The 112,011-nt window shown below is 70.7% G+C and carries 105 protein-coding genes, 1 tRNA gene and 1 pseudogene; 40 read left to right on the top strand and 67 right to left on the bottom strand.

The window, feature by feature from the left end; genetic code table 11:
- Nucleotides 1-23 precede the first annotated feature (23 nt).
- The 3 genes from proC (at nt 24) to IF12_RS0119115 (ending at nt 2,446) form a co-directional block, all read left to right on the top strand.
- Nucleotides 24-830: a pyrroline-5-carboxylate reductase gene (gene proC / locus IF12_RS0119125; protein ID WP_030161274.1), complete on the top strand. Its 807-nt coding sequence runs from the start codon at nt 24-26 to the stop codon at nt 828-830.
- A 160-nt stretch (nt 831-990) separates the two neighbouring features.
- On the top strand, nt 991-1,932 hold the full coding sequence (locus tag IF12_RS0119120; RefSeq protein ID WP_030161273.1) for an NAD-dependent epimerase/dehydratase family protein: 942 nt from the start codon (nt 991-993) through the stop codon (nt 1,930-1,932).
- A gap of 64 nt (nt 1,933-1,996) precedes the next feature.
- Nucleotides 1,997-2,446 (top strand): GNAT family N-acetyltransferase, encoded by a 450-nt coding sequence (locus IF12_RS0119115; RefSeq protein WP_197034800.1) that lies wholly within the window; start codon nt 1,997-1,999, stop codon nt 2,444-2,446.
- Between the two features lie 70 nt (nt 2,447-2,516).
- On the opposite strand, the gene IF12_RS0119110 is transcribed toward IF12_RS0119115, so the two are convergent.
- The 5 genes from IF12_RS0119110 to IF12_RS0119090 form a co-directional block, all read right to left on the bottom strand.
- A complete protein-coding gene (locus tag IF12_RS0119110; RefSeq protein WP_051704611.1) occupies nt 2,517-4,133 on the bottom strand; it encodes an endo-1,4-beta-xylanase in 1,617 nt (538 codons plus the stop codon).
- A 284-nt stretch (nt 4,134-4,417) separates the two neighbouring features.
- Nucleotides 4,418-4,900 (bottom strand): bacterioferritin, encoded by a 483-nt coding sequence (gene bfr / locus IF12_RS0119105; protein WP_030161267.1) that lies wholly within the window; start codon nt 4,898-4,900, stop codon nt 4,418-4,420.
- A gap of 175 nt (nt 4,901-5,075) precedes the next feature.
- Nucleotides 5,076-5,303, bottom strand: coding sequence for a bacterioferritin-associated ferredoxin (locus IF12_RS26935; RefSeq protein WP_133884271.1), 228 nt, complete (start codon nt 5,301-5,303; stop codon nt 5,076-5,078).
- Between the two features lie 74 nt (nt 5,304-5,377).
- Complete coding sequence (locus IF12_RS0119095) at nt 5,378-6,385, bottom strand: GntG family PLP-dependent aldolase (protein ID WP_030161263.1); 1,008 nt, start codon at nt 6,383-6,385, stop codon at nt 5,378-5,380.
- A gap of 25 nt (nt 6,386-6,410) precedes the next feature.
- Nucleotides 6,411-7,421, bottom strand: a complete 1,011-nt coding sequence (locus IF12_RS0119090) for a hypothetical protein (protein ID WP_030161261.1) — start codon at nt 7,419-7,421, stop codon at nt 6,411-6,413.
- Between the two features lie 113 nt (nt 7,422-7,534).
- Here IF12_RS0119090 and IF12_RS0119085 point away from each other — a divergent pair, with 113 nt between their 5' ends.
- From IF12_RS0119085 to IF12_RS0119065, 6 genes are all read left to right on the top strand, one after another.
- On the top strand, nt 7,535-8,218 hold the full coding sequence (locus tag IF12_RS0119085; protein WP_030161259.1) for a DUF3159 domain-containing protein: 684 nt from the start codon (nt 7,535-7,537) through the stop codon (nt 8,216-8,218).
- A gap of 101 nt (nt 8,219-8,319) precedes the next feature.
- Complete coding sequence (locus IF12_RS0119080) at nt 8,320-9,000, top strand: Crp/Fnr family transcriptional regulator (RefSeq protein WP_081913753.1); 681 nt, start codon at nt 8,320-8,322, stop codon at nt 8,998-9,000.
- A 24-nt stretch (nt 9,001-9,024) separates the two neighbouring features.
- Nucleotides 9,025-9,237, top strand: a complete 213-nt coding sequence (locus IF12_RS25840; RefSeq protein ID WP_133884270.1) for a hypothetical protein — start codon at nt 9,025-9,027, stop codon at nt 9,235-9,237.
- On the top strand, nt 9,215-9,820 hold the full coding sequence (locus IF12_RS0119075; protein ID WP_133884269.1) for a hypothetical protein: 606 nt from the start codon (nt 9,215-9,217) through the stop codon (nt 9,818-9,820). The genes IF12_RS25840 and IF12_RS0119075 overlap by 23 nt, the downstream gene beginning before the upstream one ends.
- A 207-nt stretch (nt 9,821-10,027) precedes the next feature.
- The gene (locus tag IF12_RS0119070) at nt 10,028-10,642 is read left to right on the top strand and encodes a CDP-alcohol phosphatidyltransferase family protein (RefSeq protein ID WP_081913752.1); all 615 of its coding nucleotides are present in this window, start codon (nt 10,028-10,030) and stop codon (nt 10,640-10,642) included.
- Nucleotides 10,639-11,178 carry a hypothetical protein gene (locus IF12_RS0119065; protein ID WP_030161251.1) on the top strand — a complete coding sequence of 180 codons (540 nt, stop codon included), beginning with the start codon at nt 10,639-10,641 and terminating at the stop codon, nt 11,176-11,178. Before IF12_RS0119070 ends, IF12_RS0119065 begins: the two co-directional genes overlap by 4 nt.
- 10 nt (nt 11,179-11,188) lie before the next feature.
- On the opposite strand, the gene IF12_RS0119060 is transcribed toward IF12_RS0119065, so the two are convergent.
- From IF12_RS0119060 to IF12_RS0119030, 7 genes are all read right to left on the bottom strand, one after another.
- Nucleotides 11,189-13,177 (bottom strand): beta-galactosidase, encoded by a 1,989-nt coding sequence (locus tag IF12_RS0119060; protein ID WP_197034797.1) that lies wholly within the window; start codon nt 13,175-13,177, stop codon nt 11,189-11,191.
- Between the two features lie 129 nt (nt 13,178-13,306).
- Nucleotides 13,307-14,317, bottom strand: coding sequence for an ABC transporter ATP-binding protein (locus tag IF12_RS0119055; protein WP_081913751.1), 1,011 nt, complete (start codon nt 14,315-14,317; stop codon nt 13,307-13,309).
- Complete coding sequence (locus tag IF12_RS0119050; RefSeq protein WP_030161239.1) at nt 14,314-15,339, bottom strand: ABC transporter ATP-binding protein; 1,026 nt, start codon at nt 15,337-15,339, stop codon at nt 14,314-14,316. The genes IF12_RS0119055 and IF12_RS0119050 overlap by 4 nt, the downstream gene beginning before the upstream one ends.
- Before the next feature lie 7 nt (nt 15,340-15,346).
- Nucleotides 15,347-16,486 carry an ABC transporter permease gene (locus IF12_RS0119045; protein WP_030161237.1) on the bottom strand — a complete coding sequence of 380 codons (1,140 nt, stop codon included), beginning with the start codon at nt 16,484-16,486 and terminating at the stop codon, nt 15,347-15,349.
- A 7-nt stretch (nt 16,487-16,493) separates the two neighbouring features.
- On the bottom strand, nt 16,494-17,489 hold the full coding sequence (locus tag IF12_RS0119040) for an ABC transporter permease (RefSeq protein ID WP_035749619.1): 996 nt from the start codon (nt 17,487-17,489) through the stop codon (nt 16,494-16,496).
- A gap of 15 nt (nt 17,490-17,504) precedes the next feature.
- The gene (locus IF12_RS0119035) at nt 17,505-19,562 is read right to left on the bottom strand and encodes an ABC transporter substrate-binding protein (RefSeq protein ID WP_051704609.1); all 2,058 of its coding nucleotides are present in this window, start codon (nt 19,560-19,562) and stop codon (nt 17,505-17,507) included.
- Nucleotides 19,563-19,958: 396 nt separating this feature from the next.
- Nucleotides 19,959-20,423 (bottom strand): hypothetical protein, encoded by a 465-nt coding sequence (locus IF12_RS0119030; protein ID WP_030161231.1) that lies wholly within the window; start codon nt 20,421-20,423, stop codon nt 19,959-19,961.
- A 175-nt stretch (nt 20,424-20,598) separates the two neighbouring features.
- Here IF12_RS0119030 and IF12_RS0119025 point away from each other — a divergent pair, with 175 nt between their 5' ends.
- From IF12_RS0119025 to IF12_RS24385, 4 genes are all read left to right on the top strand, one after another.
- A complete protein-coding gene (locus IF12_RS0119025) occupies nt 20,599-21,063 on the top strand; it encodes a PH domain-containing protein (protein WP_133884268.1) in 465 nt (154 codons plus the stop codon).
- Nucleotides 21,064-21,170: 107 nt separating this feature from the next.
- The gene (locus IF12_RS0119020; RefSeq protein WP_030161228.1) at nt 21,171-21,482 is read left to right on the top strand and encodes a hypothetical protein; all 312 of its coding nucleotides are present in this window, start codon (nt 21,171-21,173) and stop codon (nt 21,480-21,482) included.
- 9 nt (nt 21,483-21,491) lie between these two features.
- Entirely contained in the window at nt 21,492-22,541 is a 1,050-nt protein-coding gene (locus IF12_RS0119015) for a YwqJ-related putative deaminase (RefSeq protein WP_030161225.1), read from the top strand.
- Nucleotides 22,535-22,999: a toxin-antitoxin system YwqK family antitoxin gene (locus IF12_RS24385; RefSeq protein ID WP_051704608.1), complete on the top strand. Its 465-nt coding sequence runs from the start codon at nt 22,535-22,537 to the stop codon at nt 22,997-22,999. The genes IF12_RS0119015 and IF12_RS24385 overlap by 7 nt, the downstream gene beginning before the upstream one ends.
- A 4-nt stretch (nt 23,000-23,003) precedes the next feature.
- Here IF12_RS24385 and IF12_RS0119005 read toward each other — a convergent pair whose 3' ends face one another.
- The 3 genes from IF12_RS0119005 to IF12_RS0118995 are packed head-to-tail and all read right to left on the bottom strand — an operon-like array spanning nt 23,004 to nt 24,736.
- Complete coding sequence (locus tag IF12_RS0119005; protein ID WP_030161222.1) at nt 23,004-23,309, bottom strand: hypothetical protein; 306 nt, start codon at nt 23,307-23,309, stop codon at nt 23,004-23,006.
- A gap of 3 nt (nt 23,310-23,312) precedes the next feature.
- Nucleotides 23,313-23,768 (bottom strand): hypothetical protein, encoded by a 456-nt coding sequence (locus IF12_RS0119000; protein WP_030161220.1) that lies wholly within the window; start codon nt 23,766-23,768, stop codon nt 23,313-23,315.
- A 56-nt stretch (nt 23,769-23,824) separates the two neighbouring features.
- Nucleotides 23,825-24,736: a 2-hydroxyacid dehydrogenase gene (locus IF12_RS0118995; protein ID WP_030161527.1), complete on the bottom strand. Its 912-nt coding sequence runs from the start codon at nt 24,734-24,736 to the stop codon at nt 23,825-23,827.
- Between the two features lie 91 nt (nt 24,737-24,827).
- Here IF12_RS0118995 and IF12_RS0118985 point away from each other — a divergent pair, with 91 nt between their 5' ends.
- Together IF12_RS0118985 and IF12_RS0118980 are read left to right on the top strand one after the other, a co-directional pair.
- Nucleotides 24,828-25,979, top strand: a complete 1,152-nt coding sequence (locus IF12_RS0118985; RefSeq protein WP_051704607.1) for a sorbosone dehydrogenase family protein — start codon at nt 24,828-24,830, stop codon at nt 25,977-25,979.
- 75 nt (nt 25,980-26,054) lie between these two features.
- Entirely contained in the window at nt 26,055-27,626 is a 1,572-nt protein-coding gene (locus IF12_RS0118980) for a metallophosphoesterase (RefSeq protein ID WP_051704606.1), read from the top strand.
- 25 nt (nt 27,627-27,651) lie between these two features.
- On the opposite strand, the gene mgtE is transcribed toward IF12_RS0118980, so the two are convergent.
- From mgtE to IF12_RS0118880, 18 genes are all read right to left on the bottom strand, one after another.
- Nucleotides 27,652-28,998: a magnesium transporter gene (mgtE, locus tag IF12_RS0118975; protein WP_051704605.1), complete on the bottom strand. Its 1,347-nt coding sequence runs from the start codon at nt 28,996-28,998 to the stop codon at nt 27,652-27,654.
- Between the two features lie 381 nt (nt 28,999-29,379).
- Nucleotides 29,380-30,867 carry an Asp-tRNA(Asn)/Glu-tRNA(Gln) amidotransferase subunit GatB gene (gene gatB, locus IF12_RS0118970; protein WP_030161212.1) on the bottom strand — a complete coding sequence of 496 codons (1,488 nt, stop codon included), beginning with the start codon at nt 30,865-30,867 and terminating at the stop codon, nt 29,380-29,382.
- Nucleotides 30,868-30,871: 4 nt separating this feature from the next.
- The gene (gene gatA / locus IF12_RS0118965; RefSeq protein ID WP_035749616.1) at nt 30,872-32,380 is read right to left on the bottom strand and encodes an Asp-tRNA(Asn)/Glu-tRNA(Gln) amidotransferase subunit GatA; all 1,509 of its coding nucleotides are present in this window, start codon (nt 32,378-32,380) and stop codon (nt 30,872-30,874) included.
- Between the two features lie 3 nt (nt 32,381-32,383).
- Nucleotides 32,384-32,683 carry an Asp-tRNA(Asn)/Glu-tRNA(Gln) amidotransferase subunit GatC gene (gene gatC, locus IF12_RS0118960; RefSeq protein ID WP_030161209.1) on the bottom strand — a complete coding sequence of 100 codons (300 nt, stop codon included), beginning with the start codon at nt 32,681-32,683 and terminating at the stop codon, nt 32,384-32,386.
- Between the two features lie 377 nt (nt 32,684-33,060).
- Nucleotides 33,061-34,965 carry an ABC transporter ATP-binding protein gene (locus tag IF12_RS0118955; RefSeq protein ID WP_081913750.1) on the bottom strand — a complete coding sequence of 635 codons (1,905 nt, stop codon included), beginning with the start codon at nt 34,963-34,965 and terminating at the stop codon, nt 33,061-33,063.
- Nucleotides 34,962-36,698: an ABC transporter ATP-binding protein gene (locus IF12_RS0118950; protein ID WP_133884267.1), complete on the bottom strand. Its 1,737-nt coding sequence runs from the start codon at nt 36,696-36,698 to the stop codon at nt 34,962-34,964. The genes IF12_RS0118955 and IF12_RS0118950 overlap by 4 nt, the downstream gene beginning before the upstream one ends.
- Before the next feature lie 73 nt (nt 36,699-36,771).
- A complete protein-coding gene (locus IF12_RS24380; RefSeq protein WP_051704603.1) occupies nt 36,772-37,728 on the bottom strand; it encodes a hypothetical protein in 957 nt (318 codons plus the stop codon).
- Between the two features lie 219 nt (nt 37,729-37,947).
- On the bottom strand, nt 37,948-38,577 hold the full coding sequence (locus tag IF12_RS0118930) for a tyrosine-protein phosphatase (RefSeq protein ID WP_030161201.1): 630 nt from the start codon (nt 38,575-38,577) through the stop codon (nt 37,948-37,950).
- 33 nt (nt 38,578-38,610) lie between these two features.
- Nucleotides 38,611-40,353 carry an ABC transporter ATP-binding protein gene (locus IF12_RS0118925; protein WP_030161199.1) on the bottom strand — a complete coding sequence of 581 codons (1,743 nt, stop codon included), beginning with the start codon at nt 40,351-40,353 and terminating at the stop codon, nt 38,611-38,613.
- The gene (locus IF12_RS0118920; RefSeq protein ID WP_030161198.1) at nt 40,350-42,068 is read right to left on the bottom strand and encodes an ABC transporter ATP-binding protein; all 1,719 of its coding nucleotides are present in this window, start codon (nt 42,066-42,068) and stop codon (nt 40,350-40,352) included. Before IF12_RS0118920 ends, IF12_RS0118925 begins: the two co-directional genes overlap by 4 nt.
- A 53-nt stretch (nt 42,069-42,121) precedes the next feature.
- Complete coding sequence (locus IF12_RS0118915; RefSeq protein WP_030161196.1) at nt 42,122-43,327, bottom strand: response regulator; 1,206 nt, start codon at nt 43,325-43,327, stop codon at nt 42,122-42,124.
- 83 nt (nt 43,328-43,410) lie between these two features.
- Nucleotides 43,411-44,229, bottom strand: a complete 819-nt coding sequence (gene erm / locus IF12_RS0118910) for a 23S ribosomal RNA methyltransferase Erm (RefSeq protein ID WP_030161194.1) — start codon at nt 44,227-44,229, stop codon at nt 43,411-43,413.
- A 222-nt stretch (nt 44,230-44,451) separates the two neighbouring features.
- Nucleotides 44,452-45,984: a cation acetate symporter gene (locus IF12_RS0118905; protein WP_081913749.1), complete on the bottom strand. Its 1,533-nt coding sequence runs from the start codon at nt 45,982-45,984 to the stop codon at nt 44,452-44,454.
- Nucleotides 45,984-46,337 (bottom strand): hypothetical protein, encoded by a 354-nt coding sequence (locus tag IF12_RS0118900; RefSeq protein WP_051704602.1) that lies wholly within the window; start codon nt 46,335-46,337, stop codon nt 45,984-45,986. Before IF12_RS0118900 ends, IF12_RS0118905 begins: the two co-directional genes overlap by 1 nt.
- Nucleotides 46,338-46,356: 19 nt before the next feature.
- Nucleotides 46,357-47,106, bottom strand: coding sequence for a LytTR family DNA-binding domain-containing protein (locus IF12_RS0118895; RefSeq protein WP_030161188.1), 750 nt, complete (start codon nt 47,104-47,106; stop codon nt 46,357-46,359).
- Entirely contained in the window at nt 47,103-48,098 is a 996-nt protein-coding gene (locus IF12_RS0118890; protein ID WP_030161186.1) for a histidine kinase, read from the bottom strand. The genes IF12_RS0118895 and IF12_RS0118890 overlap by 4 nt, the downstream gene beginning before the upstream one ends.
- A 168-nt stretch (nt 48,099-48,266) precedes the next feature.
- Nucleotides 48,267-49,949: a cation acetate symporter gene (locus IF12_RS0118885; RefSeq protein WP_030161184.1), complete on the bottom strand. Its 1,683-nt coding sequence runs from the start codon at nt 49,947-49,949 to the stop codon at nt 48,267-48,269.
- Nucleotides 49,949-50,305: a DUF485 domain-containing protein gene (locus tag IF12_RS0118880; protein WP_030161182.1), complete on the bottom strand. Its 357-nt coding sequence runs from the start codon at nt 50,303-50,305 to the stop codon at nt 49,949-49,951. Before IF12_RS0118880 ends, IF12_RS0118885 begins: the two co-directional genes overlap by 1 nt.
- Before the next feature lie 284 nt (nt 50,306-50,589).
- On the opposite strand from IF12_RS0118880, the gene IF12_RS0118875 reads away from it, so the two are divergent.
- A complete protein-coding gene (locus IF12_RS0118875; protein WP_030161181.1) occupies nt 50,590-51,009 on the top strand; it encodes a VOC family protein in 420 nt (139 codons plus the stop codon).
- A 54-nt stretch (nt 51,010-51,063) separates the two neighbouring features.
- Here the strand turns inward: IF12_RS0118875 and IF12_RS0118870 are convergent, their stop codons facing one another.
- The 3 genes from IF12_RS0118870 to ligA all read right to left on the bottom strand — a co-directional run bounded on the left by IF12_RS0118870 (nt 51,064) and on the right by ligA (nt 56,760).
- A complete protein-coding gene (locus tag IF12_RS0118870; protein ID WP_030161179.1) occupies nt 51,064-52,038 on the bottom strand; it encodes a sigma-70 family RNA polymerase sigma factor in 975 nt (324 codons plus the stop codon).
- A gap of 105 nt (nt 52,039-52,143) precedes the next feature.
- On the bottom strand, nt 52,144-54,171 hold the full coding sequence (locus IF12_RS0118865) for a bifunctional diguanylate cyclase/phosphodiesterase (protein ID WP_051704601.1): 2,028 nt from the start codon (nt 54,169-54,171) through the stop codon (nt 52,144-52,146).
- 336 nt (nt 54,172-54,507) lie between these two features.
- On the bottom strand, nt 54,508-56,760 hold the full coding sequence (gene ligA / locus IF12_RS0118860; protein WP_231492648.1) for an NAD-dependent DNA ligase LigA: 2,253 nt from the start codon (nt 56,758-56,760) through the stop codon (nt 54,508-54,510).
- A 184-nt stretch (nt 56,761-56,944) separates the two neighbouring features.
- Between ligA and IF12_RS0118855 the strand changes: the two genes are divergently transcribed.
- A complete protein-coding gene (locus IF12_RS0118855; protein ID WP_051704600.1) occupies nt 56,945-58,378 on the top strand; it encodes an alkaline phosphatase PhoX in 1,434 nt (477 codons plus the stop codon).
- A gap of 95 nt (nt 58,379-58,473) precedes the next feature.
- Here the strand turns inward: IF12_RS0118855 and IF12_RS0118850 are convergent, their stop codons facing one another.
- Nucleotides 58,474-58,881 (bottom strand): type II toxin-antitoxin system VapC family toxin, encoded by a 408-nt coding sequence (locus IF12_RS0118850; RefSeq protein WP_051704599.1) that lies wholly within the window; start codon nt 58,879-58,881, stop codon nt 58,474-58,476.
- Nucleotides 58,878-59,168 (bottom strand): type II toxin-antitoxin system Phd/YefM family antitoxin, encoded by a 291-nt coding sequence (locus IF12_RS0118845; RefSeq protein ID WP_030161173.1) that lies wholly within the window; start codon nt 59,166-59,168, stop codon nt 58,878-58,880. The genes IF12_RS0118850 and IF12_RS0118845 overlap by 4 nt, the downstream gene beginning before the upstream one ends.
- Nucleotides 59,169-59,328: 160 nt before the next feature.
- Between IF12_RS0118845 and IF12_RS0118840 the strand changes: the two genes are divergently transcribed.
- From IF12_RS0118840 to IF12_RS0118820, 5 genes are all read left to right on the top strand, one after another.
- Nucleotides 59,329-60,060 carry an ABC transporter ATP-binding protein gene (locus IF12_RS0118840; protein ID WP_030161171.1) on the top strand — a complete coding sequence of 244 codons (732 nt, stop codon included), beginning with the start codon at nt 59,329-59,331 and terminating at the stop codon, nt 60,058-60,060.
- Nucleotides 60,061-60,062: 2 nt separating this feature from the next.
- Nucleotides 60,063-60,800 carry an ABC transporter permease gene (locus tag IF12_RS0118835; RefSeq protein ID WP_030161170.1) on the top strand — a complete coding sequence of 246 codons (738 nt, stop codon included), beginning with the start codon at nt 60,063-60,065 and terminating at the stop codon, nt 60,798-60,800.
- Nucleotides 60,801-60,809: 9 nt separating this feature from the next.
- A complete protein-coding gene (locus tag IF12_RS0118830; protein ID WP_030161168.1) occupies nt 60,810-61,430 on the top strand; it encodes a TetR/AcrR family transcriptional regulator in 621 nt (206 codons plus the stop codon).
- 275 nt (nt 61,431-61,705) lie between these two features.
- Nucleotides 61,706-64,009: a DUF4153 domain-containing protein gene (locus tag IF12_RS0118825; protein ID WP_133884264.1), complete on the top strand. Its 2,304-nt coding sequence runs from the start codon at nt 61,706-61,708 to the stop codon at nt 64,007-64,009.
- A gap of 83 nt (nt 64,010-64,092) precedes the next feature.
- The gene (locus IF12_RS0118820; protein ID WP_051704597.1) at nt 64,093-64,791 is read left to right on the top strand and encodes a sulfotransferase family protein; all 699 of its coding nucleotides are present in this window, start codon (nt 64,093-64,095) and stop codon (nt 64,789-64,791) included.
- Nucleotides 64,792-64,794: 3 nt separating this feature from the next.
- On the opposite strand, the gene IF12_RS0118815 is transcribed toward IF12_RS0118820, so the two are convergent.
- The 3 genes from IF12_RS0118815 to IF12_RS0118805 are packed head-to-tail and all read right to left on the bottom strand — an operon-like array spanning nt 64,795 to nt 68,126.
- Nucleotides 64,795-65,832 (bottom strand): methionine synthase, encoded by a 1,038-nt coding sequence (locus tag IF12_RS0118815; protein WP_197034795.1) that lies wholly within the window; start codon nt 65,830-65,832, stop codon nt 64,795-64,797.
- Nucleotides 65,825-66,928 (bottom strand): tRNA 2-thiouridine(34) synthase MnmA, encoded by a 1,104-nt coding sequence (gene mnmA / locus IF12_RS0118810; protein ID WP_030161160.1) that lies wholly within the window; start codon nt 66,926-66,928, stop codon nt 65,825-65,827. The genes IF12_RS0118815 and mnmA overlap by 8 nt, the downstream gene beginning before the upstream one ends.
- A gap of 40 nt (nt 66,929-66,968) precedes the next feature.
- Nucleotides 66,969-68,126, bottom strand: coding sequence for a cysteine desulfurase family protein (locus IF12_RS0118805; protein WP_030161159.1), 1,158 nt, complete (start codon nt 68,124-68,126; stop codon nt 66,969-66,971).
- 301 nt (nt 68,127-68,427) lie between these two features.
- Here IF12_RS0118805 and IF12_RS0118800 point away from each other — a divergent pair, with 301 nt between their 5' ends.
- Nucleotides 68,428-69,282, top strand: a complete 855-nt coding sequence (locus IF12_RS0118800) for a hypothetical protein (protein ID WP_133884263.1) — start codon at nt 68,428-68,430, stop codon at nt 69,280-69,282.
- A gap of 63 nt (nt 69,283-69,345) precedes the next feature.
- Here IF12_RS0118800 and IF12_RS0118795 read toward each other — a convergent pair whose 3' ends face one another.
- The 3 genes from IF12_RS0118795 to IF12_RS0118785 all read right to left on the bottom strand — a co-directional run bounded on the left by IF12_RS0118795 (nt 69,346) and on the right by IF12_RS0118785 (nt 72,475).
- Nucleotides 69,346-69,981 (bottom strand): biotin transporter BioY, encoded by a 636-nt coding sequence (locus IF12_RS0118795; protein ID WP_030161155.1) that lies wholly within the window; start codon nt 69,979-69,981, stop codon nt 69,346-69,348.
- A gap of 767 nt (nt 69,982-70,748) precedes the next feature.
- Nucleotides 70,749-71,678, bottom strand: coding sequence for an electron transfer flavoprotein subunit alpha/FixB family protein (locus IF12_RS0118790; RefSeq protein WP_030161153.1), 930 nt, complete (start codon nt 71,676-71,678; stop codon nt 70,749-70,751).
- A 26-nt stretch (nt 71,679-71,704) separates the two neighbouring features.
- Nucleotides 71,705-72,475, bottom strand: coding sequence for an electron transfer flavoprotein subunit beta/FixA family protein (locus tag IF12_RS0118785; protein ID WP_030161151.1), 771 nt, complete (start codon nt 72,473-72,475; stop codon nt 71,705-71,707).
- A 181-nt stretch (nt 72,476-72,656) separates the two neighbouring features.
- Between IF12_RS0118785 and IF12_RS0118780 the strand changes: the two genes are divergently transcribed.
- Nucleotides 72,657-72,977: a PLD nuclease N-terminal domain-containing protein gene (locus IF12_RS0118780; protein ID WP_030161149.1), complete on the top strand. Its 321-nt coding sequence runs from the start codon at nt 72,657-72,659 to the stop codon at nt 72,975-72,977.
- A 10-nt stretch (nt 72,978-72,987) separates the two neighbouring features.
- On the opposite strand, the gene clpX is transcribed toward IF12_RS0118780, so the two are convergent.
- The 4 genes from clpX to tig all read right to left on the bottom strand — a co-directional run bounded on the left by clpX (nt 72,988) and on the right by tig (nt 77,629).
- The gene (gene clpX, locus IF12_RS0118775; RefSeq protein ID WP_030161148.1) at nt 72,988-74,292 is read right to left on the bottom strand and encodes an ATP-dependent Clp protease ATP-binding subunit ClpX; all 1,305 of its coding nucleotides are present in this window, start codon (nt 74,290-74,292) and stop codon (nt 72,988-72,990) included.
- Nucleotides 74,293-74,612: 320 nt separating this feature from the next.
- Entirely contained in the window at nt 74,613-75,272 is a 660-nt protein-coding gene (locus IF12_RS0118770) for an ATP-dependent Clp protease proteolytic subunit (RefSeq protein WP_030161146.1), read from the bottom strand.
- Between the two features lie 21 nt (nt 75,273-75,293).
- Nucleotides 75,294-75,947 (bottom strand): ATP-dependent Clp protease proteolytic subunit, encoded by a 654-nt coding sequence (locus tag IF12_RS0118765; protein ID WP_081913747.1) that lies wholly within the window; start codon nt 75,945-75,947, stop codon nt 75,294-75,296.
- Nucleotides 75,948-76,249: 302 nt separating this feature from the next.
- Nucleotides 76,250-77,629 carry a trigger factor gene (tig, locus tag IF12_RS0118760; protein ID WP_030161142.1) on the bottom strand — a complete coding sequence of 460 codons (1,380 nt, stop codon included), beginning with the start codon at nt 77,627-77,629 and terminating at the stop codon, nt 76,250-76,252.
- A gap of 362 nt (nt 77,630-77,991) precedes the next feature.
- Between tig and IF12_RS0118755 the strand changes: the two genes are divergently transcribed.
- The 3 genes from IF12_RS0118755 to IF12_RS0118745 all read left to right on the top strand — a co-directional run bounded on the left by IF12_RS0118755 (nt 77,992) and on the right by IF12_RS0118745 (nt 79,455).
- A complete protein-coding gene (locus tag IF12_RS0118755) occupies nt 77,992-78,660 on the top strand; it encodes a ThuA domain-containing protein (RefSeq protein WP_030161140.1) in 669 nt (222 codons plus the stop codon).
- 54 nt (nt 78,661-78,714) lie between these two features.
- Nucleotides 78,715-79,323 carry a hypothetical protein gene (locus tag IF12_RS0118750; RefSeq protein ID WP_051704596.1) on the top strand — a complete coding sequence of 203 codons (609 nt, stop codon included), beginning with the start codon at nt 78,715-78,717 and terminating at the stop codon, nt 79,321-79,323.
- Between the two features lie 58 nt (nt 79,324-79,381).
- Nucleotides 79,382-79,455: transfer RNA gene (locus IF12_RS0118745), tRNA-Gly, on the top strand.
- A gap of 25 nt (nt 79,456-79,480) precedes the next feature.
- Here the strand turns inward: IF12_RS0118745 and IF12_RS0118740 are convergent.
- Complete coding sequence (locus IF12_RS0118740; RefSeq protein ID WP_051704595.1) at nt 79,481-80,185, bottom strand: hypothetical protein; 705 nt, start codon at nt 80,183-80,185, stop codon at nt 79,481-79,483.
- Nucleotides 80,186-80,448: 263 nt separating this feature from the next.
- Between IF12_RS0118740 and IF12_RS0118735 the strand changes: the two genes are divergently transcribed.
- Together IF12_RS0118735 and IF12_RS0118730 are read left to right on the top strand one after the other, a co-directional pair.
- Nucleotides 80,449-81,474, top strand: coding sequence for an iron ABC transporter permease (locus IF12_RS0118735; RefSeq protein ID WP_035749611.1), 1,026 nt, complete (start codon nt 80,449-80,451; stop codon nt 81,472-81,474).
- Nucleotides 81,471-82,586 (top strand): iron chelate uptake ABC transporter family permease subunit, encoded by a 1,116-nt coding sequence (locus tag IF12_RS0118730; RefSeq protein ID WP_030161128.1) that lies wholly within the window; start codon nt 81,471-81,473, stop codon nt 82,584-82,586. Before IF12_RS0118735 ends, IF12_RS0118730 begins: the two co-directional genes overlap by 4 nt.
- A 29-nt stretch (nt 82,587-82,615) precedes the next feature.
- Here IF12_RS0118730 and IF12_RS0118725 read toward each other — a convergent pair whose 3' ends face one another.
- Nucleotides 82,616-83,569 carry an ABC transporter substrate-binding protein gene (locus tag IF12_RS0118725; protein ID WP_197034794.1) on the bottom strand — a complete coding sequence of 318 codons (954 nt, stop codon included), beginning with the start codon at nt 83,567-83,569 and terminating at the stop codon, nt 82,616-82,618.
- Between the two features lie 97 nt (nt 83,570-83,666).
- On the opposite strand from IF12_RS0118725, the gene IF12_RS0118720 reads away from it, so the two are divergent.
- Both IF12_RS0118720 and IF12_RS0118715 read left to right on the top strand, forming a co-directional pair.
- Nucleotides 83,667-84,458: a siderophore-interacting protein gene (locus IF12_RS0118720; protein ID WP_030161124.1), complete on the top strand. Its 792-nt coding sequence runs from the start codon at nt 83,667-83,669 to the stop codon at nt 84,456-84,458.
- A 10-nt stretch (nt 84,459-84,468) separates the two neighbouring features.
- Nucleotides 84,469-85,383, top strand: a complete 915-nt coding sequence (locus IF12_RS0118715) for a ribokinase (RefSeq protein ID WP_030161122.1) — start codon at nt 84,469-84,471, stop codon at nt 85,381-85,383.
- 232 nt (nt 85,384-85,615) lie between these two features.
- Here the strand turns inward: IF12_RS0118715 and IF12_RS0118710 are convergent, their stop codons facing one another.
- From IF12_RS0118710 to IF12_RS0118690, 5 genes are all read right to left on the bottom strand, one after another.
- On the bottom strand, nt 85,616-86,407 hold the full coding sequence (locus IF12_RS0118710; protein WP_030161120.1) for a thioesterase family protein: 792 nt from the start codon (nt 86,405-86,407) through the stop codon (nt 85,616-85,618).
- Nucleotides 86,408-86,423: 16 nt separating this feature from the next.
- Nucleotides 86,424-86,747, bottom strand: coding sequence for a DUF3817 domain-containing protein (locus tag IF12_RS0118705; protein WP_030161118.1), 324 nt, complete (start codon nt 86,745-86,747; stop codon nt 86,424-86,426).
- Nucleotides 86,748-86,833: 86 nt separating this feature from the next.
- Nucleotides 86,834-87,472, bottom strand: a complete 639-nt coding sequence (locus tag IF12_RS0118700) for a hypothetical protein (RefSeq protein ID WP_030161116.1) — start codon at nt 87,470-87,472, stop codon at nt 86,834-86,836.
- 17 nt (nt 87,473-87,489) lie between these two features.
- Complete coding sequence (locus tag IF12_RS0118695) at nt 87,490-88,284, bottom strand: SDR family oxidoreductase (RefSeq protein ID WP_030161114.1); 795 nt, start codon at nt 88,282-88,284, stop codon at nt 87,490-87,492.
- A 12-nt stretch (nt 88,285-88,296) separates the two neighbouring features.
- Nucleotides 88,297-89,745: a lyase family protein gene (locus IF12_RS0118690; protein ID WP_030161112.1), complete on the bottom strand. Its 1,449-nt coding sequence runs from the start codon at nt 89,743-89,745 to the stop codon at nt 88,297-88,299.
- Nucleotides 89,746-90,238: 493 nt separating this feature from the next.
- On the opposite strand from IF12_RS0118690, the gene IF12_RS23325 reads away from it, so the two are divergent.
- Nucleotides 90,239-91,951, top strand: a complete 1,713-nt coding sequence (locus IF12_RS23325; RefSeq protein ID WP_051704594.1) for a cellulose binding domain-containing protein — start codon at nt 90,239-90,241, stop codon at nt 91,949-91,951.
- Between the two features lie 107 nt (nt 91,952-92,058).
- Nucleotides 92,059-93,276 (top strand): MFS transporter, encoded by a 1,218-nt coding sequence (locus tag IF12_RS0118680; RefSeq protein WP_030161109.1) that lies wholly within the window; start codon nt 92,059-92,061, stop codon nt 93,274-93,276.
- Between the two features lie 122 nt (nt 93,277-93,398).
- Here the strand turns inward: IF12_RS0118680 and IF12_RS0118675 are convergent, their stop codons facing one another.
- Entirely contained in the window at nt 93,399-94,592 is a 1,194-nt protein-coding gene (locus IF12_RS0118675; protein WP_197034793.1) for an ROK family protein, read from the bottom strand.
- A gap of 198 nt (nt 94,593-94,790) precedes the next feature.
- Here IF12_RS0118675 and IF12_RS0118670 point away from each other — a divergent pair, with 198 nt between their 5' ends.
- Complete coding sequence (locus tag IF12_RS0118670) at nt 94,791-95,921, top strand: sugar MFS transporter (protein WP_051704593.1); 1,131 nt, start codon at nt 94,791-94,793, stop codon at nt 95,919-95,921.
- Between the two features lie 39 nt (nt 95,922-95,960).
- On the opposite strand, the gene IF12_RS0118665 is transcribed toward IF12_RS0118670, so the two are convergent.
- From IF12_RS0118665 to IF12_RS25835, 6 genes are all read right to left on the bottom strand, one after another.
- A complete protein-coding gene (locus tag IF12_RS0118665; RefSeq protein ID WP_030161099.1) occupies nt 95,961-96,965 on the bottom strand; it encodes a TerC family protein in 1,005 nt (334 codons plus the stop codon).
- A gap of 102 nt (nt 96,966-97,067) precedes the next feature.
- On the bottom strand, nt 97,068-97,619 hold the full coding sequence (locus tag IF12_RS0118660) for a hypothetical protein (RefSeq protein ID WP_051704592.1): 552 nt from the start codon (nt 97,617-97,619) through the stop codon (nt 97,068-97,070).
- A 132-nt stretch (nt 97,620-97,751) separates the two neighbouring features.
- Nucleotides 97,752-98,315: a TetR family transcriptional regulator gene (locus IF12_RS0118655; RefSeq protein WP_081913745.1), complete on the bottom strand. Its 564-nt coding sequence runs from the start codon at nt 98,313-98,315 to the stop codon at nt 97,752-97,754.
- Between the two features lie 105 nt (nt 98,316-98,420).
- A complete protein-coding gene (locus IF12_RS0118650) occupies nt 98,421-98,822 on the bottom strand; it encodes a YchJ family protein (RefSeq protein ID WP_030161093.1) in 402 nt (133 codons plus the stop codon).
- A 60-nt stretch (nt 98,823-98,882) separates the two neighbouring features.
- Complete coding sequence (locus tag IF12_RS0118645) at nt 98,883-99,728, bottom strand: SGNH/GDSL hydrolase family protein (protein ID WP_051704590.1); 846 nt, start codon at nt 99,726-99,728, stop codon at nt 98,883-98,885.
- Between the two features lie 107 nt (nt 99,729-99,835).
- Nucleotides 99,836-99,994 carry a hypothetical protein gene (locus IF12_RS25835; protein ID WP_156036861.1) on the bottom strand — a complete coding sequence of 53 codons (159 nt, stop codon included), beginning with the start codon at nt 99,992-99,994 and terminating at the stop codon, nt 99,836-99,838.
- A gap of 207 nt (nt 99,995-100,201) precedes the next feature.
- Here IF12_RS25835 and IF12_RS0118635 point away from each other — a divergent pair, with 207 nt between their 5' ends.
- The 3 genes and pseudogenes from IF12_RS0118635 to IF12_RS0118610 all read left to right on the top strand — a co-directional run bounded on the left by IF12_RS0118635 (nt 100,202) and on the right by IF12_RS0118610 (nt 104,292).
- Nucleotides 100,202-101,236: a LacI family DNA-binding transcriptional regulator gene (locus IF12_RS0118635; protein ID WP_030161089.1), complete on the top strand. Its 1,035-nt coding sequence runs from the start codon at nt 100,202-100,204 to the stop codon at nt 101,234-101,236.
- A 192-nt stretch (nt 101,237-101,428) separates the two neighbouring features.
- A pseudogene (locus tag IF12_RS27315) lies at nt 101,429-103,396 on the top strand (RICIN domain-containing protein).
- Between the two features lie 137 nt (nt 103,397-103,533).
- Complete coding sequence (locus tag IF12_RS0118610) at nt 103,534-104,292, top strand: TipAS antibiotic-recognition domain-containing protein (protein WP_030161078.1); 759 nt, start codon at nt 103,534-103,536, stop codon at nt 104,290-104,292.
- Between the two features lie 212 nt (nt 104,293-104,504).
- Here IF12_RS0118610 and IF12_RS0118605 read toward each other — a convergent pair whose 3' ends face one another.
- Nucleotides 104,505-105,695: an IS701 family transposase gene (locus tag IF12_RS0118605; RefSeq protein ID WP_051704589.1), complete on the bottom strand. Its 1,191-nt coding sequence runs from the start codon at nt 105,693-105,695 to the stop codon at nt 104,505-104,507.
- Nucleotides 105,696-105,847: 152 nt separating this feature from the next.
- Between IF12_RS0118605 and IF12_RS0118600 the strand changes: the two genes are divergently transcribed.
- The gene (locus IF12_RS0118600; protein WP_030161075.1) at nt 105,848-107,434 is read left to right on the top strand and encodes a hypothetical protein; all 1,587 of its coding nucleotides are present in this window, start codon (nt 105,848-105,850) and stop codon (nt 107,432-107,434) included.
- 75 nt (nt 107,435-107,509) lie between these two features.
- Here the strand turns inward: IF12_RS0118600 and IF12_RS0118595 are convergent, their stop codons facing one another.
- From IF12_RS0118595 to IF12_RS0118585, 3 genes are all read right to left on the bottom strand, one after another.
- Complete coding sequence (locus IF12_RS0118595; RefSeq protein WP_030161074.1) at nt 107,510-107,923, bottom strand: hypothetical protein; 414 nt, start codon at nt 107,921-107,923, stop codon at nt 107,510-107,512.
- A gap of 197 nt (nt 107,924-108,120) precedes the next feature.
- Nucleotides 108,121-108,516 (bottom strand): hypothetical protein, encoded by a 396-nt coding sequence (locus IF12_RS0118590; RefSeq protein ID WP_030161072.1) that lies wholly within the window; start codon nt 108,514-108,516, stop codon nt 108,121-108,123.
- A gap of 210 nt (nt 108,517-108,726) precedes the next feature.
- Complete coding sequence (locus IF12_RS0118585; protein WP_030161070.1) at nt 108,727-109,209, bottom strand: ATP-binding protein; 483 nt, start codon at nt 109,207-109,209, stop codon at nt 108,727-108,729.
- A gap of 87 nt (nt 109,210-109,296) precedes the next feature.
- Between IF12_RS0118585 and IF12_RS0118580 the strand changes: the two genes are divergently transcribed.
- Both IF12_RS0118580 and IF12_RS0118575 read left to right on the top strand, forming a co-directional pair.
- Nucleotides 109,297-110,238: a phosphotransferase family protein gene (locus tag IF12_RS0118580; protein WP_030161068.1), complete on the top strand. Its 942-nt coding sequence runs from the start codon at nt 109,297-109,299 to the stop codon at nt 110,236-110,238.
- Between the two features lie 110 nt (nt 110,239-110,348).
- On the top strand, nt 110,349-110,936 hold the full coding sequence (locus IF12_RS0118575; RefSeq protein ID WP_231492647.1) for an IS5 family transposase: 588 nt from the start codon (nt 110,349-110,351) through the stop codon (nt 110,934-110,936).
- A 157-nt stretch (nt 110,937-111,093) separates the two neighbouring features.
- On the opposite strand, the gene IF12_RS0118570 is transcribed toward IF12_RS0118575, so the two are convergent.
- The gene (locus IF12_RS0118570) at nt 111,094-111,555 is read right to left on the bottom strand and encodes a hypothetical protein (RefSeq protein WP_030161064.1); all 462 of its coding nucleotides are present in this window, start codon (nt 111,553-111,555) and stop codon (nt 111,094-111,096) included.
- Nucleotides 111,556-112,011 lie beyond the last annotated feature (456 nt).

Here is a 112,011-nt window from a genome sequence, read left to right as displayed (position 1 = left end):
CATCGAGAGCGTGAGGAGACGGTATGCGGACAGTCGCGGTGCTGGGTGCGGGGAAGATGGGGCAGGCGATCGTGTCGGGCCTGCTGCGGGCGGGATGGTCGCCGGACTCGGTGATCGCCACGGCCCGCAGCGCCGAGCGCGCCGCCGAGCTGCGCGAGGCGTACGGGGTGCGCGTCGAGCCGAACGCCGAGGCGGTGCGCCGCGCCGAGGCCGTGATCGTCGCCGTCAAACCGCAGGACGCCGGTTCGCTGCTCGAGGAGCTGACCGGGGCCTTCGACGGGAGCGCGCCGGTGGTGAGCATCTGCGCGGGACTGCCGGTGGCGTTCTTCGAGAAGCGGCTGCCGGACGCGACGCCGGTGGTGCGGGCCATGCCGAACACGCCGGCGCTCGTGGACGAGGCGATGACGGTCCTCTCCCCCGGCACGCACGCCGACCAGGCGTGCCTGGCGGCGGTCGAGGAACTGTTCAAGCCGCTGGGGCGGACGCTGGTGGTCGAGGAGAAGCACCAGGACGCCGTCACCGCGATCTCCGGTTCGGGGCCGGCGTACTTCTACTACCTGGCCGAGGCGATGACCGAGGCCGGAGTGCTCATGGGGCTGCCGCGGGCGGTGTCCTCGGAGCTGGTGACGCAGACGGCGCTCGGCGCGGCCCGGATGCTCCGCGAGAGCGGCAGCTCGCCGGTGGAGCTGCGCGAGGCGGTCGAGTCCCCGGCGGGGACGACGATCAGCGCGGTGCGGCAGCTGGAGAACCACCGGGCGCGCTCGGCGGTGACCGACGCGATCGAGGCGGCCCGGGACCGGGCGCGGGAGATCGCCGACGAGTACGCCTGAGCACGAGTCGAGGCCCGGACGCGGTGCGTCCGGGTTTTTTCGGGCGTAGTAGAGATCACTGATCGCAAAAGTGAGCAGTGCTCTTGACAGTGGCGGAGGCGCGTGGGAGGGTTGAACAGAACCGAGAGCACCGCTCTCTCTCTTTTGAAGGGACTCCCCCATGACCGACCACGTGATCATCGGCAAAGGCCAGATCGGCACCACCGTCGCCGCGATCCTCACCGCGCGCGGCGAGCGCGTCCGCGTCCTCAGCCGCTCCGGCGGAACGAGCGGCGACGGCGTCGAGCACGTCGCCGTCGACGCCAGGGACGCCGAAGCGCTCGCCGCCGCCAGCGCCGGGGCCGAGGTCATCTACAACTGCGCGAACCCGGCCGGGTACCACCAGTGGGCCGAGGAGTGGCCGCCGATGTTCGCCGCGATCCTGGGCGCCGCCAAGCGGCACGGGGCCTCGCTGGTCAACACCGGGAACCTGTACGTCTACGGGCCCGTGGACGCTCCGATGACCGAGGCGACGCCGCTGCGGTCCCCCGGCCACAAGGGGCGCATCCGGATCCGGATGTGGGAGGACGCGATGGCGCTGCACGAGGCCGGGGACCTGCGGTTCACCGAGGCGCGGGGGTCGGACTACTTCGGGCCCGGGGCGCTGGCGGACGCGATGCTCGGCGAGCGGATGGTGCGCCCGGCGATGGAGGGGAAGACCGTGGACGTCTTCGGGGACCCCGAAGCGCCGCACACGTTCACGTACATCCCGGACATGGCGCGGGCGCTGGTGCGCCTGGCCGGGGACGACCGGTCGTGGGGGCGGCCGTGGCACGTGCCGTCGGCGCCGGCGGTGTCGATGCGGGAGGCGATCGCGGAGCTGGGCCGCCAGAGCGGCACGGACCCGAAGGTGCGGCGGCTGCCGTGGTGGGTGCTGATCCAGGTCGTGGGGGCGTTCAAGCCGGCGATGCGGGGCATGGCCGAGACCCGGCACCAGTGGGACGGGCCGTACGTGATGGACTCCTCGGCGTTCACCGAGGCGTTCGGGGACGAGCCGACGGACCTGGCGACGGCGCTGGCCGAGACGCTCGAGTGGTGGAAGGGGCGGCTCGCGGAGGCGTGAGGCGGCCGACGGGTGCGCGTGAGCGTCCAACCGCTTGGCGGCGAACGCTGCTCTAATGGCGGGTATGCGCGAAATACGGAAGAGTGGGTTCGCGGGGCTCGACGGCGCGGCGGTGTTCGGCCTCGCCAGGCTCCGGCAGGCGGTGTTCGTGGTCGAGCAGGAGTGCCCGTACCCCGATCTCGACGGGTACGACACCGATCCGGAGACCGTGCACTTCTGGTTCGACGGCGAGGACGGGGCGGTCGCGTGCCTGCGGCTGCTGCGGGACCGCTCGGTCGGCGGTTCGGGTTGGCGGATCGGGCGGGTGTGCTGCGTTCCGCAGGAGCGCGGGTCGGGTCTGAGCGGGCGGCTGATGGCCGCGGCGCTGGAGTCGGTGGGGCCGGAGGCGGAGGTGGTGCTCGATTCGCAGACGTACGCGGCCGGGTTCTACCGCAAGTACGGTTTCGAGGTCGCGGGCGAGGAGTACGTCGAGGACGGGATCGCGCACGTGCCGATGCGGCGGGCCGGGAAGTAGTCGGACCCGGGAGCGGGGCCCCGGCTGGGCTGCTGGACGCAGTGCTGCCCCGCTCCCGGAAGTCTCGCCGTTACGCCTCGGGTTCGAGGCTGTCGGGGTCGACGATGCCCCAGTAGGCGGCCTTGGCCTGGAGGCGGTCGTCGAAGATGAGCGGCGCCTCGTGCGGTCGTGCGACCGGCCAGGTCCGCAGCCACGAGACGGCGTCGTAGAGGCCCCACATGGTCACCGATTCGAGGTCGTCGGCGCGCTCGCGTAGGAGGGCGAACAGGTCCCGGTAGTACTCGCCTTGGGCGGCGAGGCGTTCGGGCGGGGTCTCGGGGAGGCTCTCTTCGGGGTAGTCGGAGACCGAGACGTCGAGTTCGGTGATCGCCTGGAGGACGCCGAGTTCCTTGAAGGCGTCGATGGACTCGGCCAGGAGCGACACCGGGCGCCGGTAGTCGACGTGGGCCTGGTGGCCGATGCCGTCGACCGGGACGCCTCGGTCCTGGAGGCCCTGCACGAGGTTGTACATCGCCTCGCGCTTGTCGGGGAACTCGGTGTTGTAGTCGTTGATGAAGAGCTTGACGCCACTGGGGAGCGCTTCGCGGGCGATGGTGAAGGCCGCGTCGATGTAGCCGCCGCCGTCGAAGACCTCGTACCAGCGGGAGCGGCGCAGGCCGTCGGGCTGGTCGGGGTCGATCACCTCGTTGACGACGTCCCAGGCCCAGATGCGGTCGCCGTAGTGCTCGCCGATCGCGGTGACGTGGGCTTCGAGGCGGTCGAGGAGGAGCTGCCGGTGCTCGGGGGTGCTCTGGAGCGGCTCGCCGTCGGCGTCGAGGAACCACCAGTCGGCGGTCTGGTTGTGCCACAGCAGGGTGTGGCCCCAGACCTGCATGCCTTCGGCTTCGGCGAAGTCGACGATCTGGTCGGCCGGGCCGAAGTCGAAGAGGCCTTCGGCGGGTTGGATCGTTTCAGGTTTCATCTGGTTGCCGGGGGTGACCTGCGCGAAGTGCCTCGCGAGCAGTTCGGAGGGCCGGCCGACGACCTCGGGCGGCTCGACGGCGCAGCCGATCGGGAAGTCGGCGGCGAGGAAGGCCTTGAGCGGCACGAGGTCCTCGATCTCGGGGTCCTCAATCCTGGTGAGCGTGAAGTCGTCGAGCAGGATCGGGGTGAGGCTCTCGTCGGACTCGACGTAGAACTGGAGCCGGTCGGCGGGCTGGGCGATCGAGTAGGTGCCGGAGAACTCGACCCAGTCGTCGGCGGTCACCGCGGTGTTCCATTGGACGGTGTCGTAGTGGGTGGCCTCGCCCGCGTCGCGCTGCACGGAGGTGCGCAGGTCGGCGGGTTCGCCCGAGGGCAGGCGCAGGCGGACTCGGAGCCGGTAGCGGACGCCGACTTCGATGTGCTCGGTGAGGTCGATCGCGGCGCCGTTCCAGGAGGCGGTGCGGCCCTCGACGAGGAGGTTCGCCTCGGCGTTGACCGAGACGGCGGCGTCGCCGCGGCCGGTCCAGCCTTCGGTGGTGCCGGAGGAGAAGCCGGTCTCCAGCAGCAGGTCGTCGGCGTGGGCCGAGGAGGTGGCGAGGGTGAGGACCCCGGCAGGCAGGAGCGTCGCTCCGGCGGCCAGGGAGGCGGTGGCGAGGACCGATCGGCGGGTCGTGCGGCCCGGTTCGGGCGGTCGCTCGATCGCGTGCGGTGAGGGGGAGTCCATGGACGGCTCCTTCGTGTCGTGAGAGGGAAGGACGCAGTCGGCGGGGGTCGTGGAGTGCCGGCCGCGACCATCGGTTGAACCTTGAGTTGAACCTCGAGTTCCGAGAGTTTCGGAAACTTTCATTCAAAGCATTGATATGTTACGATCCGAACGTCGGCGCTGTCAAGGCGGCGACCTACCACTGTGGCGGAGATGTGAGGGGCTCTGCCGCAAGAAGAAAGGGGGCCGGCCGAAAGGCCGGCCCCCGCCTCTGTTCAAGGCTCTGAGCTGGGGAGACGCCGAGGCTATGCGGCGTCGGGCTGCTCGATGAGGCTCTGGATGTAGAGCGCTTCGCCGATCTTCTCGATGATCTCGAGCTGCGTGTCGAGGTAGTCGATGTGGTGCTCCTCGTCCTTGAGGATGCCTTCGAAGAGGTCCCGCGAGACGTAGTCCTTGACCGACTCCATGTGCTCGATGCCGCGCTTGAGGCGGTCGATCGCCTCGACCTCGATCTCGCGGTCGCAGCGGAAGATCTCCTCGACCGAGGCGCCGATCCGCAGCGGGAACAGCCGCTGGTAGTTCGGCATCCCGTCGAGGAACAGGATCCGGTCGGTCAGGACCTCCGCGTGGCGCATCTCGTCCATCGACTCGGCCCTGGTGTACTTCGCGAGCTTGGTGTAGCCCCAGTTCTCCTGGATCTTCGCGTGGAGGAAGTACTGGTTGATCGCGGTGAGCTCCGCGGTCAACTGCTCATTGAGGAATTCGATGACCTTCTTGTCGCCCTGCATTGCAATCCGTCCTTCCCGGTCCGTCGGTCGCCGGTCGCGTGGCCGACGATCCCACACTAGGACCAGGTCGGGGCCCATTTCCAGCCAGGAATGCCTAAAATAGGACAACCTATCCTAAGGGAGGACATCCTAAAGCGACCGGCAAATGCCGATAAATGCAGTGCGGGGAAAGACCTCAGGCCGCGGCGGGCACCGAGTCGGTGAAATAACTCTCGATCATGTCCGTGAGGCGCTCGTGGCAGGTGCCGCAGCTGGTGCCGGCGTCGCAGGCGGCGCCGATGGCCTCTTCGGTGTGCGCGCCGGCGCTGATGCAGTCACGCACTTCGTTCTCGTGGACTGCGTGGCAGATGCAGGCGTACACGCACCGACCTCCGGAATGGTTAGGCTCGACTAAAGAAGGCATGCCTAACCTACCTTCGGTGAGGCCCGTCGGCAACCCCCTGTTCAGGTGGATCGTGCGAGGCCGTTCGGACGCTCTCAGCGGACCAGGTCGCCGAGGACCTTGACCGCGTGCTCGATCCCGGCGTCGTCCACGTCGTAATGGGTGAGCATCCGGCCCCAGTCGGGGCCGAGCACCGAGATCTTCACGCCCTGCTCGGCGGCCGCGACCGCGAGCCTCGCGATCTCGGGAACGCGCACGATCACGATGTTCGTCTCGACCGCCGAGGCGTCGCAGAGCCCGAACGGCTCCAGGGAGCGGGCCAGGTGGCGGGCGCGGGCGTGGTCCTCGGCGAGTCGTTCGACGTGGTTGGCGAGGGCGTAGCGGCCGGCGGCGGCCAGGAATCCGGCCTGGCGCATCCCGCCGCCGAGGCGCTTGCGGATCACGCGGGCGCGGGAGGCGCGCTCGGCGTCGGTGAGCAGGAGCGAGCCGACCGGGGCGCCGAGGCCCTTGGAGAGGCAGACCGAGACGGTGTCGAACAGGCGCCCGTACGCCTCGAAGGGGACGCCGGAGGCGGCGTGGGCGTTCCAGATGCGGGCGCCGTCGAGATGGAGGCCGAGGTCGTAAGCGTCGGCGAGGTCGCGGAGCTTTTGCAGCTCCGCGAGGGGCTGGACGGTGCCGCCGCCGATGTTGTGGGTGTTCTCGACGGCGATCGCGCGGGTCGCGGTGGCGTAGGGGTTGGGGCGGTTGATCATCGGCTCGACGAGGTCGACGTCGAGGCGGCAGCCGGGGGTGGACCAGGTCCGGGTCGTGATGCCGCCGAGGGCCGCCGCGGCGCCCATCTCGTAGTTCACGACGTGCGCCTTGGCGTCGCACAGCAGCTCTTCGCCGGGGCGGACCAGGAGTTGCAGGCCGATCTGGTTGGCCATGGAGCCGGTCGGGGTGAAGACTGCGGCCTCCTTGCCGAACAGGGCGGCGGCCTCGGCTTCGAGGGCGTTCACGGTGGGGTCCTCGCCGTAGACGTCGTCGCCGACGTCGGCGGCCGCCATGGCTTCGAGCATGGCCGCGGTGGGCCGGGTCACGGTGTCAGAGCGCAGGTCGACGATCATGGTCCGACCCTAACCCCGACCGCTAGTACGCGTCGTTGCCGTTGCCGATGCCGAGCACCGGGAGGTACATGCGCTCGCCGTCGGCGGTGAAGCCGTCGTAGACGATGTCGAACAGGTCCTGGATGCCGAACGCCCGCAGGGCGTCCACCATCATGTGGGCGGCCTGGTTGGTGGCGGTGCGGTCGGTCGAGTTGAAGCTGCGCGACCAGTTCGGCTGGGCGCCGCTGGGCGCGCGGAAGCCGAGACCGGGGAGGTTCGAGAGGCCCGAGCGCCAGGCGCCGCTCACCGCGGCGCTGGCCTCGACGCGCAGACCCCCGTCGACGAACGCGGCCACGTAGCGCGCGGACCAGTCGCTGGTGCGCAGGAGCACCGTCCCGGAGGTGTCGACCACCGGCACGTCGGCGGACATGTCGGCCAGGAGCGAGGAGAGGCGCTCGGTGAACTCGCCGATGTCGGTGCAGTTCGGCTCCGGCGGGTGCTGCGAGGCGCGGGCGTAGGCCGACCAGCCCGAAACGTCGCCTTTGCCCACCGCGTGGGCTTCGAGCTGCTCGAACAGGTCAGGGGAGAGCAGGCGCAGGGTCACGCCGCCGTGGAAGCGGCGCAGGTGGAGCTCGAAGACGAGGCCGTCGCGGTACCAGCGGATCCAGGGGCCGCCGTCGCCGCCGCGGATCTCGGGGGCGCCGAGCTCGTTCATCATGGTGCGCAGGACTTCGCGGAAGATCAGCGTGCGGTGGTTCTCGCCTTGGCGGCCGCGCTCGGCCGAGCGCAGGACCATCACTTCGATCGAGTAGAAGTCGGCGCGGCCGGTGACGGGAGTCTGAGGCGGCACGGAGTCGGCGATCGCGTTGCCGGTGTCGTAACCGGTCTCGGCCCGCCACATGCCGATGTCGACCTCGGCGGAGCGGACCTGCCAGCCGAGGTCGGTCATGCCCCGCTGGAGGTCGGCTTTGCTCCAGCGACCGAAGTCGGTCTTTCTGGCACGGCGGAGCAGGTCTACGAGCTGCGCTTCGCTGATCCGGTGTGTGCCGAGCATGCGGTACCGTGCCAATCCGTCCGTAGATGGGGCTGCGGGCCTGAGGCCCGGCGTGCCACTGCGGTTAGGGTAGCCTTGCCTGGCGTAACGGGTTGAGAGGTAAGGGTCGGGAGTTGTCCGATACTGTGCGGCAAGACACGCTCGTCAGCCTACTAGGCGGCAGGCGAGGAGCCTTCGACGCCACCGCCCCGCTCGTGGTGTTCATCCTCACCTGGTTGCTGACCGGGAACTCGATCGCTTGGGGCGCAGCGGCCTCACTGGTGTCGGCGGCCGCGATCGCGGCGGTGCGGCTCCGGAGGCGCGAGAAGCCGCGGGCGGTGGTGCTCGGCCTGCTCAGCGTCGCGGTCGCGGTGCTCATCGTGCTCCACACCGGACGGGCGCAGGACATCCTGCTCCCGCGGATCGTGAGCAACGCCGCGAGCGCGCTGGTGTGGGCGGGGTTCATCGTCTTCCGGCGGCCGCTGCTGGGGCTGATCGTCGGCGGGCTGCTGGGCCAGAAGACGCGGTGGCGGCGGGACCCGGACCTGCTGCGCGCTTATGCGGCGGCCTCGTGGCTGTGGGTCGCGATGTACCTGGTGCGGGTGGCGGTCTTCACGCCGTTCTGGAACAGCGAGCAGGAGGAGTTCGCGGTGGTGGCGGGAGGCCTGCTGCAAGTGGCCTTGTCGTGGCCGCTGCTGATCCTGTGCCTGATAGCGAGCGGCTGGGTCATCAAAGCGGTACTCCCCCAAAACCACCCAGGAATCCGCCACCCAGTGGACCCGACAGAGACCGCAGAACCGGAACCCTCGACGCCGTAGATTCGGGCACCTGCGCCTGAACGACGCGAAGAGTTGTCCGGATCGCGACACACCCCATTCCCGTCTCGGGGGCGACTTCTGCGTAATTTACACTTAGAAGCATGTCCAGCGCCACACAGTCGGATGGAATCCTCACACAAGAGGAACTCGACCAGCTCCTGCCCGCGAGCCACCGCGTCAGCTATCCGGCAGGGACCACACTGGTGCGCGAGGGGGACACCTCGGATTTCGTGCTGTTCCTGCAACGCGGACACGTCAAGGCGGTGACCGGTGACCCAAGGGCCATCGTGTACATCTGCAAGCCCGGGCACTTCGTCGGGGAGTTCGCCGCATTCACCGGCAAGCCCCGATCCGCCGACATGGTCGCGCTGAACGAGGTCGAGGCCGACCTGATCTCGGGTGAGCTGTGGATGGAATTCGTCTTGACGAGCCGACGCGTCACTCAAGCGATGCTGCGACGCCTCGCCGACCGGGTCATCGCGAAGGACCTCCCCCAATTGGAATCGGTGACGAGCAGCGAGAACAAGATCGCCAAAGGCCTGCTGCGCCTGGTCGACGCCGATCTGGGCAAGGAGGTCTCGGGGGGACTGCACATCGCGGGTGTGACGCAGCGGGACCTCGGCTCGCTCAGCGGGCTCTCCCGCGAGTCGGCCTCCGCAGTCCTCAGACGGCTGAAGGAACTCCGGATCCTCTCGACCGGCCGAGGGAACGTGACCATCCATGATCTCAAGGCACTCGAACAGCTCGCCACGCGCGACCGCCCGCCTCCGTTAAGGCGGTGACCGACCGTGCTTCACTCAGAGCTAGTGCCATTCACGGTCTTTCTCCTGGTCGCGGCCCCAGTCGCGCTGGTGTTCCGCGCGTGGTTCGTCCACCGCAGCACTGTTTTCAAGGAGCGCGCCAAAACCGAACGGATGCGTCGAGCGCTCCACAGCACCGCACCGCCCGAACGCGCTGAGATCCTGCGCGCGTTGGGTGTACTGGAATCGTTCCCGGATGACCGTCAGAAAGACGGATGATCCCTTCGACCACTGCGAATCCTATGCCCGAAGTCAGATTGAGAAGGACATCGAAGTGGCTCGTGCCCACGACAGGGCCTATGACAGCGCCGAATTGATTCGGCTGGTCTGGAAACTCATTCTCGAAGAGCAGTTCGAACCCGCGGACTTCGTCCTCGCGGGAAGTGCCCGGCTGCTGATCGCCGGGCATCGAAAACGACTGTCCGACATAGACATCATCGCGCGAGGCAAGACCTGGCAGCGAGCGCTGGACCTCGTGCGGGAAGGGCGCGGATACTTCGAGCGCACCAAGGTCAGCGGGGCCATGGTGGCCAGGCTGTGCGGAGGTAGGATCGAAGTCTGCGACCACTGGTTCATGCCCGGCAGCAGGACCGACCGCCTGATAGACGGCGCCGACGTCCACGAAGGCCTCCGGTACTTCACCATGCAGGAGGTCGCGGCCTACAAACGGGTCCTCGACCGGCCGAAGGATCGCGCCGATCTCAGGGCGATCAACGCGGTCGGTCCGTTCTTTCCCAATCCGCCGCTGCTGTCGCCGATCCGCGAGCGGACTTCACGAGAAGGAGAACTCGTGACCGCCTGAACGCCCGTAAGCGGGCGGTCGCAACAACGCTCGAAGGACCGTCTGGCTGCGGTTGGAATGCGTGCGGCGATTCTTGGGTGGGTTTTTGGCGGGGCGTGGTCGGATGTGCGGGGGTTGGCATTGGGGGGTGTTTGGTCTCGGGGGGCTTGTGGGAAGGCGATAGGATGTCACGTCGACGGGCAACTCTGAGGTGAATGCGGACGTGGAATGATCGAGCAACCTGCCGCGCGGGCGACCGCAGTCCGATCATTCCCGATCGAATCGCTGCTCACCGTGCCCAACGCGGTCACGCTTGTTCGCACGGTCGCCGGGGTCGTGCTGGCGGTCATCGCCCTTGTCGAGGCGAGCGTGCCGCTCCTGGTGGCAGCGTACGTGGTCTATTGGATCGGCGACATGCTCGACGGCTGGACCGCGCGGCGGTTGGGGCAGGAGACGCGCATCGGCGCGGTCTTCGACATCATCTCGGACCGGGCGTGCACCTCGCTGTGCGCCGCCGCGCTGCTGATGCTGCGGCCCGACATGGCCGTGCCGCTCGGGATCTTCCTGGTGCAGTTCATGGTGATCGACTGCCTGCTGAGCCTCGCGTTCCTGTACTGGCCCATCGTCAGCCCGAATTACTTCTACGAGGTCCACCGCGGGGTCTACCGGTGGAACTGGTCGCCGCCGGCCAAGGCGCTCAACACCGCCGGGCTCGTGGTCCTGGTGCTCTTCTCCCCCACGGTGCTGTGGCCCATCGCCTTGACGGTGGCGGTCACGGCGATCAAGGTCGTCTCGATCGTGGCCGTCGCCCGGCAGCTCGCGTCGGAGTCGGCAGCGGCGTGATCGTCGCCTGCCTCGTCACCTGCCTGACCGGCCTCCTGTCCGCGTTCTTGCCGGTGACGCCGGTGGAGCCGTATCTCATCGGTCTCGTCGCCACCACCGGGTACGGGGCGGTGGGCCTTGGCGTCGCCGCGGCGGTGGGACAGACGGCGGGCAAGACCGTGATCTTCCTCGGGGCGCGCGGTGCGCTCCGGTCCGCGCGGCTGCGGGAATGGGTCGAGAAGATCGAGAAGCGCCGCGCGGAACGCAAGGCGCGCAAGCTCGTCGACCGCGCGGACGGTCCCGTGCGGCGGTGGTTCCGGGGCCTGGGGAGGCCGTTCGGGGCGGCCGGGAAGCGGCTCACGGAGCTGCTCGCGCGGCCCGCGCTGACGCTGCCGATCCTGTTCCTCAGCTCCTTGACGGGACTGCCGCCGCTGTTCGCGACCAGCATCTACATCGCCAGTACCCGGGTCAGGACCACGCTGTTCGTCCTCGTGTGCTTCGCGGGCCGCGCCGGCCGGTTCATCGCGGTCGCCTTCGCGCCGCAGTTGTTCCTCTGAGGCCGCGCGGTCACCGCTCGCTGATCACCGCCGCCTCGCCGGGGTCGAGGTCTCGATCGGGGGTCCAGGCCGTGCCGGTGAGGAGGTCCGTGCCGGTCGCGGGGACCGGATGCGGATCGTCGGTGTGGTTGATCGCGAAGACGTAGGAGCGACCGTCCTCGTGCTTGCGGCGGACCAGTTCGAGACCGGTGGGCACACCCGGGAAATCCGGTGCGAGGCCGATGCGCTCGAAGAGCGGGTCGAGGTCGACCGGGCGCGTCGAGAGGTACCAGACCTCGCCGCGGCCGAGGCTGCGGCGGAAGACCGCGGCCGTGCCCGGGTAGTCCGCGAAGGAGGCGACCACTTCGGCGTCGAGGGCGTGGGCGACCTCGGTCCAGGTCTGGCCTTCGGTGCCGTCGTCGAGGGCGACCTTGTCGCCCTTGGGAACCGGGACGAACTCCTCGACGCGGACGCCGATGAGGTCCCGCAGCGCGCCGGGCAGGCCCGGGTGGACGTGGTCGTTGCGGTCCACGACGCCGGAGTAGGGGCCGACGACGAGTGTGCCGCCCTGCTCGACGTAGGCGCGCAGGTGCGCGTCGTCGTCGAGGAGGTACAGGGACGGGGCGAAGACGTACGCGTAGCGGTCGAGGTCCCAGGAGGGGTCGACGAGGTCGGCGGTGACGCCGCGGTGCCACAGCGCCGAGTGCCAGCGCCGCAGTTCGGGGTAGGCGCCCATGTCGGCGGAGGGCTGGCCGGGGGTGTCGGAGGCCCAGACGGACTCGAAGTCGAGGAGGATCGCCGCGCGCGACTCCACCGCTGATCCTTTGACTTCGGCGATGCGCTTGAGCTGGGCGCCGAAGGCGGTGATCTCGCGCCAGACGCGGGAGTCGGTGCCGCCGTGGGGCAGCATGGCCGAGTGGTAGCGCTCGGCGCCGTAGCGGGAGGCGCGCCATTGGAAGAACATGGCGCCTTCGGAGCCTCGGGCCACATAGGAGAGCGAGTGGCGGAGCTGGTCGCCGGGTTTCTTGGCGAAGTAGCCGCGGCGCCAGGCCGAGGAGTTGGAGGCCTGCTCCATGAGGAGCCAGGGGTCGCCGCCGGCGAGGCCGCGGGAGGCGTCGGCGCCGAAGGCGACTTGGGCGGGCCAGGGGATGGGGCCGTCGGGGATGAGGTAGTGGTCGGTGGCGACGAGGCGGTTGGGTCCGGTGACGTGGGGGCCCCAGCGGTGGTAGTCGAGGACGGCGAAGTCGCCGGAGACCATGAGGTTGGTGGTGATGGGCTTGTCGGGGCTGTGTTGTTCGATGGCCTGGGCTTCGGAGCGGAAGAGTTTCAGGAGGGCGTCGGAGCAGAAGCGGCGCCAGTCGAGGATGAGGCCGGGGGCGGGGGTCTCGGCGCATTGGCGCGGGGGGAGGACTTGGGTCCAGTCGGTGTAGGTCTGGGACCAGAAGGTGGTGCCCCAGGCGTGGTTGAGGCCGTCGAGGTCGCCGTGGCGGTCTTGGAGCCAGGTCTGGAAGGCGGTGGCGGAGGCGTCGCAGTAGCAGGAGCGGTAGTACTCGTTGCCGACGTGCCACATGGCGAGGGCGGGGTGGTCGGCGTAGCGCTCGGCGAGGCGTGAGGCCATCTCGACGACGGCGGCCTGGTAGGCGGGGGCGTTGGGGCAGTATTCGGCGCGGGCGCCGTAGTGGAGGCGGTGGCCTTCGGCGTCGACGGGGAGGGTCTCGGGGTGGCGCTGGGAGAACCAGGGGGGCGGGGAGGCGGTGGCGGTGGCGAGGTCGGCGCGGATGCCGCCTGAGTGGAGGTGGTCCATGACGGCGTCGAGGCGGGTGAAGTCCCAGACGTCGGGGGCGGGGTTGATGCCGGCCCAGGCGAAGATGTTGACGCTGACGAGGTTGACGCCGGCCTCGTGCATGAGGCGGAGGTCTTCGTCCCAGGTGTCGCGGTCCCATTGCTCGGGGTTGTAGTCGCCGCCGTAGGCGAGGCCGTCGACTTGCGGGATGATGTCGGCGTTCCGGTTGGTGCGCACGGTGGTTCCTTCGCTGTCGGTTGCTCGTGCGGAGCGGCCGGCGGAGCGCGGGCGCCGCCGGCCGTTCGCGGTCGGGTTCAGGAAGGGGTGTGCCGGCGCGCCTTTGACAGCGCTTTCCGGCTGCGGCTCCTAGGATTCTGCCTTGACGATGCCCTGCAAGTCAAGCTCGTCGCGCCTGACGCAGCGGGTGCCGTCCACGAGGTCGACGGTGCCGGTGTCGCAGCGGCCGGGCTCGGCGTGGCGGCAGCGGCGGGCGAACGCGCAGCCGGGCGGCGGGTTCGCCGGGTCGGGCAGCTCGTCGGGCAGCAGGATGCGGCCGCCGCGCCCGCGCAGGGCGGGGTCGGGGATCGGCACCGCGGACATGAGCGCTTCGGTGTACGGGTGCGAGGGCTTCTCGTAGAGCGAGGCGGTGTCGGCGAGTTCGACGACGCGGCCGAAGTACATGACGGCGACGCGGTCGGCGATGTTCTCCACGACCGAGAGGTCGTGCGAGATGAACAGGTAGGTGAGGCCGAAGTCGGCTTGGAGTTCGCGCAGCAGGTTGAGGATCTGGGCGCGGACGGAGACGTCGAGGGCGCTGACGGGCTCGTCGGCGACGACGAGCTTGGGGTTGACGATGAGCGCCCGCGCGATGTTGACCCTTTGGCGCTGGCCGCCGGAGAAGGCGTGCGGGTAGCGGTCCATGTAGTCGGGGCTGAGGCCGACGCGGCGCATCATGTCGGCGACGCGGTCCTCGAGTTCGGCGCCGCGGGCCTCGCCGGTGGCGACGAGCGGGTCGCCGATGATCTGGCGCAGCGTCATCCGCGGGTTGAGCGAGGAGAACGGGTCCTGGAAGACCATGCGGATCTGGCGGCGGTAGCGGCCCTTCTCGCGGTTCTTGAGCTGCGTGAGGTCGTGGCCGTCGTAGAGGATCGAGCCGCTGGTGGCCTGCTGGGCGCCGACGATGGTCCGCCCGAGGGTGGTCTTGCCACAGCCGGACTCGCCGACCAGGCCGAGCGTCTCGCCGGGGCGCAGGTCGAGGTCGACACCGGAGACGGCGTGGTTCTCGACGGTGACGCGGCCGAGCATGTTGCGCTGCACCGGGAAGCGGACGTGGAGGTCCTTGATCTGGAGGATCGGCTCGGGGGCCTCGGCGCTCATGCCCGCACTCCTTCGGTCTGGTCGTAGAGGACGCATTGGGCGGTCCGGCCGCCCCCGAAGTCCACTTCGGGCGGCTCGTCGAGGTCGCAGCGCCCGGCGATGGCCTCGGAGCAGCGCGGGTGGAACGAGCAGCCGGTCGGGCGGTGCAGCGGGTTGGGGACGGTCCCGGGGATGGTGGGCAGGTCCCGGCCCCGGTCGCGGCCGAGGACCGGCACCGACTGGAGGAGCGTCTTGGTGTACGGGTGCTTGGGGTCGGCGAAGATCTCCTCGACGCTGGCGCGCTCGACGACCTTGCCGAGGTACATGACGGCGACCTCGTCGGCGAGTTCGGCCACGACCCCGAGGTCGTGGGTGATGAACATGACGGCCATGCCGTGCTCGGCCTGGAGGGAGCGGATGAGGTCGAGGATGCGCGCCTGGGTGGTGACGTCGAGGGCCGTGGTCGGCTCGTCGGCGATGAGCAGGGACGGGTTGGCGCACAGGGCGATCGCGATCATGACGCGCTGGCACATGCCGCCGGACATCTGGAAGGGGTAGGCGTCCACGCGTTCGGCGGGCTTGGGGATGCCGACCTCGTCGAGCAGCTGGATCGCCCGTTCGCGGGCGGCCTTCTTGCCGAGGCCGGTGTGGATGCGGATGACCTCGATGAGCTGCGCGCCGACGGTGCGCAGCGGCAGCAGGGAGGCGACCGGCTCCTGGAAGATCATGCCGATGTCGCCGCCGCGCAGCCGCTGGAGCCGCTTGTCGCCGGGGTCGAGGGTGAGCACGTCGAAGGGCTCCTCGGTGCCGTCCTCGCCGCCGCCGCGCCAGGTGATGGTGCCGCCCTCGATCGTGCCCGGCGCCTCGACCAGGCGCAGGATGGAGCGGGCCGTGACCGACTTGCCGCAGCCGGACTCGCCGACGACGCAGAGGGTCTTGCCGGCCTCGACGGTCAGGTCGACCCCGTCGACGGCGGCGACGCGACCGTCGTAGGTGTCGAAGCCGGTCCGCAGCCCCGAGATCTCCAGTAGTGGTTCAGACATCGCTCACCTAATGCTTGTACGGGTCGGCGGCGTCGCGCATGCCGTCGCCGACGAAGTTGAACGCCAACACCACGATCACCACGGCCAGGCCCGGGATGAGCAGCCACGGCGCGCCCGAGAGGACGCTCCACTTGCTCGCGTCCTGGAGCTGCACGCCCCAGGAGACGGCCGGGGGCCGCAGGCCCAGGCCGAGCCACGACAGGGCGGTCTCAGCGAGGATCATGCTCGGGATCGACAGGCTCAGCGCCGCGATGATGTGCGAGGAGAACGAGGGCAGCATGTGGCGGAACATGACCCGGCGGCGGGTCGAGCCGTCCAGGAGCGCCGAGGTCACGAACTCCTCGTTGCGCATCGACAGGAACCTGCCGCGCACTTCTCTGGCGAGGCCCGTCCAGGCCACGAGGGCCAGGATCGTGGTGATGATGAAGTATCTGGTCACCGGACTCATCTGGGCCGGGAGCGCGGCGGCGAGCCCGAGCCACAGCGGGATGGAGGGCACCGCCATGAACAGCTCGATGATGCGCTGGATGACGTTGTCGATCCAGCCGCCGAAGTAGCCGGATATCGCCCCCAGCACGATGCCGAGCAGGAAGGCCAGGAGGACGCCGATAATGCCGACCGAGGCGGACACGCGGGTGGCGTAGACGAGCTGGCTGAGCAGGTCCTGGCCGTCGGTGGTGGTGCCGAACAGGTACATCGGGTCGCCGTGTTCCTTGGGGCCGATGAGGTGTCGGTCCATCGGGATGAGCCCGAAGAGCTCGTACTCGTCGCCCTTGACGAACAGGCCGACCTCGACCCGGTCGTTCGGGTCGGCCTCGTAGGTGATCCGCAGGCTTCTGGGGTCCTGTTCGGAGACGTAGCCGTCCACGTGCAGGCCCCACTGGAAGCCGTCCTCGCCGTCGGTGTCCCAGAGCTTGAGGACCTGCGGCGGGGCGGTGGTGTACTGCGAGTCGCGGTGGCGGTTGTCGAACGGCGCGATGAACTCGCAGAGCACGATCACCAGCATCATGAACCCGAGGATCCAGGCGGAGATGAGCGCGAGCCGGTGCTTCTTGAAGGCCCACCAGACCAGTCGCCACTGCGAGGCGACCGCGCGGGTGCCGCTGACCTCGGGGGTGTCGGGGCTTTCGGTGTCCTTGACGGTCATCGTCCGCTCACTTCTGGTGTCCGAGTCGGATGCGGGGGTCGAGCCAGCCGAGCAGCAGGTCCGAGATCAGCGTGCCGACGACGGTCACGACGCTGAGGACCATGATGATCGAGCCGGCCAGGTACATGTCCTGGGCCTTGAGCGCCGCCAGCAGGATCGGGCCGAGCGTCGGCAGGCTCAGGATCTGGCCGACGACGATGTCGCCGACGAGCAGCAGCGGCAGCACCCACCCGATCGTGGAGAAGAACGGGTTGAGCGCCACGCGCAGCGGGTAGCGGCGCAGCAGGCGCCCTTCGGGGACGCCGCGGGCGCGGGCGGCGGTGACGTAGGGCCGGCGCAGCTCGTCGAGCAGGTTGTTGCGGATGATGCGCACCAGGCCGGCGACGCCGGCGGTGCCGATGACGACCATCGGGATCCACAGGTGGCCGAGCAGGTCCAGGAGCTTCCCGAGGTTCCAGGAGGCGTCGCACCACTCCGGTGAGCACAGGCCCGAGGGGACCGAGCCGAACCAGGTCACGCTGAAGTAGATGAAGATCAGCGCGATGAGGAAGTTGGGGACCGCCAGGCCGAGGAAGCCGATGGTGGTCGCGGCGTAGTCGCCGATCGAGTGCTGCTTGACCGCCGAGTACACGCCGATCGGGAAGGCGATGCCCCAGCTGACGAACAGCGTGATCACCGAGATGCCGAGCGTGGCCCCGAGCCGGGGGCCGATCACGTCGGCCACCGGCTTGGAGTGCTCGAAAGACATGCCCAGGTCGCCGTGGAAGACGATCCGCGTGATCCAGTTCCAGTACTGCTGGAGGAGGTTTCCGTCCAGGCCGTACCGGACCCGGAGCGCCTGCACGTCGGCTTCGGTCAGACCCTGACCCATCACCGAGTACTTGGCGCGCAGCGCCGTCACGAAGTCGCCGGGGGGCAGACTGATGATCACGAAGACCACCAGAGAGATCGCCAGCAATGTCGCCGCCATGTAGAACGCACGGCGACCCAGGTATTTCACCACTGTCGCTTCCTCAGCCTATTCCTGGTCGATGTACCACTGCTCGGGCTTGGCCGGGCAGGGCGTGCCGTAGGTCGGGTTCTCCGGCATCGTGCCGCCGACGTTGTGGAGGCTGTTGGACTGGATCGCCCACGGAGCCGGGCCGCGGACGGTGCCGATGGCCCAGAACTCCTCCTTGGCGATGGCGAGGATCTCGCGGAAGATGTCGTCGCGGGCGGCCTCGTCGGGCTCGCCCAGGAACTGGTCGTACAGGTCGTGCTGCGCGGCGACCGGGGCGATCGGCGCCTCCACCATGTCCTCGTCCTGCGCGCCCTGGAGGGTGTAGTGCGCCGACCACTGGCGGGCCCAGTAGGCGCCGCCCGAAGGACCGCCGGCCATGTACCACATGACCGCGATGGTCTCGTCGATGTTGCCGCCGTCGCCGGTCCACACCGTCAGGTCGTACTCGTTCTCGTCGATCCCGGCCTGCCAGTTCTCGCGCGGCTGGCCGTTGATGTGGAGGGTCACCCCGACCGCGGCCCAGGTGTCCTTGATCATGTCCATCGCGTCGATCCAGGTGGTCCCGAGCAGGGAGTCGTCGGCGATCGAGACGGTGAACTCGAGGGGCGTGCCGTCGGAGGCGGCGCGGACCCCGTTCGAGCCGAGCGCGTAGCCGGCGTCGTCGAGGATCTGGTTGGCGAGGTCGGTGTCGAACTCGGTGTACTGGGTGGAGAACTCCTCGTCGTAGAAGCGCGACTCGGGCAGCGGCGCGGGCTGGGAGGCCTCGCCCTGGCGGCTCCACAGGACGTCGATGAGCTCCTGGCGGTCGATCGCGTGGGAGAGCGCGATGCGGAACTGCTTGTCCTTGATGATCGCGCGCAGCGCCGGGTCGGCGTGGTTGAAGTTGAACGCGATGTTCATGTCGCTGGAGTAGGTCGACTCCAGTTCGAGGACGGTGTAGCCGCCGGACTCCTCGTTCTCGACCGCGTCCGCGCGGTGCGCGTTGTCGTTGAAGTGGCGCGAGTGGAAGTGGTAGTCGCCGTTGATCGCGTGGGCGAACATCGTCTCGACGTCGGCGATGATGTTGTAGCGGACCTCGTCGATGTAAGGAAGCTGGCTGCCTTCCTCGTCCACCTTGAAGTAGTAGGGGTTGCGCTCGAAGAGGGCGTGGTCGGCGTCCGAGACCGGCTTCTTGCAGGTCCAGGCCAGCAGCGTCGGCAGGTCCGGGTTCTCCCACAGGAAGTTCCAGAGGTTGCCCAGGGAGGTGAAGCGCGCGGCCCAGCCGTCGAAGCCCTCGTCGAGGGCCTCCTGGTCGGCGTTCTCGTTGTAGTCCACGTGGAACTGCTCGAGGTAGTGGCGCGGGTAGAAGGTGAAGCGCTGCCCGGCGGTGCCGCGGGACATGTCCTCTTCGAACAGCGGCTTGGGGCCGTTGAAGCGGAAGACGAAGGTGTAGTCGTCGACGATCTCCAGCTCGCCCGGCTCGCCGTCGGGGCCGAGGAGCTCGGGCGGGACGCCCTGGGTGAGGTCGGTGTTGAGGTTGACGTCGTGGTAGGCGAACTCGACGTCCTTGGTCGTCAGCGGCTCGCCGTCGGACCAGCGGACGCCTTCGCGGAGGGTGATGGTGAACTCCGAGGCGTCCTCGTTGGCCTCGAAGGCCGAGGCGAGGTTGAGCTCGGCGGACTGCCAGTCGCGGGTGCGCTTGAGCAGCGGCTCGTACGCGAGGGTGCGCCACAGCCACGGGCCGTCGGAGGCGCCGGTGATCGCGGTGTTCCAGGTGCCGCCGTACTGGCCGATGGACTCGGCGGCCTGGATGACGATGGGCTCCTTGGGAAGGCGCTCGGCGACCGGCGGGAGTTCGCCGGCCTCGACGCGCTCGGCGAGCATCGGGGCCTCGGGGCCCTTGTCGCCGCCGCTGCCGCCGTCGGCGTCGCTGTCGGTGGAGAAGAAGCTGCATCCGGCCGCGGCGGCGGTGACTGCCGCGCCGCCGGAGAGGACGAGGCCGCGGCGGCTGAGGGCCGGATCCCAGGAGAACGCGGGGCCTTCGCGGCGCTTCACGTCGGGTACGACGTTGTCGGGTCGGGGCTGTTGAGTGCTCATCGGTGAGCGCTCCTTCCGTGGTCGCACGGCCGGGTGGCCGTCATGCAGATGTGTGGCTCGCAAGCGTTGTCAAACGTGTTCCCAGGTATGGCCCGCAAGCATTGCCTTGGGGGGTTCGGCGGGGTCCTGCACGACCGCGCCGGGTTCCGAAAATGTTGATCTGTTTCCGGAACTTATCCGAAAACTTTCGGTAATAGCGGTGAGACTACGGCAACACCAAAACAGCGTCAAGGCTGGTGAGTCGCCACAGAGGTCACGATCGGGTCACGAATGGCAATCGCATTCCACACGAGGATCTGTGAACAGTTTCGAAAGTTTCGGGCCCGTGCGGCATTCGATCGGGCGAGTCCGGAAGGGAATCGGCAGTGACGTCGGTCGATGCCCAGGAGGCGGGTTCTAAGGCCGCTCGCGGCCCGGCGGCAGACCGCGCCGATAGCCCTCCCAGAGACTGCGCATGACGAAGATCTTCTCGTCCAGGGAGGCGTCGGCCGAGAGCGCGCGGCCGGAGTAGGGGGCGCGCAGGCGCCAGGGGCGCTGTGCGGGATCGTTGAGGTAGACGACCGGGACGGTCCGGCCCGCGCGCCGCTCGGCCCGGATGTCGGCGATCTCGGTCCAGGCCGCGTAGCGGTCGGGCCGGGCCTCGGGCCGCGACTCCAGCGGGTGCATCCCGCGCTCGTCGAGCACGACCCCGTGCCTGCGGGCCCCGGCGTGGGCGACGGCGAACGCGACGACCGCGGCGATGAGGAAGAGCCCCAGGAGCGTCAGGCGGTACCAGTGGCCGACGACGAGCATGTAGAGGACGGCCGGCACGAGGGCGACCGCGACGGCGAGGACGGCGAGGAAGAGGGCGCGGCCGATCACTTGACGCGTCGTCGGACGGAATGTGATCTTAACGGCCACGGCCACCCCCATCAGGCTCGTTGCGGCGCCGATGAGCCGATCGTGCCACGCTGGGCCCGCCCGTCAAGCGACAATCCGACAGAAACCGGACCGGACGCGTTGCGGCCCGCGCGCCCGGGTGTGTCAGGCTGGTGCCATGACGAGCACTGACGCCCCAGGACCGGACCGGAGCGACGCCGCGGAGGCGCCCGCGCGTCCGCGGGGACGGCGGCTGCGGGTGCGCCGCTCGGCGGCGATCACCGGCGCGGCCTTCGTCGCCTGGCTGACGTTGGGCCCGTTGTCGCTGGCGCTCATCGTGGAGCGGCCGGTCTGGGGCGCGTTCTCAGCCGTGCTGGGCGTGCTGCTGCTCCTGGCGCCGTTCGGGATCTCGATGTGGGCGTGGCGTTCGGGGATCGACGTGACCGCCGAGGGCATCGCCGTGCGGGGGCTGTTCTCCAAGAGGATGATCGCCTGGGAGCGCATCGACGGCTTCGCGACCGGGGATGAAGGCGTCGCGGCGATATTGGACGACCAGTCCCAGGTCCGCCTCGACCCGCTCAAGCCCGAGAACCTCCCCCAGGTCCTGCGCATAGGCGGCCAAGAACTGCGCACCGCCGACTGAGAGTCCAAGCCGCCCAACCCGGACCACCCGTCGAAGGCGCCTTTCGGGGACGGTGGGGATCGCGGCTTTTCGGTAGAATCGGCTCCGAACCCACCCCGAGGAGCACCATGTCGCAGGTCTACGCCGACCCCGCCCGGATACGCGGTGCTGGCGACGCCGTCCGCGAGCAGGCGACGCAGTTGCGGCCGGTCGCGGCGGACACCGACACCGGCGCCACCGAGGCCCGGTCGCAGAACACGGGCTTTCGCACCGGCATGGCCTGCAAGACCTTCGCGGAGCAGTTCGGTTCGCTCGCCGACCGGCTGGAGAAGCGGGTGCTCGACGAGGGCAAGCACATGAAGGACTCGGCCGACGCGTGGGAGGACTGCGACCAGGAGATCGCGCGGTCCTTCGACGACATAGGCCGGGAACTCGACTAGGAGGCCTGGATGCCCGCATACCGGCAGTCGCTCGACTCCAGCACCGGCGAGTTCGGCGAATTCGGCGGCGGCGTCAGCTCGGCGTCGAGCAAGCTGGACGACTACGACGACAACCGCACCGGACAGATCGAGGGTTTGCGGCCGGACTGGAAAGGCGACGACTACGACGCCCTGCGCGGGGACTCCGACGAGCTGTCGCGGCACTGCGCCGCCACCAGGTTGAAGATGAGCGGCGCGTCAATGGCCCTCAAGTCCGGGGGCGCGGCCATGCAGGGCACGGTCAAGGCGATGGAGGCGACCGATCGCGCCGCCCAGAACATCGGGTACCAGGTGCTGCCGGCCCCGCAGGCGGTGATCGGACCGAGGCAGATGCAGCAGATCGCCTCGGCGGGCGTGGCCGCTCCGGCGGTGCAGGCGGCGTACCAGGCCGGGGCGATCGCGTTCACGATCGCGCTGCGGACCTTGAACACCATGGTCACGGTGCAGGACAACATCACCGGTACCGGCTTGCAGCAGTTGACGAACAGCATGCGGCCCTTGACGGCGAAGTCTTCGCTCCCGGTCCCGTCGGTCTCCCCGCTCCGGGCGACCACCGAATCCCTCGACAACGCCGGCAGGCTCCGCGACGAGCTGCTGCGCGAACACGCGGAGTTCATGAAGAAGACCAAGAAGCAGCGCGGCCCCGTCCTCGGCGCGGTCATGGACAAGAAGACCGGCGAGGTCTTCTTCGGGGACAACCCCGGGGCGGCGGACTACTTCGACCCCAAGCACGGCAATCCGGTCCATCCGCTGCTCGCCGAGCAGATCGGCGACGCCAAGCGCCGCGGCGTGGACTACGACCCCGGTATGAACCGCGGCGCGGTCGGCAACCACGCCGAGGTGTACGCCCTCAACCAGGCGCTGCTCGCGGCGGAGCGGCGGGGCGAGCGGCCCTCGCTCGGCGATTACATGGTCGACAACCTCCGGACGGACAGCAAGAACCCCGGCAGCTTCATCCGGTGCTGCTCGAACTGCGTCCAGGTGCTCAACGGCGTGGAAGGGTCGGGACGAGGATGGTAGAGCAGCCCGAAGAGCGGCTTCGGATTCCCGCGGAGGACCTCGAGTACCACTCCGAGGGGTACTGGCTGCACAACGGCGCGCGGTTCACCGGGGTCGCCTTCGACCTGCTGCCCGACGGCGCCCTGGACGAGCAGACCTACCTCGACGGGTACCTGCACGGACCCGACCGCAGCTTCCGGCCGGACGGCACGCTGGCGGACGAGACCTGGCACCGCCACGGCTTCCGCCACGGCATACGCCGCGAGTTCGGCCCGGACGGCTCCTTCATCGCGCGCGGGTTCGAATACGGGTGCACCGTGTGGGAGGTCGCGGTCGACGCGGACGGCACCGCGTCGCTGCTCGCCTCGTGGTCGCCCGAAGAGCTGCGGCGCAGCCCGTTCTACGGGCTGCGCGAGCAGTCCTTCCACCTGCCGCCGGCGGCCCCGCCGAGCGCGGCGGCCGACCTCTCGGCGCACTGAGCGGTCAGGCCCGCTCGGCCTCGTCCACGAGCGCCGCGAAGCGGGTCCGCGCCTTCGCCTGGGCTCCTCGGATCGCGCCGAGGACCTCCTCGGCGAGGGTCTCCCGGTCGCGGTCGCGCATGACGTTCGCGACGAGGAACTGGACCCAGACGAGGTTGCCCTCCAAGTCCACCTCCGCCCGGCAGACGCCGGACTCGGCGGTGTGCTCGACGACCGCTCCCGCGTGCGCTTCGAGGACCGCCTTGACCCTCCGCAGGCGCGCATCGGTGTCGGCCGCCAGAGCCTCCCTGTAACCGTCGAGATCGGACACGGCTCACCCCCAGATCTCTCGGGCCGCGCGGTTCAGCCGCTCGGCGTCCTCGGCCCGCAGCCGCGTCGCACTCCCCCAGGCCGCCGTGATCGCGGTGCTGAGCCCGTGGTTCCCCGCGCGTCCAGCGTCGACCCCGAAGTCCAAGGACACGACGCTTCCGGAAAGGTCGATCGTCAGCGCCGCCACGCCTTCGGGGTCGGCGCCTTCGTATCGGGCCCGCTGCATCTCCTCCAGGAGTTCCTGCGCCGCTTCGAGGTCGCGGTTCGCGGCCTCGACCTCGGCGCGGCTCGGGGTCATGTCGAGCACCGCTTTGTCGTTCTCGTACATCGCGTCGCGGGGCCAGAACTCCAGTGCCTCGCGGCCCTCGGCGAGCCGGTCTTCGAAGTCGTCGGGCAGTTCGGTGCGCGCCGCGCCCAGATCGGGCAGGCGGCGCTCCGGGTCCGGTTCCTGTGTCGCCATGGCGTCCTTTCGCGAGAATCCCATCGTAGGGCGCGGGGTCGAGCGGCGCGGTTCGGTCAGTAGCCGTCGGCGACTACGTTCTCGAGGGGTTCTCCTGCCGCGTGGCGGCGGATCTGGGGGCCTACGGGGGCGTAGGCGCGGTCGAGGGTGCCGTCCACCGACGCGCCGACGTGCGGGGTGATGAGCGCGCCTTCGAGGTCCCACAGCGGGTGGCCCGGCGGCAGGGGCTCGGGGTCCACGACGTCCACCGCGCAGCGCAGGCGCCCGGAGGCGACCTCGGCCACAAGGGCGTCGGTGTCGACGATCGGGCCGCGCGCGGCGTTGACCAGGAGCGCGCCGTCCTTCATGCGGGAGAGGAACTTCGCGTCCACCAGGCCGCGCGTGGCGTCGGTCAGCGGGAGGATGAGGACCACGACGTCGAAGTCCGGCAGAAGCGCGTCGATCGCCTCGATCGGGTGGACGCCGAGGCGCTCGCGGCGGGCGACCTTCTCGACTTCGGCGCCGAGGGCGGTGAGGACCTCGGCGACCTTCTCGCCGATGTCGCCGGCGCCGACGACGAGGGCGCGCTTGCCGACGATCGTGGTGGTCCACTCGACCTTCCACTCGTGTCGGGGCTGCTTGCGCGCGAAGCGGTCGAAGCCGCGCATCGCGGCGATGACCGCGCCGACGGTCCACTCGGCGGTCACCGCCGTGTGGACCCCGCGGGCGTCGCACAGGGCGACGCCGGGCGGGACCACCGGGACCCAGACCTCGGCGCCGGCGCTGAGGAGCTGGATCACCTGGAGCGCGGTCATGTCGGCCAGAGGCGTGGTGACCTTGGACTGGGCGAGGAACGGCGGGACCCAGAAGTCCACGGTCGCGGGGTCGGAGGGGTAGTCGCCCCGCCCGTCGTAGACCTCGACCTCGACACCTGCCGGGAGCGGCCCGAGCAGCTCGCGGCCCTCCTCGTGAGCGATCCAGACTTTCACGGGACCCAGCGTAATCGAGCGGGGCTCCTCCCCCGGCCGGGCCCGGGGCCAGCGCGAACGGGGCCTCGGAACGGCGCTATAGGCTTGGGCCATGCGCAGGTTGCTCTCGGCCGCCGCGGCCACCGCCGCCGCCCTCACGCTCGCCTCGTGCTCGTTCGGCGAGCCGCCCGAGCCCGAGACCGGCGAGCCGCCGAACCTCCCGACGCCCTCGGGCGCGCCCGAGGAGCCGGCCACATATATGGACGTCGTCGCCGAGGACCTCGAGGTCCCGTGGGGCCTGGACTTCCTGCCGGACGGCACCGCGATCGTCGGCGAGCGGACCACCGGGAGGATCCTCGCGATCAGCCTGGACGAGGACGGCACCGCGGGCGAGCCGGAGGAGCTGCTGCAAGTCGAGGTCGACGACGCCGGGGAAGGCGGGCTGCTGGGCCTGGCCGTGTCGCCCGACTACGAAGCGGACGGATCGGTCTACGCGTTCCATACGACCGAGGAGGACAACCGGATCGTCCGGCTCGACCTCTCCGGCGAGGAGGATCCCGAGCCGGTGCTGACCGGGATTCCCGCCGGCACCAACCACAATGGCGGCGCTTTGGAGTTCGGACCCGACGGGTTCCTCTACGCGGCCACCGGCGACAGCGGGGTGGGCGAGCTCGCTCAGGACCCGGAGTCGCTGGCGGGCAAGATCCTTCGCGTCACGACCGAGGGCGAGCCGGCAGAGGGAAATCCCGAGGCGGACTCCGCGGTGTACTCGCTGGGGCACCGCAACGTCGAGGGGCTGGCGTGGAACGGCGACGAGGAGCTGTACGCCGTGGAGTTCGGGCAGGACTACCTCGACGAGCTCAACCGCATCGAGCCGGGCGGGAACTACGGCTGGCCGTACTACGAGGGTCCTTCCGGTGACGGGGACTTCGTGGACCCGGCGCTGACGTGGGAGACCTTCGAGGCCTCCTGTGCGGGCGCGGTGTTCTTGGAGGACGTGCTCGTGACCGCGTGCCTGCGCGGGCAGCGGCTGTGGACGGTCCAGTTCGACACCTCCGGCGCGGTCGACGGCGAGCCGCAAGCCGCGCTCGTCAACGAGTTCGGTCGGCTACGATCGGTCGCCATGGGGCCGGACGGGATGCTGTGGGTGACGACCTCCAACCGCGACGGGCGGTGCGTCGAGGAGCGAGGGTGCACCTCGGACGAGGCCGATGACCGGATCATCCGGTTCGCCACGAGTTACGCGGCCCAGGGACGGGTATAGAGGTAAGGACGCGTGTCGGGCTCGGATAGGGTCCGACTCGCCGCCAGTATCGCCCCGAAGCTAGGAAGGCTCCATATGAACGACCGGCCCGCCGCCGCGCACCGCGCGGCCGACGCCGCCCGCTCCACCGGACGGGGTGCGAAGTCCTTGTGGCGCAGCATCAGTGCGGGATGGTCGCGATTGCGCGACTCGCGCTGGGCGAGGCGGTTCGCGATGGGCCTGGTGATCCTCGTGGTCGGCACCGCCGCGGCCACGGGCGGGCTGGCGCTGGTGGGCGGCACGAAGGCGTCCATCGGGCCGTTCGACACGACGGTGGCGCTGCACCCGGACGTGCACGGCGAGACGATCGTGAACATCCCGCCGCTCGGGAAGGTGGTCTTCGACAGCCACGACGGGCCGGTGGGCCTCAATCTCAGCCTCGACTCGGTCGACCCGATCGCGGCCGAGGCGATCATCAACACGCCCGGCGGCGTGACGACCGCGTCGGAGAGCCTCGCCTCGGATGTCACCGACGCGGTGACGCGGGTGGCGATCGAGGCGCTGGCGATCGTGACGCTGTGCGGGCTGCTGGTCGGGGCACTGGCGTTCCGGAACATGCGGCGGGCGCTGCTGACGGGGGTGACGGCGCTGGCGGTGACCGCCTCGCTGGTCGGCTACGCGGCCTCGACGATGCGGGCCGAGTCGATCTCGCAGCCGCGGTACGAAGGGCTGCTGGCGTACGCGCCGAGCGTGGTCGGCAACGCCGAGGACATCGCGCGCAACTACGAGGAGTACGTGGCGAACCTCCAGAAGTTCGTCACGAACATCTCGGAGTTCTACGCGCTGGCGATGGACATGCCGCAGTTCGGGATCCAGGACGACTCGATCCGGGTCCTGCACGTGTCGGACCTGCATCTGAACCCGTCCGCGTGGCACCTGATGGAGTCGGTGGTCGAGCAGTTCAACATCGACGCGGTGGCCGACACCGGCGACATGAACGACTGGGGCTCGGAGCAGGAGGCCGCGTACTTCTCGCAGGGCGTCGAGCAGATCGACGTGCCGTACGTGTTCGTCAAGGGCAACCACGACTCGGCGACGACGGTGGCGGCGCTGGCGGCTTACGACAACGTGATCATCCTCGACGGCGAGGTGCGCGAGATCGCCGGGTTGAACTTCGCCGGGGTGGCCGATCCGCGGTTCACGCCGGACAAGGGGAACCAGCCCGACAGCGAGTACGCCAAGCAGATGCTGACCGAGTCGGGCGAGCGGCTGCGGACGGCGATCGAGGAGGCCGGCGGCGCGGACCTGGCGATGGTCCACGAGCCGCCGATGGCGGTGCCGCTGATCGGGGTGGTGCCGTTGGTCCTGGCCGGGCACACGCACGCGCGGGCGGTGCAGGACCTCGGGGAGGGCACGACGCTCATGGTCGAGGGTTCGACCGGCGCGTCCGGGCTGCGGGCGTTCGAGTCGGACGAGCCGCCGCGGATGGAGATGGACGTGCTGTACTTCGACCCGGTCACGAAGGCGCTCACGGCGTACGACTCGATCTCGGTGGGGACGGTGGGGCAGACGGACGTGACGCTCGACCGGACGGTGATCCCGGTCGAGGAGCAGGTCGAGGAGTCGGATCTGCTGGTGGACGCGTCGTCGGCGCCGCCGCAGGACTGAGTCCTCAGGCGGCGGGCGCCGGGGCTCAGCCGGTGAGGGCGGGGCCGAGGACCAGTGCGGCGAAGGTGAAGTAGATGATCAGGCCGGTCGCGTCGCAGAGGGTCGAGACCATCGGGGCCGAGACGAGGGCCGGGTCGATGCCGATCTTCTTGGCGGCCAATGGCAGGAACGAGCCGACGAAGGTCGACCAGGTGCAGACGACCAGGAGCGTCAGGGAGATGATGAGCCCGATGTCGGGTCCGTAGAGGAAGCCGACCACGGGCCCGCCGACGATGGCGAGCATCGCGCCGAGCAGGAATCCCACGCGCGCCTCACGCCAGGTGATCTTGAGGGCGTCGGAGAAGCGGACCTCGCCGACGGCCATGGCGCGGATGATCGTCACCGAGGCCTGGGAGCCGGAGTTGCCGCCGGTACCGGTCAGGAGCGAGACGAACAGCGCCAGGACCGTGACGTGACTGAGGTAGGACTCGTAGTAGTCCAGGACGGTCACGGTGAGCGAGGCCGAGACGGCGAGGATGAGCAGCCAGACGGCCCGCTTGCGGGCGAGCATGAACACGCCGGCCGAGAGGTAGGGGCGCTCCAGCGGCTCGGAACCGCCGGCGCGGACGGCGTCCTCGGTGTCCTCGGCTTCGAGGACCTCCATGGCGTCGTCCCAGGTGATCAGGCCGACGAGCCGGTCCTCGTGGTCGACCACGGCGAGGGCGTTGAGGTTGGCCTCCTGGATGAGGCGGGCGGCCTCTTCCTGGTCGGTGTCGGTGGAGACCTGGTAGTGCTCCTCGGACATGATGTCGCCGACGGGGGTGTCGGCGCCGGCGGTGACGAGGTCGGCGAGGGTGACGGTGCCGATGAGCTTGCGGTGCCCGTCGGTGACCGGGAGGACTTCGAGGTGGCGGGGGCGTTCGCGCAGGTGGCGGAGGCGTTCGATCGCGGCGGCGGCGCTCATCGAGGCGCGCAGCGACACGTAGTCGGGGGTCATGATGCGCCCGGCGGACTCCGGCTCGTAGCCGAGGAGCTGGGCGGTCATGCGCCGTTCGGAGGGGCTCAGCTGGGACTGGAAGCGGGTGGTGACCTTGGCGGGCATCTCGTCGAAGAGCTTGGCCCGGTCGTCGGCCTCCATGGAGTCGAGCAGGTCGCGCACGAAGTCGGTCTTGAGGCCGTCGAGGACTTCCTGCTGGTGCACGGGGTCGAGTTCTTCGAAGACGGCGAGCGCGCGGTCTTTGGGGAGCAGGCGGAACCAGACGGCCTGGTCGGCGAGGGCGAGGCGCGGCAGTTCCTCGGCGAGTTCCACGGTCGAGGTCTCGGCGAGCTCCATGCGGAGGGCCGTGAGTTCGTCGACCGCCGCGGGCGAAATGGGCTGAACGGCGTGTGCCATGGCAGCCACCTCCAAGTACATGGGGAAAGGGCCGTGCCCCTAACGCATGTGCGGAAGATCGCCGCAGGTCAGGCCGCCCGCTTCAATGTATTCGGGCGCGGGGCACGGTAAAGGCGGAATGGGGAGAAGACGTCGGTATCTCGACTAGATCCGGGGTCGTCGCCCATGGCCCTCACCTCCTCCGGCCGCACTGAAGCTTGCGCGGTCAAGGGTAGCAATCCTCTGTGAACATCGTCGTTCTCCGGGGTAACCGAAGACTCGCGGCTCACACCGGGATTGAACGGACGCCTTCCCGATACCGGTGTTGTATCGGGAAGGCCGACAACGAAGCGAGCGGGCAAATGGGCCGGATAACGGCCGCCCGGGATTCCCAAACACGCCCTAGCTCAGCTTGTCCAGGATGATCTTTCGGACGGTTCCGGCGTCGGCTTGGCCCTTGGTGGCCTTCATGACCGCGCCGATGAGGACGCCGGCGGCGGCGTGGGTGCCGCCGCGGATCTTCTCGGCGACGGCCGGGTTCGCGGCGATGGCCTCGTCGACGGCGGTCTCGAGCGCGCCGGTGTCGGAGACGACCTCGAGGCCGCGCTTGGCGGCGACCTCGGCCGGGGAGCCCTCGCCGGCGAGCACGCCGTCGATGACCTGGCGGGCGAGCTTGTCGTTGAGGCGGCCGTCGTCGACCATGCCTTGGAGCTCGGCCACCTGGGCGGGGGTGATGGCGAGGGCGCCGAGTTCGTCGCCGGTCTCGTTGGCGCGGCGGGAGAGCTCGCCGAGCCACCACTTGACGGCGGCGGCGGGGGCGGCCCCGGCGGCCACGGTGGTCTCGATGAGGTCGACGGCGTCGGCGTTGACGACCGACTGCATCTCCTTGTCGGCGAGGGACCAGGCCTCTTGCAGGCGCTCGCGGCGCTTGCGCGGCGGCTCGGGGAGGCTGGTGCGCAGCTCCTCGACCCATTCGCGGCTCGGCTCCATGACGGCGAGGTCGGGCTCGGGGAAGTACCGGTAGTCGGTGGCCTCCTCTTTGGAGCGCCCGGGGCTGGTCTCGCCGGTGGCCTCGTGGAAGTGGCGGGTCTCCTGGAAGATCCGCTCCCCCGCGTCGAGGAGGGCCGACTGGCGGCGGACCTCGTAGCGCACGGCGCGCTCGACGCTGCGCAGGGAGTTGACGTTCTTGGTCTCGGTGCGGGTGCCCCACGCCTCGCCGGGCAGGTTCAGCGAGAGGTTGACGTCGCAGCGCAGGGACCCCTGCTCCATGCGGACGTCGGAGACGCCGAGGGAGCGGACGATGTCGCGCAGCTCGGCGGTGTAGGCGCGGGCGACCTCGGGGGCGAGGGCGCCGGTGCCGGGGACGGGCTTGGTGACGATCTCCACGAGCGGGATGCCGGCGCGGTTGTAGTCCACGAGGGACTCGGTCGCGCCGTGGATGCGCCCGGTGGCGCCGCCGACGTGGAGGGTCTTGCCGGTGTCCTCTTCGAGGTGGACGCGCTCGATCTCGACGCGGTAGGTCTCGCCTTCGACGACCACGTCGACGTAGCCCTCTTCGCAGAGGGGCTCCTCGTACTGGCTGGTCTGGAAGTTCTTCGGCATGTCCGGGTAGAAGTAGTTCTTCCGGGCGAAGCGGGTCCACTCGGCGATGCGGCAGTTGAGCGCGAGGCCGATCTTGATGGTCGCCTCGATCGCGGCCTTGTTGGCGACCGGGAGGGCCCCGGGCAGGGCGAGGCAGACCGGGCAGACCTGGGTGTTGGGCTCGGCGCCGAAGGCGGTCGGGCAGCCGCAGAACATCTTCGTGTTCGTGTCGAGCTCGATGTGGGTCTCGAGCCCGAGGACGGGCTCGTAATCGGCGACGGCCTGCTCGTAGGAGTTCAATTTCGTCATCGGGCTAGTTCCCCTCCAGCTCGGGCGCGGTGTCGGCGAGCGGCGTGTCCTGGGTGGACTCCAGGGCGGCGGCGACGCGGTAGGCGATGTCGTCGCCCATGACCGGGCCGCAGACCTGGAGGCCCACGGGCATCCCGTCGGCGAGGCCGACCGGTACGGAGACGCCCGGGCCGCCGTAGAGGTTCGACGGGATCGTGTAGAGGTCGGCGAGGTACATCTGGTACGGGTCGCCGGTGCGCTCGCCGAACTTGAAGGCGACGAACGGCGTGGTCGGGCTGATGATGGCGTCGACCTGCTCGAACGCGGCCTCGAAGTCGCGCTTGATGAGGGTGCGGACCTTCTGGGCCTTGCCGTAGAAGGCGTCCACGTAGCCGGCGCTGAGCGCGTAGGTGCCGAGGATGATGCGGCGCTTGACCTCGGGGCCGAACCCGGCCTCGCGGGTGAGGCTCATGACCTCTTCGAGGGAGTGCTTCCCGTCGTCGCCCGTGCGGAGGCCGTAGCGGACCCCGTCGTAGCGGGCGAGGTTCGAGGAAGCCTCCGAGGGCGCGATGAGGTAGTAGGTCGGCAGCGCGTAGGTGAAGGACGGGCAGGAGACCTCGACGATCTCCGCGCCGAGCTTCACGAGCTGCTCGACGCCGGCCTCATAGGCGGCGATGACGCCCGGCTCGGCCGCCTCGGCGCCTTCGGCGAACTCCTTGACGACGCCGAGCTTGACGCCGGTGAGGTCGCCGCTCGCGCCGAGGCGCGCGGCCTCGGCGACCGGCGGGACGGGCGCGTCGATGGAGGTCGAGTCGCGCGGGTCGTGACCGGAGATGACCTCGTGGAGCAGCGCCGCGTCGAGGGCGTTGCGCGACACGGGGCCGGGCGTGTCGAGCGAGGAGGAGAAGGCGATGAGGCCGTAGCGGGAGTTCGAGCCGTAGGTGGGCTTGGCGCCGAAGGTGCCGGTGACCGCGCCGGGCTGGCGGATCGAGCCGCCGGTGTCGGTGCCGATCGCGAGCGGGGCCATCTTCGCGGCGACCGCCGCGGCCGAGCCGCCGCCGGAGCCGCCGGGGATGCGCCCGGTGTCCCAGGGGTTGCGGGTCTTGAAGTACGCGGAGTACTCGGTGGAGGAGCCCATCGCGAACTCGTCCATGTTGGTCTTGCCGAGGATCGGCATCCGCGCGGCCTTGATGCGCTCGACGATCGTCGCGTCGTAGGGCGGGATCCAGCCTTCGAGGATCTTCGAGGCGGCCGTGGTCGGCAGGCCCTTGGTGACCACGACGTCCTTGACGGCGACGGGGACGCCCGCGAGCGGGGAGGCCTCCTCGTCGGCGGCGATCGCGGCGTCGGCCTCGCGGGCGGCGGCGAGCGCGCCTTCGCGGTCGACGTGGAGGAAGGCCTTGACGGTGGCGTCGACGGCCTCGATGCGGTCGAGGAACGCGGTGGTGACCTCGACCGAGGTGAGGCGGCCCTCGCGGATGTCGGCGGCGAGCTCGGCGGCGGTCTTGTCGATGATGCGGGACGGCTGTGCCATCGGTTAGGCCTCCTCGTCCAGGATGCGCGGGACGCGGAAGCGGTCCTCGGCGGTGTCGGGGCCGCCGGCGAGCGCGGCCTCGCGGGACAGGGACGGCTGGGGAAGGTCTTCCCGGAACACGTTCACCAGCGGCACCGCGTGCGAGGTCGGCTGGACGTCGTCGGTGTCCACTTCGGCGAGCGCCTTCATCGATTCGAGGATGACGTCGAGCTGGCCCGCGAAGGCGTCGAGCTCGTCATCGGTGACTTCGAGGCGGGCCAGCCGCGCCAGGTGCGCGACTTCCTCGCGTGAAATCGTACTCACGACAAGTGTTTCCTAACGGTTTCTAGCTGCGGGAAGACCAGTCGAGTCTAGGCCGTGCGCGCGGGACTCCAGAAGCGGGCACCGTGGAGTGTGGGCCCGGCGGGAGAGGGCTTGCGGCGGGGTGTGACGAACGAGTCCCGATATTCGGTCGACACCGATCGAGTGGAGTGGATATCGCCCTCTAGCCATGACGAATGTGACGTGATACTCTCTCGATACTGGTTCGGAACGGGTTTCCTGGTTTCCTTTCTGTTTCCTTGCTAAGAACGAGTCGGTGGGTGTTCCGACTTGTGGTGGTGTTCTCGAGCCAGTGCAGGCCCCGGGCGAAAGCCCGGGGCCTGGTTCGTTGTGCGTCTGTGCGGAGCCGGTTGGGCCCGTTAGGCGTTCGCTTGGGCGAAGTCCCCGCCGTCGGCGGTCGCTTCGACGGCCCCGTGCTCCACGGCTTTGCGGCTCTCAGGTTCGCCGTGCTCTACACATTTACGGCTCTCAGGTTCACCGTGCCAGGCCCTCCAAAGTCCCGCGTAGTGCCCGTCGAGGGCGATGAGTTCGTCGTGGTCGCCGAGTTCGGCGACGCGGCCGTCCTCGACCACCGCGATCCGGTCCGCGTCGTGGGCGGTGTGCAGGCGGTGCGCGATCGCGATCACCGTGCGGCCCTCCAAAACAGCACCGAGGGCGCGCTCGGTGTCGCGGGCCGCGCGCGGGTCGAGCATCGCAGTGGCCTCGTCGAGGATCACCACATCGGGGTCGGACAGGATGATCCGCGCCAGGGCGATCTGCTGCGCGCTCGCCGCGTCGAGTTCGCGGTTCTTGCCGCCGAGCGGCGTGTCCAGGCCTTCAGGGAGGTCGAAGACCCAGTCGGCGCCGACGGCCGCGAGCGCGGCGTGGAGTTCGGGGTCGGTGGCCTCGGCTTTGGCGAGGATGAGGTTGTCGCGCAAGGAGGCGGTGAAGACGTGGTGCTCCTGGGTGACGAGGGTGACGCGTTTGCGGCGCTCGTCGAGCGGGAGCGCCGCGACGTCGACGCCGCCGATGGCGGCGCGGCCCTCGCGGGGGACGTCGGAGCCGGAGATGAGGCGCGCGAGTGTGGACTTGCCGGCGCCGGAGGGGCCGACGACGGCGAGCCGCTGGCCGGCGGGGACGCTGAGGGTGACGCCGTGGAGGACGTCGCGGCCGCTGGTGGGGTAGGCGTAGCGGACGCCGGTGAGGTCCACGGTCCCGTCGACAGGGCGTTCGGTGGTGGCATCGGTTTCGTCGTCCTCGGCTTCGGCGACGCCTTCGATGCGCGACATCGCGGCGAAGCCGCGCTGGACCTTCTCGACCCACATGAGGATGTGGTCGATGGGGAACATGATCTGGCGGGTCAGGACCGCGCAGGCGGCGACGGTGCCGAGGGTAAGGGTGCCGTTGAAGTAGAAGGCGCCGCCGACGAGCAGGACCGCGGCGGTGGGCAGGGCGTAGGCGCCGTCGAGGAACGGGAAGAAGACGGTGCGCAGGTAGAGGGTGTAGCGGGCGGCGCGCCAGTGGCGGGCGACGGTGGCGTCGCCGGCGGCGTCGCGGCCGGTGCGGAGGCGGTAGGCCTCGGTGGTGCGGGCGCCGTCGGCGGAGGCGCCGATGGTGTCGCCGATGGCGGATTCGGCCTCGCGTTCGGCGAGGTAGCCGTTGCGGGCGCGCTTGAGGTACCAGCGGGTGCCGATGTAGAGCGGGGGCACGACGACGAACATGCACAGGCCCAGCAGGGGGCTGGCCCAGAACATGGCGCCGAGGAACACGAGGACTTTGAGGACCGAGACGGTGACCTGCGGCAGGCCGTCGCGGAAGAGGACGCCGGCCTCGGGCACGTCGGCGGAGGAGCGGGTCATGAGGTCGCCGGAGCCGGCCTGCTCGACGACGGGCATCGGCAGGCGCAGGGCGCGGTCGACGAACTGGACGCGCATGCGGGCCGAGAGGCGCTCGCCGAGGCGGTAGGACACGAAGGTGCCGGCCCAGGTGAAGGCGACGACGGCGATGATCGAGGCGACCAGGCCGAGGGCGAGGCGGTCGATGGCGGCCGCGCCGGCCGTGCCTGAGGAGGCGGCGGTGAGCTGGTCGAGCATCTCGCCGAGGAGGAGCGGGGCGACGGCGGCGGCGACCGCGGCGACCAGGTGGAGGCCGACGGCGGCGAAGGCGCGGCGCTTCTCGGTGGCGAGCAGGCGCACGAAGGCGCGGCGGACCGCGGGGCTGTCGGCGACCGGGAGCTGGTTGCCCGGCCGGGTGCTCGGGGGCGCGGTGCGGGTCGTGGTGCTCATTCGGCCTCCCGGGTGACGAGTGCGCGGTATTCGGGGTGTGCGGCGGCGAGGTCGTGGTGGCTGCCGGTGGCGACGACCTTGCCGCCGTGGACGAAGGCGACGCGGTCGGCGCGTCCGAGCCACAGGGGCGAGGTGGTGGCGACCGCGGTGGCGCGGCCGTCGCGGGCCTCGGCGAGGCGGTCGACGATGCGGGCCTCGGTGTGGGAGTCGACCGCGGAGGTCGGCTCGTGGAGCAGGAGGGTCTCGGGGTCGGCGGCGAGGGCGCGGGCGAGGCGCAGCCGCTGGCGCTGGCCGCCGGAGAGGGTGCGGGCCTGGTTGTCGAGTTCGGTGTCGAGGCCGCGCGGGAGGGCTTCGACGACGTCGGAGGCGGAGGCGGCCTCGACGGCGGCTTCGACGCGGTCGTGGCCGTCGCGGGCGGCGACGGCCGCGGCGACGGTCCCGGCGAAGAGGTAGGCGTCGTGTTCGGCGACGAGGACGCGGCGGCGCAGTTCGTCGCGGTCGAGGCGGGTGACGGGGACGTCGCCGAGGCGGGCTTCGGAGGCGGTGTAGCCGCCGAGGCGGTCGAACACGGCGGCGACCTGCTCGGAGTCGGAGGAGGCGACGGCGAGGAGTTCGCCGCCGGCGACGGTGAGGCCGGATTCGGGGTCGTGGAGTTCGGCGCCGGGCCGCGGGCCGGGCAGCGGCGCGGTCTCGGCGGACCGTTCGGGGACGGCGAGGAGTTCGCAGACCTTCCCGGCGGCGACGCGGCCTTCGATGATGCGGTAGGTGCAGCCGATGAGCCAGTGGACCGGGAGCATGAGGGCGCCGGTGTAGCCGAAGGCGGCGACCATCTGGCCGGGGGTGAGGTCGCCGGAGGCGACCTGGCGGCCGGCGATCCAGATGACGACGCCGAGGAGGATCGCGGGGGTGCCTTCGCCGAGGGCGTTGAGCCAGGCGGTGGGGCCGGCGACCTTGTAGCCGGCCGAGCGCAGGGCGTCGGAGTCGCGGCGGTAGGAGGCGTTGAAGCGGGCCTCGCCGCCGATGCCGCGCAGGACCCGGAGCCCCGAGACGATGTCGGAGGCGCGGTCGGTGATGTCGCCGACGCGTTCGCGGTAGGCCTCTTGGCGGTCCTGGAGCCTGGTCAGGACCGGGCCGGTGACGACGCCGACGATGAAGACGCCGATGAAGATGGTCAGGCCGAGGGCGACGGAGGTGTTGAACAGGAGGATGCCGACGGCGATGAGGCCGATGAGGCAGCCGGCGGTGGGCGAGAGCGAGTCGACGGCCCAGGCGATGCGGTTGATGTCGGTGGCGCCGACGCTGACGACCGAGCCGGTGGTGACCTGCCGGCGCAGTTCGTCGCCGAGGCGGTTGACCTTGCGGGTCGCCAGTTGGAGGGTCCGGTAGGAGGCGTCCATGCGCCAGTAGACGGTGAGCCGGTGCGAGAGGATGATCGCGACGGCCGCGACGAAGCCGGCGCCGACGAGCGCGAGGGACCAGGCGGTGAGGGCGCTCCAGTCCTGGCGGCGCAGGCCGTTGTCGACCGCGCCGGTGAGGAAGAACGGGAGCACCGGGAGGCCGCCGAGGGCGATGCCGGAGGTGAGCAGGGCCGCGGCCATGAGGCCCTTGCGGCGGGTGGCGAGCCAGACGAGGAACCGCCAGGGGGTTCCCGGCGGTTCGGCTGATCGGCCCCTCGACCCGTCGGGTCTGAGGGGGTCATCCAATGGCAGTTCGGGAGCGCGGAGGAACCTCACTTGCCGAGCGTAAAGGGAGGGTCCGACAACGGCAAACGATTAAGAAGGCGTCACATTCGGGATTCGGTGCGGGTCAGTCCATGACGAGGGGCGGGCCGGGGTAGCGGAACGCGAAGGGGCCGCTCGGATGGATGTGCTTGGGCTGGTTTCGCGAGGAGCCGGCCTCGCCGCCGAGGATGAGGTCCCGCGGTTCGCGCACGCCCGCGGCCTTCGCGGTGGCGATGAGGAGGCCGGCGGCTTCGGCGGCCTGGACGGCGCCGGGCGCGCCCGCGTCGAAGTGCCAGCGCGAGGAGAAGGAGGCGGGTTCGGTGGCGACCTGGAGCGCTTCGGGAGTGGTGCGGGACCAGCCGTGCGCGACGGCGTGGAGGTCGGCGTCGTCGCCGGGGATGGTGCGCGGCACGTCGTAGCCGAGGTGCAGGCGGTCGTCGCTGCGGAGGTCGAATATGAACGGGGCGTCGCGCTCGCCGTCGGGGAGTTCGATGCGGCTGTGGACGCCGAAGGCCAGGGTGAGGCCGAGGGCGAGGGTCGCCGCGGGCAGGAGGGCGAGGAATCGGGTCAGGGCCTCGCGGAGGTCGTCCCAGTCCTCGGCGGGCGGGAAGGCGTTGCCGAGCATCCGGTCGATGCCGCCGGTCGAGCCGTTGAGGCCGGAGGGGCGGCGTTTCAGTGCTTTGAGGAGGTCTTCTTCGAGGATGAGGGTCTGGTCGAGTGTGAACTCGGGGCCTTCGCGGCCGGCGCGCAGTCGGAGGCTGGTGTGCTTGCCGCGCCACACGAGGTAGGGCTCGCCCCAGGATTCGGGCCCGGCGTCGCGGGCGCCGAAGTGGTCGGGGGAGCCGAGAGCGCGCTGGGCGGCTGCGGCGACGCGGCGGAACTCGGCGGCCTGGACCGCGGGGCCGCCGGTGACGCGGGAGACGGGGGCGACGGGGCTGCCCGCGCTGAGGCGGGCGGTCCAGTGGCGTTCGACGCCGCCGATGTGGGCCTTGCAGTTGACGCCGCCTTCCCGATACCGGTGTTGTATCGGGAAGGCCGACAACGAAGCGAGCGGGCAAATGGGCCGGATAACGGCCGCCCGGGATTCCCAAACACGCCCTAGCCGAGGTGGGCGGCGAGGGCGGATAGGCCGTGCTCGGTGTGGTCGTAGAAGGCGTCGAGGCCTTCGATGCGCTTGGCGAGTTCGGCGATCTCGGCGTCGGTCATCCGGATGTCCACAGGGGTTCTCGCTTTCGGGAATGGCGCCGGGGATGCACCGTAGCTAATGGATTGCGGGGGCCTCGGTCAGGCGTTCGGCGACCGCGTCGAGGTGGCGCTGTTCGACGCCGGCGCCCCGGAGGTAGGCGGCGGGGCCGCCGTATGCGGCGTCGAAGTGGGCGAGGAGGTCGAGCATGGTCTGCGGATCGGTGCCTTCGGTGAGTGCGTAGTCGGAGGCGATGTCCTCATGGGAGGCGCCGGCGACCGCGAGGGCGAGCGCGGTGAGGATGCCGGTGCGGTCGCGGCCGCCGTGGCAGTGGACGAGGACGGGGCCGGGCGGCGCTTCGGCGAGGGCCGTGAACGCGGCGGCGACGCGTTCGGGCGCGTGATCGACCTCGGGCCGGTAGTCGTCGGGCGCGGTCGGTTCGAAGCCGGGGTAGACGCCGAGGAGCGGGAGGTTCAGGTAGATCTCGTCCTCGCCGAAGGGGCTGGGGAACTCGCGGGCCTCCCAGGCGTGGCGGAGGTCGAGGATGCGGCGCACGCCGAGGTCGCGGACCGCGCGGACGCCGGCGTCGGTGAGCAGGTCGTGGTTGTCCGAGCGCAGCAGGGCCCGCATCCGGACGGCGCCGCCGGGAAGCGGCGTGCCGCCGAGGTCGCGGGCGTTGACGCAGTCGGGGAGGTCGAGGAAGGGCATGGCGCTCCAAGGGGGTCGCGGGGGCGGTCGATGCTACGCGGGGTCGGCGCCGTGCCAGGTGCGCCAGAGGCGGGCGTACGGTCCGTCCGCGTCCAGCAGTTCGTCGTGGCCGCCGAGTTCGGCGAGGGCGCCGGCCTCGATGACGGCGATGCGGTCGGCGTCGTGGGCGGTGTGGAGGCGGTGGGCGATGCCGATCACGGTGCGGCCCTCCAGGACCGCGACGAGGGCGCGTTCGGTGTCGCGGGCGGCGCGGGGGTCGAGCATCGCGGTGGCCTCGTCGAGGATCACCACGTCGGGATCGGCGAGGACGATGCGGGCCAAGGCGATCTGCTGCGCCGCGGCGGCGTCGAGCTCCTCGCCGGCGCCGCCGAGTTCGCGGTCGAGGTCGACGGCCCAGGACGCGCCGACGGTGGCGAGCGCGGCGCGCAGCTCGGCGTCGTCCGCGTCGGGCGCGGCGAGGGTGAGGTTGTCACGGAGCGTCGCGGCGAAGACGTGGTGCTCCTGGCTGACGAGGGTGACGTGGCGTCGGCGTTCGGCGAGCGGGAGGGTCGCCACGTCCACTCCCCCGATGGTCACCGTGCCGAGGCGCGGGGCGTCGGTGCCGGAGACGAGGCGGGCAACGGTGGACTTGCCGGCGCCGCTGGGGCCGACCACGGCGAGGCGTTCCCCGGCGGGGATCACGAGGTCGACGCCGTGGAGCACGTCCGGGCCGGTCGGGTAGGCGAAGTGGACGCCGTGCAGGGCGACGGTCCCGTCGGCGGGGGTCGCGGTGCGGGCGCGCTCGCCTTCGGTGTCGGCGACGGCCACGCCTTCGACGCGGGCGAGGGAGGCGAAACCGCGCTGGAGGCGCTCGACCATCATGAGCACGAAGTTCAAGGGGGTCATGACCTGGCGCGAGAGGACCGCGCAGGTGGCGACCTCGCCGAGGGTCGCCGAGCCGTCGAAGTAGAGGGCGCCGCCGATGAGGAGCACGGCCGACACCGGGAGCACATAGGAGCTTTCGAGGGTCAGGTAGTAGACGCTGCGAAGGTAGAGCGTGTACTTGTTCGCGTCCCAGTGGGAGGCGATCGCGGCGTCGCCGGTGTCGTTGCGGGCCTTGGTGAGACGGTGGATCTCGGCGGTGCGGGCGCCTCCGGCGGTGGCCGAGAGGGCCTCGCCGGAGCGGGACTCGGCGCCGGCCTGGCGCAGGTAGCCGGCGCGAGCGCGCTTGAGGTACCAGCGGGCGCCCGCGGCGATGAGCGGGACGGCCAGGAGCATGCAGGCGGCGAGGAGGGCGTTGACCCAGAGCATCGCAGCGGCATAGACGAGCGCGGTCAGGATCGAGACGGCCGCGCTCGGCAGCGTCTCGCGGATGAGGCCGCCGGCTTCGGGGACGTCCGCGGAGGCGCGGGTCATGAGGTCGCCCGAGCCGGCCTGCTCGGCGGTGTGGAGCGGCAGGCGCAGGCAGCGTTCGACGAAGCGTTCGCGCAGCCGGGCCGAGAGGCGCTCGCCGACGCGGTTCTTGGTGTAGCTCGCGGCCCAGGTGAGGGCCACGGCGGCGGCGATCGCGGCGGCCATGGCGAGCGCGAGGGCGTCGATGTCGGCGAGGTCGGCTCCCGCGGAGAGCGAGTCGATCATGCGGCCCATGAGCAGCGGCGCGGCCGTCGAGGCGGCCGCGGCGGCCACGCGGAGGGCGACGGCGAGGCCGACGCGGGACTTCTCGGAGAGCAGAAGACCGGCGAAGGCGCGGCGGACCTGGGCGGGTTCGGCGACGGGCAGTTCGGCGGAGGCGGTCATGCGAGCTCCCGATCGACGTGGGCGCGGTAGTCGGGCCTGGCGGCGGCGAGTTCGGCATGGGTGCCGGTGGCGACGACCTTGCCGTCCAGGACGAACGCGACGGTGTCGGCGCGGCCGAGCCAGAGCGGTGAGGCGCTGGCGACGGCGGTGGTCCTGTTCCCTCTGGCGGCGGTGAGGCGTTCGGCGATGCGGGCCTCGGTGTGGGAGTCGACCGCGGAGGTCGGTTCGTGGAGGAGCAGGGCTTCGGGGTCGGCGGCGAGGGCGCGGGCGAGGCGCAGCCGCTGGCGCTGGCCGCCGGAGAGGGTGCGGGCCTGGTCGCCGAGTTCGGTCGCGAGGCCGTCGGGGAGGGCGTCGACGATGTCGTCGGCGGCGGCGGTCGCGATGGCCTCGCGGACGCGTGCGGCGGCGTCCGGGGCGGCGGCGCGGTCGGCGGCGACGAGGGCTTCGAGGGTGCCGGCGAAGAGGTACGCGTCGTGGTCGGCGGGGAGCACGCGGCGGCGCAGTTCGTCGGTTGCCATGCGGGCCACGGGAACGGAGCCGAAGACGGCGTCGGAGGCGGTGAGTCCGGCGAGGCGGTCCAAGATCGCCGCCGCGGTCTCGGTCTCAGGGGCGACGACGGCGGTGAGGCCGGGCGCGAGGGTGAGTCCCGATACGGGGTCGTGGAGTTCGGCGCCGGCCGCGGGCCCGGGCAGGGGGTCGCGCGGGGCCTCGCGTTCGGGGAGGGCGAGGAGTTCGACGACTTTGGCGCAGGCGACCTGGCCTTGGACGATGGTCATCGCCGTGCCCATGAGCCAGCGCACGGGCAGCAGGAGCGCGGCGGTGTAGCCGAAGGCGGCGACCATCTGGCCGACGGTGATGGCGTCGGCGGCGACGAGACGGGCGGAGATCCAGACGACGACGCCGAGGAGGATCGCGGGCGCGCCTTCGGCGACCGCGTCGATCCACGCGCCGGGGGCGGCGAGGCCGAAGCCGGATCGCTTGAGGCGCTGGGAGTCGCGGCGGTAGGCGGCGTTAAAGCGCTCCTCGCCGCCGACGCCGCGCAGGACGCGGAGTCCGGCGACGATGTCGGTGGCGCGGCCGGTGATCGCGCCGATGCCGGCGCGGTAGGTGCGGTAGCGGGACTGGAGGCGGCGCAGGAGGGGGCCGGTGACGACGGTGACGGCGAGGACGCCGATGAGGACGGTGAGGCCGAGGACCGCGGACATGTCGAGCAGGAGGAGGGCGACCGCGGCGATCCCGGCGACGCAGCCCATGGTGGGGGCGAGGGACTCGATGGCGTGGCCGATGCCGTTGACGTCGGTGATGCCGACGGTGACGATGTCGCCGGCGGTGGTGCGGCGGCGCAGATCGGAGCCGAGGCGGCCGGTCTTGCGGGTGGCGAGCTGGAGGACGCGGTACTCGGCGTCCTGGCGCCACCAGACGGTGAGGCGGTGGTGGAGGACGATGCTGACGGCGGCGACCGACCCGGCGGCGGTGAGGGCGCCGGCCCAGGCGGCGAGCGCGCCCCAGTCCCGGCCGGCGATGCCGTCGTCGACGGCGCCGGTGAGGAAGATCGGCATGACGGGGACGAGGCCGAGGGAGAAGACCGCGGAGACGAGCACGGCGGCGGCGTGGGCCTTGCGGCGGGTGGCGAGCCACCAGAACAGCCGCAGGGGTCCGGCGGGCGGGTCGCCGGGTTCGGGGACGGGGAGGTCGGGGGCGCGGAGGAGCGACACCTTGTCACGGTAGTCGGGGACGGGCCCGTGGGCAAGCGTTTAACAGGCGGGTGTCAGTGGCCGCCGCGGAGGCGGTCGAGCCAGCCGGACTGGTGGGTGCGGCCGCGGCGGGTGCCGACGATGTCGACCACGGCGTCGACGAGCTGCTCGGGGTTGCTGGTGACGGTGACCGCGCGCGGGTGCGAGCGGGATTTCGCGGTCACGTTGTCGGAGAAGATGATCGCGGGGGTGGGGACGCCGACGGCGATCATCTGGTCGAGGAGGTTGATGCCGGCGCTGTCGCCGCCCGACTCGTTGAGGCGGCGCATGTCGGTGATCACGAGGTCGTAGTGGCGTTCCTTGAGAGCCAGTATCGCGCGAGCGGTCGAGGCCACGGCGTCCACGCCGATCCCGGCGGTGCGGAAAAGGCGGATGAGCGGCTCGTTCCATTCCTGGTGGTCGTCGACCCACAGGATCGCGCCGCCTTGGAGGAGGTCGGCGGACATGGCGAGCCGGGTCGCCGCGCGCAGCCCGTGCTGGGTGTCGACGGGCTGGTAGACCGACTGCGGCGGGTAGGGCGGGAGCGGCGCGGAGGCGGCGTAGGAGTGCTGCGGGGCGTGGCCGGGCGAGGGGTAGAAGGCGGGGCGGGACTGGGTCGGGATCACCGGGTAGGTCGGCGGGACGCCGGGGACCTGGCGGTTGGGCTCGGTCACCGGCGACGGGGGCTTGTCGTCGCTCTTCTTGATGGCGACGGTGCTGTCGAGGGGCTCGTCGGCGGGCGGTGTGGCCTGGGAGGCGGGGTCGGTGTGGAACTCGTTCTCGCCGGAGGGGAGCCAGAGGTGCAGGGGCTCGGACGGGGGCGCTTCGTCGGCGGTCGAAGGGGCGGCGCCGAAGCCGTCGGTCTGGTCGGGCCGAGAGTCGGAATGGGCGTGGTCGGGCCGGGCGGAGTCGGGCCGGGCAGCGTCGGGAGGTGCGGTGAAGGCGCCGGTCCGGGGTTGCTGCGGGGCGCCGACGGGAGTGCGCTGGGAGGGCAGGGCCGGGTAGGGGGCGGACCATTCGGTCTCGATCGGCGGCGCGGCGCGGTGGGCCGCGCCGCGGCCCGCGGCGGCAATGGCCTGCTGGGCGAGTTCCACGGTGACCCAAGGGGTCTCGACGCGGGTCATGCGCGGGGCCTGGGCGGTGAGGAGGCGCCTGGCGATCGCGAGGGCGATGAAGCCGAACCCGATCCACAGGAAGGTGGGCAGCGCCCTGATCAACTCGATCCACATGGCTTCGCTCATCGAGGGGCTCCAAGAGGGGGTGTCGGGGCCGGGCGAGTCCACCTTAATCGGCCAGGCGAGCCGAACCCGTCACCCCCTCGCCTTTATCGCCCGAGAGCGGCGAACAGGGCGATCCAGCGATCGGGCGGGACGAGTCCGACGGGCCGGTCGCGGGGGATGCCGGCTTCGGCGCAGGCGCGGTGGGCCAGGCGGGAGGGCACGGCCCGGCGCAGGGAGGCGGCGAGGGAGCCGCCGACGCCGGAGAAGCCGAGTTCGACGAGGTCGCGGTAGTCGCGGAGATCGACTTCGGGCAGGAGGGGTTCTGATCGGCGCTGGAGGCGGAGCACCGCCGCGTCGACGCTGGGCACGGGCCGGAAGTCGCCGCGGCCGATGCGCATGCCGAGGTCGAAACGCCACTCGGGCCAGTTGGCGACGGTCAGGCGCGACCATCGGCCGAAGTCGCCGGTGTGCTTGCGGGCGAATTCGAGCTGGGTGACGAGGGTGGCGGCGGTGAGCGTGCGGGCCGAGAGGCACCAGCGGACGATGTCGGTGGTGATCCCGAAGGGCGCGTTGGCGACCACCGCGAACGGCTCCCGAGGTGGGCGGGCGTCGCGGAAGTCGCCGAGATGGCAGTGGAAGTGCTCGTGGTGGCCCAGGCGCGAGCGGAGGCGTTCGGCGAAGTGGCGGTCCTTCTCGTAGGCGATCACGCGGCGGGCCTTGGCGAGCAGGGGCCGGGTGACCATGCCGTCGCCGGGGCCGGCCTCGACGACGAGATCGGCCGGGCCGACGCCGGAGGCCTCGACGAGGCGCCGGGCGATCCGGGGGTCGGCGAGGAAGTTCTGCGAGAGGGCCTTGCGGTTGGAGACGGTGCTGCCGGAGACATTGCGGCCTTGGCGGGCGCGCGAAGCATGGTTGCGGGACATGGGAGTCCTCCGTACGGAGTAGTCGAATCAGGACGATCGATTCGCCTAGGTCCGCGCAGGGCGCGACCGGCTCGAAGGCACGGTGTGAGAACCCGGGGCCAGGTGCGGGCGTCGGGTGGGAAGGTGCGCGTGCGGGCCTAGGCCGGAGTGCGCAACCGCGTGAAGCACGGGCCGAACGCGGCGCACGCGTTCGACCCAGGACTGCCGTACATGCCGGAGAGGTTAATCGGTGCCGCCGTCGGAGTCGAGTCGATTTCCCCGCCGCGCGCGCGGCAGCGCGTCGGTGTCGCCGGTGCTGTGGCGGCCGGGGACGTGCAGGCGCAGGACCGCTTCGCCGGCCCAGTCGGGGACGGCGCCGGGCCGGGAGGCGATCGCCATGGACGCGAACGCGAGCGGGACGGTCCACAGCGCCGGTTGGGCGAGGAGGATCGAGAGGATGCCCGGTTCCAGGTCGAGGACCGCCGAGGCGAGCGCCGCTCCGGTGGAGGAGCCCGCGCCGATGAGCAGGCCGACCGTGGCCCCAGTGGAGGTGAGGCCGCGCCACCAGATCCCGAGGGTCAGCAGCGGGCAGAACGTCGAGGCGGCCACCGCGAAGGCCCAGCCGACCAGGACGTTGATGTCGACGTCGGCGGCCGGGAGCGCCAGCGCGACCGCCAGGCCGGTGCCGACCACGACGCCGAGGCGCAGGCGCGAGAGCGAACCGCCGAACAGGTCGTGCGACAGGCCGCCGGCGAGGGCGAGCAGGAGCCCCGAGGAGGTGGAGAGGAACGCGGCGAACGCGCCCGCCGCGACCAGAGCGGTGAGCACCGCGCCGATGGTGCCGGGGGCGATGGCCGAGGGCACGAGGACGGGCACCACGTCGGTCTCGGCGGGGTTCGGGGTGACGACGCGCCCGAGGAGGCCGTAGACGACCGGGAAGAGGTAGAAGAGGCTGAGCAGGACGATGACGCTGACGGCCACGCGGCGGGCCGCCCGGGCCCCGGCGACGGTGTGGAAGCGCATCACCACGTGCGGCAGGCCCATCGCGCCCAAGGTGGTCGCGACCAGGACCGAGACGGTGGCGAGCATCGGGTGGCCCGAGCCGTCGAGGTCGAGCAGCGGGCGGGTCCAGGAGGGGTCGGCCGCGATCGGGTTGAGGGCGGCGTCGCGGCGCTCGGGACCGGCCAGGAAGAACAGCGCGACGGCGGGACCGGCGATGAACGCGAGCTTCACGAGGTAGTGGAAGGCCTGCACGTAAGTGGCCGAGCGCATCCCGCCGACCGCGATCGTGGAGGAGACCACGAGTCCGGCGCCGACCACGCCGATCCAGTACGGGATGCCGGAGACGAGTTCGAGCACGACCCCGGCGGCCTTGAACTGCGGCAGGAGGTACAGCAGCATGATGACGAGCACGACGAGCCCGCACATGCGGCGCAGGCGCGGCGAGCCGAGGCGGTACTCGGCGAAGTCGGGGACGGTGTAGGCGCCGCTGCGGCGCATCGGTCCGGCGACGAGCGCGGCGACCAGGACGTACCCGGCGGTGAAGCCGACGGCGTACCACATCGCGCCGACGCCGTTCTTGACCAGCAGCCCGGCGAGGCCGAGCACCGAGGCGGCCGAGACGTACTCCCCCGCGATGGCCAGGGCGTTCCAGCCCGGGACGATGCTGCGGGAGGCGACGAGGAAGTCCGGGGTGGAGCGGGCGGCGCGCACGCCCCAGACGCCGATGAGGACACTGGCGCAGATCACGGCGCCGATCGCGGCGAGGCCCAGCATCAGGGGCCGCCCTCGTGGTGGGAGTCCTCGATGCGTTCGGCCAGGCGCACATGGCGGGCGGCGAGGATCAGCAGCAGCGGGTACGGGGCGAAGAACAGGACGGCCCAGCCGAGGTGGCCGGGGGTGAGCGCGGCGGCGGTGAGCAGTGCGGCGAGGGTCGCCAGGAGCGCGGCGGCGGTGCGGACGGCGAGGCGGCGCTGGCGGTGGAGGGCGCGCTCGGCGGCGTCGAGGTCGATCGCGGAGGAGGGCACGGGCGGGCGGCCGGACAGGTGCGAGAGCCGGCCCATGGCGTCGGCGCCGCGCCGCTGGGCGAGGCGGGTCTGGGGGCTGGTGACGCGGACGCGCTGGTTCACCGCGGGGCCTCGCGGGGGCTCATTTGCGCCCGCCTTCGCGGGCGGCCTGGAGGAGGCGCTCGCGCAACAGGCGCGAGTGGCGGCGGCTCACGGGGACCTCGCCGACCTCGGTGACGGCGACGAGCCCGGCCGTGGAGGTCACGCGCAGCTCGGTCACCGCGGCGAGGTTGATGAGGAAGGAGCGGTGGGCGCGCACGAACCCGGCCGCGTCCCAGACCTGTTCGAGGTAGGTGAGGGACTGGCGCAGCAGGTGCGAGCCGGACCCGGAGTGCAGGCGCACGTAGTCGCCGTGGGCCTCGGCGTAGGCGATGTCGTCGCGGCGGACGAAGACGGTGCGCCCGGCGAGTTCGACCTGGACGACGGCGAGGTCGTCGGCCTTGTCCCCCACCGCGGGGCCGGTGCGGCGCCGGCCCAGGCGGGCGACGGCCTCGGCGAGGCGCTCGGGGCGGAAGGGCTTGAGCAGGTAGTCGGCCGCGCCGAGCCCGAAGGCCTCCACGGCGTGGTTGTCGTAGGCGGTCACGAACACGATCTCGGGCGGGTCCGAGAGGCGTTTGAGGATGCGGGCGACGTCCATGCCGGTGAGGCCGGGCATGGCGATGTCGAGGAACGCGGCGTCGAAGGAGCCGGAGCCGAGCAGGCGCACGGCCTCGTCGCCTCCGGCGGCGCACTGGACCTCGCCGACGCTGGGCAGCTCGGCGAGCTGCCCGGCGAGCTCGGTCCGGGTCGAGGGCTCGTCTTCGACGACGAGGACGCGCAGGCCTGCGCTCATGCGTGGACTCCTCGGGCGTATCGGGGGATTCTCACGGTGGCCTTGGTGCCGGCGCCGGGGGCGGTGTCGAGCCACAGTCCGTACTCGGGGCCGTACACCGCCCGCAATCGTCTGTCCACATTAGCCAGGCCGATGCGGCCGGAGCCGCGGCGGCTGCCGGTCAGGAGCGCCTTGGCGACCTCCGGTTCCATCCCCGCGCCGTCGTCCTCGATCTCGATGACGCACAGGGCGCCTTCGGAGAACCCGCGCACGGCGATGTGGCCGGTGCCGGGCCGCGACTCGAAGCCGTGGCGGACGGCGTTCTCGACGAGGGGTTGGACCACGAGGAAGGGTATGGGCACGGGCAGGACCTCCGGGGCGATGCGCAAGGTGATGTCGAGGCGGTCGTCGAAGCGGGCGCGCTGCAACTCGAGATAGGTCTGGACGGCCTGGAGCTCGTCGGCGACCGTCGCGAAGTCACCGGTGCCCGCGAACGAGTAGCGCAGGTAGTCGGAGAAGTCGGTGAGCAGGTCGCGGGCCCTTTCGGGATCGGTGCGGGTGTGGGCGCTGATCGCGGCCAGCGCGTTGTGCATGAAGTGCGGGGAGATCTGGGCGCGCAGCGTGCGCAGGTCGGCGGCGGCGATCCGCTCGCGGGAGCGGTCGAGGTCGGCGTGGTCGAGCGCGGTGGCGACGAGGTGGACGGCCTCGGCGAGTTCGGCGTCGCTGACGTCCCCGGCGACGACGAGGCATCCGGCGAGGTCGCCGGTGACGACGAGGGGCGCGGCCCTAAGGGGCGGGGCGGTGACCGGTTCGAGGAGGTCGAGGGTCTCGGTGAGGAGGGTCTTGGCCGCTTCGGGGTCGAGGTCGCCGGAGACGGCCAGGAGTCGGTCGCAGTCGGCGAGGGCGACCGCGTCGGCGGCGAGGAGGCGGGCGAGGCGTCGGGTGGCGGTCTGGGCGCCTTTATCGGTGAGGCCGTCGGCGAGTGCCTCGCCAATCTGGCGCGACAGTCGCAGGGCGCTGAGGGTCGCGGCGCTTCCTGAGCGCCGGCGCTGGCGCGTAGGGGTGAGCCTCGCCGCGCGGAGCGAGGCCGTAATGCGACCGGGGATCACGCCTTAACTGTAACTTGGCGCACATAATGCGGCGGGGAGGGCCAGCCCTTGTCCTCCCCGCCGCGTGCGGACTCAGTGCTTGGCGGCCCTTTCGGCGCCGGCACCGGTCAAGGCTCGTACCTGCATGGACGCGAACCGGCTGGGGTTCGACTCGGAGGAGCTGAGCGTGCCGACGATGGCGCACACGAGCCCGAACGGGATGGACACGAGGGCCGGGTTCGTGAGCGGGAACCAGGCGAAGTCCACGCCTTCGCCGAACAGCGAGCTGGCGTTGCCGGAGAACGTCGGCGAGAACACCACCAGGGCGAGGGCCGAGACGAGGCCGCCGTAGATGCCCCAGAGGGCGCCGTTGGTGTTGAACCGCTTCCAGAACAGGCTCAGCAGCAGCGTCGGGAGGTTCGCGGAGGCGGCCACGGCGAACGCGAGGCCGACCAGGAACGCGACGTTGAGGTTCTGGGCGAAGATCGCCAGGACGATCGCGACGAAGCCGACGCCCATGGAGGCGAGCTTGGCGACCTTGACCTCTTGCTGCTCGGTGGCCTTGCCGCGTTTGATGACGTTGTTGTACAGGTCGTGCGCGAACGAGGAGGACGCGGCGATCACGAGGCCGGACACGGTCGAGAGGATCGCGGCCATCGCCGCGGAGGCGATGATCGCGAGCAGGACCGCGCCGAAGATCGACCCGCCGAAGTCGGTGCCGACCGTCTGCGCCAGTTGCGGCGCGGCGGTGTTGCCCGCCGCGTTCTGGGACACGATCGCGTCGTAGCCGACGATCGCGGCCGCGCCGAAGCCGAGGATCAGCGTCATCAGGTAGAACGAGCCGATGAGGCCGATCGCCCAGTTGATGGAGCGGCGGGCGGTCTTGGCGTCGGGCACGGTGTAGAAGCGGATGAGGATGTGGGGCAGGCCCGCGGTGCCGAGCACGAGGGCGAGGCCCAGGCTCAGGAAGCTGAGCTTGTTCCACATCGTCTGTACCGCGTCGTTCTCGACCTCGACGCCGTAGGTCTGGCCCGGTTCGAGGAAGGCGGTGCCGTGGCCGGACGCGGTGGCGGCCTGGCCGAGCAGCTCGGAGATGTTGAAGTTGTACTTCATCAGCACGAAGAAAACGAGCAGGGCGGCGCCGCCGACGAGGATCACGGCCTGGAAGATCTGGACCCAGGTGTTGCCCTTCATGCCGCCGAAGGCGACGTAGAAGGTCATGATGAGGCCCACGAAGACGATGCCGGCGATCTTGGCGGTGTCGGCGTCCATGCCCATGAAGGTGTCGCCCTCCTGGATGCCGAGCAGGAGCGCGATGAGGGCGCCGGTGCCGACCATCTGGGCGAGCAGGTAGAACGTCGAGACGCTGAGGGTGGAGACGGCCGTGGCGGTGCGCACGGGGCGCTGGCGCATCCGGTAGGAGAGCACGTCGGCGACGGTGAAGCGGCCGGAGTTGCGCAGGAGTTCGGCGACGAGCAGGAGCGCGACCAGCCAGGCGACGAGGAAGCCGATGGAGTAGAGGAACCCGTCGTAACCATAGAGGGCGATGGTCCCGGCGATGCCGAGGAACGACGCGGCCGACATGTAGTCGGAGGCGATCGCGAAGCCGTTCTGCCAGGCGGAGAAGTTGCGGCCGCCGGAGTGGAAGTCGGTCGTGGTGCGGGTGTAGCGGTGGCCCCAGACGGTGATGAACACGGTGACGAGGGTCATCAGCACGACGAGGAAGAGGGTGAGGTTCCGGGTGGAGCCGTCGGTGGATTGGGCGAGGAGTTCCATCAGTCTTCCCTTCCGTGGACGATCTCGTCGTGCAGTTCGTCGGCGTGAGCGTCGTAGTGGCGGGAGGCGTAGCGCGAATAGGCCCAGGCGATGCCGAAGGTGGAGACGAACTGCCCGAGTCCGAGCACGAGCGCGACGTTGATGTGGCCGAAGAGGACGATGCCCATGAAGTCGCGGGCGTAGGCGGACAGGAGGACGTAGAGCAGGTACCAGGCGAGGAAGCCGACGGTCGCAGGGACGATGAAGCGGAACAGTCGGCGTTTGAGGTCGATGAATCGCGGGTCGTCGTGCATCGCGGCGAGCTGCTCTTCGGTGACCTCGGGCGGGGGTCCGTCGCGGGTGGGCGTAGAAGCCATCGGGCCTTCCTCCTTGAAGGGCGGACCGTGTCGGTTCCGTATCTGGCGCGGATCGGCACGGTGACGGTTTTACAAGGAACGTAAGTGGCGCGAGTGGCATTGAAAAGCATTGATGTGACGTGGGTCGCCGGACCGACGTCGTGGTGCGGCGGGAACGCGGTGAGCGGTCGGCGAACGGTCGGCGAGCGGCGGCGATGAATCCGCGGAGTTCGCTTCGTCTGCATAGGGAGACGACGCACCGAGCGCGGGCCCGGCGGGGCCCGCCTGCTGAAAGGACCAGCCCGATGGCGAGCAAGATGATCTTCCTGAACCTGCCCGTGGCCGACCTCGACCGCGCGAAGGAGTTCTACGAGGCCCTGGGCTGGAGCGTCAATCCCGACTTCACCGACGAGAACGCCGCGTGCGTGGTCGTCGACGACAACATCTGCCTGATGCTGCTGACCAAGGACTTCTACACGACGTTCTCGGAGCGGCCGATCGCCGACACGGCCACGTACTCGGCGGCGGCGTACGCGCTGGCGCTGCCCGACCGCCAGGAGGTGGACGACCTGACCGAGGCGGCGCTCAAGGCCGGCGGGACCGAGGAGACCTCGAAGAACGAGCGCCGGACCCAGGAGGCCGAGGTCGGCATGTACGGGCGGACCTTCATCGACCCCGACGGCCACCAGTGGGAGCCGTTCTACATGCCGTACCCGCAGCCGTGAACGCGTAGGAACGGCCGCCCCGCGAGTGCGGGGCGGCCGTTTCGCGTGCGGGGGTTACTCGCGGTACTCCATCGGGAGCCCGAAGAGGGGGAAGAGCTTCGGGGTGTCGAGGAAGTAGTTGAGGCCCGCGATCTTGCCTTCGGCGATCTCGAGGACGGTGACCGACCAGGGGGTCCACAGGCCGGGCTCCTCGCTCGGCTTGTAGTGGCCGAAGGCCGGGTGGCCGTTGGCGTTCTCGACCGGGACGAGCTTCGAGCCGCGGCAGGCCGAGCCGGTGCCCAGCAGGAACGCCTCGACGCTGTCGTGGCCCTGGACCCACAGCGGGAACGGGGGCATCTGGAAGGCCACGTCGTCGGCGCACAGCGCGGTGAGGGTCTTCAGGTCGTAGGCCTCGAAGGCGCTCACGTAGCCGTCGATGAGCTTGCGCAGCTCCTCGTCGTCGATCGCGTAGGCCTCGGCGGGCTTGGCGTTGACCTGCTCCATCGTGGCGCGGGCCCGCTGGAGGGCGCTGTTGACGCTGGCGGGGCTGATCTGGAGCATCTCGGCGGTCTCGGCCGCCGAGAAGCGCAGGACCTCGCGCATGAGCATCACCGCGCGCTGCTTGGCGGGCAGGTGCTGCACGGCCGCGACGAACGCGAGGCGCAGGGTGTCGCGGGCCTCGGCGGCGGCGGCCGGGTCGGCGCCGAAGGCCATCGAGTCGGGGATCGGCTCGACCCACAGGTAGTCGGGTTCGGGCGCGGGCAGCGGCGTGCCGGCGTCCGAGGCGGGGGCGAGGTCCATCGGCCGGGCCCGGCGCTGCGGGCCCTTGATCATGTCCAGGCACACGTTCGTGGTGATCTTGTACAGCCACGAGCGCAGGCTCGCGCGGCCCTCGAAGGAGCCGTAGGCCTTCCAGGCCCGGGTGAAGGCCTCCTGCACGGCGTCCTCGGCCTCGAACGAGGAACCGAGCATCCGGTAGGCGTAGGCGCACAACTCGCGCCGGTGCGGCTCGAACTCAGCGAGCATCTCGTCATTGAGCACAGCGTTCATGTGACTAGCCTCGCACAGGCCACCGACATCCGTGAAGACGGTTCGCGCGGCCGCCGCCGCAGGCCGCGCGGCGTCCGGGCGATCCCTTGTGGCGGGCGGCGCGCCTCAGCGGGGGCCGCGGCGGTCGGCCATCCAGCGCTCGAACGCGTCCGAGGCCATCGGCTTGGCGAACAGCCAGCCCTGACCTGCGTGGCAACCCCAGCCTTCGAGCTGCTTGCACGTGTTCTCGTCCTCGACGCCCTCGGCGACGACCTCGACGTCCAGCGCCCGGCCGAGGTCGATCGTGGTCGAGACGATCGCGGCGTTGTCGGGGTCGTCGACCAGGTTGGTCACGAAGGACTTGTCGATCTTGATCTCGGTGACCGGCAGCCGCCGCAGGTGCTGCATCGAGGAGAAGCCGGTGCCGAAGTCGTCCAGGCTGATGCCGACGCCGAGGTCGGAGAGGCGCTGGACGTTGACGACCACGCGGCGCGGGTCGGCCATGAGCGCCGACTCGGTGATCTCCAGTTGCAGCTTCGAGGCGTTCACCCCGTAGGCCTCGATCCGCTCGGTCAGGAAGTCGGTGAACTCCAGCGACTGGAGGTCGCGCACCGAGACGTTCACGGCCATCCGCAGGTCGTAGCCCGAGTCGTTCCAGGCCCGGAGCTGGCGCAGGGCGATGTCGACGACCCGTTCGGTGAGCATCCGCATCACCGAGGAGTGCTCGGCGGTCTCGATGATCTCGGCGGGGTTCACCATGCCGCGCTCGGGGTGGTTGTAGCGCAGCAGGGCCTCGGCCCCGATGACCTCGCCGTCGACCAGGCGCACCTGGGGCTGGTAGTAGAGGTTCACGCCGGGGGCGTCGGGGTGGTCGAGGGCGCGGCGCACGTCGCCCAGGAGCAGGAGCCGCTCGGGCGAGTGGTGGTCGAACTCGGGGGCGTAGCGGGCGAAGGAGGAGGTCCGCTGCTTGGACTCGTACATCGCTATGTCGGCGTGGCGGAACAGGGTCTGAAAGTCGGAGCCGTCGTCGGGGAAGACCGCGATGCCCACCGAGCCGTCGATCTCGACGCTGGCGTCGCCGAGGACGATGGGCGCGTCCAGGCGGGCGCGGATCTCGCGGGCGCACTCCAGGGGGTCGGTCATGCCGTCGAGTTCGGACCACACGAAGGCGAACTCGTCGCCGCCCAGGCGCGCGATGGCCTTGCCCGGCGGCTTGTCGGCCAGGAAGCGCTGCGAGAGCTCGACCAGGAGCTTGTCGCCGATCTCGTGGCCGAGCGCGGAATTGACGTCGGCGAAGCGGTCGAGGTCGAGGATGAGCACGGCCACGGCCGTGCCGGTCTCGCCGGCGTCGGTGATCTTGCCGTCGACCACCTGCTGGAAGCCTTTGCGGTTGAGCAGGCCGGTGAGCGGGTCGTGGTTGGCCTCCTGCTCGCGGTCGGCGGCGGCCTGGAGGATCCGGTAGACGCTGAAGATCGGGATCGCGGAGGCGGCCACGAGCCACCAGGAGGACATGGCGGCGGTGGCGAGGATCGGGGCGATCGCGATCTGCGTGACGCGCAGCGCCCACTCGCTGCGGCCCCACTGCGCGAACAGGTCGGACCAGGGAGTGTCGGTGCGCAGGCCCTGGCGGGTGGCGACCAGGGACCAGCTCGTGAGGGTCCAGACGGTGCCCGCGGCGAGCACGGCGAGCAGTTGGGTGAGGGAGCCGGTCCAGGCGGAGCCTTGGGTGAGGGCGTGCCACACGAGCCAGCCGACGCACAGGGCGACGCCCTGCTGGGAGATGTTGAAGACCGTCCGCCAGGCGGCCGACTTGATCTGGGCGGACAGGAGGAAGATCGCACCCGACTGGACGATCAGGGCCGGGAGGAAGCCCCAGGTCACCAGGGTCGCGAGGACGTAGACGAAATAGATCGAGGCGATCGGCGACATCCACAGCCCGCCCCAGCGGGTGGGGCGCAGCTCGGCGACCAGGGCGAGGCCGGCGGTGAACCAGAACGCGAAGGGCACGCTGAACCAGCCGCCGTCGGGCGCGCCGCCGTAGGCGGTCACGGCGACCGCGCCGCCGATCGCGCACACGGCGACCAGCGCCATGAAGGCGTAGTACCGGCCCGGATGCTCTCTGGGCGCAGTGTTGCGCATGAGCGTCGTGGCCATATCGCTCCTCCCACTGCCACATCGAACAAGGTGACGCGCCAGAATCACCGAAGTCCGATCGTGGCCGACTCCTCTGTCATATCGCGAATTTCGCTCTCAGACAACGCTGGGAGCACATGCGGCACACTTGTGACCAGGCGCGACATGCTCGTAACAGAAACCGTTATCCATACGTTGGCGGCAGGTTCTCCCGGGGTCGATTTCGGACTCGGCGGCCCGTTCGGGCGATGGGGTCCAGGCCGACGGCGCAAGTGCGACGATATTCCACGGGATGACTCTGCCCTGCATTAACGAGTCTCCCCCCGTGGGGGAATACGGATCGTTACCGACTTGTGATCATTCTGGTTCGCTCCCGTCGCTCGGCGAGCCCGATTCGTCACCGTCGGGCATTTCTTCGGGTTCCGGCTCGGCCGGGCCTTCGGTGAGGAACCGGTCGAAATCCTCGCCGGGCACGATCGGGACGCCGAGGCTCACGGCCTTCTCGTACTTGGAGCCGGGCTTGTCACCGGCGACGACCGCGCCGGTCTTCTTCGAGACCGACGAGGAGGGCTTGCCGCCGCGGGCCTTGACGGCGGCGGCGGCCCCTTCGCGGGTGTAGCCGGCGATGCCGCCGGTGATGACCACGGTGAGGCCCTCGAGGGTCTGCGGGAGGGCCTCGGAGGGGTCGGGGGCCTCGTCCTGCATCCGCACGCCCGCCGCGCGCCAGCGCTCGACGATCTCGCGGTGCCAGTCGACGGCGAACCAGTCCTTGATCGCGGCGGCGATGGTGGGGCCGACGCCGTCGACGGCGGCCATCTCCTCCTCGTCCGCGGTCGCGATGCGGTCGAGGTCGCGGAAGTGCTCGGCGAGGGCCTGGGCTGCCACGGGGCCGACGTGGCGGATGGAGAGGGCGTTGACGACGCGCCACAGCGGCTGGGACTTGGCCGTCTCCAGGTTCTCGAGCATCTGGACGGCGGTCTTCTTCGGTTCGCCCTCCTTGTTGGCGAAGTAGGCGACGACCTTCTGCTCCTTGGTGGCCTCGTCGATCTTCGGCAGGCCGGTGTCAGGGTCGCGGACGACGACCTTGATGGGCAGGAGCTGCTCCATGCGCAGGTCGAAGACGCCGCCTTCGTCGGTGAGGACCGGCTCGGAGGGCTCCAAGGGCTGGACGAGGGCCGCGCAGGCGATGTAGCCCATGCGGTCGACGTCGAAGCAGGAGCGGCCCGAGAGGTAGGCGAGGCGCTCGCGCAGTTGGCCGGGGCAGGAGCGGGCGTTGGGGCAGCGCAGGTCGACGTCGCCTTCGGCGGCGGGGGCGAGCACCGAGTCGCACTCGGGGCAGCGCTCGGGCATGACGAAGTCGGTCTCGGAGCCGTCGCGGACGGCCTCGACGGGCGCGACGATCTCGGGGATGACGTCGCCGGCCTTGCGGACGACGACGGTGTCGCCGATCTTGACGCCCTTGGCCTTGACCTGGTCGGGGTTGTGGAGGGTCGCGAACTCGACTTCGGAGCCGGCCACGCGGACCGGGTCCAGTACGGCGTACGGAGTGGCGCGGCCGGTGCGGCCGATGGAGACCTTGATGTCGAGGAGCTTGGTGTTGACCTCCTCGGGCGGGAACTTGAAGGCGACAGCCCAGCGCGGGGTGCGGGAGGTCGCGCCGAGGCGGCGCTGGACGGCGATGTCGTCGATCTTCACAACGACGCCGTCGATCTCGTGGACGAGTTCGTGGCGCTTGGAGCCGTACTCGGCGATGTAGTCGAAGACCTCCTTGAGGGTGGCGACGACCTTCCAGTAGGGGCTGGTGGGCAGGCCCCAGGCGGCGAGCGCGGCGTAGGAGTGGGACTGCGAGTCAGGAGCGAAGCCGGTCAGGGCGCCGAGGCCGTGGGCGATGAAGCTCAGGGGGCGCTCGGCGGTCTTGGCGGCGTCCTTCTGGCGCAGGGAGCCGGCGGCGGCGTTGCGGGGGTTGGCGAACGGGGCCATGCCGGAGGCGACGCGGGCCTCGTTGAGGTGGGCGAAGTCGGCGGCCGGGAAGTAGACCTCGCCGCGGACTTCGAGCAGTTCGGGCACGTCGAAGCCGTCGGCGGCGGTGAGGCGCTGGGGGACGGCGTCGATGGTGGCGACGTTGGCGGTGACGTCCTCGCCGGTGGTGCCGTCGCCGCGGGTGGCGGCGCGGGTCAGCGTGCCGCCTTCGTAAACGAGGTCGACGGCGAGGCCGTCGATCTTGACCTCGCAGAGGTAGGGCTCGTCGGGGACCTCGGCGGTGATGCGGTCGGCCCAGGTCTGGACCTCGTCGAGGCTGAAAACGTCCTGGAGGCTGAGCATCTTCTCCAGGTGCACGACGGGGGTGAACGCCTCGGAGAAGGTGCCGACCTGCTCGGTGGGCGAGTCGGCGTTCTTCAGCTCGGGGTAGCGATGCTCGAGGTCGACCAGCTCGTGCATGAGGTCGTCGAACTGACTGTCGGAGATGGTGGGCGCGTCGTCATCGTAGTAGCGATGCCGGTGCTCGAGGATCTCGGCGGCGAGCGCCTCGTGCCGGATGCGGGCGTCCGCGAAGTCGGCGTCGTCGGTGTGGTCTGCGGCGGCGTCCAGGCCGGAGTCAGTCGTGCTCACGGCCCCATTGTGTCAGCCGGGTCCGACGTTTCGGGGAGGACGAAGCCTTATGCAACCGGTCACCTTCCGTTCAGGTCGTGATTCCCTGGGCCTTTCTTGGGGCGGGGAGGATCGGCGGCGTACCCGTCCCTCGGAGCCCCCCGGCGCTCGCGGGCCGCGCATCCGCACAGAAGGAGCTCAGGCTTTGGCGACTCTGACGACCGGCGGTTCGAACCGCCGGAGCTTCCTGCGCCGCGGCGCTCCGATAGCGGGCGGGAGCCTGTTCGCCGTCCGCGCCATGGAGGGCCTGTCGATCCGCGCGCTGCTGGCGAAAGAGGGCGAGAAGGACCGGGTGAGCCCGGACAACGGCGGCTACGGCGGGCTGCGGCCGCTGACGCGGACCGACCCGGAGACGGGGTTCGCGCAGCGCCTCTGGCTCCCTGAGGGTTTCGACTTCTCGGTGTTCTCGGTGACGGCCGCGCCGATGCGCGACGGGAACCCGACGCCGCTGGCGCACGAGGGCATGGCGTGCTTCGCGACCGGCCGCGGCGGCGAGTGGCGGCTGGTGCGCGGGCACGGCGAGCGCAGCGGGCCGGGCGTCGGGGTGCCTTCGGGCAGCGCGGAGCGGCGGTACGACGCGCTCGGCGCGGGCGGGGCCACGACGCTGAAGGTGCGCTGGGCGGACGGCGGGCCGCGGTTCGAGGAGGCCTGGCAGTCGCTGTCGGGCACGATCGGCAACGGCGCGGGCGGGCCGACCCCGTGGGGTTCCTGGCTCACGTGCGAGGCGACCACGTCGGGGACCGGAGCGGGTTGGGAGGCCGGGCACGGGTACGTGTTCGAGGTGCCTTCGGCCGAGGAGGTCGAGACGGCGGCGGTGCCGCTCAAGGCGATGGGCCGGTTCGTGCACGGGGCGGTGGCGGTGGACCCGCGCTCGGGCGTGGTCTACGAGACCGAGGACCAGGGCACCGGCGGGTTCTACCGGTTCCTGCCGCGCGTGCCGGGAGACCTCGCCGAGGGCGGGCGCCTCCAGATGCTCAAGGTGACCGGCGAGTGGAACTTCGACACGCGCACCGGCCAGCGGGCCGGGAAGGCACTGAGCGCGGAGTGGGTGGACGTGGCCGACCCGGACCCGGCGGAGGCCGAGGCGGACGGTCTGGCGGTGTTCAACCAGGGGTGGGCGCGCGGCGCGGCGGTGTTCGGCCGGCTCGGCGGCTGCTTCTACGGCGACGGCGCGGTGTACCTCGCGTCCACTTCGGGCGGCGAGGAGGGCGAGGGGCAGTTGTGGGAGTACCGGCCGCGCGGGCGCGACGCCGGGACGCTCAAGCTGGTGTTCGAATCGCCCGATCCGGCGATGCCGTTCCCGGAGGGCGTGACGGTCTCGCCGGGAGGGAACCTCATCCTTTGCGAGGACGCGAGCGGGGGCATGACGGCGCTGCGGGGGCTGACGCGCGAGGGCGAGGTCTTCCCGCTGGCGTACCACGAGGGCGCGGCCGCCTGGGGCGGCGCGGTGTTCTCGCCCGACGGGCGGGTCCTGTTCGCGAACCTGCGGGGGGCGACCCGAGGGGACCTGGCGGACCCGGCGCTGGAACCGGGCCGCACGGTGGCGATCTGGGGACCCTGGAGCGAGGGCGTCCTGTAAGGCCCGGCGTCTGCAAGACCTGGCATCTCTTAGACCTGGCACCTTCCCGATGAAGAGGGCCCGGCCGCGCTTGGCGCGGCCGGGCCGTGTCGCGTTCAGGAAGGGGCGATGACCGTCAGCCCCTGCTCGGTCGCGGCGGCGGCCAGTTCCTTGTCGTAGGTGACGAAGGAGCCCAATTGGTCGCGGAAGAGTTCGGCAGTGGCGAGGTGGAGCGAATCCAGCGTGCCCAACCGCTCGATGCGGTAGGCGATCGCGGTTCGCAGGACCACCTTGGTGACGGCCAGCACGCCGACGAAGTCGAGCACGCTGTTGACGCGCTTCGCGGCCTCCTCAGCGGAGTACCCGTGGCGGGCCAGCGTGCGTGTCAGCTCCAGTTCCGCCAGTTCGGAGGTCGCCAACCTGTCCTCGGCGTCCAATCGCCGCATCCAGGTGCGCAGCGCGGTCGACTCCGGTTCGTTCTTGATCAGCTTGAACAGGGCGCATGAGTCCGCGTAGTGAATCAACGCTCGCGGTCCTTCGCTCGGTCCGCCGCGATCATCTCGGTGGAGTCCGGAAGCTCGTCCAGGTCCTCCCAGATCGGTGGCAGCCGACGCCGGCTGCGCGTGGGCGGACGCAGCTCACCGGCGGCGACCAGTTCCTCCCATGGCGTGGGTTGGGCCGGTGCGTCGTGGGGACTCAGATCGACGATCGGTTTGCCGCGGTCGGTGATGACGATCGACGCGCCGGCGGCGACTCGGGCGATGATGCTGGAGAGATTGTGGTTGAACTCCCGCAGACCTATGTATTCCATACTCACACCGTACTACATACAGTAGTTACATTGCAGATTTACGGAGGCGCGCCGGTGCGGCGGCGCAGTGTGGCGAGCATCTCTCGGATCAGGAATTCATCGTTTGATGAATTCCCGTGGTACGGTGAATTCATTATTCGTTGAATTACTGGAGGCTCCGATGCCATCCGACCCTTCCTCGGCCATCGCGGTCGGCGACCTCGTGGTCGACCGCGGCCGCAAACCCGTCCTCCGGGGCGTCTCGACCCGGATCGCCGCCGGGTCCGTCACCGGGCTGCTCGGGCCCTCGGGCTCGGGCAAGACCACCTTCATCCGCGCCGTCGTGGGCACCCAGAAGGTCAAGTCCGGCACCGTCGAGGTGCTCGGCCACCCCGCCGGGTCCAAGCCGCTGCGCAAGCGCCTGGCGTACGTCACCCAGGACGCCTCGATCTACCCGGACCTGTCGGTCAAGGCCAACGTCGCGTACTTCGCGGCCCTCTACGGGCGCGGCAGGCACGAGGCGATGGTCGCGATCGAGCGCGTCGGCATGGGCGACCACGCCGACCGGCTCGCCGGGAACCTCTCCGGCGGGCAGAAGACGCGGACCTCACTCGCGTGCGCGCTCGTCATCGAACCCGAGGTGCTCGTCCTCGACGAGCCGACGGTCGGGCTCGACCCGGTCATCCGCGAAGAGCTGTGGGACCAGTTCCGAACCCTCGCTCGCGAGGGCGCAACCCTGCTGGTCTCCAGCCACGTGATGGACGAGGCCGACCGCTGCGACCGGCTCCTGCTGCTGCGCGAGGGCCGCTTCATCGCCGACGACACCCCCGCCGACCTGCGCGCGGTCACCGGCACCGAGAACCTCGAAGCCGCGTTCCTCCACCTCATCCGCGACCTCGAGAAGGCGGACTAGCCATGTCACTGCGGATCACCTTCATCACCGCGGGCCGGATCCTGCGGCAACTGCTGGCCGACCACCGCACGGTCGGACTCGTCCTCGCCGTGCCCGCGCTCATCATCGCTTTGATCAGCGCCATCATGGACGACGCCCCGCAGGTGTTCGACCGGACCGGCCTGATCCTGCTGGCGGCCTTCCCGTTCATGCTCATGTTCATGATCACCTCGATCACGCTGCTGCGCGAGCGCACCGGCGGGACCCTGGAACGGCTCATGACCACGCCGACCGGGAAGCTCGACCTGGTCGCGGGCTACGCGCTCGCGTTCGGCGCGGCCGCCGCGGCGCAGACGACGGTGGCGGCGACCGTGGCGTTCGCGTTCCTGGGACTCGACGCGACCGGTCCGGTGTGGGCGGTGTTCCTCATCTGCATCGTCACCGCGCTGTTCGGGATGGCGCTGGGGCTGTTCGTGTCGGCGTTCGCGACCACCGAGTTCCAGGCGATCCAGTTCATGCCGGTGTTCGTCGTCCCGCAGCTGTTCCTGTGCGGACTCATCTGGCCGGCGGACCAGATGGCCGGATGGCTCCAGGGGGTCTCGGACGCGCTGCCGCTGACGTACGCGGTCAAGGCGCTGAACGAGGTGCAGGTCAACCCGGAGGTCACGAGCGCGATGTGGGGCGACCTCGCGATCGTGTTCGCTGCGGTCCTCGTCGCAACGGTCCTCGGAGCCGCGACGCTCAGGCGGCGCACGAACTAGGGTCGGAGCGTGGCAAGAACCAAGCGCGCCGGACGGCGATCAGGCAATCCCGACACTCGGGCCGAGATCCTGGCCGCCGCCCGGCGCCTGTTCGCCGAGGAGGGCATCGAGTCGGTGTCCATGCGGCGCATCGCCGCCGAGGCGGGCGTCGACCCCTCGCTCATCCACCACTACTTCGGGTCCAAGGACGATCTGTTCCTGGCCGCGATCGAGCTGCCGATGGACCCGGCCCCGGAGGTCGCGGCGGTGCTCGCGGGCGGTGAGGTCGAGGGCGCGGGCGGGCGGCTCATGCACGCGTTCGTCGCGATCTGGGACGGCCCGCACCAGGACAAGCTCCTCGCGGTGGTCCGCTCCAGCCTCTCCAAGCCCGCCATGGCGTTCGTGCTGCGGCAGCTGTTCGAGCGCCGGATCCTCAAGTCGATCGAGGAGACCCTCGGCGACCGGGTCGACCACATCCCGACCCGCGCCGGCTTCGTCGCCTCGCAGGTGTTCGGGCTGGTCGTGGCCCGGTACATCCTCAAGCTCGAACCGCTCGCCTCGCTCGGCGCGGCGGACCTGGCCGAGACCATCGGCCCGAACATCGACCGGTACCTGACGATGCCGATCGAGCACCTGGTGGACGGCCGCTGACGGGGCCTTCACGAAGGCGCGCAGTGCTGGAGGGGGTCGTGCGGCAGCCGATGCCGGGCGGCCTTCGCGTGTCGAGCCGGGATGCGCGTGGAGCTTCGGGGACGCCTCGATCGACCGATCCGGTTGCACGACGTGGGAGTACTCACGAGGGGCGCCGGATTGCACCATTGTGGGCGTTATTCCCGGCGCGGTAGCGGCGTCGGTCCATTGGGGATCTTCCTTTGGTGGTGCGAGCGGGCTATTCTCGCACTCCCTCCGATGAGAAGGGGCTCTCCATGAGCGACCCGAGCAATGCCGATGCGCCGCGATCAGAGGACGCCGACGGGCCCGAGGCCCGCGGCGAGGCGCCGGACCCCACCTCGGCGGCCGAGCAGGCCGCGAATGCTGAAGCGCCGCGGGACGGCGCACTAGCCGAGTCTTCGCCCGAGACGCGGCCGGCCGGACCGCCGCCTCCTCCCCCGGCGGCGCAGGGACACCGGCCGCTGACGCCCGACGAGGCGGCACGGCAGGCCGCGTACTACCGGAGTCTGCACCAGCCGCGCATGATCGAGCCGAACCCGCGCTGGCACCGGCCCGAGCTGTCGGCCTCGCGCACGATCGTGCTCCTGGTCGTGGCCGTCGCCCTGTTCGGCGGCTGGGCGGCGTTCCACGCCGACGGCGTCGGGATCGGGTTGTCGCTCACCGGGATCGCCCTGGTCGCGGTGCCGCTGCTGGCGGCGGGGCGGGAGGATCTGCTGCCGCGGCTGCCGGGCGCGGTCCTCGTCGCGGCCCTGTGGTCGGTGGCGGCCGTCCGCGACGCGGGCTGGGTGGTCGCATTGTGCTCGATCGCCGCGTTCGCGCTGACACCGCTGGTGATCGCGCCGCAGCGGCGCTTCGGCGGGAACCTCGCGGTGCTGTTCCTCGGCTGGCTCGGCGGGGTGTACGAGACCTTCAAATGGGCCGGTCGGGGCCGCGGGACCGGAGACGACCGCAAGCCCGGCACGATGCGCGGCGTCTGGACCGCGCTGGTGACCCTCGCGCTGCTGCTGGTCTTCGGCGGGCTGTTCGCCGCCGCGGACTCGGCGTTCGCGGACCTGATCGCGAAGTTGATGCCGGACCTAAGCGCGACGGAGATCTTCGTGCGGCTCACGGTCGCCGCGGTGCTGTTCCCGGTGCTGCTGGTCTGGGTCTACGCGGCGGCGGCGAAGCCGCGGTTCGACGGCGAGGACGCCGAGGCGCGGCGCAGGGTCAGCCGGTTCGAGCTGGCGGTGCCGCTGGGGGCGTTGAACCTGCTGTTCGCGGCGTTCATCGCGGTGCAGCTGCGGGTCTACGTCGGCGGCGAGGGCTACGTCATGGACACCAAGGGGCTGACGTTCGCCGAGTACGCGCGGACGGGCTTCTGGCAGTTGAGCGTCGTCGCGTTCCTGTCCCTGGCGGTCATCGCCGTCGCGGCGTGGCTGGCGCCCAAGCGCGAGAAGCGGGACCGGTGGACGGTGCGCCTCCTGCTCGGCCCGCTGGGGCTGATGTCGATGGTGGTCATCGCCTCGGCGCTGTTCCGCATGTACACCTACTTCGAGACGTACGGGCTCACCCGGATGCGGGTGTGGGTCTTCACCGTCGAGATCTGGCTGGCGGTCCTGTTCGCGCTGGTGCTGGTGTGCTGCTGGAAGCTGCGGGCGACGTGGCTGCCGCGCGCGATCCTCGCCTCGGGCGCGCTGACGCTGCTGGGGCTGGCGGCGGTGAACCCGGACGCCTTGATCGCCCGCTACAACATCGAGCACGACCGCAAACTGGACCTGTACTACCTGCAAGGGCTGTCCGCGGATGCGGTGCCGGAGCTGATGGGGCTGCCGCAGGAGGACCGCGAATGCGCGCTGCGGCGCGGATGGGACGCCGAACGGGACTTCCTGGCGTGGAACTGGGGCTCCCAGCGGGCCGCGGAATTGGCTGCGGAGGTCAATGTGAGCGATTATCCGGACTGCGAGTACCAGCGCTGGTACGGCGGCAGCGGCTCGGAGTCCCAGCACGGCTGGGAGGCCGAGGCAGAGGAAACCGAGGCAGAGGAAACCGAGGCAGCGGAGACCGAGGCGGAAGCGGCTGGCGAGTCCCCGCCCGGGAACGGGCTCTTCACCGCGGCCACGTGCGACGAGTACGACCTCGAACCGGTGACCGAGCTGTTCGGCACCTCGGCCAAAGGGGACCGCGGCCTGGAGAGCGACGGCTCGTCCCAGTTCGCGAACGCGCCGAGCGTCGAGTTCACCAACGCCTGGTACCTGCAATGCGGCTACTACGGCCCGGGCGCCAGGTACCTGATGGTCGAGGCGTACCAGTGGCTGTCCCCGGTCGAGGCCACCGAGCAGGTCGAGCTCCGGCGCGAGGAGTACGGGACGAGCGGGAACTTCGAGGAGATCGACGACATCGCGGTCGGGTCCGCCGGTTTCAGCGCCTGGTCGGAGTCGCCGCGGACCCAGTTCTACATCGTCGCGCACGACGAACTGGTCATCGTGGTGCGGCTGCTGGAGTCGGTCGTGGGCGAGGAGGCCGAGGCGGTCGCGGCGGACCTCGCCGAGCAGACGTTCGAGTTGTACTCGGCGCAATAGCGCCGGGCCGGTTTCGCACAGGCGGACTGGACGGTTGCGCGCGCCGATTCGCTTCCGGCCGTGACAGTTCGTAACGTGGTGCCATGCTGCGAGTGATCGGCGCGGGCCTGCCGCGCACCGGGACCATGACCCTCAAGCACGCGTTGGAGACGCTCCTGGGCGAGCCGTGCCACCACATGACCGAGGTGTTCGACCGGATCGAGACCGACCCGCCCGCGTTCCTGGCCGCCGCGCACGGCGTGCGCCCGGACTGGGACGCGCTGTACGCCGGTTACGCCGCGGCGGTGGACTGGCCGTCCTCGGCGTTCCACCTGGAGCTCGCGGCGCGGTACCCGGACGCGATCGTGGTCCTGTCGGTGCGCGACTGCTTCGACACCTGGTGGAGGAGCGCGACGAGCACGATCTTCACGGGGATGGACGCCGCCGGGTTCGCGACCGAGTCGTGGACGGAGATGGTCGACGCGATCTGGGCCAAGACCTTCGGGGACGCCGCGCGCGCCGACCGGGCGGCGGTGGCGAGCGCGTACGAGCGGTACCACCGGCGGGTCCGCGAGACCGTCCCGCCGGAGCGGCTGGTCGAGTTCACGACCGGCGCGGGATGGGAGCCGCTGTGCGCGGCACTGGACCTGCCGGTCCCCGACGAGCCGTTCCCGTGCCTGAACACGACGAAGGAGTGGCTGGAGCGGGACGGGCACGTGCCGCCGGGCGGGGTCGCGGAGCGCGGGCCCGCGGTGGAGGCGCGGTCGTGGCAGACCGAGACGGATTGGCCCTCGGGGGCGTGACCGTCAGCCGTGGAGGCGGCGCGCCGCTTCGCGGGCGGTCGCCATGGCGAAGCGGGCGTACTCGGGACTCGCGCCGGCCATGCCGCAGGTCGGCGCGATGCTCACTTGCCGCGCAAGCTGCTCGGGGCTGAAGCCGAGGCGGTTCCACAGGGCGTGCACGCGGTCGGCGGCGGCCTTCTCGACGCCCGGTTGTGGCTGTCCGATAGCGGGGACGACGCCGGCGATGAGCCGGACGCCTTGGTCGGGGCCGGCGCTGTCGAGGTACTCCCCCAAGGCGTCGACGCTCGGCACGTCGTCGAGGTCGAGCAGGGTCAGGTCGATCGAGAGCGCCTGGACGCCCGCCTCGCCGAGGAGCGCGACGGGTACATCGGGGGCGCAGCAGTGGACCACGGTCGGCACGCCGACCGCGTCGACGAGCTCGCGGAGGCGGTCGCGGGCAGCCTCGGGCGGCACGCGGCGGTAGAAGTCCAGGCCCGACTCGGTGTTCACGCGGCCCGCCAGCGCGGCGGGCAGGCTCGGTTCGTCGAGCTGGATCGACAAGGCGGCCTTCGGCATCCGGGCCTGGGCGGCGGCGAGGAACTGGCGCAGGCCTTCGGCGAGCGAGCCGGTGAGGTCGGCGACGGCGCCGGGGTCGGCGAGCATGGCGCCGCCGGTGCGCCGCCACAGGTTCGCGGCGAGGGTGAAGGGGCCGACGGCGGTGAGGCGGACGGGGCCGTCGGCGGCGGTCGCGAGGAGGGCGTCGAGGTCGCGTTCGAGGAAGTCGGCGGCGCGGCGGGCGTCGATGCCGGGCAGGTCGGCCATCTCCCAGCGGAAGGCCCACCACTGGACGGGCAGGTCGACCAGGAGGGCGGCGCCGCGGCCGATCATGTCGGCGCCGATGCCGCGAGCGGGCAGCTCGGGCAGGTGGGGCCATTCGGGGAGTTCGCCGAAGACGATGTTCGCGGCTTCGTCGGCGTCGGTGCCGGGGAGGGAGCCGACGCCGGTGGCGACGCCTGCGGGCAGGGCCGTCGCGTGGGCTTGGGACCCTTGGGGTTCAGACACCGGCCGCCTCGATGGAGGCGGTCGAATCGATGGTCCCGGAGGCGAGCACGGCGTCGCCGGTGGTGTCGGGGTCGTAGACGACAAGGGCCTGGCCGGCGGCGACGCCGAAGGCGGGCTTGTGGAGGCGGGCGGTGAGGCCGTCGGCGTCGGCGTGGACGGTGGCGGGGTAGACCTCGCCGTGGGCGCGGAGCTGGACCTCGGCTTCGAAGGGGCCCTCGCGTTCGGGGGCGAGCCAGACGGGGCGGCCGGTGCGGATGCGGTCGATGCGGAGCGCTTCGCGGGGGCCGACCTGGACGCGGTTGTCGACCGGGGTGATCGACAGGACGTAGCGGGGGCGGCCGTCGGCGGCGGGGCGCTTGAGGCCGAGGCCGTGGCGCTGGCCGATGGTGAACTGGTGGGAGCCGTCGTGGCTGCCGAGGACCTCGCCGGTGGCGGCGTCGACGATCTCGCCTTCCTCGGTGCCGAGCCGGTTCTTGAGGAATCCGGAGGTGTCGCCGTCGGCGATGAAGCAGATGTCGTGGCTGTCGGGCTTGCGGGCCACGGCGAGGCCGCGGTTCTCGGCTTCGACGCGGACCTGGTCCTTGGGGGTGTCGCCGAGGGGGAAGATCGAGTGCGCGAGCTGGGCGGGGGTGAGGACGGCGAGGACGTAGGACTGGTCCTTGCCGGGGTCGACGGCGCGGCGCAGGAGGCCGTCCTCGCCCTTGCGGGCGTAGTGGCCGGTGGCGACGGCGTCGAAGCCGAGGGCCATGGCGCGGTCGAGGACGGCGGCGAACTTGATCTTCTCGTTGCAGCGCAGGCACGGGTTGGGGGTGCGGCCGTTGGCGTACTCGGCGTAGAAGTCCTCCACGACGTCCTCGTGGAAGCGCTCGGCCATGTCCCAGACGTAGAAGGGGATGCCCAGGACGTCGGCGGCGCGGCGGGCGTCGCGGGAGTCCTCGATGGTGCAGCAGCCGCGGGCCCCGGTCCGGTAGGTCTGGGGGTTCTTGGACAGCGCCAGGTGGACGCCGGTGACGTCGTGCCCGGCCTCGACGGCGCGGGCCGCGGCGACGGCCGAGTCGACTCCGCCGCTCATGGCGGCCAGTACTCGAAGTTTCACGTGTTCAACCTTAGCGGGGTGTGCGGCGGCGGCGGGGAGCTCAGGTGAGGCCGGCGGTCTTGGCGCGGCGCACGGCTTCGGGGAGGGCGGCGACGAGGGCGTCCACGTCGGCTTCGGTGGTGGGCCAGCCGAGGGTGAAGCGCAAGGAGGAGCGGGCGTCGTCGGCTTCGGCGCCCATGGCGAGGAGCACGTGGGAGGGCTGGGCGATCCCGGCCGAGCAGGCCGAGCCTGTGGCGCATTCGACACCGGCGGCGTCGAGGAGCATCAGGAGCGCGTCGCCTTCGCAGCCGGGGAAGGAGAAGTGGGCGTTGCCGGGCAGGCGCAGTTCGGGGTCGCCGTTGTAGATCGCGTCGGGGACGGCAGCGCGCAGGCGGGCGACGAGGTCGTCGCGCAGGCCCGCGAGGCGGGCGGCCTCGGTCTCGCGGGTGCGGACGGCGTGGGTGACGGCCTCGGCGAGCGCGGCGATCCCGGGCACGTCGAGCGTGCCGGAGCGGATCTCGCGTTCCTGGCCGCCGCCGTGGAGCAGCGGCGTGGCCTTGACGTCGCGGCGCAGCAGGAGCGCGCCGGTGCCGGTGGGACCGCCGAGCTTGTGGCCCGAGAGGGTGAGGGCGGCGGCGCCGGAGGCGGCGAAGTCGACCGGGACGTGGCCGACGGCCTGGATGGCGTCGGTGTGGACGGGTATGCCGTGGGGGGCGGCCATGGCGGCGATGGCCTCGACCGGTTGGAGGGTGCCGACCTCGTTGTTGGCCCACATGCAGGTGATCACGGTGATCTCGTCGGCGCGCTCGTCGAGGAGGGCGGCCAGTTCGGTCGTCTCGACGCAGCCGAGCTTGTCGACGGGCAGTTCGGTGACGTCGGCCCGCTCGTGGTCGCCGAGCCAGGCCACGGCGTCGGCGACGGCGTGGTGCTCGATGGCGGTGGACACGATGCGGTTGCGGGCGCCGGTGCGGCGGTCCCAGTGGATGCCCTTGACGGCGAGGTTGTCGGCCTCGGTGCCCGAACCGGTGAAGATGACCTCCCCGGGTTTGGCGCCGAGGACCTCGGCGATGCGTTCGCGGGCTTCCTCGACGGTGCGGCGGGCGGTGCGCCCGGAGCCGTGGAGGGACGAGGCGTTGCCGAGAGCGCGTGCGGTCCGCAAGTAGGCGTCGAGCGCCTGGGGGAGCATCGGCGTGGTGGCGGCGTGATCGAGATAGGCCATGGCCTCTCCAGTCTACGGCGCGGCGCGGCTCACGCCCTCCGGCAGCGACGGCGGGGCCGTCGGTTCCAGAGCTTGGGAATGCGCGTTCCATCATCGGACCTATCGCCGTAAGAGCCGATGGTGCGCGCGAGATAGAATCCTACGAATCCTCCTACCTTTCCGGTTGTGAGGAGTCGCCGCCCCGAGACCGGGCGCCGAGGAGACCGGATCCCTCGCCGGACCGGTCGAGAGAAAGTGTGTGCCGATGACGCCCGAGCTCGCCGAAGCGCTACGCACAGGGCCGTTCCACACTGCCCTGCGTGTGGCCATCCAGACCAGCGGACTCGGCCTCGACCGCATCCGCCACCGCCTCGCGATGCGCGGGATCACCGTCTCGACCACGAGCCTCAGCTACTGGCAGTCCGGGCGCTCGCGCCCCGAGCGGGCCGAGTCGCTCGCCGCCGTCACCGCGCTCGAGGACCTGCTGGAGCTGCCGGCGGGGTCGCTGCGGGTGCTGCTGGGCCCCAAGCGGGCCCGGGGGCCGCGGTCGATCAGGGGGCAGCTCCCCCGCCCGGACGCGGTGCTGGGGGGCGACGCGGTGCGGGAGCTGTGCGACCAGGTGCCGGCCTCGCGGGAGCACACTCTCGACATCTTGAGCCAGCAGGTGATCGTGCACGTCGACTCCGGGTGGGAGGAGTCGCTGATGGAGCTGTCGATGCTGGTGCGCGCCAGAAGAGACGACGTGGACCGCTACATCCTGCTGTACCGGGGCGACGACGGCTGCGACATCGACGACATCGAGTTCAAGCCGGTGCGGGACTGCTCGGTCCCGAACGTGCTGCGGCACCCCGATGCGCCGGTGGCGCTCGCGGAGATCGTGTTCGACACGCCGCTGCCGCGGGGCGCGACGCATTTGTTCGAGATCGTCGTGCAGGGCAACGGAGGGGCTTCCACGGGGCACGGGAACGCGTTCCGGTACCCGGTGGACCAGTACTCGCTGCAAGTGCGGTTCGCGCCGGACGCGGTCCCGAAGCGGGTGTACCGCTTCGCGCAGTCGAGTCTGCAACGGGAGAAGCGCGAGACCGGGGACTTGCAGTTGGGGCCGAACCGGACGGTGGCGCTGGCGGAGCCGGTGCCGAGGCCGGGGGCGCTGGGCATCGGCTGGGACGCGGTCTAGACGAGTGAGAGGGCCCCACCGGGAGACCGGTGGGGCCCTTGCGTTTGCCGAGGCTAGTCGGCGTTACGACTGGTCCGCGTTGCGGAAGCGGTTGACGGCCCACCAGGTGCCGGGCAGGAGCAGCGCGGCGAGGACGAGCTTGAGGGCGTCGCCGGCGAGGAAGGGGTACATGCCGGCGCTCAGGGCGCTGGAGGCGCTCATGTCGAGGGCGAAGGCGAGGTAGGGGACGCCGAAGGCGTACATGAGGACGTTGCCGACGACCATGAGTCCCACGGTCTTGAGGATCGTGCGGTCGCCGCCGCGCCGGGCGAGGAAGCCGACGGCGACTGCGGCGGCGAGGAAGCCGATGATGTAGCCGAAGGTGGGCATGGCGTAGCCGGAGGTGCCCTCGGTGAACCAGGGGACGCCGGCGGCGCCGGCGGCGAGGTAGAGCGCGAGGGTCAGGCCCGCGCGGAGCGGGCCGTAGGCGGCGCCGACGAGGAGCACGGTGAACGTGGTGAGCACGAACGGGACCGGGCTGATCTGCGGGATGGTGAACGCGACCTGGGCCGACGCGCCGATGGCGGCCGCTCCCCCGAGGACGAGCACAGCGTCGCGGGCGATCGCGCGGGCGCGGGTCGAGGCGGGAAGGAGGTCGGCGAGCACGTACCTCCGGCCGGCGGGCACGGGAGCGACGATCGCGGCTGCTGGGGCGGCCATGGCGGATTCCTCCAATAGCATCTGTAGGTTCTATATAACGAGAGGCTGCGTCGAAGCCTAACTCACCGTTGTTACACACGAATGACACCCCTGCGCGAACAAGAGGCCACCTCACGCCCTGGCGCTGTCGCACTCCGCGCGAACGCGGCGCGGACTAGCAGTTCACTCCTCCGCGCAGACCCGACCCGAGCTCGCGAGCCGGCGCGGTCGCGCCGCCGAGCAAACGCGGCGCAGTCTCGCACCGCCGCGCGGGCGCGACCCGAACTCGCACCGCCGCACCGCCGCACCGCCGCACCGCCGCACCGCCGCACCGCCGCACCGCCGCACCAACACAATCCGAACTCGCACTGTCACTGCTCCGCGCACACGAGGCGACCTCACGACCCGGCACTGTCGTACCCCCGAGTCACTATCGAACCGGGGGTGCCTGCGAACACCCGATTTATCCGCATTCGCCGAGAACCGCCGAAAACGCAAGCCCCACAGCAACTCCGCCCGCCGCCCGCTGTCACACCCCCGAGCAACCATCGAATCGGGGGCGATGCCAAACCCGAGCGCCACTCACCTGCGCTCGAGCCCGGCTGCCCACAACCGGACCGCCTTCCGCCGCCGCCAAGCCCGCGGACCGCGGCCGCGCAATCGGACCGCCCCCCGGTGCCCCCACGCCCGACACACCCGTGCCCCGCCACCCGACACACCCGTGGCCCGACACCCGACACACCCGTGGCCCGGCGCGCCCTTCGGGCGCGCCGGGCCACGCGACTTCCCTACTTGCGCTTGTCGATCTCTTCGAGCGCCTGCGGCAGGACCTCGAACAGGTTGCCGACCACGCCGAAATCGGCCATGCCGAAGATCGGCGCGTCCGCGTCCTTGTTCACCGCCACGATCACCCGCGAGGTCTGCATCCCCGCGCGGTGCTGGATCGCGCCCGAAATGCCCGCCGCCAGATACAGCTGCGGACTCACCGTCGTACCGGTCTGGCCCACCTGGAACTTGTGCGGGTAATACCCCGAGTCGGTCGCCGCGCGCGAAGCGCCCACCGCGCCGCCCAGCGCGTCCGCCACCCGCTCGATGAGCGCGAAGTCCTCAGCCGAGCCCACGCCGCGCCCGCCGGAGACGACCACCCGCGCCTCGGCCAGGCCCGGCCGGTCCCCCGCCGGTTCGTCCACCCGCTCGGCGATCTTCACGCGCTGATCGGCCTCGGCCACCGAAGCGGCCACGGTCTCGGTCTCGGGCGAACCCGGGGCCGGAGCCGGCTCGGTCGCGCCGATCTTCACCGTCGCGAGCGTGAAGCCCTTGGTGGCCTTGGACTTCACGACCGTCGCGCCCGCGAACGCGTCCTGCGTCGCGGTCCCGTCGGCCTCCAGTCCGGACACGTCGGTGAGCAGTCCGTTGTCGAGCGCCACCGCCACCCGGGCGGCCAGCGCCTTGCCTTCGTCGGTGCTCGGCAGCAGGAAGAAGTCCGGCGTGCGCTCGCGCGCGAGGTCGGTGAGGACGGTCGCCTTCGGATCGACGTAGTAGTCGTCGATCCCCGCGGCGTCCACGCGGAGCACCTTGGCGGCGCCGTATTCGCCGGCGATCGCGGCCGCGGCGTCGTCGAAGGCGACGGCCGCGACGTCGCCGAGCGAGCGGGCGAGGGTGAGCACCTCGGCCGAGTGCTTGCCGGAGTCGGGTACGTACACGAGGATGTCGGTCATTGCGGTCTCCTGGTCTGTGATCCGGCTCAGATGAACTTCTCGGCGGCGAGGAACCCGGCGAGCGCGACCCCGCCCTGGCCGTCGTCGGTGACGATCTCGCCGGCGGTGCGCTCGGGGCGCTCGGCGGCGTCGACGACCTCGTTGCCCGCGGCGGCCGGCCCGGCCTGCTCGACGCCGAGGTCGGCGAGGGTCAGGGTCTCGACGGGCTTGCGCTTGGCGGCCATGATGCCCTTGAGCGAGGGATAGCGCGGGGTGTTGATGGTGTCCCAGACCGAGACGATGGCCGGCAGGTTCGCGGTGAGCACGTCGTAGCCGTTGGCCCTCTGGTGCTCGACGGTGACGGAAGCGCCGTCGGTGTCGATCTTGCGGGCGCCGGTGAGCGCGGGGGCGCCGGTGCGGGCGGCGAGCAGGTGGGGCATGACGCCCATGCCAGAGTCGGTGGACTCGGCGCCGGCGATGACGAGGTCCCATTCGAGGCGGCCGAGCGCGGCGGCGAGGATCGTCGAGGTGGTGAGCGCGTCGGAGCCGCCGACGGCGTCGTCTTCGATGTGCAGGGCCTTGTCGGCGCCCATGGCGAGGGTCTTGCGCACGGTCTCGGTGGCCTGGCCGGGTCCGAGCGTGAGGACGGTGACCTCGCCGCCGTGGGCCTCTTTGAGCTGGAGGGCGGCTTCGACGGCGTATTCGTCGAGTTCGCCCATGACGTTGTTGGCGCCGTTGCGGTCGACCCGCAATTGGGCGTCGAGCTGTCTCGCGAGCCCCGAGTCGGGGACCTGCTTGACCAGAACCACGATGTTCATCGACAACCTCCGAGGTCGTTTTCGGCGATGCCCGTTCATGGCTCGCAAGGGTCGACGGGGCCGCTTGCGGGCCGCGAATCACTGCGGGCGTCTTGGGCTGAACTATATCTTATGAAGTTACTTACGAGTAACACCCCGAGGCGTTGTTGTACCTCGCGCCCGGGACAGGCATGATTGGACCATGGTCCGCGCGTTCCTGTTTCTGTTCCTCGCCCATCTGGCGCTGGTGATCGCCGCCATCGCGGACTGCCTCGGTGGTGAACAGGCCCCCAGGAAGCTCACCCGCGGCTGGTGGGTGCCGATCATCCTCCTGGTACCCGTCGCCGGCGGCATCCTCTGGTTCGCCGTCGGCAGGGCGCGTCCGCGCCCGCAGACCGGCCCGGGAAGGCCCGGCAGCTCTTTCGGTCCGAGGACCCCGCGGGGCCCGATCGCGCCCGACGACAACCCGGACTTCCTGCGCGACATCGATCGCCGGCTGCGGGACGAGAACAAAGAGGACTGAGGGAGAGGGCTCAGGCGGACTTCTCGCGCCTGGGGCGGATGGCCCGGCGCGGGCTGGACTTGGTCCGGGGCACGAGGGTCGGGTTCACGTTCCGGCGCACCACGTCAGCGGTGATCTCCACCTTGGCGACCTCGTCGGCCCGCGAGGGGATCTCGAACATCACCGGTTGGAGGACCTCCTCCATGATCGCGCGCAGGCCGCGCGCGCCGGTGCCGCGCAGCAGCGCGGACTCCACGATCGGCTCCAGCGCGTCCTCGGCGAACACGAGCTCGACGCCGTCGAGTTCGAGCAGGCGCTGATACTGCTTCACCAGGGCGTTCTTCGGTTCGGTGAGGATGCGCAGCAGCGTGGGCTTGTCGAGGTGGTCGACGGTGGTGAGGATCGGCAGGCGCCCGACCATCTCGGGGATGAGCCCGTACTTCAAGAGGTCGTCGGGCATGACCTGGGAGACTATGGCGTCGTCGGCCGACTCCTCGGGCGAGTGCAGCGGCGCGGTGAAACCGACGGTGCGCTTGCCGATGCGGCTCTTGATGATCTCTTCGATCCCGGCGAAGGCCCCGCCGCAGATGAAGAGGATGTTCGTGGTGTCGATCTGGATGTGCTCCTGGTGCGGGTGCTTGCGCCCGCCCTGCGGCGGCACCGAGGCGAGGGTGCCTTCGAGGATCTTCAGGAGCGCCTGCTGCACGCCTTCGCCGGAGACGTCGCGGGTGATCGAGGGGTTGTCGGCCTTGCGTCCGGCCTTGTCGATCTCGTCGATGTAGATGATGCCGGTCTCGGCGCGCTTGACGTCGAAGTCGGCGGCCTGGATGAGCTTGAGGAGGATGTTCTCGACGTCGTCGCCGACGTAGCCGGCCTCGGTCAGGGCCGTCGCGTCCGCTATCGCGAAGGGCACGTCGAGCATCCGCGCGAGGGTCTGGGCCAGGTGGGTCTTGCCCGAGCCGGTGGGGCCGACCATGAGGATGTTGGACTTCTGGAGCTCGACGTGGTCGGGGGCGTTGCGGTTGGATCCGAGCTCTTCGAGCTGCACGCGTTTGTAGTGGTTGTACACCGCCACGGCGAGGGAGCGCTTCGCGTGGTCCTGGCCGATGACCCACTGGTCGAGGAACTCCACGACCTCCTTGGGCTTGGGAAGGTCCTCCCAGGCGACCTCGGCCTCCTCGGCGAACTCCTCCTCGATGATCTCGTTGCACAGGTCGATGCACTCGTCGCAGATGTAGACGTTGGCAGGACCGGCGATGAGCTTGCGCACCTGACGCTGCGACTTCGAGCAGAACGAGCACTTCAAGATCTCGCTGTCACCCAGGCGTGGTGCCATCGCGGTAACTCCCTCTCTCGACGTGGCTCGCGGACCGGGTCTCCCCCGGCTCGGCCGGATTGCGGGCCATGACTGTGTCGTCGTGTGCGCTTGCTCCGTAGATTCTGGACGAACCGGTGTCTCGATTCAGTATTTCGCATTTGCGGCCAGGACGCCACCCTCGTCGCGGACCGCCGTGGACGAGCCGGCAGTGCGCTTCGGGACCGGGTGTCCGATCCGGCGCCAGCGCCACGGTATCGCGGCGCGGCAACCCGCGGGGGCGATCGAGCGGAGACGGGCCGGGGCGCGGCGGGCCCGGGGCCCGCCGCGTCCGACGCGTCTCAGGCCGCGGCCTCGGCGGGCAGGGCGTTCTTCTTGCGGTAGGTCAGCACGTTGTCGACGATGCCGTACTCGACGGCCTGGTCGGCGGTGAAGATCTTGTCGCGCTCGATGTCGCGGCGCACCTGGTCGACCGGCTGGCCGGTGTGGCGGGCGAGGATCTTCTCGAGCTGGTCCCTCATGCGCATGATCTCGCGGGCCTGGATCTCCATGTCGGAGGCCTGGCCGAAGGTGCCCTCGGTGGCGGGCTGGTGGATGATCACGCGCGAGTTCGGCAGCGCGGTGCGCTTGCCGGGGGTCCCGGCCGCGAGCAGCACGGCGGCGGCCGAGGCGGCCTGGCCCATGCACACGGTCTGGATGTCCGGGCGCACGTACTGCATCGTGTCGTAGATGGCCATCAGGGCCGTCAGCGAGCCGCCGGGCGAGTTGATGTACATGATGATGTCGCGGTCGGGGTCGTTGCCCTCCAGGACGATCAACTGGCTCATGATGTCGTTCGCCGAGGTGTCGTCGACCGGGGACCCGAGGAAGATGATCCGGTCCTCGAACATCTTGTTGTACGGGTTCATCTCCTTGACCCCGTACGAGGTCTTCTCGGTGAACGACGGGACGATGTAGCGGGCTCGCGGGTCGAAGCCGCCGGCTTGGGCGTGGATGTCCATCAGTGTTTCCCCCTGCTCCTTCTAGTTGGCCTCGGCGGGGACGTCGGCCACCCGCTTGACGACGTGGTCGATGAACCCGTAGTCCTTCGCCTCGGAGGCGGTGAACCAGCGGTCGCGGTCGGAGTCGCGCTCGATCTCCTCGACCGTGCGGCCGGTGTGCTCGGCGACGCGCTCCTGGAACATCTGCTTGGTGTAGAGCATCTGCTCGGCGAGGATCGCGACGTCGGAGGCGGTGCCGCCGATGCCGCCGGAGGGCTGGTGCATCATGATGCGCGCGTGCGGGAGCGCGTAGCGCTTGCCCGCGGTGCCGGCGCACAGGAGCAGCTGGCCCATGGAGGCGGCCATGCCCATGCCGACGGTCTGGACGTCGTTCTTGATGAACTGCATCGTGTCGTAGATGGCCATGCCGTCGTAGACCGAGCCGCCCGGCGAGTTGATGTAGAGCTTGATGTCGCGCTGATCGTCCTCGGCTTCGAGGAGGAGCAGCTGGGCGCACAGGCGGTTGGCGATCTCGGAGTTGACGTCCGAGCCCAGGAAGAGGATGTGCTCCTTGAGGAGGCGGTCGAAGACCATGCCGTCCAGGTCGGACGAGGAGGAGCCGCCGGCGCCGCGACGGGCGACCGCGTCGACGACGTCCTTCTCCAGCCGCGAGGAGAATGGAATCGAACGATCCATGACTTGCACCTTCATTCTGTCTCGGCGATATGCACTCAGCTTTGCGGTTACCAATCCAGACCTTAGCCCGTCGGGGCGACGATCGGACGCGCCTGGGCTCCGTGTTCGCTGCGAGCGGAGCGACGGCCGGACCCCCGCCCATCGTGGGGCGCGCGGTGCCGGTGGGGCTCGCACAACGGGTCCGTCGGATCGGGATTCGGGGGTTGCCGGGCGGGGCTCGGGGAAAACGTCCGGCTGGGGGAAAGGGCCAGGGGCCCGTCGCGGTCGCGATGGGCCCCTGGGGAAAGCGGTATGGAGAGGGTCTACTCCTCGGTGTCCTCGGCTTCGGCCGCGGCCTCGTCGGCGGCGGCCTTGCGGCCGGGGAAGAGGTCCTCCTCGGTCAGCTCCTTGCCGCTCGCGTCCACGATCGTGGCCTCCTTGACGACCTCTTCGAGGGCGAGCTGCTGGCGCAGCGAGGCGGCGATCTGCTGGAGGCCGCCGTTGCCGCGCAGCTCGTCGACGAACTTCTGGAACTGGTCCTGCGGGACGCCGCGCTGCTGGGCCTGGCGCACGACCTCGGCGGTCATGAGCTCGCCGGAGACCTCGAGCTCGCGGTCGCGGGCGATGCGGCCGAGGATGATCGACTGGCTCAGGTTCGACTCGACGTCCGAGCGCAGCTCGGCGTCGAACTCCTCTTCGGTCTTGCCGACCGCGGTGAGGTAGTCCTCGAAGCTGCCGGCGATCTGCACGACCTGCTCCTGGAGGTGGCCGCGGGTGTGCTCGATCTCGTCGTTGACGGTCTTCTCGGGCAGCGGCAGGCCGACCGCCTCGATGAGCGCTTCGAGGGTCTTGGTGCGGGCGTCGTTGGCCCGGCCGCTCTGGCTCGCGGTCTGGAGGCGCTCGCGGGTCGCGTCCCGCAGCTCCTCGAGGGTGTCGAACTGGCTGGCCATCTCGGCGAAGTCGTCGTCGAGGTCGGGGAGCTCGCGCTCCTTGACCTGGGTGACCTTGACCTCGACCTCGGCGTCCTGGCCCTCCTGCTCGCCGGCGAGGGTCGACTCGATGGTCTTCTCGTCGCCGGCGGACATGCCGACGAGCGCGTCGTCGAGGTTGTCGAGCAGGGTGCCGGAGCCGACCTCGTGGCTCATGCCGGTCACCGAACCGCCCTCGACCACTTCGCCGTTCTGGCGGGCGACGAGGTCGATCACGACGAAGTCGCCGTTGTCGGCGGCCCGCTCGACGGTCTTGAGCGAGGAGAAGCGCATCCGCTGGGACTCGAGGTCCTCGTCCACGTCCTCTTCGGTCACGTCGCTGGTCTCGACGGTCACCTTCAGCGAGGCGAAGTCGGGGAGCTCGAAGCCGGGGGTCACGTCGGTCTCGACGGTGAACTCGAAGGGCTTGCCCTCCTCGATCGGCTTGACCTCGGTCAGCTCCGGGCGGCCCAGCGCGTTCACGTCGTTCTCGGTGACGGCCTTGTTCAGGTTCGCCTGCACGGCCGGGTCCATCGCCTGGGCGAAGACCGATTCACGGCCCACGCGCTGGTCGATGACCTGGCGGGGGGCCTTGCCGGGACGGAACCCGGGGACGCGGATCTGCTGCCCGACGGACTGGTACGCCTCGTTGATGAACGGCGCCAACTCCTCGAACGGCACCTCGACCGACAGCCGCACCCTGGTCGGGCTCAGGGTCTCGACAGTGCTCTTCACAGACGTACTCCTCGATCAGATTTCGGTCAATTGCCATACGGCATTGCTTTGCGTCAATGCGGAGGCCACTCGAAGCGAATCGGGCCGCCGGCAGCGCAGCATCGACCCCCGCTCCGACCGAGTCTAGGCCGCCGCGGCTCCAAGGCCACGGCGGGTGTGGTCGATATCGCCGCTCACCGCACGGAAAGGGACGGGCTCGGACGGGCCTGGAACGGGGGCGCGGTGCGCGGAACCGATTGGGGCCGTGGCCGCCGCAGGGCGCCGAAGTCGCCTAGAATACGCCGTGCAATCGTTCTCCGGAGGCGCCCCGACCGGCTCGCCGCCGACACGCAGCGCCGCACCCCCGAACAGGAGCAGACACCGTGGTTTCTCCCGCCATCCTCGTCTTCACCAGGACGACCGGCTTCCGGCACGACTCGATCCCCGCCGGGGTCGCGGCCGTCACCGCGATCGCCGCCGAACTGGGCCATGAGACCGAGCACACCGAGGACCCGGACGTCTTCAACCCGGTCGACCTCGCCCGCTTCGCCGCCGTCGTGTGGGTCTCGCCCTCCGGTGACGTCCTGGGCGAGCTGGAGCGCGCCGCGCTGGCCGACTTCGTGACCGGCGGGGGCGGGTGGTGCGGGATCCACGGCGCCTCGACGGCCGAGCCGTCCTGGCCGTTCTTCCGGGAGCTGGTCGGGGCCCGGTTCATCGGGCACCCGCCCGGATGCGTCCCCGGTGAGGTCAGCGTCGTGGACGAGGAGCACGCCTCGACCGCGCACCTGCCGAAGCGGTGGGCGTGGACCGACGAGTGGTACAGCTTCGACGAGCAGCCCAAGGACGCGGCGGTGCTGCTGGAGGCCGACGAGAGCACGTACGAGGCGGGCGAGCTGGCGATGGGCAGCCCGCACCCGCTGGCGTGGCACCGGCGGCTGGAGGCGGGGCGGTGCTTCTACACCGCGCTGGGGCACGACGCGAGCGCCTACGAGGACCCGCAGTTCCTGGCGCACCTCAAAGGCGGTCTCGCCAGCGTCCTTCCGGGCAAGTGATCTGAGCCACGTAGACTGCGGGGGTCGCATCCCTCAACTGTTACAGGCGGCCCTATGAGCGATGCTGTTCGCGTCCTGGTAGTCGACATCGGATCGGTCCTGTTCGCCTTCGACCCCGGCAGGCGGCTGGAGCTGCTGGCGAGGCGCACGGGGCTCGCGGCGGAGGAGTTGGACCGGAGGCTGTTCGGTTCGGGTTTCGAGACCCGTTGCGAGGCGGGCGAGTTCACCGTCGAGGAGATCCGCGGCGAGGTCGCGGCGAGGACCGGCTTCGACGGGGACGCCGACGAGCTCAGCCGGTTGTGGACCTCGGCGTTCGGGCTCGACGCGGCGGTGCTGAAGGCGCTGGAGGACACGGGGCTGCCGCTGGCGGTCTTCTCGAACAACGGCCCGCTGTTCGCCGAGTACTTCGACGTGCGGTTCCCTGAGGCGGCCCGGTGGTTTCGGCACCGGTTTTTCGCGCGCCGCCTGAAGGCCCGCAAGCCCGAGGACGCGGCGTTCGCGGCGGTGGAACGGGCCCTCGAAGCGGCGATCGACGCGGCCCCGGAGGCACTGCTGCTGATCGACGACAATCCGCAGAACACGGCCAAGGCGGAGGCGCGGGGATGGCGCTCGCACACGTTCACCGGTGCGGACGGACTCCGAAAGGCCCTGGTAGCGACCTGATTGCACCGGGCGAAGGCCCCACGCTAGACTCTTCTCCGTTCCCTTCCGGGGAACCAGTGCGGGCGTAGCTTAATGGTAAAGCTCCGGTCTTCCAAACCGACGACGCGAGTTCGATTCTCGTCGCCCGCTCCATTTCGGTCGCAGATCCCCCGCGGTATCAGTCGTGGCAGCACGAGCCGTGGTCGTGGAAGAGGATCGGGTGCAGCAGGTGCGCGAGGTCGTGCTGGCTGCGGACCCCGCGCATGAACTCCAGTCGCATCCACCGGTCGCGCTTGGGCGCCTCCGCGGGCGCGCCAAGGTCGACGACGAAGCCGTACCGGTCGAGGCGCACCGCCCGAGGCGGCGCGGGACAGGCGATGTCGTGATGCTTCAGCAGGCGCTTGACGAGGCGGTCGATCTGCGCGCCGTGGTGGTCGGCGAGGTCTTCGAGCAGGTCCCGCTCGCATTCGTGGAGCGGGTCGGGTTCGGCCGCGGCGTAGGAGACCGGGTCGATCAGCTCGGTCACGCCGGACTTGTCGACCGAGACGCGCTGCACCTCCAGCAGATGCAGCGTGACGTCGGCGCCGACGTCGAACAGGTCGGGCACCGGGTTCGACTGCGCGAACTCGAGGACGGCCGAGCGCACCGCGCGGGAGGGCACCCGGCGGAGCACGCCCGAGAGGCGCACGTGGCCGAGCTTCGGCGCGCCGGGGAACGGCGGCACGTCGTCGACGCTGAGCCAGACGCGCGGGGCCTCGGCGCCGGTGCGCGCCAGCAGGGCCTCGGCGAGCCCGTCGCCGCGCCGCGACAGCAGGAGCGGGCGTCCACTGCGGTCGGTGGCGTGCTTGATCGCGGTCAACGCGGTGCCGTCGGCGAACTTCACAGTCCCCTCCAGGCGACCGCGAGCCAGCGTACGGGCGACTTCAGCCGCAGTTGGACGCATCGCGTCCTCCCCGTCAACTCGACGACATTAGCCATTGCTAAGTGTGGTTAGGCTACCCTAAATAATCGACATGGCGAAAGGGGCCCGCACGCGGGCGCGCGGGTCGAGGTGGCCGCAGTCTCGCGCGGCGGGCCCGAAGCCGCGGTGAGCAGGCCGTGTTTTAGGTTTGCCTAACCTACTCGCCAGGCAGATCGGAACCCCCCGTGTCAGTCGACGCCGCACCGGCAGTGCGGACCCGGCCCCGCTACGCCGCCGCCCTGGCGGCCACCGCCGCGCTCCTCGGACTCCTCGTGCTGCTCAGCATCGGTGTCGGCGCCAAGTTCTATCCGCCCGCGCAGGTCTGGGACGTGCTGTGGCACCACGACGGCTCCTACGCCGCCGACGTCATCCGCGAACTGCGCCTGCCGCGCACCCTCCTCGGCCTCATGGTCGGCGTCGCGCTCGGCCTCGCCGGATCGCTCATGCAGGCGCTCACCGGGAACCCGCTCGCCGACCCGGGCATCCTCGGCGTCAGCGCCGGGGCCTCGGCGGCCGTGGTCCTCGCCGTCGGCGTCCTCGGCGTCGCCTCCTACACCGGGTACATCTGGTTCGCGCTGCTCGGCGCGTTCGCCGCGGCGACACTGGTGTACCTCATCGGACAGACCGGGGCCGGACGCGCCTCGCCCGTGCGACTGGTCCTCGCCGGGGCCGCGATCGGCGCGTGCCTCACCGGCTTCATCGCCGGCGTGTCCGGACTCGACGCGGCCACCTTCGACCACCTGCGGTTCTGGACCGTCGGATCCCTCGCCGGACACGCACCGCAGGTGCTGACCGGGATGCTGCCGTTCGCGGCGGTGGGGACCGCGATCGCCTTGGCGCTCGGCAGGGCCCTCAACGCCGTCGCGCTCGGCGACGACACCGCCAGGTCACTGGGCGTGCGGCTCATCCGCACCAGGGCGCTCGGCATCCTCGCGGTGACGCTGCTGTGCGGCTCGGCGACCGCCGCGGCCGGACCGATCGGCTTCGTGGGACTCGTGGTGCCGCTGGCCGTGCGCTCCTTCACCGGCCCCGACCAGCGGTGGATCATGCCGTTCGCGATGCTCGTCTCGCCGTGCCTGCTGCTGTCGGCCGACATCCTCGGCAGAGTCGTGCTGCCGGACGGCGAACTCGAAGTGGGCGCGGTGACCGCGCTGCTGGGAGCGCCGGTGTTCATCGCGATGGTGCGCCGAGGAAAGCTCTCGGCCCGATGAGCGGGACGAAGACGCCCACGGCGCAGGGCACGTGGACGGTGCGGGTGTCCGGAGCGGTGTCGTTCCGCATCCGCCGACGCGGGGTGTACTACGGACTCGCGTGCACCGCGGCGGCGCTCGCAGCGGTGGTCGCACTGCTGCTGGTCGGGGCGTACCCGATCTCGTTCGCGGGCGTCGTGGACGCGCTGTTCTACGGCACCGGCGACCGCCTCGCCGTCCACTTCGTCAACCGCGAACGGCTCCCGCAGGCGGTCCTCGCGCTCCTGGGCGGGGCGGCCATGGGCGCCAGCGGCGCGATCTTCCAGAGCCTCGCGCGCAACCCGCTCGCCAGCCCCGAGATCATCGGGTTCACCTCCGGGGCCGCCACGGGGGCGGTCCTGACGATCGCCTTCACCGGCGGGACCGCGCTGGTGGCCCCCGGCGCGATCGGCGGCGGGCTCGCCACCGCGTGCGCGGTGTACCTGCTGTCCTATAAGGGCGGCAGCGACACGCTGCGGCTCATCATGGTCGGACTCGGCGTCACCGCGATGCTCGGCTCGGTCAACTCGTACCTGCTCACGCGCTCGGACCTGCGCACCGCGCAGGACGCGCACCTGTGGCTCATCGGATCGCTCAACGGCAAGGGCTGGGACGAGGTCGCGATCCTCGCACCGGCCGCGGCGGTCCTGCTGCCGGCGGCGGTCGCGCTCGGACGACGGCTGCGGATGCTCGAACTCGGCGACGCGATGGCGACCGGACTGGGCGTCAGGCCTGACCGGACGAGGCTCGCGCTCGCGGTGCTCGGCGTCGCGCTGTGCGGGGCGACCGTCGCGGCGATCGGACCGGTCCCGTTCATCGCGTTGGCGGCGCCGCAGATCGCCGCGCGCCTGGCGCGGACCCCGGGCATGGGCGTGATGGGCTCGGCCTTGACCGGGGCGGTGCTGCTGGCGGCCGCGCACCTGGTCTCAGGGCAATTGTTCCCGGTGCTGGTGCGGTGGGGCGAGGCGTTCCCGGCGCTGGCGATCGCGAATCCGGAGTCGGTGCACCTGGGCGTGCCGGTCGGCGCGGTGTGCTCGGTGCTGGGCGGGCTGTACCTGGTGGCGCTGCTGACGCGCCGGTGGCGGAACGGTTGAGGGCGCCGCTCGCGGCGCCCTCGAGAAGGCTAGAGGCCCTTGAGGATCGCCTCGATCTCGTCCAGGGCGCCGTTGGCCCAGCGGTAGGTGCCGACGCTGTAGTGCGCGAACGGGTGGGCGTTCCCGGAGGCGACGACGCCGAGGCCCTTCCAGACGGCGTTGTCGAGCAGTTCCTGCGTCGGGGCGGGGTAGGAGCCGTCGAACATGACCGGGTGCACGATCACGTCGCACTCCTCCAGGAGGTCGAGTTCCTCATAGGACTTCTCCAGGAAGCCGACCTCGTCCTCGGGCAGGGCCGAGATGAGGGTGGCCCCGAGGCTGCGGAGCACGGTGGCGAGCGGGGAGCCGAGGTAGTAGGTGCCGTTGGGGCCGCCGCTGACGATGCCCCAGACCTTGGACTCGAGCTGCTCGGCATAGGCGGCCTTGATGGCCTCGATCCGCTGCGCGTAGTCCTCTTTGGCCTGGCTGAGCGCGTCGGGGCGGTTGACGGCGTCGGCGATCCGGTCGATCTGCTCGTCCCAGGGGATGTCCCCGAGCCAGTGGTAGAAGACGACCGGGGCGATGGTGCTCAGCGGCGCGGACTGCTCGGTGTAGAACTGGTCGATGATCAGGTCGGGCTCCAGCACGCCGATGGCCTGCGCGTTCGGCTCCCCCATCGCGCCGATCGTGATGGCGCCCTTGAGCTGCTCGTAGACGTCCGGCGGGACGACGGCCTCGTTGAGGGTGCCGTCGGCGATGCCGATGGGGACGACGCCGAGGTCCACGAGCATGTAGGCGGTCCAGTTCTCGACGGCGATCACGCGCTGCGGGTCGACCGGGACCGCGACCGTGCCGTTGTCGGTCTCGATCTTGCGGGTCTCGACGTCGTCGCCGCCTTCGCTCTCGGCGTTGACGCCGCAGGCTGAGAGGCCGAGCAGGGAGGCGGTGCCGGCCGCGCCGAACAGGAAGGACCGGCGGTTGGCGGCGACGGGTGACGATGACACGATGGCTCCTCGGGTTGGCCTACGGGAAAATTAGCTTAGGCTAACCTACAAAATTCGGCGGGTCGCTGGCGCGTCCCCCGCACCGTGAAAGCAGGAGATGAGCACGACCGCCGAGAACAGGCGCCCCGGCAGGCTCTGGGTGACCACCGTCCGCAGGATCCGGCGGGTGACCCCGCGGGTCCGCCGCATCACCGTCACGAGCCCGGAGCTGTCGCAGTTCCGCGGCAACGGCACCGACCAGCACATCGCCGTCTACTTCTACGAGGACGGGGTGGTCCTGCCGCGGCCGTTCACGACCGAGGAGGCGCGCCGGATCTACCCGCACGCGAAACCGGCGATGCGCCGCTACACGATCCGCGAGGCGCGGCCCGAAGTGTGCGAAGTGGACCTCGACTTCGTGCTGCACGAGGGCGATCACCTGGCCTCGGGCTGGGCGGCCGCGGCGGAGCCGGGCGACGAGCTGATCTGGTTCGGGCCCACGCCCGCGTACGCGGTGGACCCGGAGGCGGCGGCGTTCCTGCTGGTCGGCGACGAGACGGCCGTGCCGGCGATCGTGTGCATCCTCGATGAGCTGGCGGACGCGGCGCCGGCGCGGGTGCACATCGAGGTCGAAGGACCCGAGGAGGAGCAGGAGCTGCCGGTCGGGCCGCGCACGTCGGTGCGGTGGGCGCACCGGCGTGGGGACCGGCCCGGAGAGGCCTTGTGGCGCTCGGTGACCGGGGACGCGAGGCCCGAGGCGGGCACGAAGGTCTGGGGCGGGGCCGAGCGGGACGTGATGGCGCGGCTGCGCCGCAGGGCCGTCGAGGACTGGGGCCTGCCGCGCTCGGACGTGCACTTGACGGCCTACTGGACGCTGCACCGGAAGCAGGACGCCGACCGGGACCTGTAACGATGGGTCCATGAGCGTGCTCGTGCTCGGCAGCGCCAACCTCGACCTCGTCTACGAGGTCGAGCGCCTCCCCGCACCCGGCGAGACGGTCCTCGCCCGCGGCTTCACCGCCTTCCCCGGCGGCAAGGGCAACAACCAGGCGATCGCGGCCGCCCGCGCCGGAGCCGACGTGCGCTTCATCGTCGCCCTCGGTCGCGACGGCAACGGCGACCGCCTCGCCGCCGAAGCCCGCGCCGCCGGGATAGGGCTCCTCGACCGTCGCGTGGACGCCCCGACCGGCACGGCCATCGTCTTCGTGGACCGGCACGCGGAGAACTCCATCGTCGTGGACTCCGGCGCCAACGGACGCCTCACCTCGCTCACCGACGCGGAGACCGCCGCCATCGCCGCCGCCGATGTCCTGGTGCTGCAACTGGAGACGCCGCTCGCGACGGTCGCCGAAGCCGTGCGTGCGACCGGCGCGTCGACTACCAGGGTCGTCCTCAACGCCGCCCCCAGCGGGCCGCTCCCGCCCGACCTCCTCGGCGGCGTGGACGTCCTCGTGGTGAACGAACGCGAGGCGGCCGACCTCGCGGGCCTTCCCGTCGGCACCGACGAGCGGTCACTGCTCGCCGTGCTCACCGGGCACGGCTGCGCTGCCGTCATCACGCTCGGCGGCGAAGGCGCGGTCGTCGGCGTTCCCGGGGAGGAACCGGCGAAGATCCCCGGCTTCCATGTGGACGCCGTCGACACCACCGGCGCGGGCGACACCTTCGTCGGGGCTTTCGCCGCCGCCCTCGTCCGAGGCGCCGACGATTCGCTCGAATCGCTTGTGGACGCCACCGGTTTCGCGGTGGCCGCCGCCGCGATCAGTGTGCGGTGCAAGGGCGCCGTCCCGTCGATCCCCACACTGGAAGAGGTGCTCGCCTTCCTTGGCGAGCGTTGACGCGAAGCGCCGGAGCGGTGCCGGATGAAGACAGCTGACTTTTCTCGGGCCGGACGCTGCTCGATCGGCCGCCACTGCGATCCCGGTCGCGAGCGGGGTGACCGACCGCGAAGAGCATGGCGAGCGCACCGCCGCCGAGTTCGTGGCGTTCCTCGCCGATGCCCTGAGTGCCTCGCCGTTCGACGGCCGCCGCGAGCCGCTGCCTGAACGTGCACGAGGGCGATCGGCGCGGTCAGTCCTTTCTGGGGCGAAGGGTGAGGGCCTGATGGGCGTGGCCGAAGTGGCCGTCGGCGTCGTGGAGGGCGGAGGAGGTGACGCCGAGCCCGCCGGGGCCGAAGACGACGGAGGTGTCGAGTCCGAGCCAGGGGCCGCTGGGGGTGCGGAACAGGTGGATCGTCAAGTCCACGTTGGGAAACAGCCATTCCTCGGGCGGGCGGCGCACGGCGAGGCCGTTGGCGGTGTCGACCAGGCCGATGAGGCGCGCGAGGTCGCTGACGGGCTCGCCGGCGACGAGGGCGGCGGCGGTCGAGCCCCAGGCGCGGGCGCGGCCCGGTTCGGGCGTGCCGATGCGGCGGACGTCGAGCGAGGCGACGTACGCGCCGGGCCAGGTGTCGGTCATCGACCAGGGTTTGAGGCCGTCGGGTCCGGGGAGGGGCTCGTCCTGGCCTCCGGCGACTGCGGCGGTGTCCTGGGCGGTGGTGCGCCAGACGCGGGCGCGCACGGCGGGCCGCCCGCCGGAGGTGACGACCGCTTCGAGCAGTTCGATGGTGCGCCCGGGCCGCACGACCTCGACGGCGATGTCGAACGGGTCGAGGTCGAGCACGCCGAGGATGTCGACGCTGATGCGGCTGACGGCGAGGCCGTCGCCGCCGCGGGCGGCGGCGAAGCGTTCGACCGCGTGCACGACCAGGCCGTTCATGGGGCTGATGTGCTGCTCGGTGACCGACCACGCGCCGCCGGTCAGCGGCGTGGGGCGGTAGCGGTGCTCGTCGAGTCGGACGAAGTAGGCGTCCTCGTGGGACACGTCGGCTCCTTCGGTGTCAGGCGGCGGCGGGCTGGGCGGCGCGTTCGGCCGCGAGCAGTTCGTCGCGCTTGTAGCGGTGGAACAGGAACGGCGCCAGCGGGACCACGGCGGCGGCCAGCGCGAGGAGCGTGGTGGCGAGTCCCCAGCCGAGGCGGCGGCGGATGAGGAGGGTGGCGAGGACGAGGAGGGTGAAGAGCGCGCCGTGGAGGGAGCCGAGGGGCATGACCAGGTCGATGTCGGAGACGCGGCTGAGGAGGGAGCCGAAGACGAGGAGGAGGACGAAGGACCAGCCTTCGGCGAGGGTGAGCATGCGGTAGCGGAAGACCGGGTTGGCGATCACTGGGCGTCCTCTCGGAGGCGGCGGGGTGTCGCGGGCGACCATAGCACCGGCCGGTGCGGGGGCCTTGGGGATCGGCGCGCGGTGTGTCAGGCGGTGCCTTCGCGGCGGTCGCGGGCTATCTGCTCTTCGATCTGGCGGATCTTGGCGTCGCGTGCTTCGGCGGCGGCGGGGTCGGCGAGGCGCCAGAGTTCGTCGAGTTCGCGGTTGGCGGCCTTGCGGTTGGGTTCGCCGATGCCGGCGGCCTTCCAGGCGAGGGCGTGGACCTGGGCTTCGAGCGGCGGGTCCTTGGCGAGGATGGCTTCGACGCGGTCGGCGACGCTGCCGGCGGGGCGGGCGCGGTCGGCGACGGCTTTGATGGCCTGGTCGCGGTCGCCGCCGTTGGAGAGGTGGACTTGGAGGTGGGCGGCCGCTGAGAGGAGGCCGCCGACGGCGAGGGTGGCGATGGGGCTGAAGAGGAGGCCGTAGGCGAGGTTGCGGGCGGTGCCGGCGTCGTCGGGGGCGAGGGCGACGAAGGCCGCGGCGGAGAGTGCGGCGACGATGGCGTACCACCAGCGGCCGAGGCGTTCGAGCGGGCGGTACCAGGCGGGTTTGGCGCCGCTGAAGCCGGCGAGGACGCCTTCGAGTTGGGCGACGGCGGCTTCGGTGCCGGGCGCGGGGCCGTCGGGGGCGGTGATGATCACGTGCTTCGCGTCGCGGCTCCGGCGCAGCCAGCCGACCTCCGCCATGTGGTGCTCCTTGCGGGTCAGGGGATGATCGAGTCGATGTAGCCGCCGTCGACGCGGACGGCGGCGCCGGTCGTGGCCGAGGCGAGGGGCGAGCTGAGGTAGGCGACGAGGTTGGCGATCTCCTCGGGCTCGATGAGGCGGTGCAGGAGGGACTGGGGGCGGTGCTCGCGCATGAAGCGGCGCTGCGCCTCGTCCCAGGGCAGGTCGCGGTCGACGAGCTGGTAGACGAATTCCTCGACGCCGTCGGTGCGGGTGGGTCCGGCGATGACGGAGTTGACGGTGACGCCGGTGCCGGCGGCGTGCTTGGCGAAGCCGCGGGAGACGGCCAGGAGCGCGGTCTTGCTGGTGCCGTAGTGGATCATCTCTTCGGGGATGACCACGGCGGAGTCGCTGGCGATGTTGAGGACGCGGCCCCAGCCGCGGCCGATCATGCCGGTGAGGTGGCGGCGGATGAGGCGCACGGCGGCGAGGACGTTGACCTCCCAGTAGCGGCGCCACTGGTCGTCGGTGATGGCCATGGCGGGCACGGCGCCGAAGATGCCGAGGTTGTTGACGAGGATGTCGACGTGGGGCAGGTGCTCGGCGAGGGCGGCCTCGCCGTCTTCGGTGGCGAGGTCGGCGGCGGCGGGGAAGAACCGGTCGCCTCCGGTCTCGGCGTTGAACTGGTCGACGACGGCGGCGACCTTGTCCTCGCTGCGGCCGTTGATGGCGACCGCGGCTCCGGCGGAGGCGAGGGTCCGGGCGATGGCCGCGCCGATTCCCTGGGTGGAGCCGGTGACGAGCGCGGTCTTGTCGGTGAGGTCGATCGCGATCATGGGCTCACGCTACCCCGGGAGGCCGAGGTCGCGGCGCGGGTCGCCGACCATGGTCGCGGGGTCGACGATCCGGTCGAAGTCGTCCGGGTCGACGCCGAGGGCGAGGGCGGCTTCGCGGAGGGTGGTGCCTTCGTGGTCGGCGCGGTGGGCGATCGCGGCGGCGCGGTCGTAGCCGACGTGGGGGCTGAGGGCGGTCACGAGCATGAGCGAGCGGTCGACGTGGGCGGCGATGCGCTCGTGGTCGAGTTCGGTGCCTTCGACGCTGTGGACGCGCAGGGACTCGGCGGCGTCGCCGAGGATGCGGGCGGAGTGGAGCACGTTGTCGATGACGATGGGGCGCATGGTGTTGAGTTCGAAGGTGCCTTGGGAGCCGGCGGCGGCGACGATGGCGTCCTCGCCGATGACCTGGAGGCAGACCATGACGGCGGCCTCCTGCTGGGTGGGGTTGACCTTGCCGGGCATGATCGAGGAGCCCGGTTCGTTCTCGGGGAGGCGCAGTTCGTGGAGGCCGGCGCGCGGTCCCGAGGCGAGCCAGCGCATGTCGTTGGCGACCTTCATGAGGGCGACGGCGGCGCCGCGCAGGCCGGCGCTGACGGCGACCATGCCGTCGAGGGAGGCGATGGCGGCGAACTTGTTGGGCGCGGTGGTGAGCGGCTGGCCGGTGAGGTCGGCGAGGCGGGCGGCGAGGGCCTCGCCGAAGCCTTCGGGGGCGTTGATGCCGGTGCCGACGGCGGTGCCGCCGGCGGCGAGTTCGCTGACGGCGGCGAGGGCGGTGTCGAGGCGGGCGCCGGCGGCGCGGAGCTGGGATTCCCAGCCGGACCATTCCTGGCCGACGGTGAGCGGCGTGGCGTCCTGGAGGTGGGTGCGGCCGATCTTGACGACCTCGGCCCATCGAACGGCTTTGGCGTGGACGGCGTCGGCGAGGGCGTCGAGCCGCGGGAGGGTGCGGTCGCGGACGGCGAGGATCGTGGCGAGGTGCATGGCGGTGGGGAAGCCGTCGTTGGTGGACTGTCCGAGGTTGACGTGGTCGTTGGGGTGGACGAGGCGGTCGGTGCCGAGGCCGCCGCCGAGGAGCTGGCTGGCGCGGTTGGCGATGACCTCATTGACGTTCATGTTGGTCTGGGTGCCGGAGCCGGACTGCCAGACGCGGAGGGGGAACTCGGCGTCGAGGTCGCCTGAAGCGACTTCGTCGGCGGCGGCGGCGATCGCGGCGGCCAGGCGCGGTTCGAGGCGGCCGGCTTCGCCGTTGACGAGGGCTGCGGCCTTCTTGACGAGGCCGTAGGCGCGGCACAGGGCCGCGGGCATGCGGTCTTCGCCGATGTCGAAGTGGTGGAGGGAGCGTTGGGTCTGGGCGCCCCAGTAGTGCTCGGCGGGGACGTCGATCGCGCCGATCGCGTCGGTCTCCTCGCGCGTCCCGGTGGCGCCGGTGCCGATCGGCACCGGATTGTCGAAAGCCATGGCGTCACTCCGATCCGTGCGTCGCCCGCACGCGATCCGATGCTACCCGCCGGTTCGCGGCATTCAGGTGGATCGCGTTGCTTTGGTGCGCAGGGTCGGTGGCTTTCGGGGGCGCGGGCGGGTTCGGCCCGGTGTTCGGCGCGGGGCTTGTCGTGTCGGAACCGCCGGTACCCCCGGTACCGCTCGGGCGGCGGCAGGCACTCGGTGTCGACGCGGGTCTGGAGGTCGGCGGGCGCGGTCGAGGGTCGCGGACGACGAGTGTGGGGCCGGCGCGGGGGGCGTGAGGTCGGCGGACGCGTTGGGATGCGGTTGCCAAGTTTCATTGCGTATCGATATCAATCTATGTACCCTATGAGTACCCTCACGGAAGTTTCGTTGGAAGTTTCGCCTTGAGTGGTCCCTCCGTTGACGCCGGCCCTCTCGGGCTTCCGAGTCATGCCGCCCCACACCGTCGATGATGGACTGTCCTCTCTGGTCAGACAAGGAATCTGCCATGACATCATCGATCGGATCCCAACTCTCCGCGGTCGCGGACGGACCCCCGGGACGGGCCCGTACGCACCGCCGACTCCGCTTCGCGCTCGTCCTCCTCGCGTCGATCGCCGTCGCCGCCGCGATGGCGCTCGCACCGAAGATCTACAACGCGTCGGCCGCCGGCTTCGGCGCCTTCTCCGAGTTCGACGGGGCGGACTGCAACGTGACCGTTCCCGGGAGCTGGCCTTCGAACTCGCAGCTCCCCGACCCGTTCACCACCATCGACGGCTCGCAGGTCACCACCAAGGACCAGTGGGAGTGCCGCCGGGCCGAGATCAAGGCGCTCGCCGAGCGCACGATCTACGGCGAGAAGCCCGGGGCGCCCTCCAGCGTCTCGGGCACGGTGAGCTCCTCGAGCATCACCGTGAACGTCTCCGACGGCGGCGCCAGCGCCAGCTTCTCGGCCTCGGTCCAGCTGCCGAGCGGCTCGGGCCCGTTCCCGGCCGTGATCGTCTACGGCGGCTTCGGCGCCGACACCAACACGATCCTGTCCACCGGGACCGCCGTCATCAGCTACGACCCGAACGCGGTCGGGGCCGAGGGCACCTCGCGCAATAACAAGCAGGGCGCCTTCTACAGCCTCTACGGCGGGTCGAGCAGCACCGGCATCCTCATGGCGCAGGCCTGGGGCGTCAGCCGCATCATCGACGTCATCGAGCAGTCCGACGGGAGCATCCTCAACAACTACACCGGCGTCACCGGGTGCTCCAGGTACGGCAAGGGCGCGTTCGTGGCCGGGGCGTTCGACCAGCGCGTGGACCTGACGATGCCGATCGAGTCGGGCACCGGCGGCGCGCCGGCGCTCCGGTCGATCGCGCAAGAGGGCGGCTCGCAGCCGCTCGACAGCGCCTACGGCGAGCAGCCGTGGCTGGGCGACGCGTTCGGCTCCTACACCGGCAACCCGGGCGGGCTGCCGGTCGACACCCACGAGATCGTCGGGATGGTCGCCCCGCGCGGCCTGTTCATCATGGAGAACCCGCACGTCGAATGGCTCGGCGCGCAGTCGGGCGCCGTGGCGGCCCTCGGCGGGGCCGAGGTCTACAAGGCGCTCGGGGTCGAGGACAACATCTCGTACCACTCGAACGTGTCGGACGGGACGCACTGCGCGACCCGCTCGGAGTGGCAGGCGCCGCTGACGCAGAGCATCCAGGCGTTCCTGCACGACAACGGCAACGGGCCCGGCGTGATCAACATGCACTCGAGCAAGACCGGGAACCTGGCGCAGTGGCGCAGCTGGACGACGCCGACGCTCGCCGACGGTCCGGGCGAGACCACGCCTCCGGATGATGAGACGACTCCGCCGGATGATGAGACCACCCCGCCGGACGAGGAGACGACGCCTCCCGACGAGGAGACGACTCCCCCGCCGACCGGCGACGGCTGCACCGCGGTGATCGAGGTCGCCAGCGACTGGGGCTCGGGCTGGCAGGGCAACGTGCTCATCACGGCCGGAAGCTCGTCGATCAGCGGTTGGACGCTCACGTGGTCGTGGCCGAGCGGCCAGCAGATCTCCAGCTCGTGGAATGTGGACGTCACGAGTTCGGGCGCCAATGTGACCGCCTCGGACGTCGGATGGAACGGCGCCATCGCCGGGGGCGCCACGCAGAACGCGTGGGGCTTCATCGGCAGCGGCTCCGCGACGACGCCGGCGGTGACCTGCACGGCGCGTTAGATCGAGGGTTCGGGGCCGGGGCGCGCGAGGCGCTCCGGCCCCGAATGCGTCACAAGAGGGTCCCGCGATGTGAGCGGTCGTCACCAGTCCTTGGTACGTTCGCCCTCGTGTCCGACCCTGCTCCATCGATCAAACTGCGCAGGCTGGCCCTCCCGGTCTACGGCCCCACCGTGCTGATCTCGATCGGCATGGGCGCGGTGGTCCCGCTCATCGCGCTCTCGGCCCTCGACCTCGGCGCCTCGGTGACCCAGGCCGCGATCATCGTGGGCCTCATCGGCTTCGGCCAGCTGTGCGGGGACCTGCCGGCCGGGGCGCTCGCGCAGCGCTTCGGCGAGAAGCGGGTGCTGCTGGCGGCGTGCGTGCTGGAGGCGGCGGCGATGATCGTCGCCTCGCAGACCGGTTCGCTGTGGGTGCTGGCGGCGGCGGTGTTCACCGTCGGCCTGTCCTCGGCCGTGTTCGGGCTGGCGCGCCACGCGTACCTGTCGGAGGCGGTCGCGCTGCTGTACAGGGCCAGGGCCCTGTCGACGCTGGGCGGGACGTTCCGGATCGGGTCGTTCATCGGGCCGTTCATCGGCGCGTTCCTCATCGAGCACAACTCCTTCGGCGCGACGTACGCGTTCGCGGCGGCGACGAGTCTGGCGGGCGGGCTGCTGAGCCTGGCGCTGCCGGACCTGCCGCAGTCGAGGACGTCGGCGCAGGCGCCGGTGGTGGAGCGGCGCAACATGTGGCGGGTCCTGGCCGATCACCGGCGGGTGCTCGCGACGCTGGGCACGGGGGTCTTCGTCATCATGATCGCCCGGGCCTCGCGGCAGGCGATCATCCCGCTGTGGGCGGCGCTGCAAGGCTTGGACGCGACGACGACGAGCATCATCTTCGGTCTGGCCGCGGGGGTGGACATGCTGCTGTTCTACCCGGGCGGGGCGATCATGGACCGCTTCGGGCGGATGTGGGTGGCGCTGCCGGCGATGTTCGTGATGGGCGCGGGGTTCCTGCTGCTGCCGCTGTCGAGCACGGCGGTGACGGTGGGGCTGGTGGCGTGCTTCATGGGGCTGGGCAACGGGATCTCGTCGGGGATCGTGCTGACGCTGGGGTCGGATGTGGCCCCGGACGCGGGGAGGCGGCAGTTCCTGGGGGGCTGGCGGCTGTGCTCGGACCTGGGAAGCGTGACGGGCCCGGGCCTCATCAGCCTGGTGTCGCTGGTGTTCCCGCTGGGGGTGGCGGCGATCGCGCTGGGGGTCATCACATGGCTGGGAGTGGGCTGGCTGGCGAAATGGGTCCCGGTCTACGACCCGGCAAGAGCCCAGAAGGAATCGGTCAAGGTCTAACCGCGCCCAACGCCCACGAATTGTCGTACCCCCGCGCCACTCTTGAAACGGGGGGACCCGCGCCACGACACGCCCGACCGCAGGGGCGCCGAGGCCGCCACTCCCCCGTGCACCCCGCTCGCTTACGCGAAGCGTTCTTCCGTCCAGGCTGCGATGCCGTGTTCGGTGAGGATCGCGTCGAACGCGGCCTCGGCCGCTCCCAGCAGCGGCGCGTCGCGCCCGAGCTGCGAGGGCACCAGCGGCGGCGGGTCCTCGCGGCGAAACCCCATCAGCCCCGCCGCGTACGCCGCCTCGAACGCCTCCGATCCCGCGCGCCGCAGCTCCGGCGCGAGCCCGCCGAAGCAGACCACCTCCGGGTCGAGCACGTTCACCATCCCGGCCGTCCCGCGACCGAGCACCGCCGCGCATTCGGCGACCGCCTCGCGCGCCCCGGGGTCCACGAGCGCCTCGATGAGGTACGACCGCGGATCGTCCGGCTCGCCCTCCCCGCGCAGCCGCGCCACCGCGCGCCCGTCCACCGCCACGTCCCAGCAGCCCATCGCCCCGCACGGGCACGCCACCGCCGGGTCGCCGAACGGCCCGTGCCCGAACTCCCCGCCCGCGCCGGTCGCCCCCGCGATCGCGCGGTCGCCGTCGACGAGGATCCCGCCGATGCCGACCTCGATCGTCAGGAACAGCACGCTCTTGCCCGGATGCGACATCCGCGCCTCGGCGAGCCCCGCGAGCGTCGCGTCGTTGCCGAGCGCCTGCACCACCCCCGGCAGCAGCGGCTCGACCTCCACATCGCGCCAGTTCAAAACGCTCGCCTGCACGATCCGGTGGTGGCGCACCGTGCCCGCCGTCGAGATCGACACCGCCCGGACGCGGCCGCCGTGGCGTTCGGCGAGGCCCTCGACCGCGGCGCGCACGTCCGAAAGCACCCGGTCCGGCCGCTTCGAGGAATGGCGCCCGGTGACCGTGTCGTGCAGGGCCCCTTCGAGATCGCAGACCGCGGCGGTCCACCCGGACTGCTGGATGTCGACCACGGCCGCGAGCGGACCGTCGGGGTGCGCGTGCAGACTGGTGGTGGGCCGCCCCCGGCCCGAGGGCGGCGCCGGGCGCTCGGCGATCAGGTCGAGCGCGCGCAGTCGGGAGCTGATCTCGGTGGCGGTGCCGCTGCCGACCCGCAGCGCGCGGGCCGCCTCGGCACGGGTCACGCCGGGCCGCGAGCGCACGAGTTTCAGCAGGTCGAGCGCACCGCTCCAGCGGGCCGCCTCGGCCCGGCCGACCTTGCCGGGCACGCCTTCCTCTGGAACCGGGGTTCTCGCTTGCACCACGCCGTCACCACCACTTATCCTCGACTTACGAGTTTATTTCAGCCCCGGAGGGTTTCATGCGAAGCTACAGCAACCCCGAAGCCGTCCTGTCCCATACGGGTCGCGCCACGCGCGCCGCCGCCGGACGATCGCGACGCAGGTTCCCCTGCCCCGCAACGAGCCCCGCGCGCCGCGCCGAGCGGGAGCGCCCGGTGCCGCATGTCCGTTGACGAGACCACGCGGACCGGCCCGCCCGAGCAGTCCCCCGCGCAGATCCGCGAGGTCGACCGCGTCGTGCGCCTCGCGCAGGTCGCGCTCGGCTACCTCGTGGCCTGCTTCGGACCGTACCTGGCCGGCATCGCCGTCGAACTCGACCGCCCCCGCGGCGAACTCGTCTGGCTCACCTCGACCTTCGGCGCGGGCCTGGTCCTCGCGGCCGTCACCGGCCCGATCGTGCTCCGCGCCGGCGCGGGCCTGGTCCTGCGGATCGCCTGCGGCGCCATCGCCGTCGGCGCGTTCGGCATGGCGCTCAGCGCCCACCTCGCGGCGGCGGGCGCCGGATCGCTCCTGGTCGGCTTCGGCTGCGCCGCCATCGCGTTGACGACGCCCTCGCTCCTGCGCGGGCCCGGCGCGGCCAAGCGGATCGCACTGGCCGTCGGCGTCGCCAGCGCCTCCGGAGTGTGCGGGCCGCTGGTCTACGGGGCGCTGGAGACCGCGGGGATGCCGGGCCGCTGGGCGATCCTGGCGACGGTGCCGGTGCTGGTCGTGGCGGTCGCGCACCGCACGGTGTCGGGTCCGCAGGACGGCCCGGTCGTGAAGGTGCGGGTGCCGGCCGGGCCGGCCTCGCTGGGGTGGCTGCGGATCGTGCTGAGCGTCGGGTGCGAGTTCTGCTTCGTGGTGTGGGCGGTCGCGCGGCTGCTGGACACGGGCGTGTCGCTGGGCGCGGCCTCGGCGCTCGGGGCGAGCTTCGGGGTGGGCATGGCGGTCGGGCGCCTGGTCGGGCCGCGGTTCGTGGACCGGTCGTGGGCGGTGGGCGCCGCGGCGGGGACGACCATGGCGGGCACCGCGCTGGTGTACGTGGGGCAGGACCCGTACACGGTGACGGCGGGCATCGCGGTCGCGAGCCTGGGCATCGCACCGCTGTATCCGATCATGTTGGCGCGCTTGGTGTCCGTGCCAAACTTGACGGCAAGGCATTCGGCTTCGATCGGATCGCTCGCGTCGGGTACGGCGATCCTCGCCGCGCCGGCGGCGCTGGCGTGGCTCGACACGCAGATCGGGTTGCGGGAGGCGTTCTTGCTGCCGATCCCGCTGCTGGTGATCCTGCTGGTCTTGAGCAGGAGACGCTGAAAGGGGCGCTGCGTTCCGCAGCGCCCCTTCGCGATCGGTTTACTCTGTGTCGTCTTCTCGGCTCTTGGTGGCGGAGAGGGACCCGGCGTGTGCCTTCTGGCCGGGGTTGCCGCGGGTCTTGAGGAGGCTCGCGACGGTGACGACGAAGAGGATGACGACGACGACGCCGAGGCTGAGCGGCGTCGGGATCGCGGGGATCGAGTCGTTGATGTCCTCGTGGGCCCAGTGCATGAGCAGCTTGGCGCCGATGAACAGCAGGATGAGCGACAGGCCGGTCGAGAGGTAGACCAGCCGGTCGAGCAGGCCCTTCACGAGGAAGAACAGGGCCCTGAGGCCGAGCAGCGCGAAGGCGTTGGCGGTGAAGACGATGTACGCCTCCTGCGTGACGCCGAAGACCGCGGGGATCGAGTCGAGGGCGAACAGCAGGTCGATGCTGCCGATGGCGATGAGGACGATGAACAGCGGGGTGACGACCCGCCGTCCGGCCTCCTTCGCGAAGAGCTTGCCGCCGATGTAGTCGGCGCTGACGGGCAGGAACCGCCGCGCGCCGCGGACCATGAGGTTGCTCTCGACGTCCGGATCCTCGTCTCGGTGTCGGAAGAGCTGGATCGCGGTGTAGATCAGCAGGAGTCCGAAGACCACGAACATGAACGAGAAGGTGTTGATGAGCGCGGCGCCGATGAAGATGAAGAACGCGCGCATGATGAGCGCGAGCACGATGCCGAAGGTGAGCACCTTGTGCTGGTGGTGGTCGGGTACCGCGAACGTCGACATGATGATGACGAAGACGAACAGGTTGTCGACCGAGAGGCTCTTCTCGATGATGTAGCCGGCGAAGTATTCGGTGCCGTAGGCGTTGCCGTATTGCAGGCCGAACCAGACGCCGAATCCGATGGCGACTGCAATGTAGAACACGGACCAGGCGGTGGCCTCTTTGAATCCGACGTGGTGCGGTCGCGCCGCCGCCAAGATCAGGTCCACCGCAAGCAAAGCGACGATGAAACCGATGGTGACCGCCCAAGTGAGTGGGCTGATATCGAGCACGCTACCTCCGTCAGATTGCCATCACAGCGACTGCGGGCTGACATCACCCGCAGGCTCCCGCATCGTAACGGGTTTGAATGCGCAGCGCCGATCGCCCTTGGGTCAGGTACCCGAGTACTCGGATTTGAAGACGTCGAGGGCCGCGGACTGGTCGGCGGTGAGGACCAGCGCCGGGTTCACCGGGAGGGGGTGGATCTGGGCGGCGTACCAGTACGCGGAGCGGACGCTGGTGCCGATGCCGATCCGCCGCAGGTGCTCGCGCATGGTGTCGAACAGGGCCTGGGCGTCGAAGAGATAGACCTGGTCGATGCTCCAGGGAGGGGCGTTCCCGGCCGGGCCGCGCGGGCCGGTCATGACGAGGTAGTAGTCGAGTTCCTCGGCGTCGGTCATGTTGAGCAGGCCTTGATCGCGCGGGTAGTGCTCGATGTTGACGGTGGCTCCGGCGAGGGGCCCGGTGCGGAAGCGGCCGTCGACGCCGCTGTGTCTGGCGGCACCGGCGGCGTCGTCGAGCTCTATGTCGAAGATCACGGCGGCGATCCACTCGGCGAGTCGCCCCGAGCGCAGGGGACGGCCGATGATCTCCGCGATGCGGTCGTCGATCTCGCCGCGCTGCCGAAGCAGCATCGCGATCGACAAGAGTTCGGCTGTGGACATGTGCGCTCCTCGGGATCGGGTTCCCGAGGCTCATCGTACCGATCCGGGCGTCGGCGCGGCGAATCCTTCGCGGGTCTCGGCAGGCGATTCGAGCACTGGTCGCCCGAGGGCGCTGCGCCGCAGCGGATGCGGTCATTCGCCGGGCGGGGCCTCGGGGCACGGGAGGGCGTCGATCGCGGTCGCGACGACCTGGCCCACCGCCTGGAGGCGGTCGGCCATGGACTCGGGGTCGAGGGGCTCGTCGCCTTCGCTGACCCAGGCGGCGATGAGCGCGGTCGCGCCGTTGGCGACGAACACCGCGAGGTCCTCGGCGATCTCGCCGGGCAGGCGCGCGCCGTAGCGGGCCGGCAGCGGCGCGAGCGCCCGGCTGACGGCCTTGTTGAGGGCGAAGGCGCTCGCGCTGCTGAACATCGCGCGGTAGAAGCCGCGGTGGGCTGCGAAGTGGCGGGCCGCCGCCAGAGCGCGCTCGCGGCCGATCAGCTCGTCGGTCTCCGCGCGGGGCCGGCCGAGGTCGGTGCGGGCGAGGTCGAGCGCGGCTTCGAGGAGGAGGTTGTCGCGGTCGCCGTAGTGGAGGTAGACGAGCTGGCGGCTCACCCCGGCGGCGTCGGCGATGTCGGAGACGGGGATGTTGGCGGTGCCGCGCTCGGTCACGAGGGAGACCGCGGCGCCCAGGAGGGCGGCGCGGGTTCGTCGCACCCGGCGGTCTTTGGCGGGTGACGGGGGGTCGAAACTCACTCGACGAGGTTAGACAGTTGTCAAAGTATCGACAAGTATTCGATGGATTGCCCCGGTTGGCTCAGCTCAGGCGGGGTCGACGGCGTCCACGTAGAACCAGTCGGGACCGATGCGCGCGAAGGCGCTGTTCTCGGTCTGGGAGCCCGGGCCTTCGGGATCGGTATAGGAGGCGCGGAAGCGGACGGTGCCGCTGGTGTGGAGCGGGGAGCCGCCGGTGGTCTCCAGGATCGCCAGGCCGGTCCAGCGGCGGTCGTCGGCGGCGAGGCCGATCCGGTCGGGGCGCGTGCTCGGGTGCCAGGTGCGCAGCAGGTGGGCTTCGTCGCCGACGGCGAAGGCGCTGTATCGCGAGCGCATGAGGGCTTCGGCGGTGGCGGCCTTGGCGGTGCCGGCGTGGAGGGGACCGCAGCAGTCGGCGTAGGCCGCGCCGGTGCCGCAGGGGCAGGCGGTCGGGCGGGAGCGTCTGGGCATCCCAGGATTGTGCCCGAAGGGCGGGTCCGGCCCGCGGGAGGTCCCGCGGGCCGGCGGGCGTCAGCAGCCCCGGAGGTAGGGGATCACGGCTTCGGCGTAGGCGGCGTGGCCGGCGGCGTTGGCGTGGAAGGACTCCAGCGTGCCGGTGTAGCCGAGGATCCACGGGTCGGCCGAGCAGATCTCGTGCCCGGCGAAGGTGTCGCGGACGTCGGCGAAGTCGAAGCCGTGGTCGGCGGCGACGCCCGCGGTGGTCTCGGCGAGGAGGTCGGCGGTCTCGTTCAGCAGGGCCTGCTCGTCGGGGGTGATGCCGAGGGTGACGTCGCAGGCGGTGCCGTTGAACAGGCGCGGGTTGCCGACGACGGTGATGTCGGCGCCGGGCGCGAGGGTCTCGACCTGCGTGTAGAGGTCGTCGAGTTCGGCCGGGAGCGAGTCGGTGATGACCGACTGGGCGCCCGCGATCGCGTTCTCGCACAGGGCCGTGTCGGTCCCGGCGCAGGCGGTGAGGACGGTGGTGAACCCGGCGTCGTTGCCGCCCACGCCGATCGTGACGTGGTCGGTGCGGTCGTCGAGGTTCGCGAGCTGGTCGGCGACGACGTCTTCGACGCGGGCGCCCGAGCAGGCGTCGAAGGAGAGCCTCGCGTCGATGTCGAGCGCGGCGAGGACCGGGTAGGCGTTGGCCGAGCGGTAGCAGCCGTCGTCGTCGAGGTAGTCGCCGGCGCCGACGCCGGACACGTACGAGTCGCCGAGGGCGACGTACTTCGGCTGCCAGGAACTGGCGCTCGCTTCCTCGGCCGGTTCGGCGGCGGCCGAGCCGCTGAGCGCGAAGGCGCCGAGCGCGGCCACGGCGAACGCGGCGACGGCGCGCGGCAGCAGGCGGCGAAGGGACTTGTGGGTGTTGACGGACATGGAGTGCTCCTTGTCGTTTCGGGGGCCGTGATCTCGCCCCCGGAGAGTCACGACATTCTATGCGCCGAAGTCCACTGTGCCGAAGGGGAATTCGGGAAGCGGACGGGTCAGTCGAGGCGGGCAGGGGTGGTCATGACGCGTTCGCCTCCGGTGGCGCGGGTCGATCCGGTGATGCGGAATCGGCCCGTGAGCGGCGGGTCCGCACTGGAGTGTCCGATAGCGACGGTGAACCATCCGGGTTCGTGCCAGGGAGCGGTGTTCGACATGCGGCGATGACTCCTCAACGTCGGAAAAGGTTTCTGGTGACGTCTAAACGCTCCGAACGTACGCCGCTCCACTTGACCGGTCAAGCCCCGGCGCGGTCGAGTCCGCGGGGATCGAGGCCGGTTCGCCGAAACTTCACGGCGGAGTTTGGAAACTGTTTCCGAGACTCGATAGGATATCGGCACCCCCATCCTGAAGAGGTGCAAGCGATGAGCAGTCCGGACCGCCCCCGCGCGACGCTGACCGAGGTGGCCCGGCGCGCCGGCGTCTCCAAGGCCACCGCCTCCAAGGTGCTCAACGACCGCCCGGGAGTGGCCCAGGAGACGCGGCGGCTCGTCCGCGAGGCCATCGCCGAACTCGACTACGTGCCGACCACCGGGCCCCGCGAATCGCCCGCGCCGCAGTCGATCCACATCGTCTTCGACACGATCCTGAACATGTACGCGGTGTACGTGCTCGACGGGATCATCAGCGGCGGCAGGGAACTGGGCGTCGAGGTGGTGACCCGCTCGCTCGACTCGGAGGGGACCGCGCAGGACGAGCCCCTCGGGGTCGACCGCGTCAAGGAGATCGCCTCGCGCGGCGCGGCCGGACTGGTCGTGGTGACCGCCCAGCTCACCGGCGAGGAGATGGACGCGTGCGAGCAGGTCGGCCTGCCGCTGGTCGTCATCGACCCCGCGAACCCGCTCGACGAGCGCGTCACCAGCCTCGGCGCGACCAACTGGGCCGGCGGCGTCCAGGCCACCAGGCACCTGCTCGACCTGGGGCACACGCGGATCGGCTTCGCGGGCGGGCCCGCGCAGTCGGTGCCGGCCCGCGAGCGGCTGCACGGGTACCGCGAGGCCCTCGAATCGGCCGGGATCGACCTCGACCCGGCGCTCATGGGCTCGGGCAAGTTCACCGCCGAGAACGGCGCGGCGCTCACCGACGCCATGCTGGAGCTCCCCGAGCCGCCGACCGCGATCTTCGCCGCCAGCGACGCCATCGCCGTGGGCGTCATCCGCAGCGCCCGCAGGCACGGCGTGGACGTGCCCGCCGATCTCAGCGTCATCGGCTTCGACGACACCTACAACGCGATGTGGGTCGAGCCGCCGCTGACGACGGTGAAGCAGCCGCTGCGGCAGATGGGCCGCGTCGCGGCCCGCACGGTGCTCGAACTGGCCGCGGGCAAGGTGCCCGACTCGCACCACGTGCAGTTGGCGACGAGCCTCGTCGTGCGCGAGTCGACGGCCCCGCCGCGCTGATCGGAGCCCCTCGGCGGACTCGCCGCGGACCATTGCAATGAGAGCGCTAACAAGTTATGCTGAGTCCGCGCCATTATATCGATTCAACTCAATCTTTCGATTTCATGGTGCGCGGCGCACGCGGCTCCCGGCATGTCCGCGTCACCTTCGCTGTCGACCGATTGGCCTTGTGCGCCTTCATAACAAAGTCCCATGGAGCTCCACATGCGCATTCCCTCACCGAAGCCCGCCCTCAAGCGGCACGCCCGCTGGGCAGCCCTCCTCACGGCGGCGCTGACGGGCCTGTTCGTCCTCATCGCACTCCCCCAGCACGCGTCGGCTCAGGTCGACACCTCCGCCTGGTACGTCCTCCAGTCCCGCCATTCCGGGCTCGTCCTCGAAGTCGAGGGCGGCAGCACCGCGGGCGGCGCCCAGATCGTCCAGAGCAACCGCACCGATGCCACCAGCCAGCAGTTCCGCTTCATCGACGCCGGGGGCGGCTACTACCGCATCCAGGTGCGGCACTCCGGTCTGGTCCTCGACATCTGGGAGTGGAACGCCGAGAACGGCGCGACCATCGCCCAGTACACCGACCTCGGCGGCACCAACCAGCAGTTCCAGGTCAATCAGAGCGGCGGCTACTCCAGCTTCGTGAACCGCTTCTCGGGCAAGGCCCTCGACGTGTGGGAGTGGTCGACCTCCGCGGGCTCGCGGCTCTCGCAGTACGACGTGACCGGCGGGACGAACCAGCAGTTCCAGCTCATCGAGGTCGGCGGCGCGCAGCAGAACGGGTACCAGGTTGAGAACCTGAGCCGCGGTGTCACGGTGGTGCCTTCCGGTGGGGGGAACCTCGTGTCCTGGCGGCTGCTCGGCACCGACTCGGCTAATACCGCGTTCAACGTGTACCGCAACGGGACCCTGCTCAACAGTTCCCCGCTGACCGGTGCGACGAACTACCTCGACACCGGCGGCAGCGGCACCTACACCGTCGACTCCGGATGGTGTGTCGTACACGTACTCGGCCAACGACATGAGCGTCGGGGACCTCGACGGCGACGGGCAGTACGAGTACCTCGTCAAGTGGGACCCGAGCAACGCGAAGGACAATTCGCAGTCCGGCCACACCGGGAACGTGTTCATCGACGCGTACAAGCTCAACGGGACTCGCCTGTGGCGGATCGATTTGGGCCGCAACATCAGGGCCGGGGCGCACTACACCCAGTTCCAGGTGTTCGACTACGACGGCGACGGCAGAGCCGAGATCGCGATGAAGACCGCCGACGCCACCGTCTCCGGCACCGGACAGGTCATCGGCAACTCCGGCGCCGACCACCGCAACAGCAGCGGATACGTCCTCAGTGGCCCGGAGTATCTGACGATCTTCAACGGCGCCAACGGCGCGATCCTCGACACGATCAACTACCAGCCCGCCCGCGGCAACGTCAACGACTCGACGGCCGCCAGGACATCGTCTACGGCGCCATGGCCGTCGGCTCCAACGGACAGGCCCTGTGGAACACCGGCTTCGGCCACGGCGACGCCCTCCACGTGAGCGACTTCGTGCCTTCGCGGCCGGGCCAGGAAGTGTTCATGCCGCACGAGAACAGCAGTGCGCCGTCCTCGCATCTCAACGGCTCGAACGGTTCGATCCTGTTCCAGACCAGCCCGAGCGGTGATAACGGGCGCGGCGTGGCCGCGAACGTCAGCGCCAGTAACCCTGGGGCCGAATACTGGTCGTCCAATGTCTCGGGGCTGTTGAACGCTTCGGGGCAGAACATCGGCTCGAAGCCGGCCTCGACCAACTTCGTGATCTGGTGGGACGGTGACGGGGAGCGGGAACTGCTCGACGGCACCCAGATCACCAAGTACCCCTCCGGGACACTGCTGTCGGGATCAGGTGTGGCTTCGAATAACGGCACCAAGGCCACACCCGGCCTGTCGGCGGACCTGTTCGGCGACTGGCGCGAAGAGGTCATCTGGCGCACCAGCAACGACTCCGCCCTGCGGATCTACGCCACCCCGCACCAGACGAACCTGCGCATCGCGACCCTCATGCACGACGTCCAGTACCGGGTCGCCATCGCCTGGCAGAACACCGCCTACAACCAACCGCCGCACCCGAGCTTCTACATCGGCAGCGACGTCACCTCCTACCCGTGGCCGAACGTCACCACTCCATAGCCCTCCTCCCCAGAACCGGGGCCCGCGACCTTCGTCGCGGGCCCCGGCCCGTGTCCGCCGTCTCCTCGAATCGGACTTGCAGTTGACGTAACGTCAAGCAATACCTTCGAGTTCACGACGAACGGAGAGGACCGGCGATGCGCACCTGGACGACGGCGGAGGTCGCGAAGCTGACCGGCGTCACCTCGCGCACCCTGCGCCACTACGACGCGATCGGGCTCCTGGCGCCGGCGGCGACCGGCCACGGCGGGCTGCGCCGCTACGGCGAGCGGGAACTGCTGCGACTCCAGCGGATCCTCCTGCTCAAGCGGCTGGGCCTGCGCCTGGACACGATCGCCGAGGTCCTCGAAGGCGATCTGGCCGAGACCGAGGCGCTCAGGCGCCACGCGGACCAGATCGCCGAGGAGCGCGGGCGCCTCGAACGCCTCGCCGCCACCGTCGAAGCGACCATCCGACAACTCGAAGGAGAGCAGACCATGACACCCGAGACCTGGTTCGACGGCCTCGACGCGGGCAAGCGCGCCGAGTACGAGGCCGAGGCCCGCCGCCGCTGGGGCGACGAGGTCGTCGACGCGGGAGACGCGGCCGTGAAGGCGATGAGCGACGAGGAGCGCCGGGCGATCCCGGCGAAGTTCGAGGAGATCCACCGGCGCCTGGCGGCCCTGCGGGCCGAGGGTCTCGGCCCCGGCAGCGCCGAGGCGCAGGAGGTGGTGGCCGGGCATTACGCGTTCATCGCCTCGGTGTGGGGCAGCGTGCCGACCGCGGAGGCGTACAAGGGCCTGGGCGAGCTGTACACCGAGGACCCGGCGTTCACGGCCACCTTCGACGAGGTGGCCAGGGGTCTCGCGGGCTTCCTGAGGGAGGCGATGGACCACTACGCCGACGCGAACCTCTAAGGCCGCAGGCGACCGGCGGCACCGACCCATGTGGAGGGTCGGTGCCGCCGGTCCGTCGTCTCCGGCTCGGGCGCGGACATCCAGAGAAAGCGGGCGACCTCCCGCGGTGGTCGGCTGGTGTGAACCTGCACGTCTGGGGTGGTCTGGGCCGCGTGTCCGGGCCTGCGGTGACGACAATGGTATTTCGTTATGTTCGGTGCGCGGATCGCGGTTCAGCGCCAGCGGAGCGCGTGGTCGACGGGGGCGTCCTCGCCGGGCGAGGCGGGGGCAGGGGTCTCCCGCACGGCGGAGACCACGAGGAAGGCGTGGGCCAGCATCGCCAGGGTCACGTGCCGGTACCAGCCCTCCCACCTGCGGACCTGGTAGTGGTCGAGCCCGCATTCGGTCCTGGCGGCCGCGAGGCACGCGGCCATGGCCCGGCGCGAGTCGGCCGTGCGCACGATCTCCTCGCGCCGCACCGCGTCGACGTGGAAGCACAGGAAGTAGGCGAGATCGGCCGGACGCTCGGTCGAGCGCCTGACCAGCAGGGTGCGGACGAACCCGGCCGGGAGGTCGGCGGCCACCGGCAGGGTCGCCCAGGCCCAGTCGTATTCGAGCGCCTCGCAGCCGCCGGGGCGCGTCTCCACCCGGTGCCAGGCCGCGGCCGGCGCCCGGCCCGCCAGGTCGTGGACCCGCCGGTCCTCCTCGGAGCCCTGCAAGGTCTGCGAGAGCGGCACCTCGACCACGTAGGGCAGGCGGCGGGAGGACAGGAACGCCAGGAAGGCCCCGTCACGCCCGTACGTCGCGTCGGCGGTCACCCACCCGGCCTCGATCCCGGCGTCGAATGCGCGGCCGATCATCGCCTCGGCCAGGCGCGGCTTCGCCAGCGCCCCTTCGGCGGCGCGGGCGGGCGGCACGCCGGCGGCCGCGCATCGGGCGTCGTCGTTCCACTCCGAGGGCAGGTACAGCTCCCTGTCGATCAGGGCCGTGCCGCGCGGGCCGACGTAGGCCAGGAACACGCCCACTTGGCAGTTCTCCACTTTGCCTGTGGTGTGCGAGTACTGGCGCTGCACCGCCGCGGAGGAGGGTCCGCGCTTGGCGAAGCCGGCCTCGTCGACCACCAGCGCCCCGCCGGGGTCGGCGAGACGGCCGGCGGCGTAGGCGCGCAACGCGTCGCGGACCTGGTCGGCCGACCATACGGCGCGGTTCAGGAAGTGCTGCACCCGAACCGGGGTGGGGTCCCCGGCGGCTTCGGCGAGCTGCCAGCCGCTCTTGCGTTCCACGGGTGCCAGAAGCCCGACGAGGTAGGCCCTGGCGCGGCGGCGCAGTTCGATTCTTCCGAACAATCCCGCCAACGTAAGGAAAAGTTCGTCCAACCGTGAACGCCAGCTCGTTATCTCTTGGGGCGCAAGCTCATCGACCATAAACGTCAATGTTATTCGGTCACGAAGTGCGGCTGTAGGCCCGACTTCGGGCCGGAATTCGGGAGCGGTCTCGGCGGCTCGGCCGGTTGGGGATGCTGATTGCAACGCGACCGATGGTCATGATTCGGTCACCCAACGAACAGGAGGGCGTCATGCCCAACTACCACGTCTTCATGCGAGCGCCGAACGTGCACACGACGGCATGGACCGTCGACGTGCACATCACGGCCGACTCTCCGACCCTCGCCAAGCAGGCCGTCTACGACGGATGGAAGCGGACCGCCCCGTTCCCCATTCCGGACATCAACAGCTGCGACTGGCTGGTGATGCCGGACCCCGCGGCCGGCGGGGTGCTGCGCAGCAATCCGGGCACCACTTCGGCGCAGAAGGCGTTCGCCGACGAGCTCCAGAGCAAGATCGGGCAGTTCCTCGGGGCGAAGCTCGACGGCACGTTCAGCGCCGTCTCCTACCCGGCCGGCTTCAACTACGGGATCACCTACGGTCCCAACGCCTACTACAACCAGGCGACGCTCAACGACCTCGACTCGCTGCTGGCGACGAACGGGCCCCAGCTCTCGATCGGAGGCGGGAGCTTCTCGTCGCTGTACCGCCAGATCCTGGGGTCGACCGTCTTCGGCTTCTCCAAGGCCGACCTCCAGACGATGAATCAGCAGGACAACGCCGCTTCGGCGCAGATCACGTCGATCGTGACCGAGTTCGTCAACGCGGGCGGCGTCTTCAGCAACCCGCTGCCGTTCGGCGGCAAGCTCCAGGACGTCTTCAACCAGCTCCTGACCCGGTTCGGGTCCCTTGAGGACCTGCCGACCTCGCTCAGCTCGCTGTACAGCGCCATCGCGAGCTACAAGGAGGTGGCGGAGCAGAGCATCCTGCTGCACCGCAACTACTACGAGGCGACCGCCCGCCTGAACGCGGCCAGGGCGAACATCCTCAAGCCGGACGCGGACAACGGCGGCGAGGAGATCGGCGCCGGGCAGTACTTCGTCGGCTACACGCCCGGCAAGCTGCCCAGCGCGAACCAGCTCATCGGCAGTCTCCAGAGCGACGGCAACGCCGTGTCGATGCAGTTGCAGCTGTCGAACTTCTCCTCGAAGTCGACCGACCTCAGCGTGTCGGGCAAGGCGGGGTTCTCGATCCCGGTCATGGACGCCGTGTCGTTCAACTTCGGCGGCTCGGCGTCGTACGACATGTCCACGTACACCTCGTCCTCGTCCGAGGTCGAGATCGGCCTGGAGTACAAGGGCGTCACGATCGTGGGCGCCTCGCCCACGGCGCTGTCGCCCGACGGGAAGACCGGCTGGTACGACGAGCAGATGCTCACCGAGATCGCGGCGAAGTCCGGAAAGGACGCGACGGGGTTCCAGTTGCAGGGCGGCGAGTTCAATGTGGACCAGCTGTTCGGGCAGGGGAAGGCGCTGGCGCGCCTGAAGACCTTCGTCATCTCGCGTCAGCCGCAGATGTCGATGACGTTCAAGGGCGCCAACGCGAGCCGGGTCACCAGCGACATGAAGGTCGGTGCGACGGCGTCGGTGGACCTGTTCGGGCTGTTCAGGGTCGGTTCGGCCTCGGCGAACTACTCGGTGAGCAAGGTCGACGCGAGTTCGAGCGACGGTTCGGTGACCGTGACCTTCGGCCCGCCCGAGCCGAGCGGCACGATCCCGCTCGAACAGCAGGTGGCTTACGTGATGGGCGGTGTCGCGCAGTACCCGCCGGCCGAGTAGTGGCATCGCGGGTCGGCTTGCCCCGGTGAGCCGAGACGGGACCGTCGGGAGACGGTCCCGTTCTTGCTGCCCGGATCAGCGGTACGGGGCGAAACCGGAGACCGGGGCCTTCGCCTCGCGGTAGACCATGAACACCCGCCGCTCCTGCTCGTCGACGAAGGCGACCCGAGCGGCGGCGTCGTCGGTCCAGGGCAGGCGGCCGAGGCGGTCGGCGAGCTTGAAGAAGCCGTCGCCGGGAAGGCCCGTTTGGTCGTCGCGAACAAGGACGGAGATCATGAGCTTCAGGCTCGTCCCGGTGGAGTGCTGGGCGTTGATGCCCTCGCAGAGCCGGTCCATGCGCTCGGGGACGCCGGTATCGAACGGCTCCCCGAGTTTGCGGTGCAGATCGTCGAGGGAGAGCGTCTCGCCGCGCGCGGCGTGGTGTTTGAGGACCTGGAGTCCGGATTCGATGAGACCGGCATCGTTGAGAGAAGAGTCGTCGTGCAACATGGCGGGCCTACTTCGTAGAAGATGAGCGTCAGACTCGAAATGGGGGCTGTCTCGGATCGTAGCGCGATTCCCATCCCGCGAACCGAACCGCCCGTCCCGACTGAGTGCCCAGGTCAGCGCCGGTGAAACGTAAGAGAGGCCCCTCACACAGCAGGCCCCTCCCAGGCGGCGATTCGGGTCGGATCAGCGCGCGGGGTTCACGCCTGCGAGTAGGCCGCGAAGGCGGCCTCGCACTGCCAGCGGACGAAGACGCGCCGGGTCTCGGCATCGGCGATCAGCGGGAGGCGACGAAGGCGGTCGGCGAGTTTGAAGAACCCGTCGCCGGGCTGACCGGAGTCCGCTCGGACGACCAGCGCGCAGATCATGAAGGGTTGGCCGGTGGTGGTCTCGTGGAGCTGGTTGAGGGCCTCGCAGAGCCTTCCGATCCCGCCGTGGAACGTACCGGGGGCGAAAGGCTCGCCGAGCTCCCGATTCAGGTCGCCATAGGTGAGGGTCTCGCCGCGGGAGGCGTACCGCTTGAGCACTTCGAGTCCCCGCTCGGGGAGCTGGGCGGGGTCGTTGGAGGTGTTGAGGGAAGCATTGCCGAGGGGCATAGGTCGCTTTCCTTTCATTTGAGGGGATATACGCAGGTCACAGGCCACAAGTGAGCCTGTCCATCGTCGACAGTACCGGTCGCGTCGAGCCGTCGATGCCGCAGGCGATCGGCATCCGGTCGGGGCCGCGGGCGTCCTGTCTGGTCGGCGGTTGTCCCCTGGGCGAGCGGGCTTTCGCTCGGCCCGAACCCGGTGGCCCGGCCGATTTCCTCAGGGCCGGTCCGGTGCGTCGAACAGGTCGAGTTCTGCTTGCGTCGGGGCTTCGAACAGGCGGTTCCAGTCGCGGAGCATCGCCGGCGTCAAGTGCGCCTCGCCCGGTTCTCGGCTCCTCGCCGCTGTCCGCCTTTCCAGTTCGTCCAGCGGCACGTCGAGGTAGCGCAGTTCGACCTCGGCTCCCAGCTCGCGCGCTCGCAGGCGCCTCTCGTCTCGCTCCGCGCGCGCCCAGAAGCCGTTCTCCAGGATCACGCTGGTCCCTTCGGCGAGCAGGGCTTGAGCCCGGACCCATTGGCGCGCTTCAACGAGCGCCCGCGCCGCCGCGTCGAACAGGTCCAGGCCCGACTCCCTGAGCCGTTCGTCGGGGCACATGCGCACTGCGGGCATGTCCCGCTCCAAGCGCTTGGCCACCGTGGTCTTTCCGGCCCCGGGCAGGCCGCACATCAGCACCAGTCTCGGCCGTCGCTCGTTCGTGTTCATCGCATACCGATCATCACACCCGCTGCGCGGGATTCGCGAGCCGAAAAACCTTGGAACCGCCGCGGGGCTCGGCGATACGCTCGGCGCATGTTCAAATCTGGGTTCGATCTGCCCGCGATCCGGTCCGGCGTCGAGGGCGCGAACGGTCCGATGACGGACTGGCATCCGCTCAACGAGGGCGAGAACTCGCAGGTCTTCGCTGCCGTCGCCGATGCCGGTCCCGTCGTGGTCAGGGTCTCGAAGCGCCGCGAGGGCTTCGCGGTCGAGGAGCGGGTGAGTCGGATCCTCGCCGGCAGCGGGCTTCGCGTGCCGGAGTTCCACGGCATCGGCCCGATCGAGGACGCCTGGTGGTGCCTCACCGGGCGGCTGCCGGGGACCCGGCTGTGCGACCTGCCGATGGACCGCGTCACCGCCGCCGCGCCGGCGGTCGCCGCAGCGCTCGACCGGCTCCACGCGGTGGACGTCTCCGCAACGACCGGCTACGGGAGCATCGACCCCGAGACCGGGCACGGCACTCAGCCCGCCTGGGCCGACTGCGTTCTCTGGGGTGCCCCCGAGACCTGGCCGGACATCGAGTCCGGCCCGGACCGGAAGCTCCTGGAGCGCCTCTCGGAACTGGTCCGCACCGAGTCGAAGTCCCTGCCCGAGACTCGGGCCCTCGTCCATGGCGACTACAGCGCCGACAACCTCATCCTCGGCGAGGACGGCATTGTCGGCGTCATCGACTTCGAGAGCGCGATGCTCGGGGACCCGCTCTGGGACGTGGCCTACCAGTTGTTCTGGGGCGGCGCATGGCCCTTGATGGGGCCGCAGACGCGAGCGGCGATGCGGTCCCTTGAGGACACTGTGGATCACCGGGCCAGGCTGCGCTTCTACATGGTGGTGTCGGGACTGCGGGCCACCGGGTACTACGCGCACGAAGGCCGTGGCAACGAGCTTGCGCTGATGGTGCGACGCCTCGCACCGCTCCTGGAGACCCCGCCGAGCCTCGCCGACCTCGACGGCTACTGGCTGCACCTCCCCAAGTGAGCCGCTTAGATCGAGCCCGGACGGTGGGCCTCCACGGACGCACCGACCAAGGGACCGCCTGCCCCTGGGCCACGGTCTACTGGCGGTTCACCAGTTGCCAGCGCTCAGGCGTGTGGATTTTCATTCCGCGCTCGCTCCAGACACTCGCCCGCGCCGAGCACTGCATGACCTGGCAAGTCAGCGTCGACTCCACCACAGCCCGAGCTCATCTGGCCGTGTCCGGAGCCGGACTGCGCGAGGTTCGCGGCGAGCCGGGAGACCACGCCCTGGGCCGCTTGCGCGGCGGCTGGTCCACGAAGCTCCACCTCGCCGCCGACAACGCCGGATATCCGCTCGCCGCACTCCTCATCGCAGGCCAGGCCCATGACAGCCCGCAGATGATCCCGCTACTGGAGGCAATTGCCGTTCCCCGGCTCGGGGGCGGCCGGGCCCGCAGGCGCCCCGTCCGGGTGCTAGCCGACCGCGCCCACTCGGCTCGCATCAACCGCACCTGGCTGCGAGAACACCAGGTCAAGGCCACTATTCCCGAGCCGGTCGACCAGATCGGACATCGCAAACGGCGCGGGGCCTCCGGAGGCAGACCGCCAGCGTTCGACGCCGATCGCTACAACGACCGTTCCAGCACCGAACGCACCATCGCCCGCATCGAACAACACCGCGCCGTCGCGACCAGATACGACAAACTCGCCGTCCGCTAATTGGCCACCGTCCACATCGCCATCATCACCAACTGGCCCCGCGGCTTACCAACCCGCGACGAGGTATGCGAGCGCGATCGCGACCGACCTGCCGGGCGACCCGCAGTGATCGACGGCGAGGGCCGGGGCCGCTGACGCGGACCCCGGCCCTCCCGCCTCAGCCGAGAATCCAGGTGGTCATGGTCGCTCTCGCGTGGTCGATCAAGTGGTCGGGGTTGTCCTCCAGCCACGGGTACGCGTTGATCTGCTTGCGCAGCAACGCATAATGCGCACTCGTCCGCTCGTGTTCGCCGAGCGGTTCCAGCAGATGCCCTTCGCCGTAGAGGGCGCGTACGGCCGACTCGATCGCGAGGTGGTCCAGCGGCGGCTCGGTGCCGTGGCCGGACTGGCGGACCTCGGCCATGAACGCGGCGAACTCGTCGGGGTCAACCGGTCCGGCCCCGAGTCCCGCGCCGGGACCGAACCGGTATTCGAGGCAGACCGCGACGGCCGCGCGGAGGTACTCGGCCGCGGTCTTGTGGTCGACCGGCTGGAACCACTGCCGGATCCGCTCGGCGTCCGCAGGGGTTCCGGCGATCAGCGCGGTGAGGTGCTTTCTATGCAGCTCTTCGGGTTTCATGCGGTGTTCTCCTCGGTGAAGGTGGCAGTGGGTTCGGAGCCGACCGTCTCAGCCGACCCGGGGTCGACGGTGTCCTCGGGTTCCATCTCCTGGACGGGGGTGGACCCGCCGGGCACGTCGCTCGGGGTCGACCACTCCCCCGTGGGCTCTTCGGCCCCTGGTCCGGGTTCCGGCTCCTGACGCGGCGAACACGCCGTCGCGGCTTGCGGCTCCGAGCTCGGCCGGCGCGGCACGGGCGGGCCGGTCGGGGCGCCCTCGCCGCGCGGCCCGCATGGCGCGGACCCCACAGGCGGCACAGGCTGGGCGCTCTCGGCACGCGGCCCGCACGGCGCGGACGACACGGGCGGGGCGGACGGCACCGGCGGGCCGGGCGGGTGAAAAGGGTGGGTCCGGAACCAATTGCACCCTTAACCAGGGGAACAACCCAATAAAACCCAAAAAGTTCCAAAAAAAGAA

This window comes from Glycomyces sp. NRRL B-16210, assembly GCF_000719515.1.
GTDB lineage: Bacteria > Actinomycetota > Actinomycetes > Mycobacteriales > Micromonosporaceae > Glycomyces.
Note: the sequence above shows the minus strand (reverse complement) of the source record. Positions and strands in the feature narration are given on the sequence as shown.

What these genes read in the sequence shown, in the direction of transcription:
- IF12_RS0118780 (WP_030161149.1), top strand. Translation starts at nt 72,657, where the DNA reads ATGGTCCGCGCGTTCCTGTTTCTGTTCCTCGCCCATCTGGCGCTGGTG.
- IF12_RS24385 (WP_051704608.1), top strand. Translation starts at nt 22,535, where the DNA reads ATGGTAGAGCAGCCCGAAGAGCGGCTTCGGATTCCCGCGGAGGACCTC.
- IF12_RS0118885 (WP_030161184.1), bottom strand. Translation starts at nt 49,949, where the DNA reads ATGGAACTCCTCGCCCAATCCACCGACGGCTCCACCCGGAACCTCACC.
- IF12_RS0118845 (WP_030161173.1), bottom strand. Translation starts at nt 59,168, where the DNA reads ATGGAATACATAGGTCTGCGGGAGTTCAACCACAATCTCTCCAGCATC.
- IF12_RS0118590 (WP_030161072.1), bottom strand. Translation starts at nt 108,516, where the DNA reads ATGCCCCTCGGCAATGCTTCCCTCAACACCTCCAACGACCCCGCCCAG.
- clpX (WP_030161148.1), bottom strand. Translation starts at nt 74,292, where the DNA reads ATGGCACCACGCCTGGGTGACAGCGAGATCTTGAAGTGCTCGTTCTGC.
- IF12_RS0118580 (WP_030161068.1), top strand. Translation starts at nt 109,297, where the DNA reads ATGTTCAAATCTGGGTTCGATCTGCCCGCGATCCGGTCCGGCGTCGAG.
- IF12_RS0118645 (WP_051704590.1), bottom strand. Translation starts at nt 99,728, where the DNA reads ATGTCCGTCAACACCCACAAGTCCCTTCGCCGCCTGCTGCCGCGCGCC.
- erm (WP_030161194.1), bottom strand. Translation starts at nt 44,229, where the DNA reads ATGTCCCGCAACCATGCTTCGCGCGCCCGCCAAGGCCGCAATGTCTCC.
- IF12_RS0119045 (WP_030161237.1), bottom strand. Translation starts at nt 16,486, where the DNA reads ATGACCGTCAAGGACACCGAAAGCCCCGACACCCCCGAGGTCAGCGGC.
- IF12_RS0118880 (WP_030161182.1), bottom strand. Translation starts at nt 50,305, where the DNA reads ATGGCTTCTACGCCCACCCGCGACGGACCCCCGCCCGAGGTCACCGAA.
- IF12_RS0118730 (WP_030161128.1), top strand. Translation starts at nt 81,471, where the DNA reads ATGAGCGGGACGAAGACGCCCACGGCGCAGGGCACGTGGACGGTGCGG.
- IF12_RS0118715 (WP_030161122.1), top strand. Translation starts at nt 84,469, where the DNA reads ATGAGCGTGCTCGTGCTCGGCAGCGCCAACCTCGACCTCGTCTACGAG.
- IF12_RS0118925 (WP_030161199.1), bottom strand. Translation starts at nt 40,353, where the DNA reads ATGACCGCCTCCGCCGAACTGCCCGTCGCCGAACCCGCCCAGGTCCGC.
- IF12_RS0118840 (WP_030161171.1), top strand. Translation starts at nt 59,329, where the DNA reads ATGCCATCCGACCCTTCCTCGGCCATCGCGGTCGGCGACCTCGTGGTC.
- IF12_RS0119120 (WP_030161273.1), top strand. Translation starts at nt 991, where the DNA reads ATGACCGACCACGTGATCATCGGCAAAGGCCAGATCGGCACCACCGTC.
- IF12_RS0118720 (WP_030161124.1), top strand. Translation starts at nt 83,667, where the DNA reads ATGAGCACGACCGCCGAGAACAGGCGCCCCGGCAGGCTCTGGGTGACC.
- IF12_RS0118770 (WP_030161146.1), bottom strand. Translation starts at nt 75,272, where the DNA reads ATGGACATCCACGCCCAAGCCGGCGGCTTCGACCCGCGAGCCCGCTAC.
- IF12_RS0118610 (WP_030161078.1), top strand. Translation starts at nt 103,534, where the DNA reads ATGCGCACCTGGACGACGGCGGAGGTCGCGAAGCTGACCGGCGTCACC.
- IF12_RS0118660 (WP_051704592.1), bottom strand. Translation starts at nt 97,619, where the DNA reads ATGTCCACAGCCGAACTCTTGTCGATCGCGATGCTGCTTCGGCAGCGC.
- IF12_RS0119015 (WP_030161225.1), top strand. Translation starts at nt 21,492, where the DNA reads ATGCCCGCATACCGGCAGTCGCTCGACTCCAGCACCGGCGAGTTCGGC.
- IF12_RS0118930 (WP_030161201.1), bottom strand. Translation starts at nt 38,577, where the DNA reads ATGCCCTTCCTCGACCTCCCCGACTGCGTCAACGCCCGCGACCTCGGC.
- IF12_RS0119110 (WP_051704611.1), bottom strand. Translation starts at nt 4,133, where the DNA reads ATGGACTCCCCCTCACCGCACGCGATCGAGCGACCGCCCGAACCGGGC.
- gatA (WP_035749616.1), bottom strand. Translation starts at nt 32,380, where the DNA reads ATGGCACAGCCGTCCCGCATCATCGACAAGACCGCCGCCGAGCTCGCC.
- IF12_RS0118765 (WP_081913747.1), bottom strand. Translation starts at nt 75,947, where the DNA reads ATGGATCGTTCGATTCCATTCTCCTCGCGGCTGGAGAAGGACGTCGTC.
- IF12_RS0118865 (WP_051704601.1), bottom strand. Translation starts at nt 54,171, where the DNA reads ATGGCCACGACGCTCATGCGCAACACTGCGCCCAGAGAGCATCCGGGC.
- IF12_RS0119055 (WP_081913751.1), bottom strand. Translation starts at nt 14,317, where the DNA reads ATGAGCGCCGAGGCCCCCGAGCCGATCCTCCAGATCAAGGACCTCCAC.
- IF12_RS0119080 (WP_081913753.1), top strand. Translation starts at nt 8,320, where the DNA reads ATGTCCAGCGCCACACAGTCGGATGGAATCCTCACACAAGAGGAACTC.
- IF12_RS0118895 (WP_030161188.1), bottom strand. Translation starts at nt 47,106, where the DNA reads ATGAGCGCAGGCCTGCGCGTCCTCGTCGTCGAAGACGAGCCCTCGACC.
- gatB (WP_030161212.1), bottom strand. Translation starts at nt 30,867, where the DNA reads ATGACGAAATTGAACTCCTACGAGCAGGCCGTCGCCGATTACGAGCCC.
- IF12_RS0118985 (WP_051704607.1), top strand. Translation starts at nt 24,828, where the DNA reads ATGCGCAGGTTGCTCTCGGCCGCCGCGGCCACCGCCGCCGCCCTCACG.
- IF12_RS0118585 (WP_030161070.1), bottom strand. Translation starts at nt 109,209, where the DNA reads ATGAACACGAACGAGCGACGGCCGAGACTGGTGCTGATGTGCGGCCTG.
- IF12_RS0119090 (WP_030161261.1), bottom strand. Translation starts at nt 7,421, where the DNA reads ATGCTCGGCACACACCGGATCAGCGAAGCGCAGCTCGTAGACCTGCTC.
- IF12_RS0118875 (WP_030161181.1), top strand. Translation starts at nt 50,590, where the DNA reads ATGGCGAGCAAGATGATCTTCCTGAACCTGCCCGTGGCCGACCTCGAC.
- IF12_RS25835 (WP_156036861.1), bottom strand. Translation starts at nt 99,994, where the DNA reads ATGTCGAACACCGCTCCCTGGCACGAACCCGGATGGTTCACCGTCGCT.
- IF12_RS0118870 (WP_030161179.1), bottom strand. Translation starts at nt 52,038, where the DNA reads ATGAACGCTGTGCTCAATGACGAGATGCTCGCTGAGTTCGAGCCGCAC.
- IF12_RS0119050 (WP_030161239.1), bottom strand. Translation starts at nt 15,339, where the DNA reads ATGTCTGAACCACTACTGGAGATCTCGGGGCTGCGGACCGGCTTCGAC.
- IF12_RS0118785 (WP_030161151.1), bottom strand. Translation starts at nt 72,475, where the DNA reads ATGAACATCGTGGTTCTGGTCAAGCAGGTCCCCGACTCGGGGCTCGCG.
- IF12_RS0118915 (WP_030161196.1), bottom strand. Translation starts at nt 43,327, where the DNA reads ATGAGCGAAGCCATGTGGATCGAGTTGATCAGGGCGCTGCCCACCTTC.
- IF12_RS0118905 (WP_081913749.1), bottom strand. Translation starts at nt 45,984, where the DNA reads ATGCTGGGCCTCGCCGCGATCGGCGCCGTGATCTGCGCCAGTGTCCTC.
- IF12_RS0118570 (WP_030161064.1), bottom strand. Translation starts at nt 111,555, where the DNA reads ATGAAACCCGAAGAGCTGCATAGAAAGCACCTCACCGCGCTGATCGCC.
- IF12_RS0118635 (WP_030161089.1), top strand. Translation starts at nt 100,202, where the DNA reads ATGAGCAGTCCGGACCGCCCCCGCGCGACGCTGACCGAGGTGGCCCGG.
- IF12_RS0119025 (WP_133884268.1), top strand. Translation starts at nt 20,599, where the DNA reads ATGACGAGCACTGACGCCCCAGGACCGGACCGGAGCGACGCCGCGGAG.
- IF12_RS0119000 (WP_030161220.1), bottom strand. Translation starts at nt 23,768, where the DNA reads ATGGCGACACAGGAACCGGACCCGGAGCGCCGCCTGCCCGATCTGGGC.
- proC (WP_030161274.1), top strand. Translation starts at nt 24, where the DNA reads ATGCGGACAGTCGCGGTGCTGGGTGCGGGGAAGATGGGGCAGGCGATC.
- IF12_RS23325 (WP_051704594.1), top strand. Translation starts at nt 90,239, where the DNA reads ATGACATCATCGATCGGATCCCAACTCTCCGCGGTCGCGGACGGACCC.
- IF12_RS0119070 (WP_081913752.1), top strand. Translation starts at nt 10,028, where the DNA reads ATGATCGAGCAACCTGCCGCGCGGGCGACCGCAGTCCGATCATTCCCG.
- IF12_RS0118750 (WP_051704596.1), top strand. Translation starts at nt 78,715, where the DNA reads ATGAGCGATGCTGTTCGCGTCCTGGTAGTCGACATCGGATCGGTCCTG.
- IF12_RS0119115 (WP_197034800.1), top strand. Translation starts at nt 1,997, where the DNA reads ATGCGCGAAATACGGAAGAGTGGGTTCGCGGGGCTCGACGGCGCGGCG.
- IF12_RS0119020 (WP_030161228.1), top strand. Translation starts at nt 21,171, where the DNA reads ATGTCGCAGGTCTACGCCGACCCCGCCCGGATACGCGGTGCTGGCGAC.
- IF12_RS0118650 (WP_030161093.1), bottom strand. Translation starts at nt 98,822, where the DNA reads ATGCCCAGACGCTCCCGCCCGACCGCCTGCCCCTGCGGCACCGGCGCG.
- bfr (WP_030161267.1), bottom strand. Translation starts at nt 4,900, where the DNA reads ATGCAGGGCGACAAGAAGGTCATCGAATTCCTCAATGAGCAGTTGACC.
- IF12_RS0118820 (WP_051704597.1), top strand. Translation starts at nt 64,093, where the DNA reads ATGCTGCGAGTGATCGGCGCGGGCCTGCCGCGCACCGGGACCATGACC.
- IF12_RS0118955 (WP_081913750.1), bottom strand. Translation starts at nt 34,965, where the DNA reads ATGAGCACCACGACCCGCACCGCGCCCCCGAGCACCCGGCCGGGCAAC.
- IF12_RS0118605 (WP_051704589.1), bottom strand. Translation starts at nt 105,695, where the DNA reads ATGGTCGATGAGCTTGCGCCCCAAGAGATAACGAGCTGGCGTTCACGG.
- mgtE (WP_051704605.1), bottom strand. Translation starts at nt 28,998, where the DNA reads ATGGCACACGCCGTTCAGCCCATTTCGCCCGCGGCGGTCGACGAACTC.
- IF12_RS0118825 (WP_133884264.1), top strand. Translation starts at nt 61,706, where the DNA reads ATGAGCGACCCGAGCAATGCCGATGCGCCGCGATCAGAGGACGCCGAC.
- IF12_RS0118600 (WP_030161075.1), top strand. Translation starts at nt 105,848, where the DNA reads ATGCCCAACTACCACGTCTTCATGCGAGCGCCGAACGTGCACACGACG.
- IF12_RS0118980 (WP_051704606.1), top strand. Translation starts at nt 26,055, where the DNA reads ATGAACGACCGGCCCGCCGCCGCGCACCGCGCGGCCGACGCCGCCCGC.
- IF12_RS0118690 (WP_030161112.1), bottom strand. Translation starts at nt 89,745, where the DNA reads ATGGCTTTCGACAATCCGGTGCCGATCGGCACCGGCGCCACCGGGACG.
- IF12_RS0118795 (WP_030161155.1), bottom strand. Translation starts at nt 69,981, where the DNA reads ATGGCCGCCCCAGCAGCCGCGATCGTCGCTCCCGTGCCCGCCGGCCGG.
- IF12_RS0119075 (WP_133884269.1), top strand. Translation starts at nt 9,215, where the DNA reads ATGACCGTCAGAAAGACGGATGATCCCTTCGACCACTGCGAATCCTAT.
- IF12_RS0118700 (WP_030161116.1), bottom strand. Translation starts at nt 87,472, where the DNA reads ATGGCGGAGGTCGGCTGGCTGCGCCGGAGCCGCGACGCGAAGCACGTG.
- IF12_RS0118835 (WP_030161170.1), top strand. Translation starts at nt 60,063, where the DNA reads ATGTCACTGCGGATCACCTTCATCACCGCGGGCCGGATCCTGCGGCAA.
- IF12_RS26935 (WP_133884271.1), bottom strand. Translation starts at nt 5,303, where the DNA reads ATGCCTTCTTTAGTCGAGCCTAACCATTCCGGAGGTCGGTGCGTGTAC.
- IF12_RS0118790 (WP_030161153.1), bottom strand. Translation starts at nt 71,678, where the DNA reads ATGACCGACATCCTCGTGTACGTACCCGACTCCGGCAAGCACTCGGCC.
- IF12_RS0118670 (WP_051704593.1), top strand. Translation starts at nt 94,791, where the DNA reads ATGTCCGTTGACGAGACCACGCGGACCGGCCCGCCCGAGCAGTCCCCC.
- IF12_RS0118805 (WP_030161159.1), bottom strand. Translation starts at nt 68,126, where the DNA reads ATGGCCTATCTCGATCACGCCGCCACCACGCCGATGCTCCCCCAGGCG.
- IF12_RS0118595 (WP_030161074.1), bottom strand. Translation starts at nt 107,923, where the DNA reads ATGTTGCACGACGACTCTTCTCTCAACGATGCCGGTCTCATCGAATCC.
- IF12_RS0119035 (WP_051704609.1), bottom strand. Translation starts at nt 19,562, where the DNA reads ATGAGCACTCAACAGCCCCGACCCGACAACGTCGTACCCGACGTGAAG.